The following is a 113,068-nucleotide window of genomic DNA, read 5'->3' as shown; positions in this document are numbered from 1 at the left end:
CCCCGGTCGCCTTGTCTCCCGAGTCGCCGCCGCAGCCGGCGGCGGCCAGTCCGATCGCCAGCGCCGCCGCGGCGGCGAGCGCCATGCGCGTGGACCACATGAGGAACTCCTCTTTAGTTGGGGGTTTTCGCGGAGGTTTCTGTGCTGGGTGCGGCGGCGACCCGGAACTCGTGCGCCGCCCGCCAGCCGACCCGGACGCGGGCGCCGCGGTGGCGGGTCGCCTCGGCTGGGGACGCGGCGAGGTTCTGCCGGAGCGCGACCACCCGGTCCCCCGATTCCAGGTCCACCACGTACCTCGTGACGGCGCCCGCGTAGACGACCTCGGCGACGGTGCCCTCGGCGTGCCGGTCCCCCGCCGGCCCGCCCGCCTCGCCGCCCGCCTCGCCGTCCAACGCCGTGCCGTCCTCGCCGAGGATCCGCACGTGCAGCTTCTCCGGCCGCACGCAGACGTCCCCGATCCGGTTGGTCGTCCCGACGAAACCGGCCACGAACTCGGTCGCCGGATGCTCGTACACCTCGGCGGGCGTGCCGACCTGCTGGACGCGGCCGCCGTCCAGGACCGCGATCCGGTCGCTGAGGGTCAGCGCCTCCTCCTGGTCGTGCGTGACGAACACGAACGTGATCCCGGCGCGCCGCTGGATCGCCTTCAGCTCGACCTGCATCTCCTCGCGCAGCTTCAGGTCCAGGGCGCCGAGCGGCTCGTCCAGCAGCAGCACCTTCGGCTCGTTGACCAGCGCGCGCGCCAGCGCGACCCGCTGCCGCTGCCCGCCCGACAGCTCACTCGGGCGGCGCGCCCCGAACCCGTCGAGCCGGACGCTGCGCAGCGCCTCCAGCGCCCGCTCGCGGCGCTTCGCCTTCGGCACCCGCCGCACCTTCAGCCCGTACTCGACGTTGCGCAGCACGTCCAGGTGCGGGAACAGCGCGTAGTCCTGGAACACGGTGTTGACATCGCGGTCGAACGGTGCGAGGCCCGTCACGTCGCGGCCGGCCAGCTCGACCGTCCCGGACGTGGGCCGCTCGAAGCCCGCGATGAGCCGCAGCACCGTCGTCTTGCCGGATCCGGACGGGCCGAGCATCGAGAAGAACTCGCCGTCCCCGATGTCGAGGTCGACGCCCGCCACCGCCTCGACGGCGCCGAAGCTCTTGCGCAGATCGCGGATCCTCACCGCTGAAGCCGGCATGACCGAAAACATATGGAGTCATAGGTTTCAGTTCAAGTGACGATCCGGTATCACTGAGTCAGCGCGGGGAGAGGGGGCCCATGGACGGTGCGGACGGCGCGCGCCTCGTCGTGTTCGCCCCGGTCGACAACACCGCGCGGGTCGCCGCCGTCGTGCGGCGGATCGGCGACGCCATCGCGCTCGGCCTCCTCGACGACGGGGAGCAGCTGCCCAGCGAGACCGAACTCGCCGGACATCTCGGGATATCGACCGTCACTCTACGCGAAGCACTCATGGCCTTGCGTCAGCAGGGCCTCATCGAGACCCGGCGCGGCCGCGGCGGCGGCAGCTTCGTCCGCGCCCCCGCCCGCCCCTTCGACCTCGACGAGCGGCTCCGTCCGCTGTCCGCCGAGGAGCTGCGCGACCTCGGCGACCACTACGCCGCCATCGCCGGCGCCGCCGCCCGGCTCGCCGCCCGCCGCTCGCTGCCCGGCGACGTCGACCGGCTCCGCCGCTCCCTCGCCGAGATGGCCCGCCCGGACGCCGCGGACCGGAGGTGCCGGCTCGACGGCCGGCTGCACCTGGAGATCGCCGCCGCGTCCCAGTCCGTCCGGCTCACCCGCGAGGAGATCCGGCTGCAGGCCGACATCGGGCCGCTCATCTGGGCCGTGCACGACCGGCCGGACGCCCGCCGGGCCGTGCACGCCCAGCACGCCCGGATCGTCGACGCCGTCGAGCAGGGCGATGAGGACCGGGCCCGGGATGTCGCTGAAAGTCACGTCGCGAATGCGGTAGAACGTCTGCTTGACCGACGGCTCGCCCTCTGACCCGAGGTGGACCCCCATGCTCCCCGAGCCACCGTCCGCCGGTGCGGCGGCGGACCGCGTGCACGCGACGCTCGACGCCGTCTTCGGCACGGTCGCCGAGGTCCGCGACGCCTCGGCGCGGCTGCTGCGGGACGTGCGCGACGCCGGCCGCGCCCCGGCCAGCGCCGACCTCGCCGCCCTGCGCCCGGTGCTGCTCCCCCGGCTCGGCCCGCTGGTGTGCGGCCTGGGCTTCATCGCCGCGCCCCGCCTGCTCGCCGACGCCGCCTGGTACCTGGAGTGGTGGCAGACCGGCCCGGCCGGCCCGTCCCGGCTGCTGCGCGACCTGAACCCCGAGAGCAGCGCCCTCTACGACTACACGGCCTGGGACTGGTTCACCGGCCCGGAGGGCGGCGCCGAGAAGACCGTCTGCGGCCCCTACGTCGACTACCTGTGCAGCGACGAGTACGTGCTCACGCTGTCGGCCCCGGTCCGCGTCGGCGGGGAGTTCGCCGGCGTCGCCGCCGCGGACGTGTTCGCCCGCACCTTCGAGCACGAGATCGTCCCGGTGCTGCGCGAGATCCCCGCGCCCGCGTTCGTGGTGAACGCCCCGGGCCGCGTCATGGCGTCCAACACCGCCACGTGGCCGCCGGGCGCCGTCTACCGGGGCCGCCCCGGCCACACCGCCCACCCCTGCGGCGACCTCTCCCTGACCCTGATCACCGCGGCGTAGTCTCTAGTCCGCGTCGGGGAGGCCGAGGGCGAAGGCGGCGTCGAGGTCGTGCTTGGAGTAGGTGCGGAACGCGATGTGGGTCTCGGTGCCGAGCACGCCGGGGACCTTGTTGACCCGGCCGGGGATCACGTCGTTGAGCTCGTCGTGGCGGCGGACGCGGACCATCGCCATCAGGTCGTGCTCGCCGGTGACCGAGTAGACCTCGCTGACCCCGTCCAGCGCGGCGATCGTCTCGGCCACCTCGTGGATGCGCGCGACGTCGGCCTTGACGAACACGATCGCTGTGACCACTGGGCTCCTCCCCTGGGTTCGGACGCCCCCGACTTTACTCAGGTCCGGCTGAGGGCCGCGATGCGGCGGGTGCGGCCCGCACGGCGGGCCAGCAGCGCGAACAGCACGCCGGCGGAGAAACCGTAGATGTGCGCGGTGTAGGCGACGCTGCTCTCCTCGTCGCCGAGCGACAGCCACTGCAGGATGAACCAGTAGCCGAGCACCACCCAGACGGGCAGCCGCAGGACGATGATCGGCGGGACGTAACTGACCACCCGGCCGCGCGGGTTGAGGATCACGTAGGCGCCCATCACCCCGGCGATCGCGCCGGACGCGCCGATGAGCGGGACCGTCGCGTCGGGCGAGGTCCAGGCGAAGCCGTAGACGGCGATGAGCCCGAACGCGAGGTAGCTGAGCAGGAAGCGCCATCGTCCGAGGCGGTCCTCGACGCCCATCCCGACGACGAACAGGAAGACCAGGTTGCCGAGCAGGTGCATCGCGCCCGAGTGCAGGAACATCGAGGTGAACGCCGACGTCCAGGGAGCCTTGTGGAACTCGGCCGGGCCGCACTCTCCGGTGATGTCGGTCGGGAGCGGCTGCTGGTCACCGGTGGTGAGCTCCTTGGGGACGGCGCCGTACTCGTAGGTGAACTCGGCGACCCTGCACTCGCGGACGGAGCCCTTGCCGTACCAGGTGGCGAAGTTGGACATCGGCGTCATCAGGAACACCACGACGTTCACCGCGATCAGCAGGTACGTCATCCAGGGGACGCGCCGCGCGGGCTGGCTGTCGTAGAGAGGCAGGGCCATGCGGGGTCGTCGTCCTCTCCGGGCGCGGGTGTCCATCGTCACCTTAGTGGGCGGCCCGCCCGCTCAGCGCCTGCCCTGGCGGGCTTCGGGGTCGGGGCTCACGTAGGCGTTGTCGATCCACCGTCGCAGGCCCTCGGCGCCGTGCGCGGGGCACGTCCAGGCGCCGTCGAGCTCGACGAGCCGGACGCCCGGCAGGTCGAGCCAGCGCAGCACGCACTCCATCTCCTCGGCGGTGGCGCCGGACGACGGCGGCGCGCCGAGCGCGACGCCGCCGGGCGCGCCGCCCGACGGCGGGAAGACGGTCTCGGCGGTGGCGATGAGCGCGTCGACGTAGGGGCGGGGGTGGGCGCGCGGCGGGACCGTTCCCGCCGCGGCGAGCCGGCCGTACCGGACGACGGACAGCTCCCAGCCGCCGTCGAAGCCGGGCCGCGCGGCGACGAGTTCGGGCAGCCGGGCGAGCGCGGCGAGGCGCTGGCCGCGGGCGGCGGCGCGGACGAACGCGGCGAGCCGGTCGCGCTGCGCGGCGGCCTCCTCGTAGCGCAGCTCGGACGCGAGCCGGTCGATGCGGACCTGCGCGGCGGCCACGACGGGCCGCACGTCCCCTTCCATGATCGCGCGGGCGGTCTCGGCGTGCACGGCGTAGGCGCCCTGCGACTCGCGGCCGTCGCAGGGCGCGCCGCAGCGGCCGAGGTCGGCGAGCGCGCAGCTGCGGGCGCGGCCGCGTTCGACGAGCCGGACGGTGAGCCGCTGGGTGCACTGGCGCAGCGGGACGGCCTCGTGCAGCGCGGCGCGGGCCTCCTCGGCCTGCCGCCGGGAGGAGATGGGGCCGAGGTAGCGGGCGCCGTCGGCGCGGCATTCCCGGACGATCGACAGCCGGGGGAACGGCTCGGCGGTCAGCTTCAGCCAGATGGCGCGCTCGGGGAACTTGGAGCGGCGGTTGTAGCGGGGCTTGTGCTCGGCGATGAGCCGCAGCTCGCGGACCTCGGCCTCCAGGCCGGTGGCGCAGACGATGGTGCGGACGCGTTCGGCGAGGCCGACCATCTCGCGGACGCGCCGGCGGGTCTCCGAGCCGGTGAAGTAGCTGCGCACGCGGGAGCGCAGGTCGCCGCTCTTGCCGACGTAGAGGATCTCGCCGCCGGCGTCCTCGAACAGGTAGACGCCCGGGGCGCTCGGCACGCCGTCGGCGAGGTGGCGCTTGCGGCGCTGCTCGGGGGTGGGCGCCTTGGCGAAGCCGCGCAGCTCCTCCAGGGAGGTGACGCCGAACGAGCCGAGCCGCTCGATGAGGCCGTGCAGGACCTCGACGGTGGCGCGGGCGTCGGCGAGCGCGCGGTGCGTCGGCTCGGTGCGGGTGCGGAAGAACCGGGCGAGGGTGCCGAGCTTGCAGTTGGGGACCTCGTCCTTGCCGAGGACGCGGCGGGCGAGGTCGACGGTGTCGACGACGGGGAACGCGGGCCAGGCGTACCCCTGCGCGGCGCAGGCGGCCTTGAGGAAGCCGATGTCGAACGGGGCGTTGTGGGCGACGAGCACGCAGCCGCGGGCGAACTCCAGGAACGCGGGGAGCACCGCGTCCATCCGGGGGGCGGCGGTGACCATCGCGGTGGTGATGCCGGTCAGCGCGGTGATGAACGGGGGGACGGGGCCGCCGGGGTCGACCAGGGTGCCGAGCTCGCCGAGCTCCACCCCGCCGCGCACCTTGACCGCGCCGATCTCGGTGATGGCCGAGTCGGCCGCGGATCCGCCCGTGGTCTCCAGGTCGACCACCACGAAGGTGACCTCCGCCAGGGGGGTGCCGAGGTCGTCCAGAGTGCCCTGAACTGCCCGGTTCCGCCCCTGGACCTCGTGCGCAGCCGTCATGCCGGCGACCGTAGAGGACGCCACCGACAGAAGTCCGTGCCGCTAGGGTTGGGGGCGCGCCGGCACGTCCCGCCGGGCGGGGGCCGCGGGGGACGGTTCGGGGGAGCATGCGCTCCCGCGGGCAGGGCGCGTTCCGTCCGATCCCACGTTCGCGCTGATTAGGGTGCGTGGTGCTCGGGAAGAGACAGCGCACCGGCGGCGCGGCCCGGAAGGAGCGGGATCATCGACAGCGGCCCCGAAGCGAGCCCCGGCGGCCCGGAGCCCGTACGGCGACTGGCAGGGCCGCTGCCGGAGGCCGTCCGGTCGGGCGTGGTGGAGGCCGCCGCCGAGCTGATCGGCGTGCTGCCGCCGGACGAGGTGCCGGTGCCGCTGCGCCGGTTCGCGCGGTTCGAGCGGCGCAAGCGGGCGAAGCTGGCCGGGCAGCACATCGCGGCGGTGCTGGAGAAGGACGCTGAGTTCCGGGGCCGGGTGGCCGAGCCGCTGCGGGAGGCGCAGCCGGACCTGGTCGAGGCGGTCGAGGGCGGGAACGTGCCGCCGGCGGCGGACCCGGTGCGGGTGGCGGTGGTGGCCTACCTGCTGCGTCCGGACGGCTGGACGGAGCTGGTCGAGGCGGCGCGGGCGGAGCTGGAGCGCTCGGCGACGGCGTCGGAGGAGGAGGCCGCCGAGCGGCGCGTCGCGGCGCTGAAGGAGGAGCTGGCGGCGGCGCGGGCGGCGCGGGCGGCGGAGGTCGACAAGCTGCGCGCGGAGCTGCGCGACACCAAGGCGGAGGTCGCCGAGCTGCGCCGCAAGCTGCACGACGCGCGGACGCGGTACCGGGCGGCGCAGGAGCGCGCGGAGACGCTGGCGGCGGAGACGGACCGGGAGCTGGCGGCGGCGCGGGAGTCGTCGGCGGCGGCCGACAAGGAGCTGCGCAGGCTGCGGTCGCGGGCGGCGCAGGCGGAGGCGGCGGCAGAGACGGCCAAGCGGGCGGCGCGGGAGGGCCGCAACGTCGACGACATGCGGCTGCGGCTGCTGCTGGACGCGCTGGTGGACGCGGCGCAGGGGGTGCGGCGGGAGCTGGCGCTGCCGTCGACGATCGCGCGTCCCGCGGACGCGGTGGGCGCGCTGGAGCCGGACCGGCTGGCGCACCGGGCGCTGCCGGGGCGGGCGCTGTCGGACAGCGACCCGCAGTTGCTGGACCGGCTGCTGACGCTGCCGCAGGTGCACCTGCTGGTGGACGGCTACAACGTGACGAAGACGGGCTACGGGGAGCTGCCGCTGTCGGACCAGCGGACGCGGCTGCTGTCGGGGCTCGGCGGGCTCGCGGCGCAGACGCGCGCCGAGGTGACGTGCGTGTTCGACGGCGCGGAGCTGGACGCGCCGGTCGCGATCTCGGCGCCGCGCGGGGTGCGGGTGCTGTTCAGCCGGCCGGGGCAGACGGCGGACGAGCTGATCGGCGAGCTGGTGCGGGCGGAGCCGGACGGCAGGGCGGTGGTGGTGGTGTCGTCCGACCGGGAGGTGGCGGACGCGGCGCGGCGCGCGAACGCGCGGCCCTGCCCGTCCACGCTGCTGCTGCGGAGGCTGGGCCGGTCATGACCCGCCACAAGACTCCGACATTTCGTGAGATTCTCCGTATTCCATGGCCTTGATCATGCACTGCGTGATCTTGCCATCACGGAATGTGGGCAAATTAGGCCGAAGTCAATCAGATAGTGACGAATTAGTTGTGACGGTTGTGGCCCATCGCTAATGTCGTCCGCTGACGTAGTGGACGAGAGGGGCGAATCGGACCGTGACCAACGATCTCATCGGGGAACCAGCGCGCTCGCGCGACCGGAGAGCCGGCTCGACGGGGATAGGGGTCACCCGCCGCCTGGCGGTCGCCGCATGCTTGGCGGCGTCCGCCACCTTCGCGTTCCCGCCCGTGGTGGCGCACGCCAAGCCGAAGCCCACGCACGCGCAGGCGCAGAAGAAGCTCGACCAGCTCAACGAGCTGATGGACAAGAAGGTCGAGGAGTACAACCAGAACACCGAGAAGCTGAAGGTCGCCCAGAAGAAGCTGGCCGCCGCCAAGAAGGCGTCGACGGAGGAGCAGGCCTCCTTCGACAAGCAGCGCTCGGCCATCGCCCAGATGGCCGCGGACGCCTACAAGAACGGCGACTCCACGGACGTCACCGGGTTCGTCGGCAGCGGCGACCCGCAGGCCGTCCTGGACCAGGCCGCGGTCTTCACCCAGCTCTCCGAGCAGCGCAGCTCCCAGCTCACCCAGTTCCTGGCGACGGCGCAGCGGCTGCGCCGCGAGCAGGCGCAGGCGCAGAGCGCCTACAACGACGTCAAGACCAAGCACGACGAGCTCGCCAAGGCCAAGAAGGACCTCGACAAGAAGGTCAAGGAGCAGAAGAAGCTGGTCCAGCAGACCGGCGGCGCCTCCAGCGGCGGTTCGGGCGGGACGGGCGGCACCTACAACGGCCCGGCCAGCGGCTCGGCCCGGACGGCGCTCAACTTCGCCTACGCCCAGCTGAGGGAGCCCTACCACTACGGGGCGACCGGTCCGGACTCCTGGGACTGCTCCGGGCTCACCATGAAGTCGTGGGCCGCGGCTGGCGTCAACATCACCCGCACCACGACCTCGCAGTGGGCGGCGGTCAAGCACGTGTCGCTCAGCAACATCCAGCCCGGCGATTTGGTGTTCTTCAGCGGCCTTTCGCACGTCGGCATGTACGTCGGCAACAACCAGTTCATTCACGCGCCGCACACCGGGACGGTCGTCCAGATCGCCTCCTTGTCGGGCTACTACAGGTCCAACCTGTACGGCGTGGGACGCCCCTGACGATCATGTGAACGGGCCCGCCGTGCGGGCCCGTTCGCACCTTCCAGCGACAACGGACCAGGGCTGACCTGGTCCGTTGTTGATTTTGGGGGGGTTTGCCTTCTGATGGGGCTTTGGTACCTTGTCACCACCCAGGCGCCCTCCAGGCGCACTGGTCACGCGGCGCCCTCCAGACGCCGCGGCCCCCCGCGGCGCGCATCGGCGGCCGCGGACCGGGCGGCGCGCCCCACGTGTCGTCCCCCAGGGCGGCACGATCCACGCGTCGCCCCGCGGCACCGGGAGAGCGTGCCGCACCGGTCTCCTCGAGACCCGGCCGGCCCGGCCCACCGTGCGCACGCCGACAGCGTGCATGGCGCTGAGAGCGCGCCACGCTGGACCACGCAGGGCTCCGGCCCGGGCGGTCCCCCGGACAAGGGACCGCCGCCATCACAACATCAGCGCCGCTCTTTCGCACGCGGGACACAGGGTCCCGCGCACGGGCCCCATGAAGCCCTCAGGATCGCAGCGGCAGCGCCGAATCCGCGCCGCCCGGCGCGGAACCGGGGACCCACCTTCACCGGAGTCCGGAGTAGTTCCGGACGGACATTCCGGTACCGGGGTGAATCGGCTCGCTCTTCCGGCACGACCAGTGAGAGCCGCCGTAGGGCCACTTCCACGCCCGAACCCGACAGCTAACCCGGTAGGCGTCTGGAAGAAGGAGTGAACACTGTCCACCTACCCTCAGCAGAACGCCCCGCCGCGGCCGGATGACGGGCCCGTACGGGCCTCCTAGCCGAACGGCATCAATCTCTCCGGGCGCGGTCGTCCGCCGAGCGCACGGCCGCGCCCGCCCCTTTCTTCACCTCTCCGCGGGCGCCGCAGCGGCGCCCCTTCCCGAGAGGACCCCCGACCGAACCGGCGCGCCCGCCCCCGGGCGCGCCACCGCCGAGTCCGCCGCCGTGCCCGCGAGGCCGGTGGCGGAGCCGGGGACCCACGCATGTCCCCCTGGGGTGAATCGGCCTGCCCGCAGGCCGTAGGGCGGCTTCCACGCCCGAACCCGTCAGCTAACCCGGTAGGCGGCATGGAAGCCAAGGAGATCCCCCCGTGGCAGGCAAGCATCGCAAGGCAAGCCCCACCAGCAGCACGACTCCCGTCACCCCCATCCGCCGGGCCTCCGCTCCCGAGGCGCCTCCCGCGCCGAGGACCGTCCCCGCCACCAAGGTGATCGCCGCCCAGGTCGTCACCGGCGCCCCCGGCGCGAAGGCGGCACCGGCCGCCGCCGGGGCCCCTTCGGGAGGCCGGCACCGCAAGCACGGCCGCGCCGCCGCCTGGCGCACCACCGGCGGCGTGCTCGTCGGCGCCGCCGTCCTCGGCACCGCCGTGGCGACCGCGCAGGCGTCGGTCCTGCCGTTCGGCGGCCCCGGGCCCGCCGAGCCCGCCGCCTCGGCCGGCCAGGCCGTCGCCCGCGCACCGCAGGAGCGGGCCGCCCGGGACCATGCGCCGGAAAAGAGCGCCCCCCGCCGGGCCGCGAAGAGCGCGCCGAAGGCCGCCGCCCCGAAGGAACGTTCCAAGAAGTCCCGTCCCACCGCCGAGGCGGCCATCGAGCTCGCCCGCTCCCAGGTCGGCGCGACCCCCGACGGCAACGGCGACACCAAGTTCGGCGACTGGTACGAGGGCACCGAGCGCGCCAAGGAGACCGTCGCCCGCGACGGCGGGTCCGTCCAGGAGTACAGCGACGCCGAATGGTGCGACATGTTCATCTCCTGGGTCGGCGACAAGCTCGGCTTCACCGATCAGATCGGCAGCGACGCCTGGACCGTCGCGCACGCCCAGTGGTTCCAGGACAACGGACGCTGGGGCGACACGCCGAAGCCCGGCGCGATCGTCTTCTTCTCCTGGAGCGGCGGCAAGTCCGACGACGACATCCAGCACGTCGGGATGGTCATCAAGGACAACGGCGACGGCACCATCCAGACCGTCGAGGGCAACACCGGGAACTCCGTCCAGGTCAGGGAGCGTTCGACCGACAGCGTGGTCGGCTACGGCTACCCCGACTACGCCTCGTGACGCAGGACGGCGACACGGCGCCGATGGCACGGCTTCCACGGAAGGCTCAATAGGATCTCGCGCATGGAGGACGGCCCGCAGGACGGCCCCGCCGAGGACGAGGGACAAGACGTCCCTGACGCTCGGCGGGGCGGTCCCGTCCCCCCGGACGGCCCGCTGGCGCGGCCCGCCGCCGTGACGCGGCGCAGGGCGCTCGCCCTCGGCGCGGGCGGCGCCGCGCTGCTGGCCGCCGGCGGCGCCGGAATCCTCGGCGCCCGGTCCGGCGGCTCCCGGGCCGCGGCCCGCACCGCCCGCCCCTCCGCGCCGTTCGATCCGGACACCGCGCGCACCGTCCTCGCGAACCGGTCCCGCGCCGTCGCCGCCGGCGACCGGACCGCGTTCCTCGCCACGGTCTCCTCGGCGCCCGCCGCGTTCCAGGACGCGCAGGCCCGCCTCTACGACAACCTCCGCAGGCTGCCCCTGGACGGCTGGACGGAGCGCTTCGCGGGCACCGAGTCGGCGAACGCGGAGGGCGGCGCCGCCGTCGTCCGCGTGGAGACCCGGTACCGGCTGCGCGGCTTCGACCGCGGCGACGTCGCCCGCGCCCGCCACCTCACCTTCGCGCCCCGCTCCGGCGCCTGGACCGTCGTCGGCGACGGCTCCGCCCTCGGCTACCGCGACGACGCCGAGATCTGGGACGCCGGGCCGCTGAGCGTCGTCCGGGGCCGCTCCAGCCTCGTCATCGGCGACGGCGGCGGGCTGGACGGCATCGCGAAACGCCTCGACGCCGCGGTCCCGGTCGTCACCGGGGTCGTCGGGAAGGGCTGGGCGCAGCGGGTCGTCGCGCTGGTCCCCGCCGACGAGCGGCTCGCCGCCTCCCTCGCCGGGCCGGACGAGAGCCTCGGCCAGATCGCCGCGCTCGCCACCGTCGCGCCGTCCGCCGGCGGCGGCCGCGGCGAGGACCGCGTCATCGTCTCCCCCGGCACCTTCGGCCGGCTCAACGAGCTCGGCCGCACGGTCGTGCTCACCCACGAGCTGACCCACGTCGCCACCGGCGGCGCCACCGACCGCACCACTCCCCTGTGGCTCATCGAGGGCTTCGCGGACTACGTCGGCTACAAGCACGCGAAGGTGAGCGTCCGGTCGGCCGCCAGCGAGCTGCGCCGCGAGCTGCGCTCGGGCCCGGCGCCGTCCGCGCCGCCGTCCGCCGCCGACTTCGCCGGCTCCTCCGACCACCTCTCCCAGGCCTACCAGGAGGCCTGGCTCGCCTGCCGGATGGTCGCCGGCCGGTACGGTGAGGCGACGCTCGTCCGGCTGTACCGGGCCGCCGGGCGGACCTCCGAGACCGCCGCGCTGCGCTCCGTGCTCGGCCTCAGCCGCGACCGCTTCGTCGCGCAGTGGCGCGACTACCTGAAGAAGGAGCTCACATGAGCGAGGGAGACGGCGGCGAGCCGTCGGTCGCCGAACCCCCCGGCCGCCAGGACGGCCCGGCCCCCGGCCCGGACGGCCCCGCGGCCGCCGGCCGGATGCGGGGACCGCGCCGCGCCGCCGCCGTAACGGCCGCCGTGCTGTTCGCCGGCGTCGCCGCCGTCCTCGCCCTCACCACCCCGTGGAACCCGCTGCCCGGCCGCGTCCCCGGCGGGCACGTGCACGCCGACCCGTCCCTCGACTTCACCCCGCGCGAGATCGCCCGCGCCAAGGCGTTCGACGGCGCGATCAACCCGCCCGCCTACTGCGGGCTCGCCGTCGGCCTCGCCGTGATCCTGGTCCTCGGCTTCACCCCGCTCGGCGCCCGCCTCATCGGCTGGACGACCGCGCGCGTCCGCCGCCGCCCCCTGCGCGTCATCGCCGCCGCCGTCGCGCTCACCACGCTGCTGCGCGTCATCGGCCTCCCGTTCGACATCTGGAGCGAGTCGGTCCTGCGCCGCTACGGGCTGTCCACCCAGAGCTGGCCCGCATGGGCCGTCGACCAGCTCAAGTCCCTCGGCGTCACCTGGGTCATCTACACGATCGCGCTGCTCCTGCTGTACGCGGTCGTCCGCCGCTTCCCGCGCCACTGGTGGACGGGCGCCGCCGCGGGCGGCTTCGTGCTCGTCGTCGCCGTGTCGTTCATCTACCCCGTCGTGGTCGAGCCGGTCTTCAACAAGTTCCACTCGCTGCCCGCCGGGCCGCTGCGCACCGACCTGCTCGCCATGGCGAAACGCGACGGCGTGCCCGTCAAGGACGTCCTCGTCGCCGACGCGTCCCGCCGGACGACCTCGCTGAACGCCTACGTGTCCGGGTTCGGCTCGACGCGCCGCATCGTCCTGTACGACACGCTGCTGAAGTCGCCGCGCCCGCAGATCGAGTCGATCGTCGGGCACGAGCTCGGCCACGCCAAGCGCGACGACGTGCTATGGGGCACCCTCGTCGGCGCGCTCGGCGTGGCCGGCGGCCTGTGCCTGCTCTACCTGCTGACGACCTCGCCGCGGCTGCTGCGCCGCGCCGGCGTCGACCCGGACGTCCCCGCCGCCCGCACCGCGCGGAGCACCGGCCCCGCCGACCCCCGCACCATCGCGCTCGTCCTCGCGCTGGTCGCCGCCGGGACGCAGCTCGCCGCCCCCGTGCAGAACCTCGTCAGCCGCCGCATCGAGGCCCGCGCCGACGCGCACGCCCTGGACCTCACCCGCGACCCGTCCACGTTCGTGGCGATGCAGCACGAGCTGTCCGTCCGCAACATCGACGACCCGAGCCCGAACCCGGCCGAGTACCTGCTGTGGATGACCCACCCGTCCGGCCCCGACCGCATAGCCATGGCCCGCAACTGGTCCAAGATGCACGACGTCCAGCCCCCACCCCCACTGCACTAGTTATGGCTGGCGCGGGGTTGTTGGGCCTCGTTGGCGGATTGGGCGGAGAGGGTCGCGGCGTCCATGTGCGGGGCCGTCGACACCGAGCGCTTCAGCGCGCTGCCCTTCACCCAGTTGCTCCAGCCCATCTGCCAGAAGCCCCAGCCGTTGTCCGGAGCCAGCTCCCGGCTGGTGCCGGTCACGGTGACGACGTCGCCGCGCTGCGCCAGCTTGTAGAACCACGCGGCGTTGGACGGGCTGACGTTGATGCAGCCGTGGCTGACGTTGTCGCTGCCCTGGGATCCCACCGACCACGGCGCGCTGTGCACGTACTCGCCGCTGTCGGAGATCTTCACCGCCTTGTCCACGGTGAGGCTGTAGTAGCCGGCGCAGCCGGGGCCGCAGCCCTCCCACTCGGAGGTCATGGTGACCGGGTCGTCCTTCTGCATGGCGAGGTGGACGCCGTTGGTCGTGGTGTACTTCTCCTGGCCGCCGCGGCCCATGCTGGTCGGGATCGTCCGGACCTTCCGCCCGTTGATCTTCACGACCATCTTGTGGGTGTCCTCGCCGGCCGTCGAGACGTGCGAGTCGCCGACGGTGAAGTTCACGGCGTAGTCCTTGCCGCCGTACATGCCCTTGCCGTTGTTCACGCCGCTGAGGTGGGCGACGAGCGAGGCCTTGGTGTGCGCCGGCCAGAACTCCTTGGGCCGGAACACGACCTCCTGGTCGTTGAACCAGTGCCAGGCGCCCTCGACGGGCTTGTCGGAGCGCACCTCCAGCGCCCGCTCGACCGCCGCGCGGTCCTTCACCGCCTGGTCGAACCGCATGACGATCGGGATGCCGACGCCGACGGTCTCCTTGTCGAAGGGCGCGTCGACGGTGACGCCGAACCTCTTGCGCACGGTCGCGACGGTGAAGCCGCTGCGGACGGTGCGCGTCTTGCCGTCCTCGCCGATGGCCGTCGCGTCGACCGTGTAGGCCTGGCCCGGCGCGAGCGACCAGCGCGACCGCCACTGCGTCCGATCGGCGTTCAGATCGCCTTCGACGGGTGCGCCCTTCGCCGTCGTCACCGTGACGTTCGCGATCCTGCCGGTCTTCGCCCGCACGTCGATCGGGCTGTCGGGCGGCAGTGCCGCGCCGCCCCCGCCCGGCGACACCGCGAGCGAGACCGCGTCCCGCCCGGTCACCGCCTGCTGTCCGGAGCACCCCGCGACGCCCGCCACCATGCCCGCGCCCGCGAGCACGGCGGCGGCCCGCCTTCCCCGGTTCTTCGGTCCTGAGTCACCCACCCGCACGTGGACCCCCCGGTCGTTTCCCACCTGGACGAGTGATTCGCCTGGCCAGCCCTATTTGCTGGGACGACGTCCAGTATGTGAAAGGGGCGGTACCCGCGAATTTGCGGATACCGCCCCCCTTGGGGTTCTTTTACTGATCAGTGGGCGAAATGACCCCGGTAGTACTCGAACACCAGCCCGATCGAGGTCAGGATCGCGGCGCACGCGCCGAGGATCACCAGCCACCAGCCGAACACGACGCCGAGGGCGACGGCCGCGGCCGACAGGCCGAGGAACAGCGGCCACCAGCTGTGCGGGCTGAAGAAGCCCAGCTCGCCGGCCGCGTCGGCGATGTCGCCCTGCGGGTCGTCCTCGTACAGCGGGCCCGCGTTGGCCCGCTCGAGACGCCGGACGGTGAAGTGGATGTAGAACCCGATCAGCCCGGCGAGGCCGACCGCGAGCGCGAGGGCCGTCGTGCCGGTCCAGTCGTTCGACCAGAGCCAGTACACGGTGTCGGTGGCGAGGAAGAAGACCGCGCAACCGTAGAACATGAACGCCTGGACGCGCATCGGCTACTCCTTCGCCCCGGCGAGCTCGCCCTGCGCGCCCACGTGCGGGTGGTGCAGGTCGAACGCCGGCCGCTCGGAACGGATCTTCGGGATCGAGTTGAAGTTGTGCCGCGGCGGCGGGCACGAGGTGGCCCACTCCAGCGACGAGCCGTAGCCCCACGGGTCGTCGACCTCGACGCGCTTGCCCTTCTTCCATGTGATGTACACGTTGTAGAAGAACGGCAGCATCGACGCGGCCAGGATGAAGGCGAAGATCGACGACACCTGGTTCAGGCCCTCGAACTCCTTGGCGTAGTCGGCGTACCGGCGCGGCATGCCCTCGGCGCCCAGCCAGTGCTGGATGAGGAAGGTGCCGTGGAAGCCGATGAACAGCAGCCAGAAGTGCAGCTTGCCGAGCCGGTCGTTCAGCATCTTGCCGGTCCACTTCGGCCACCAGAAGTAGAAGCCCGCGAACATCGCGAACACCACGGTGCCGAACACGACGTAGTGGAAGTGGGCCACGACGAAGTAGGAGTCCGACAGCTGGAAGTCCATCGGCGGGGAGGCCAGGATGACGCCGGTCAGGCCGCCGAACAGGAACGTCACCAGGAAGCCCAGCGACCACAGCATCGGCGACTCGAACGTCAGCTGTCCTCGCCAGATCGTCCCGACCCAGTTGAAGAACTTCACCCCCGTGGGCACGGCGATGAGGAACGTCATGAAGGAGAAGAACGGCAGCAGCACCTGGCCGGTGACGAACATGTGGTGCGCCCACACGGTGATCGACAGGCCCGCGATGGAGATGGTCGCGAAGACCAGGCCGATGTAGCCGAAGACGGGCTTGCGGGCGAACACCGGCAGGATCTCCGTCACGATGCCGAAGAAGGGCAACGCGATGATGTAGACCTCCGGATGCCCGAAGAACCAGAACAGGTGCTGCCAGAGCAGCGCGCCGCCATGCGAGGCGTCGAAGATGTGCGCGCCGAGCTTGCGGTCGGCCTCCAGGGCCAGCAGCGCGGCGGCGAGGACCGGGAACGCCAGCAGGACCAGGATGGAGGTCAGCAGGACGTTCCACGTGAAGATCGGCATCCGGAACATCGTCATGCCCGGCGCGCGCATGCACAGGATCGTGGTGATGAAGTTGACCGCGCCCATGATGGTGCCGAAGCCCGACATGGCGAGGCCCATCACCCACATGTCACCGCCGACGCCCGGCGAGCGGACCGCGTCCGACAGCGGGGCGTAGGCGAACCAGCCGAAGCTGGCCGCGCCGCCCGGGGTCAGGAAGCCCGCGATGACGATCAGGCTGCCGAACAGGAACAGCCAGTACGCCAGCATGTTCAGCCGGGGGAACGCGACGTCCGGCGCGCCGATCTGAAGCGGCATGATCACGTTGGTGAAGCCCGCGAAGAGCGGCGTCGCGAACATCAGCAGCATGATCGTGCCGTGCATCGTGAACATCTGGTTGTACTGCTCGTTGCTCACGATCTGCAGGCCCGGCTTGAACAGCTCCGCGCGGATGACCAGCGCGAGGATGCCGCCGAACAGGAACATCACGAACGAGGTGATCAGGTAGAGGTAGCCGATCACCTTGTGGTCGGTGGACGACAGCCAGTTGGCGACGATGCGCCCCTTGCTCGTCCGGACCGTGGTGACCGGCGCGCTCGGTGCGTGACTGATCGTGGTCACTGGGCACCCCCCGTGGCCAGGGCGGCCTTCGAATCGGCGATGAACTTCTGGTACTGGGCCGGCGTGACGACCTTCAGCTGGAACAGCATCCGGCTGTGGTCGACGCCGCAGAGCTCGGCGCAGCGGCCCTCGTAGGTTCCCAGCTTGGTCGCCTTGAACTCGAACTCGTTGTCGTAGCCCGGCATGACGTCCTTCTTGTAGAGGAGCGCCGGGACCCAGAACGAGTGGATGACGTCGTTGGAGTGCAGCCGCACCCGCACCTGCTCACCGGCCGGGATCGTCATCACGGGCTTGGCGCCGGAGGAGGAGTTCGGGTTCACCGGCTGGCCGACGACCGACGCGACGGTCCGCTCCTTGCCGGCGGCGTCCTTCTCCTTGTAGTCGAACTGCCAGCTCCACTGGAACGCGGTGACGTCGACGACCACCGGCGGGTTCTTGGTGGTCTTCTCGACGTAGTTCTCGTCGCGCGCCGTGAAGTAGAACAGGACCGCGATGACGACGAACGGGACCGCCGTGTAGAGGATCTCGATCGGCATGTTGTAGCGGACCTGCGGCGGCAGGTCGTCGGAGCGCTTGCGGTGGAACAGCACCGCCCAGATGATCAGGCCCCAGACGACGGCCCCGACGGCGAACGCCGCGATCCAGGAACCCTGCCAGAGCTTCAGCATGCGCTCGGCCTGCGGGCCGATCGGCTCGGGCATGCCCAGGCGGGATGCCTCACCGCTGCACGCGGTTGCGGACAGCGCCAGCAGCCCTAGCGCGCCGGCGCTTTTGATTGCGCGGCGACTGCGCACAGGCGTACGCCGCTCCCCAGAGCGGGTCGGACTCACGGAATGCCTTCCCCACGGATGAAAGCCCGGTCGACCCGGGCGGTGAGATCAGTTGTTACACGTGTGGTGGACACCCTAGCGCTAGGGGCGCGCGAACCCCCGATCGGGTGCCCGGTTAGTGTGCTGGCGTGGCCGACTCCAGTGCGCCGGACGGGTACTTCGACGCCGCCTCCACCGAGCCGCCGCATCCCGCGGCACGGGCGGCGCTCCTGGAGGCGCTGGACGCGGGCTGGGCCGACCCCGCCAGGCTGTACGGGCGGGCGAGGAGCACCCGCATGCTGCTGGACCGGGCCCGCGCGCGCGTCGCGGGCGTCCTGGGCGCCCGCCCGGACGAGGTGTCGTTCACGTCGTCGGGCACCCAGGCGGTGCACCTGGCGGTCCTCGGGGGGCTCCAGGCGCGCCGGCGGGCCGGGCGCCACCTGGTGGTGAGCGCGGTCGAGCACTCCAGCGTGCTGCACGCCGCCGAGCTGCACGAGGCGGACGGCGGCGAGGTCACGGTCGTCGAGGTCGACCGGGCCGGGCGCGCCGACCCGGCCGCGTTCGCCGCGGCGCTGCGTCCGGATACCGCGCTGGCGTGCCTGCAGTCGGCGAACCACGAGGTGGGGACGGTGCAGCCGGTCACGGAGGTCGCCGAGGCGTGCCGCGCGGCGGGCGTGCCGCTGTTCGTCGACGCCGCGCAGTCGCTCGGCCGCGCGGACGTGCCGGGCGGCTGGTCGCTGCTCGCCGGCAGCGCGCACAAGTGGGGCGGGCCCGCGGGCGTCGGGGTCCTCGCGGTCCGCAAGGGCACCCGGTGGCGCTCCCCGCTGCCGGCCGACGAGCGCGAGGCGCGCCGCGTGCCCGGGTTCGAGAACGTCCCGGCGGTCGTGGCGGCCGCCGCCGCGCTGGAGGCGTTCCGCGCGGACATGCGGGACGAGGGGCCGCGGCTGGCGGGGCTCGTCGACCGGATCCGCGAGCGGGTGCCCGCGGCCGTGCCGGACGTCGAGGTCGTCGGCGACCCGGCCCGCCGGCTCCCGCACATCGTGACGTTCTCCTGCCTGTACGTGGAGGGCGAGGCGCTGCTGACCGAACTCGACCGCGCGGGTTTCGCCGTTTCGTCCGGCAGCTCGTGCACGGCCGATACGCTGCGTCCGAGTCATGTGCTCGAGGCGATGGGAGTGATTACCCATGGGAACGTGCGGGTATCGCTGCCGCGTGGCGTCGCGTCCGCCGATGTCGACCGGTTCCTCACCGTCCTCCCCGGCACCGTGGCCCGGCTGCGCCGGACGGCGCTGAACGCGCTGGACCCATGACCGGCACCCGCGGCAGAACACCACACCGAGTCCGTACCGGCGAAAGAGGGAGGCGGTCGCGCCCATGAGGTTCCGAGGCCGCGCGAGGAGCGGAGTCTCCAACGCGCCGGCGGCCCCGCCCCCCGCCGAGCCCGTCGGCCCTCCCCCGGCGCTGGTCATCGACGCGCTCGGCCGCAAGTGCCCGATTCCGATCATCATGCTGGCGGAGCGGATCCGCGAGATCCCGGTCGGCGAGGTCATCGCGGTCCTCGCCGACGACGCCGCCGCGCGCACCGACGTGCCCGCCTGGTGCCGGATGAAGTCGCAGGACTTCGTCCGCGAGGAGACGCTCCCGCAGGGCGGCTGGGGCTTCCACATCCGCCGGACGTACTGACGGCCGCCTCGCCGCGGGGGCCCGCGCCGGCCCCCGCGGCGCGCCGGTCACGGGTTGGGGCAGGCGAGGTGCGGCTCGACGTCGGCGGCCGCGGCGGCGCCGTAGGCGGAGGCGAGCCGGTCGAGGAACGCCCGCCGCGAGAGGGTGTACTCCTGCGGGCCGGCGGCCTCCAGCGCGTGCGCGGCGACGGTGCTGCCGACCTGCGCGGCGCGCTCCAGCGGCAGGCCCCACGCCGTCGCCGACAGGAACCCGGAGCGGAACGCGTCGCCGACGCCGGTCGGGTCCACGACCTTCTCCACCGGGACGCAGGGCACGTGCAGGCCCTCCTCCCCCTGCCGGTCGATGACGACGCCCTTGGCGCCGAGGGTGGTGACGCGGATGCCGACCCGCGACAGCACCTCCTCGCCGGACCAGCCGGTCTTCTCCTCGAACAGCGCCTTCTCGTACTCGTTGCTGAACAGGTACGCGGCCCCGTCGAGGAGGCGGCGCACGTCCGCGCCGTCCATCCGGGCGAGCTGCTGGGACGGGTCGGCGGCGAACGCGATGCCGCGCGAGCGGCACTCGTCGGTGTGCCGGAGCATCGCCTCGGGGTCGTTCGCGCTGATCAGCACGAGGTCGAGGCCGCCGACGCGCTCGGCGACCGGGCCGAGCTCGATGGAGCGGGCCTCGCTCATCGCGCCGGTGTAGAAGGACGCGATCTGGTTCTGGTCCTGGTCGGTGGTGCACAGGAACCGGGCGGTGTGGTGCAGCTCGGACACGTGCACGGAGGCGGTGTCGACGCCGTGCCGGTCCAGCCAGGAGCGGTAGTCGGCGAAGTCGTCGCCGACGGACCCGACGAGGATCGACTCCTTGCCGAGGCTGCCCATCCCGAAGCAGATGTTCGCGGCGACGCCGCCGCGGCGGATCTCCAGCTCGTCCACCAGGAAGGACAGCGAGACCCTGTCGAGCTGGTCGGGCAGGAGCTGGTCGGAGAACCTTCCGGGGAAGGTCATCAGATGGTCGGTCGCAATGGATCCGGTCACGGCGATGCGCACGCGTCGCTCTCCTCGTCGCGGTCGTCCGGCTTGTCACCGGCTGTGTGAACCCGGAAAGACTACTTCCCATCGGACCACATGACGCGGCGGGTGCGCACCCCGGCGGGGCAGTGCGGGCATGCGAAAGGGGCGGCCCGGACGTGTCGCCCGGCCGCCCCTCCGCCGGCCCGCGGGCCGGCGGTGCTCCGTCAGTTGAAGGAGTCGCCGCAGGCGCAGGAGCCCGACGCGTTCGGGTTGTCGATCGTGAAGCCCTGCTTCTCGATCGTGTCGACGAAGTCGATGGTGGCGCCGGTGAGGTAGGGCGCGCTCATCCGGTCGACGCGCACGTTCAGCCCGCCGAAGTCCTGGACCTGGTCTCCGTCCATCTCCCGCTCGTCGAAGAAGAGCTGGTAGATCAGGCCGGAGCAGCCGCCCGGCTGCACGGCGACACGCAGCGCAAGGTCGTCGCGGCCCTCCTGCTCGAGCAGGCCCCTGGCCTTCTCGGCGGCGGCGTCGGTGAGGATGACGCCCTGCTGCGTGGTCTCCTGCGTGGTCTCGCCTGAAACCGTCATGTGTTCAGCTCCCGGGTCTCGCTGCGCCGCGGCTGCGGCGGACTGTCGCTCGTCCTCGAGGACGACTTACGCCTCTTCCCGTAGGACAACGTACCTCGGCACAGACCCATTCCGCGTATCGCCCATCTTTAACGCCGGGGAGCGGTGCGTCCTACGTCACACCGCCCGCGCGACGATGATGTGCCATCATTAGTCGTCAGAGCGACGATAAGTCCCGTCGCAGGAGGGAGACTCCCGTGTCCACCCCAGTGCGCGACCTTCCGCTGCTGCTCCTCGGCGAGGGCTCCGACCCGGCGAGCGAGCGCGGTGTGGACTGCCCCGGCGAGCTGCCGCCCGCGTCCGACCCCGCGCTGGTCGAGCGGGCCGGCGCCGCCAAGGCCGCCCTCGGCGACCAGGTGTTCGTCCTCGGCCACCACTACCAGCGCGACGAGGTCATCCAGTTCGCCGACGTCACCGGCGACTCGTTCAAGCTCGCGCAGCAGGCCGCCGCCCGGCCCGAGGCGCCCTACATCGTGTTCTGCGGCGTGCACTTCATGGCCGAGTCCGCCGACATCCTCACCGCGCCGCACCAGAAGGTGATCCTGCCCGACCTCGGCGCCGGCTGCTCCATGGCCGACATGGCGACCTTCGACCAGGTCGAGGAGTGCTGGGACGTCCTGGAGGACGCGGGGGTCGCCGACGAGGTCGTCCCGGTCACGTACATGAACTCCTCGGCCGACATCAAGGGCTTCGTCGGCCGGCACGGCGGCGTGGTGTGCACCTCGTCCAACGCCAAGCGCGCCCTGGACTGGGCCTACTCCAAGGGGAAGAAGGTGCTGTTCCTGCCCGACCAGCACCTCGGCCGCAACACCGCCGTCCTGGAGATGGGCTTCTCGCTGGACGACTGCGTCGTCTACAGCCCGCACCGCCGCGAGGGCGGTCTCACCCACCAGCAGCTCCGCGACGCCAGGATGATCCTCTGGCGCGGGCACTGCTCGGTGCACGGCCGGTTCAGCAAGGAGTCGGTGGACGAGGTCCGCGCCCGCGTGCCCGGCGTCAACGTCCTCGTCCACCCCGAATGCCGGCACGAGGTCGTCACCGCCGCCGACCAGATCGGCTCGACCGAGTACATCATCAAGACGATCGAGGCCGCCGAGCCCGGCACGTCGTGGGCCGTCGGCACCGAACTGAACCTCGTCCGGCGCCTCGCGAACGCCCACCCGGACAAGAACGTCATGTTCCTCGACAAGACCGTCTGCTACTGCTCCACGATGAACCGCATCGACCTGCCGCACCTGGTCCTGTCGCTGGAGTCGCTGGTGCGCGGCGAGGCCGAGAACGTGATCACCGTCGACGAGGACACCGCCCGCAACGCCCGCGCCGCCCTCGACCGGATGCTCGCGCTTCCGTAGATCTAGATCGCAGAGTTCTCCACCCAGTGGACGAGCAGGTCGTCGTCACCGGTGAACTCCAGGGCGGGGTCGCCGAGTTTGCGGCGGCCCCACAGGAACAGGAAGACGTCGGAGGCGCTGCCGCGGACCGTCGCGTCGGCGCCGCCGGCGTTCTCGCCGCCGTCGTGGCGGGTCCACTCGAAGCGGTCCGGCAGGAGCCGGAGCAGCCGGCGGGAGCCGAGGTCGGCGGCGTCGAAGGCGAGGACCTCGCCGTCGCCGCGCAGGTTCTCGACCTTGGGCGCGAACGCGGCGGCCCGCTCCAGATTCTCCAGCAGCTCGTCCATCCCGTCGGCGGCCGCCTCGGGCGCGACGGCGGGCACCCGGCCGCACGCGATCTCCAGGTCGGCGCGGTGCACGGCGGTCTCGAACAGCATCCGCCGCGACCAGAACCGGGCGTGCTGGTCGACGCCCCAGGCCCACACGGGCGCGTCCGGGTCGGCGGCCCGCAGGATCTCCAGCAGCCGCCGCGCGCCCTCCTCGTACCAGGGCAGGTGGTCGCCCGGGACCACCGGGAACGAGACGCCCAGCTCGCGCAGGCTCAGCCGGCGCGGGGCGCCCACCCGGACGGTGCCGCCCGCCCACCGGTGTATGGCGCCGAGGTGGCGGACCAGCTCGGCGACCGACCAGCCGGGACAGGACGGCACGTCCTCCTCGAGATCGGCGCCCGCCGCGACCTCGGCGAACGCGGCGGCCTCCGCCTCCAGCGCGTCGCAGTGGCGGGCATGGTCCCAGGGACGTCCGGTCATTACGCCTCCCGCATGAACCGACCGTGGCTTCAGATCACAGACATACCCCGCATCGGAACATGGATCAGGGCGTTTCGGAACGGGTTCCGGGAGGCGTCACAGGCCGGGGGCGCCCCATACCGGGAACCAGCGGCCGAGGTCCTGCTCGAAGGGCAGGTCGGCGCCGACCGCGCCGCGCACCTGGAGCTCCAGCGCGTTGTCGCGCTTGTCTCCGGGCAGCGGCGCGAACGGGTAGAAGGTGCCGCGCTTGTACAGGTAGACGAGCGCGAGCCGCTGCCCGTCCGGGCCGCGGAAGCCGGCCAGCGAGCACAGCAGGTGCGGGCCGAACCCGCCGGACTCCAGCGTGGAGTTCACCGCGTGCAGGTCGGTGACCAGGTCGGGCAGCTCCTCCGGCGGGTGCGTCGCGAGCAGCCACGTGTACCCGTAGGAATCGTTGCTGATCTCGACCTTGGGGCCCTCGTCGGCGTCCAGCAGCTCCTGGACCTCGGCCTGCAGCCGCGCGAACGCGCCGCCCTCGGCCGCCCGGAAGCAGACCGAGCCGAGGCCGGTCGGCGTGAACCCCGTGGCGGCCTCCAGCGTGATCGCGGCCGTGGACAGCCCGAAGAGCCGGTCCAGGTCCGGCTTGACCGGCTTGGACCGGCCGAGCAGCGTGTCCAGGAAACCCACGGATCAGACTCCCCTGCTGAGCTGGTCGGAGATCTTCGACAGCTGCGCGAGCCGCCTGTCCAGCGACGGGTGGGTGGAGAACAGGTGCGAGATGGTGAAGCCCTTGCCGAACGCCGGGGTGAAGAAGAAGGCGTTGAACGCCTGCGCCTGCCGCAGATCGTTGGTCGGAATCCGGGCGATCTCGCCGGACACCTTCGTCAGCGCGCTGGCCAACGCGGACGGGCGGCCGGTCAGCAGCGCGGCGGCCCGGTCGGCCGACAGCTCCCGGTAGCGCGACAGCGCCCGGGTGAGCAGGAAGCTGACCGCGTAGGCGACGGCGCTGACCGCTACCACGGCGAGCAGGATCATCCCGGTGTTCTGGTCGTTGTCGCGGCGGTTGAAGCCGCCCCACAGGCCCCACTCGAGGCCGAACCGGGTGATCAGACCGGCGCAGATGCCGAGGAACGAGGCGATCGTCATGACCGCGACGTCCTTGTGCGCGACGTGCGCCATCTCGTGCGCGAGCACGCCCTCCAGCTCGACCGGGTCGAGCCGGCGCAGCAGCCCGGTGGTCACGCAGACCACGGCCTTCTTCTGGTTGCGGCCGGTCGCGAACGCGTTCGGCACGTCGGTGTCGGCGACGGCGACGCGCGGCTTCGGCGCGTCCGACATGGCGCAGATCCGGTCGATCACGCCGTGCAGCTCGGGCGCCTCCTCCGGCGAGACGGTCCGGCCGTGCATGGCGAACATCGTCAGCTTGTCGGAGAAGAAGTACTGCGCGAACAGGAACGCCAGCGCGATGACGAGGGCGATCGCCCCGAACTGCGGAGAGATCACGAAGAACGCCGTCACGAAGACGACGTAGACCAGCCCCAGCAGGAACATGGTCACGAGCATGCGTGACGTCAGCCCCCGGTCAGAGGCGTAACGCGTCGAGGCCATCCGGCAACCCCCAGTTTTTCTTTCCCCGATTCACTTGTGTGAACGCGCGAGCCCCGGGTTTTGTGCCGGGCACCGCCGGAGTCCCGCGCGCATCGCCCTGGAGGACGACCGGTCCCTGGCCGCCCGGCCTGGCGGCCAGGGAACTAGTCCGGGATCAGCCCCTCGTCGCCGAGCATGGCGCGCACCTCGTCGATCGCCGCGTCCGCCGGCGGCAGGATCAGCTCCGACGGGGCCAGGCTGTCGGCCGGCAGCGGCTTGCCGACCTTGCGCACGCTCTCCAGCAGGGCGTGCAGCGCGGCGCGGAACGCCGTCTCGTCGCCGGTCTCGATGGCCGACTCGAGTTCGCCGTCGAGGGTGTTGAGCGCCGCCAGGTCGCCGTCGGCGACGTCCAGCTGCCCCTCGCCCATGAGGCGGACGATCACTGCGCACCCCCGGGCTGCTGCGGCCACGGGGCCTGCTGCGGGGCGTCCTGCTGGTGCTGCTGCGGCTGGGCGGTGGGCGAGCCCTGGTTCAGCTCCTTGGGCGCCGGGCCCTGGCCGAGTTCGGCCTTCAGCCGCTCCAGCTCGAGGTCGACGCCGGGGCCGGAGCCCATCCGGTCGAGCTCGGCCTGGATGTCGTCGCGGGGGCCGGAGAAGTCCTCGAGCGCCCCGGAGGCGAGCAGCTCGTCGATGGCGCCGGCGCGCGCCTTCATGTTCTCGGTCTTCTCCTCGGCGCGCTGGATCGCCAGGCCGACGTCGCCCATCTCCTCGGAGATGCCGGAGAACGCCTCGTTGATCTTGGTCTGCGCCTCGGCGGCGGTGTACGTCGCCTTGATCGTCTCCTTGCGGGTGCGGAAGGAGTCGACCTTGGCCTGCAGCCGCTGGGAGGCGAGCGTCAGCTTCTCCTCCTCGCCCTGCAGCTGCTGGTACTGCGCGCGCAGGTCGTTGAGCTGGGAGTCCAGCCCGGACCGGCGGGTCAGCGCCTCGCGGGCGAGGTCCTCGCGGCCCACCTGCAGCGCCTTCTTGCCCTGGTCGGTCAGCTTGTTCTGCTGCTGCTCGAGCTGGTTGATCTGCAGCTCGAGACGCTTGCGCGAGGTGGCGACATCGGCGACCCCCCGACGGACCTTCTGCAGCATCTCCAGCTGGCGCTGGTAGGAGTAGTCGAGCGTCTCGCGAGGATCCTCGGCCCGGTCCAGGGCCTTGTTGGCCTTGGCCTTGAAGATCATCGACATTCTTTTCATCACGCTCATCGCGCGGCGCCGGTCCCTTCGTGCTGTGCCTCAGTCGCATACTGGGCTCAATGACCACTGCTGGGGTTCTTATCACCCTACGCGTTAACGCGCGAGGCAGCCACGATGTTCGCAGCCGGTAGGCTGACCCCGTGTTCAAGCGTCGTACCCCGGAAGCCCCGCCGAATCCTCCTCAGGTAGTAACGCCGAAGCCGGGAGGCAAGGGGCGGCCCACGCCGAAGCGCGCCGAGGCCGAGAAGCGCCGCCGCCAGCCGATCACCGCGCCGGCCACCCGCAAGGAGGCCTACAAGAAGGTGCGCGAGCGGCAGGCGGACGAGCGCCAGCGCGCCCGCGCCGGCATGGCCCGGGGGGACGAGAAGTACCTCCTCAAGCGGGACAAGGGCCCGGTCCGGCGCCTCGCCCGCAACTACGTGGACGCGCGCCGCACCGTCGGCTCGTACCTCATGTACGCGATGTTCGCGATCGTGCTGCTGAGCCTGCTGCCGATCCCGGCGGCAAAGCTGCTGGTGCTGTTCGCGCCGCCGCTGCTGCTGGTCGTGGTGTTCGGCGAGGGGCTGCTGCTGAGCCGGGGCGTCAAGAAACTCGCCGCCGAGCGGCACCCGGGCGAGGACACCAAGGGCGTCGGGCTGTACGCGGCGATGCGCGCGATGCAGATCCGCCGGCTGCGGGTGCCCGGGCCGCAGGTGAAGATCGGCGAGAAGGACAAGGTCTGACGGCGCGGCCGTCCCCCGCGGGCCGGGGAGTGTTCCCGCCCCGCCCGGACCGGCGGTGATCTCCGCCGGGCTAGGGTCGTGGGCATGGAGTTCCGATACCTGGGCCGCAGCGGTCTGAAGATCAGCGAAATCGCGTACGGCAACTGGCTCACCCACGGCTCCCAGGTCGAGGAGGACGCGGCGCGCGCGTGCGTGCGCGCGGCCCTCGACGAGGGGATCACCACGTTCGACACCGCGGACGTCTACGCCGGGACGCGCGCCGAGGAGGTCCTCGGCCGCGCCCTGAAGGGGCAGCGCCGCGAGGGTCTGGAGATCTTCACGAAGGTCTACTGGCCCACCGGGCCCGGCGCGAACGACCGGGGGCTGTCCCGCAAGCACATCATGGAGTCGATCAACGGCTCGCTGCGCCGTCTCGGCACCGACTACGTCGACCTTTACCAGGCCCACCGGTTCGACCACGAGACGCCTCTGGAGGAGACCCTCCGCGCGTTCGACGACCTCGTCCGGCAGGGCAAGGTGCTGTACGTCGGCGTGTCGGAGTGGCGCGCGGAGCAGATCGAGCGCGCTTTGAAGATCGCCGATGAGATGGGGTTCGACCGGATCGTCTCGAGCCAGCCGCAGTACTCGATGCTGTGGCGGGTCATCGAGGAGGAGGTCGTGCCGCTGTGCGAGCGCGAGGGGGTCGGCCAGATCGTCTGGTCGCCGATCGCGCAGGGCGTGCTGACCGGCAAGTACAAGCCGGGGCAGCCGGTGCCGGAGGGGTCGCGCGCGACCGACGACAAGGGCGGCGCGGACATGGTGAAGCGCTACCTGAACGACGACCTGCTGACCCGCGTGCAGAACCTGAGGCCGATCGCCGACGACCTCGGGCTGTCGATGGCGCAGCTGGCGATCGCGTGGACGCTGCAGAACCCGAACGTGTCGGCGGCGATCATCGGCGCGTCGCGTCCGGAGCAGGTCGCCGACAACGTCAAGGCGGCCGGGGTGAAGCTGGACGCCGACGTGCTGAAGCGGATCGACGACGTGCTCGGCGACGTCGTGATCCGGGACGCGTCGAAGACCGTCAGCCCGCGCACCCGCCCGTGAGCTGAGGCGCGCCCGCCGGACGGCGAGGGGCCGCGGGACAGGCGTCCCGCGGCCCCTTGCGCTTCTTCCGGCGGCCGTCCGGCGTCACTCCGGGTCTTGCAGGCTCATCCCGTAGACGACGGTCTCGCCGTCCAGCAGCGTCACCTTGTCGACCTCGCCGGCGCGCAGGCCCCGCCAGTTCTCGCCCAGCCAGCTCTCCGCGTCCGACTGGGTGGAGAAGGTCTCCTCGGACGTGCCGACCGCCTGCCCGTCGGTCTTCTCCAAACGCCAGATCCACGCCATCGCGCTCGACCTCCCTCGTCGCGGGTGAGACTAGCCGCTCCGGTCAGGAGGCGGCCTCGATGGCGCGCCGCAGGGCGTCCGGCGACTGGGTGTCGGACGAGTCGAGCAGCCGGCCGTTCACCCGCACCGACGGCGTCCCCTGCACTCCGGTCGAGATGTAGGTCTGGCTGACCCGGCCGACGTCGGAGGCGTAGCGCTGCCCGGTGACGCAGGATCTGAAGTCGTCGCCGGTGAGGCCGAGGGGCGCGGCCCAGTCGAGGAGGTCGGAGGTGGCGTAGCCCTGGGTGCTCTCGGACGGCTGGTGCGCGTAGAGGGCGTCCTGGTAGGACAGCCAGCGGGCGCCTTCGCGGACGCAGCGCAGCGCGGACGCGGCGCGGGTGGAGTTGCCGTGCTGCGGTTCGGTGCCCTCCCCGAAGATGACCATGGGGTGAAAGACGACCTTCGCCTCGCCCGCCACGGCGACCTGCTTGAGCATCGGGTCGTTGGTGCGGTCGAAGTTGCCGCAGGGCGGGCAGGAGAAGTCCTCGTAGATGTCGACGACCGGGGACGTGACGCCGGGCCTGGCCATGGTGAGGCTGCCGTCGGCGTTCGGGATGGCCTCCGCCCCGCCGGCGATCTTGCCGACCTGCAGGCTCGTGCCGTCGGATCCGCCGCCGTCCGCGCGGTCACCGCCGTCCCCGCCGTCATCTCCGGTGAGCACGACGACGGCGACGACCGCAGCGAGCACCAGCACGAGGCCGCCGGCGATCAGCGCGATCAGCAGGCCGGGGCCGCGGCGCGGCGGGGGCGGCGGGCCGGGCTGCCAGGGCTGCCCGCCGGGCGGCGGCACGGTGATCGGCGGCATCGGCACGCCCGGCGGCGGCGCGCCGCCGGGCGGGACGGGCGGCACCGGCCCGGGACCGGGCTGCCCGGGCCCTGGGGCGTTCGGCGGCACGGGAGGCGGGCCGTAGGGCGGCTGCGGCCCCTGGTCCGGCCAGGGCGGGGTCGGGGGGTTGCCCACCGGGGGTCTCCTTCTGCCGGGAGGTCGTGATCCTTCCAGGTGAGCGTATACAGGCGGGCCGTAGAGTTTCGGACCGATATGGACATCGAACTCCGCGGCATCGCCGCGCCGGGCGGCTGGCCCGGGGAAGGCTGCCGGTGCGCGTCCTGCGGGCGGCTCCGCGCCGCCGGGGTGCGGCACGAACCGGCCGACGTGCTCCTCGACGGCGTTCCCCTGGACGACCTCGCCCGGACGGAGGTCCCCGGCGGGCTCGACGTCCGGGCCCCCGGCGGCGGCCGGGTCCTGATGGCGGCCGGGCCGGGCGCCCGGCCGGAACCCGTGAAGGACGTGCGGTACGACGCCGTCCTGCTCGACCTGGCGGGTTCTCCCGAGCACCTCGGCTACCTGCGGCATGTGGGGGCGGTGGCGGCCGGGACGCGCGTCATGGCCGTCCACGTGGACCACCGGATGCCGTCCCCGGCGGAGCTGGAGCGGCGCATGGCGTTCTGGGTGCGGCCGCAGGACGGCCCGTTCCGGACGCTGCTGCTCGGCGGGTCGCGGTCGGGGAAGTCGGCGGAGGCGGAGCTGCGGCTGGCGGGCCGCCCCGACGTGCTCTACGTGGCGACGGGCCCGGTGCGCGACGACGACGCGGAGTGGAGCGCACGGGTCGAGGCGCACCGGAGCCGCCGTCCCGCCTGGTGGCGGACGGCCGAGACGACCGACCTCGCGGAGGTGCTGGCCTCGGCGTCCGGGGCCGTCCTGGTGGACGGCATCGGGACGTGGCTGGCGGCGGCGATGGACGAGTCGGGCGCGTGGGACGACCCGCAGCGGGTGCTGCCGAGGCTGGACGCGCTGGTCGAGGCGTGGCGCGGCACCGCGGCCCAGGTGGTCGCGGTGTCGGACGAGGTCGGGTTGTCGCTGGTGCCCGCGACACCGTCCGGACGGGCGTTCCGCGACATGCTCGGGCTGGTCAACCAGCGGCTCGCCGCCGAGTCGGAGGAGGCGGCGCTGGTGGTGGCGGGCCGCGTGCTGGAGCTGCCGTGAGAATCGCCGGGGCGGGGCTGCGGCTGGCGGTGACGCTGCTGACGATCGTCCCGCTGCGCGCGCCCGAGGTGGGCCGGGACACGGCCCGGTCGGCGATGCTGGCGGCGCCGCTCGTCGGGCTGATCACCGGAGGGGCGGCGGCGGCCGTCCTGCTGGCGGGCGACGCGCTCGACCTGTCCGGGCTGCTCGCCGCCGCGCTCGCGGTGGGCGCGGCGGCGGTGCTCACCCGGGCGCTGCACCTGGACGGCCTCGCCGACCTCGCGGACGGCCTGGGCAGCGGGCGGCCCGCCGAGGACGCGCTCGCCGTCATGAAGCGGTCGGACATCGGCCCGTTCGGCGTCGTCACGCTGCTGCTCGTCGTGCTGGTCCAGGTCGCGGCGCTGGCATCGGCGCCGCACGCCGCGGTCGCGGCGCTGATCGCCGGGGTGACGGGGCGGCTCGCGCTGCCGTGGGCGTGCCGCGCGGGCGTCCCGGCGGCCCGTACGGGCGGGCTGGGGGCGCTGGTCGCGGGGACCGTCCCGGCGCGCGGCGCGCTCACCGTCACCGGGGCGGTCCTGGTCGCCGCCGGAGCCGCCGGAGCGGCGTCCGGCGGCCTCGGCGGCGCCCTGCACGGGCTCGCGGCGGTCGTGCTCGGCCTGGGCGCCGCGCTGCTGATGCTCCGGCACGCCGTGCGGCGGCTGGGCGGCGTCACCGGCGACGTCCTCGGCGCGCTGGTGGAGATCGCCACGACCGCCGCGCTGCTGGCCCTGGCGGCGCTCCCCTGACGGCTTAGGTCGCGAGGGCGCGGCGGGCGTAGGCGCGCACGTCGGCGTCCGGATCGGACCGGGCGGCGCTCAGCGCCTCGACGGTCTCGGCGGTGCGGGGGTGCGCCGACAGCGCGATCACGGCGGCCTTGCGGACGTCCAGGTGCGGGTCGTCCAGGGCCTTGATCAGCGGGACGGACGCGACGCCCGGATCGGCGCCCGCGAGGCCCCGCGCGGCGCCCGCGCGGACCTGCCAGGCCGGGTCGTGCAGCGCCGCGGCCGCGGCGCCGTCCAGCGGCGGCGGGCATCCGACGCCCGCGAGGGCCTCGAACGCGGCGGCGCGGACGAGGTCGTCGGCGTCCTCGGCGAGCCGCCCGAGGGCGCCCGACGCCGCCGGGTCGCCGATCGTGCCGAGCCCGTGCGCGACGGCGATCCGGACCTCGCGGGACGCGTCGCCGGCCGCCCGCGCGATGGCGTCCGCCGCGTCGTGCGCGACCAGGCCGCGGACGGCCTGCAGCCGGACGCGGTGGTCGGGGTCGCCGAGCGCGCCCGCGAACACGTCCGGGCCGCCGAGGCGCAGCGCGCGCAGGACGTCCAGGACCGCGGCGCGCACCTGCGCGTCCGGGACGCCGAGGGCGCCGCTGAGCGCGTCCCGGACCTCCCCGGTGGCCGGGAGCACCTCGACGAGTTCGCGCAGCGCGGTCGCGGCGGCGTGCCGGACGGAGCCGTGCGCGTCGGCGAGCGCGGTGGCGAGGGCCCCGGCGACGCCGTCCGGCACGACCTCGGTGAGGGTGGCGACGGCGGCGCGCCGCACCTTCGGGTCGGGGTCGGACAGGTAGGCGGCGATCGCGCCGACGTCCGGCTGGGTCTCGGCGAGCCGCTGCAGTTCCAGCAGCCGCGGGGACCGTCCGACCGACGCCGCCGGGCGGGCCTGCGCGGCCGGGCGGGCGGACGCGGCGACCCGCGCGGCGGAGGCGGCGCCGAGCACCTGCGGCTCGGCGTCCTCCGGGACGGTGAACTCCTCGACCGGCACCAGGTACGGGGCGACGGGCCGCTTGACGAACTCCATCGCGCCGTCGGCGCGGCGCCGCAGGTTGAGGTGGTACATCCACGCGGCGTCGTCGCGTTCGGGCAGGTCGGCGCGGTCGTGGTAGAGGCCCCAGCGGCTCTCGGTGCGGGTGAGGGACGACCGGGCGGCCATCTCGGCGCAGTCGCGGATGAAGGTGACCTCGGCGCAGCGCATCAGCTCGTGCGGGGTCCGCGCGCCCATCGCGGCGATCTCGGTCTCCATCCGCGCGAAGGTCTCGACGGCGATGTCGAGCCTGGTCCGCGTCTTCGGCGGCGCGACGTAGTCGTTGACGAACCGGCGCAGCTTGTACTCGACCTGCGGCTGCGGCGGTCCGCCGGGGTTGCGCAGCGGGCGGTAGATCAGCTCGTGCGCGGCGCGGACCTGGTCCTCGGGCAGCGCGGCCGGCCCGCCCCGGCCGGCCGGCAGATGCGCGGACGCGTGCGCGCCCGCGAGGTCGCCGAACACGAACGCGCCGATCATGTAGTTGTGCGGCACGCAGGCCAGGTCGCCCGCCGCGTACAGGCCGGGGACGGTGGTGCGGGCGTTCTCGTCCACCCAGACGCCGGACGCCGAGTGCCCGCCGCACAGCCCGATCTCGGAGATGTGCATCTCCACGTCGTGCGTGCGGTAGTCGTGGCCGCGGCCCGCGTGGAACGTGCCGCGGGTCGGCCGCTCGGTGCTGTGCAGGATGCCCTCCAGCGCGGTCAGCGTCTCGTCGGGCAGGTGCGTGAGCTTGAGGTAGATCGGCCCGCGCGCGGAGTCGATCTCCCGCTTGACCTCGGACATCATCTGCCCGGACCAGTAGTCGCAGTCGACGAACCGGGTGCCCTCGGCGTTCACCTGGTAGCCGCCGAACGGGTTGGCGACGTAGGCGCAGGCGGGCCCGTTGTAGTCCTTGATGAGCGGGTTGATCTGGAAGCACTCGATGCCGCTCAGCTCGGCGCCCGCGTGGTAGGCCATCGCGTAGCCGTCGCCCGCGTTGGTCGGGTTCTCGTACGTCCCGTACAGGTAGCCGGACGCGGGCAGGCCGAGCCGCCCGCACGCGCCCGTCGCCAGGATCACCGCGCCGGCCGACACGGTGACGAACTCGCCGCTGCGGGTATCGAACCCCGCCGCGCCGACGGCCCGCCCTCCGGACGTCAGGACCCGCACCGGCATCACGCGGTTCTCGATCGTCACCTTCTCCCGGATGGACCGCTGCCGCAGCACCCGGTACAGCACCTTCTTGACGTCCTTGCCCTCCGGCATCGGCAGCACGTAGGAGCCGGACCGGTGGACGCGGCGCACCGCGTACTCGCCGTGCTCGTCCTTCTCGAACTTCACGCCGTACTTCTCGAGCCGCTTCACCATCGCGAACCCGCGGGTGGCGGTCTGGTGGACGGTCCGCTGGTTCACGATGCCGTCGTTGGCGCGGGTGATCTCGGCGACGTAGTCCTCCGGCGTCGCCTTGCCGGGGATGACCGCGTTGTTCACGCCGTCCATGCCCATGGCGAGCGCCCCGGAGTGCCGGACGTGCGCCTTCTCCAGCAGCAGCACGGACGCGCCGTGCTCGGCGGCGGTGATCGCGGCCATCGTCCCGGCGGTGCCGCCGCCGATCACCAGCACGTCGGCGCTCAGCTCGCGCCGCTCGGTCGCGGCGGGGATCTCCATCACACGGTCTCCTTCGTGTCGGTGCGCGCCCCGAGCGCCGCCAGGACCTCGTCGCGGGTCGCTGCGGCGGGGAACCGCGCGGTGACGCCGGCAGCGCCGAGGACGGCGATCCGGTGGCCGACCAGCAGCGCCTCGTCCACGTCATGGGTGACGAACACGACGGTCGCGGGCGCGTCGGCGAGGACGTCGAGGAGGAGCCGCTGCATGCTCGCGCGGGTCTGCGCGTCGAGCGCGCCGAACGGCTCGTCCATGAGGATCGCGCGGGGCCCGGCGGCGAGGGTGCGGGCGAGCTGGACGCGCTGGCGCATCCCGCCGGACAGCTCGCGCGGCAGCCGCCCGGCGGCGTCGCCGAGGCCGACCCGGGCCAGCCAGCGGTCCGCCGCCGCGCGCCGCTCCGCCCGCCGGACGCCGCGCAGCGACAGCGCCAGCTCGACGTTGCGGCGCGCGGTCCGCCACGGCAGCAGCGCGTCGTCCTGGAACATCAGCGCCCGGTCGGCGGACGGCCCGGTGACGGGTTCGCCGCCGGCGAGGATCCGCCCGGACGCGGCGGGCAGCAGCCCGGCGAACGCGCGCAGCAGCGTCGACTTCCCGCAGCCGGACGGGCCGAGCACGGCGAGGACCTCGCCGGCCTCGGCGGTCAGGTCGAGCCCGGTGACGACGGCCCGGCCGCCGTAGCCGAGCGTCACGTCCTCGGCCCGCAGTTCGAGTCCGCTCATGACCGGTCCTCCCTCGGCAGCCAGCGGGTCAGCCGGCGGCCGGTCAGCTCCACGGCGGCGGAGGTGAGGTAGCCGAGCAGCCCGATGGTGGCCATCCCGACGAGCACGCCGGGGTAGTCGACGATCGTGTACGCCTGCCAGGTCCGGTAGCCGACGCCGAAGTCGCCGGAGATCATCTCGGCGGAGATCACGCAGATCCACGCGACGCCCATCCCGATGGACAGCCCGCCGAACACGCCGGGCAGGATCCCGGGCAGCACGACCCCGAGCAGCACCCGGATCCGGCCGCCGCCGAGCGTGCGGACGGCGTCCTCCCACACGACCGGCAGGGCCTTCACCGCGTGCCGGGTGCCGACCAGGACGGGGAAGAACGCGGCGGCGAAGGTGATGAACACGATGCCCTGCTCGTTGGCGGGGAACAGCAGGATCGCGACCGACACCAGCGCGATCGCCGGGATCGGCCGGGCGACCTCGAACAGCGGCTGCAGCAGGTCGCCCGCCCACCGCGACCGGGCGGTCGCGACGCCCGCGGCGACGCCGAGGACGGCGGCGAGCGCGAACCCGGTGAGGATGCGGACGAGGCTCTGCGCGACGTCCTGCCAGTACTGGGCGTGCTCGGCCTGCCGGCCGAACTCGTGCAGCACGTCGGCCGGGCCGGGGAACCGGTCGAACCGGACCCACAGCCGGACGTTCGCGGCGGTGAGCAGCTGCCACACCGCGAGCGCGGCCAGGATGGAGGCGGCGCGGACGGGCCAGCGCAGGAGGCGGCTCGCGCGCGGGAGGCGGCTCGCGCGGACGGGGCGGCTCACGCGTTCCTCACCGCCTCGTCGTAGGTGACGACCTTCGCGCCGGAATGCGCGGCGACGTACTTGCGCGCGCCCTCGTCCGTGGCGAACGGCTTGAACCTCTCCCCCGCCTTCGCCGACGGGTCCTCGACCCACACGTCCTTGTCCGCGAACCAGCGGGTGCCGGTGGTGGCGTCGGGGATGTAGACGGCCCTGAGCCGCTTGCCCTGGCTCTTGAGCGCGCGCACGTTCTTCAGCAGGCAGACCGGGTCGGCGACGGGGCGCGTGCTCTCCTCGCCTTGCACCCACACCTCGCCGGCGGTCTTCGGGTCGTCCACCTCGGTCTTGCACACCTCGTCGGTCCCGGTGATGGCGGCGGGGTTGGCGGTGGACGCGGCGTCGTGGTCGTAGGACGCGCCGTACGCCTTCCTGATGTAGCCGTCGTTGATGAAGGGCCCGACGTCCAGCGGCGTCTGGATGACCCCGATCGACTTCAGGAACGGGACGTCGTGCACGAACGCGTCCTTCAGCCCCTGCTTGATGGTGGGGTCGAAGGTGGCGACGCCGCCCGCGCCGTTGTAGAGGTAGACGGTCTCGGCGGGCAGCCCGGTGGTGGACGCGACCGACTCGGCCGCCGCCAGCGGGTGCGCGTGCAGGTAGTTGGTCGCGTCGATCTGCGCGCGCAGGAACGCGTCGAGCACCTTGCCGTTCTTCTCGGCGAACTGGTTGCGCACCACCACGCCATGGAAGGTCGGCACGTCGAGCTGGCCGCCGTCATAGAGCAGGCGGGCCTGGCCCTTGTTCACCAGCAGGCCCGGCCAGGCGACGAACTGCGCGAACGCCGCCGCGCTCCCCGCCTGCAGCGCCGACGCGCCCACCGTGGGCTGCTGGTTCTCGACCTTGACGTCCTTGGCGGGGTCGAGCCCGTACTTGCGGGCCGCCTGGACGAACGTGCCGTGCCCCGCCGAGCCGACGCTGGTGGAGACCGTCTGCCCCTTGAGGTCGCGCAGGGTCTTCGCCTTCGAGTCGGGGGCCACGACGACGCCGTTCAGCGAGCCGCGCATGTTGTAGCCGGTCACCGACACCCACGAGGTCTTCGCGTCGCCGCCCTGCGCCTGCGCCCGGGACCCGTTGATCAGCAGCGGGTAGTCGCCCATCGAGCCGATGTCGATCTTCCCGGCGAGCATCTGCGCGGTGATCGGCGCGCCGGTGTCGTAGTCGCGCCACACCACCGAGTAGCCGGTGCCGTCCTGCTTCCCGAGCGCCTTCAGCCGCTTCTCGAAGTAGCCGAGCGAGCGCAGCAGCGTTCCGGCGGTGACGGTGTTGATGGTCTTGGACTGGTACCCCACGACGATCCGCCCCGCGCCCCCGCCGTCGGCGGCGTTCCCGGCCACCGTGCAGCCCGCCGCGAGCGGGAGGAGGGCGGCCGCCGCGGCCAGCGTCGTCTTCATCGCGTTCATCGGCTTCCTTCAGCGCAGCAGGTAGGGCATGTCGATGGTCACGGCCCCGGTCGGGCAGCGGTCGGCGCACGGCCCGCAGTACCAGCACTCGTCCACGTGCATGTACGCCTTGCCGGTCTCCGGGTGGACGGCGAGGGCGTCCAGCGGGCACACGTCGATGCACAGCGTGCAGCCGTCGATGCAGAGCGCCTCGTCCACCGTCACGGGGACGTCGGCGCGGTTCTCCACGAGGGACATTGGTCCTCCAGGGGTGTGCGGGCGTGCGGGGCTCGCCGCGCGGCGCTGCGCGGCACCGGCCGGGCGGCCGGAGGGGGTCAGGCGCGGCTCATGGAGCCGCTCATCGTGATCCGGTCGCCGCGGAAGCGGATGAACTCCAGGTCCACGGGGCGCCCGTCCGACAGGTGGGTGAGGCGTTCGAGCATCAGCAGCGCGGCGCCGCGCGGGGCGTCCAGCGTCGCGGCGGAGTGCGGGTCGGCGTTGACCGCCTCGAGCATCACCTCGGCGCGGCCGAGGGGCCGCCCCGCGATGCGCTCGAGCAGCACGAAGATGTCGTTGCGGACCAGGTCCTCGGCCAGCAGCGGCTCGCCGAGGTCGCGCGGGATGTAGGTGAGGTCGAGGGAGAGCGGCAGCCCGTTCAGCCGGCGGATCCGCTCGATGTAGACGACCGGCTCGCCGCCGGGCGTGCCGAGCCGGGAGGAGATCTCGCGGGACGGGGTGATCAGCCCGGTCAGCCGCACCTCGTTGGCGACCTCGCCGTGCTCGCGCAGCGTCTCGGCGAGGCCGAGCAGCCGCTCCAGCCCGTGCGGGTACTTCTCGGCGACGGCGTGCGTGCCGACGCCGGGACAGCGCTCGATCAGGCCCTCGGCGCGCAGCAGGGCGAGGGCCTCCCGGACGGTGTTGCGGGACGCGCCGAACTCGCGGACGAGCTCGGCCTCGGCGGGCAGCGCGCCGCTGCGCAGGTCGCCGTAGAGCACCTGGCGGCGCAGGACGTCGGCGACCTGGCGGGCCCGGTCGGCGCGCGGCCGGCGACCGCCCGCGGCCGGCACGGGGGCCGCCGCGGGGGGCGCGCAGGTGTCGTCTCTCCTGGTCACGGCCATAAACCTACTAAATCGATGGGAATAGGTGAATAGAGGGTCCGTTGCGCCACTCCGAAAATCCGCGGCACCGCTGTGACCTGCGCGGACGCGCCGCGCCCGCGGCGTCCCGCCACCGGGCGCGCCGCCTCCGCCGGCCGGGCGCCCCGCCGCACCGCCCCGCCCGCACACCGGATGATCTTCCGGCGGGCGCCCGGCCCCCGTCCCGTCCGGTCCCCCGCCCGCCCGTGCCCGAGGGGCGATCGCGGCAGGCAGCGGCAAGGTTCCGGCCCCGGCAATGCTTGATCCAAAAGGGCGAAACCGGTCACCGGGAGGACTAACATCGGACTACGTGACGAGCATCGGACTTGACAGCGCAGACCTGGCCGGCCTCGACGTCGACGCCATCGTGATCGGAGCCGTCCCGGCGGACGCGGGGGCCGCGCCCGCCGCCGGCGCCGAGGACCTCGACCGCGCCCTGGACGGGAGGCTCGCCGCGGCGCTCGGCGCCCTCGGCGCCACCGGCAAGCCCGGCGAGATCACCAAGCTGCCCACGCTGGGCGCCGCCACCGCACCGGTGATCGTCGCCGCCGGGCTGGGCGAGGCCCCCTCCGCCGAGGACCTGCGCCGCGCCGCCGGCGCCGCCGTCCGCGCGCTGGCCGGCAGCGGGAAGGTAGCGGTCGCGCTGCCCGCCGCGGACGCCGCCGAGGCCGAGGCGGTCGCGCTCGGCGCGCTGCTCGGCGCCTACTCCTTCGACTCCTACCGGACCGGCGACGGGCACAAGAGCCCCGTCGCCGAGATCCGGCTCGCCGCCCCCGCCGCCACCGACGTGGCCGTGGAGCGCGCCCGCGTGCTGGCCGACGCCGTCAACCTGGTCCGCGACCTGGTCAACACCCCGCCGTCCGACCTCACCCCCGAGGACCTCGCCAACGAGGCCGAGCGGGTCGCCCGCGAAAGCGGCCTCGGCATCGAGGTGCTCGACGAGAAGGCGCTGGTCGACGGCGGCTACGGGGGCATCACCGGCGTCGGGCAGGGCTCGGTGAACCCGCCCCGCCTCGTCCGGCTCGCCTACGCCCACCCCGAGGCGTCCAAGACGCTCGCGCTGGTCGGCAAGGGCATCACGTTCGACTCCGGCGGCCTGTCGCTGAAGCCGACCGGCTCCATGGACTGGATGAAGTCCGACATGGGCGGCGCCGGCGCCGTCCTCGGCGCGATGGCCGCCATCGCCGAGCTGGCCCCGAAGGTCAACGTCGTCGGCTACATGGCGATCGCCGAGAACATGCCGAGCGGCAGCGCCCAGCGCCCGTCCGACGTGCTGCGCATCTACGGCGGCAAGACCGTCGAGGTCCTCAACACCGACGCCGAGGGTCGTCTCGTACTCGCCGACGCGCTGGTCCGCGCCGGCGAGGACTCCCCCGACCTCCTCGTCGACGTGGCGACGCTGACCGGCGCGCAGCTGGTCGCGCTCGGCAGCCGGACCACCGGGGTGATGGCCAACGACGACGACGTCCGTGAGAAGGTGGTGGCGGCGGCCGAGCGCGCCGGGGAGGCCTCCTGGGGCATGCCGCTGCCGGCCGAGCTGCGCAAGGGGCTCGACTCGGCGGTGGCCGACCTCGCCAACATCAGCGGCGACCGCTGGGGCGGCATGCTGGTCGCCGGCGTGTTCCTGAAGGAGTTCGTGCCGGACGGCGTGAAGTGGGCGCACCTCGACATCGCCGGCCCCTCGTTCCAGCAGGGCGAGGCCTACGGGTACACCCCGAAGGGCGGCACCGGCGCGGCGACCCGCACGCTGGTGCAGATCGCCGAGGACCTCGCCGCCGGGATCCTGTAGGGCCGCCGGGATCCGGGCCGCCGCGTTTTCGCGGGGGCCGCCCGGCACCGGCCGGGGCGGGACACAATAGATTCTCTCGTGGCGGTGGGGGCCCGTTGCAGGTTCGCCCCGCCCGAGGGCGCCGCGGCCCGCGCGGTGCCGTCTCCGGGAAAGGGAGCGTCCAGTGGCGAATAACGGCCCCTACGACATCGTGGTCCTGGGTGCCGGCAGCGGTGGCTACGCGTGCGCGCTGCGCGCCGCCGAACTCGGCAGGTCGGTCGCGCTCGTCGAGCGGGACGAGTCGCTCGGCGGGACGTGCCTCAACCGGGGCTGCATCCCCACCAAGGCGCTGCTGCACGCGGCCGAGGTGGCGGACCAGACCCGCGAGGCCGCGAAGTTCGGCGTCAGGGCGGTGTTCGAGGGCATCGACGTCGCCGGCGTGAACGCCTACAAGGACAAGGTCGTCTCCACGACCGTCAAGGGCCTCACCGGGCTGATCAAGTCGCGCGGCATCGAGGTCGTGCACGGCGAGGGCCGGCTCGCCGGCCCGACGACCGTCGAGGTCCGCACGCCCGCCGGCGAGACCCGCGCGCTGGAGGCCCAGCACATCGTGCTCGGCACCGGGTCGGCGCCGAAGTCGCTGCCCGGCCTGGAGATCGACGGCGAGCGCGTCATCTCCAGCGACCACGCGCTGCGGCTGGAGCACGTGCCGGGCTCGGTCGTCATCCTCGGCGGCGGCGTCATCGGCGTGGAGTTCGCCAGCGTGTGGCGCTCGTTCGGCGCCGAGGTCACCATCGTCGAGGCCCTCCCGCACCTGCTGCCGCTGGAGGAGGAGTCCAGCTCCAAGCGGCTCGAGCGGGCGTTCCGCAAGCGCGGCATCAAGTTCGAGCTCGGCACCCGGTTCGAGAGCGCCAAGACCACCCAGGGCGGCATCTCCGTCACGCTGGAGGGCGGCAAGGTCGTCGACGCGGAGCTGCTGCTCGTGGCGGTGGGCCGCGGGCCGGTCTCCGACGGCATCGGCCTCGCCGAGGCCGGCGTCGAGCTGGAGCGCGGCTACGTCAAGGTCGACGAGTACTGCCGCACCAGCGTCCCCACCATCTCGGCCGTCGGCGACCTGGTCGCCACGCCGCAGCTGGCCCACGTCGGCTTCGCCGAGGGCATCCTCGTCGCCGAGCGGCTCGGCGGGCTCGCCCCCGCGCCGATCGACTACGACGGCGTGCCGCGCATCACCTACTCCGATCCCGAGGTCGCCTCGGTGGGCATCACCTCCGCGGTGGCCCGCGAGCGCGGGTACGAGATCAACGAGGTCACCTACGACCTGGCCGGCAACCCCAAGAGCAAGATCCTGGGCACGCAGGGCGAGGTCAAGGTGATCGCGGCCGTGGACGGGCCGGTCCTCGGCCTGCACATGGTCGGCGCGCGCGTCGGCGAGCTGATCGCCGAGGGCCAGCTCATCTACAACTGGGAGGCCCTCCCGAGCGAGGTCGCCCAGCTGATCCACCCCCACCCGACCCAGTCCGAGGCGGTCGGCGAGGCGCATCTCGCGCTCGCCGGCAAGCCGTTGCACGTGCACGGCTGAACCACAACCGCGCACAGTATTTCTCTAAGGAGTCGCTGAGAGCCATGCCGGTCTCCGTCACTATGCCCCAGCTCGGCGAGAGCGTCACCGAGGGCACCGTCACCCGCTGGCTGAAGAAGGAGGGTGAGCGCGTCGAGACCGACGAGCCGCTTCTCGAAGTGTCGACCGACAAGGTCGACACCGAGATCCCCTCGCCCGCCTCGGGCATCCTGACCAGCATCACCGTCGCCGAGGACGAGACCGTCGAGGTCGGTGCCGAGCTGGCCGTCATCGGCGACGAGGGCGAGGCCCCGTCCGGCGCCCCGGCGCAGGACCAGGCGCCCGCCGCGCAGGAGGCCCCGGCGCAGGAGCAGGCCCCGGCGCCGCAGCCCGAGCCCGAGCCCGAGCCCCAGCAGCAGGCGCAGGCGCAGCAGGCCCCGCCGCCCGCGGCATGGCCGCCGCCCGCGCAGCAGCAGCCCGCCGCGCCGCCCGCCCCCGCGCCGCAGCAGCCCGCGGCCCCGGCTCCGGCCCCGGCGGCCCAGCAGCCCGCGCCCCCCGCGCAGGAGGCCGCGCCCGCCGGCGAGGGCCCGTACGTGACGCCGCTGGTCCGCAAGCTCGCCGCCGAGCACGACGTGGACCTGTCCACGGTGAAGGGCACCGGCGTCGGCGGCCGGATCCGCAAGCAGGACGTGCTGGAGGCCGCGCGCGCGGCGCAGGCCGCCCGCCAGCAGGCGCAGCAGCAGGCGCCCGCCGCTCCCGCCGCCGCGCCGGCGGCTCCGGCCCGTCCGGCCGGGCGGCACGCGGCCCCGGCGCCCGAGGGCGCCCCGGCCGAGCAGCTCGCGCTGCGCGGCCGCACCGAGAAGATGTCGCGGATCCGGCAGACGATCGCCCGCCGCATGGTGGAGTCGCTGCAGGTGTCGGCGCAGCTGACCACCGTGGTCGAGGTCGACATCACCAAGATCGCGCGGCTGCGCGAGCAGGCCAAGGCCGACTTCCAGTCCCGCGAGGGCGTCAAGCTGTCCTTCCTGCCGTTCTTCGCGCTCGCCACCATCGAGGCGCTGAAGGCGCACCCGAAGGTCAACGCCGTCATCGACAGCGAGACCAACGAGGTCACCTACCACGACGTGGAGAACCTCGGCATCGCCGTCGACGTGCCCGAGCGCGGCCTGATGGTCCCGGTCGTGCACAACGCCGGGCAGCTGAACCTCGGCGGCCTGGCGCAGCGGATCGCCGACCTCGCCGAGCGGACCCGCACCAACAAGGTCAGCCCGGACGAGCTGTCCGGCGGCACGTTCACCCTCACCAACACCGGCAGCCGCGGCGCGCTGTTCGACACCCCGATCCTCAACCAGCCGCAGGTCGGCATGCTCGGCACCGGCGCCGTCGTCAAGCGCCCCGCCGTCATCGACGACCCGGAGCTGGGCGAGGTCATCGCCGTCCGGTCCATGGTCTACCTGGCGCTGACCTACGACCACCGGCTGATCGACGGCGCCGACGCCGCCCGCTTCCTCGGCACCGTCAAGCACCGCCTGGAGGAGGGCAACTTCGAGGCCGACCTCGGCCTCTGACCCCTTCCGCACGTCCGGGACCCCGCCGCCCCACGCGGGCGGCGGGGTCTCGCGCGTTTCCGGGGAACTCCGGGAACGTCCCGGCGGAAACCCGGGACCGCGGTGAGAATCTCAGCATTCGGTGGCGCCGTCACCGTAGGGTGGTGACATGAGGGTGACCGTGACGGGCTCGTCGGGCCTGATCGGATCGGCGCTGGCGCGGGCGCTGCGGGAGGACGGGCACGACGTCGTGCGGCTGGTGCGCCGCGAGCCGTCGGCGCCCGACGAGGCGCGCTGGTCCCCGCCGGACGGCTGCGTGGAGGCGGCGGCGCTGGAGGGCGCCGACGCCGTCGTGCACCTGGCGGGCGCGGGCGTCGGCGACCGGCCGTGGACGAAGGCGTACAAGCGCCGGATCAGGGACAGCCGGCTCAACGGCACCCGGACGCTCGCGGAGGCGATCGCGGCGGCGGACCGCCGCCCGCCGGTGCTGGTGTGCGGCTCCGCGATCGGGTTCTACGGCGACACCGGCGGCCGGGAGGCCGACGAGAAGTCCCCGATGGGCACCGGGTTCCTCGCCGCGCTGGTGCGCGACTGGGAGGCCGCCGCCGCGCCCGCACGGGAGGCGGGGGTCCGGGTCGTCCACCCGCGCACCGGGGTGGTGCTGGCGCGCGGCGGCGGGATCCTCGGCCGGACGCTGCCGCTGTTCCGGCTCGGCGTCGGCGGCCGGCTCGGCGACGGCACGCAGTGGACGAGCTGGATCTCGCTCGCCGACGAGGTCGCGGCGCTGCGCTTCCTGATCGAGCACGAGGTGTCCGGGCCGGTGAACCTGACCGCCCCGGACCCGGTGACCAACGCCGCCTACACCGCGGCGCTCGCGCGGGCACTGCACCGCCCGGCGCGGCTGGCCGTCCCGAAGGCGCTGCTGCGGGCCGCGCTGCGCGACTTCGCCGACGAGGGCCCCCTGATCAGCCAGCGGGTGCTGCCGCGGCGGCTGGAGCAGGCCGGGTTCCGGTTCCGGCACCCGGACGTCGACTCCGCGCTCGCCGCCCTCCTTTGAGGCGCGCGCTCCCGGCGCGCCTCGGGCGCGGGCCCGCGGCGCGCCGAGACCAAGATTGGCTAAAGTCGCGGCCGCTCCCGCCCGGTGGCCATACGGTGACATTGAGAGAGCATGCCGACGTGGAGGGCGAATGAGCACCGACGGACAGCCGCACATCCTCGCCATCGGCGGGGGCACGTTCGTCCCGGACGGCCGGGAGGGCGTCGCGCCGAGCCCGCTGATGCGCTACGCGCTCGACCTGACCGGGCAGGACCGTCCCCGGATGTGCTTCCTGACGACGGCGGTCGGCGACGGCGCCGAGTACGTCGCGCGCTTCTACGCCGGGTTCTCCCAGCTGGACGCCGAGGTCAGCCACCTGTCGCTGTTCCCGATGCCGAGCGTCGCCGACATGCGCGAGCACCTGCTCACCCAGGACCTGATCTACGTGTCCGGCGGCAGCGTCGCGAACCTCCTCGCGCTGTGGCGGCTGCACGGGCTGGACGAGATCATGCGGGAGGCGTGGCAGGAGGGCGTGGTGCTGTCCGGGCAGAGCGCAGGCGCGCTGTGCTGGCACGCCGGCGGCAACACCGACTCCTTCGGCCCGCAGCTGCGGCCGCTCACCGACGGGCTCGGCTTCCTGCCGTACTCGTGCGGGGTGCACTACGACAGCGACCCGCAGCGCCGCCCGCTGCTGCAGCAGCTCGTCGGCGAGGGCACGCTGCCCGGCGGCTACGCGGCGGACGAGTCGGTCGGCCTGCACTACGTCGGCACCGAGTTCGTCCAGGCCGTGTCGTACAAGCAGGACGCGGGCGCCTACCGGGTCGAGCCGGACGGCCCCGGCACCGCGAAGGAGACCCGGCTGGAGCCCCGCCGGCTGGCGGCCCTCTGAGGAAGCGGTCCGCGGGCGGCATAGGCTGGCGTGCGTGAGTGATCTGGACGTGCGGGGGGCCGCACCCGAGACGCCCCCCGGCAAGGCGCCGGCGACCGGCCGGCTGGTGATCGTCCACGCGGGCTTCGGGACCGCGGCCGTCCCCTACCTGGACGGCTGGGACCTGCAGAAGCGCACGCACGCGCTGCGCGCCGACGAGGTGATCCCCGACACCGTGCTACTGATGGAGCACCAGCCGGTGTACACCGCGGGCAAGCGCACCGGGGATCTCGACCGGCCGTTCGGCGACCCCGGCGCCCCGGTCGTGGACGTCGACCGCGGCGGCAAGATCACCTGGCACGGCCCGGGGCAGCTGACCGGCTACCCGATCGTGCGGCTGCCCGACCCGTCGGACGTGGTCTCCTACGTGCGGCTGCTGGAGCGGATGATGATGGCGGTCTGCGCCGAGTTCGGCCTGGAGACCACCACCGTCGAGGGCCGCAGCGGGCTGTGGGTGCCCGGGACGCCCGACCGCAAGATCGGCTCGATCGGGATCCGGGTGGCGCGCGGCGTGGCCATGCACGGGTTCATGCTGAACTGCGACAACGACATGGGCTGGTTCGACAAGATCGTGCCGTGCGGGATCCGGGACGCCGGGTCCACGAACCTCAGCCGCGAGGTCGGCCGGGACGTCCCGGTCGCCGAGGTCACCCCGCTGGTGGAGCGCCAACTCGCCGAGGCGCTCGGCGCGCGGGAGACCCTGCACCGCACGACGGCCCAGCTCGCCGCCCTCGGCGCCTGAGCACCGCCTGCGCGCGGCCCGCGCGGCGGTCAGTGGTCGGGGAACATCACCTTGAAGACGGCGTGGCCCTCGTCCGCCGCGTCCCGGTAGAACGCGACCAGCGCCTCGTAGGCGGGCTTCAGGACGCGGTCGCGGGCCGCGGCGTCCATCCGGCCCGCGTCCTGCACGCCGGCCTGCACCATCACCGCCGGCTCGAAGCGGCCCGCGACGCCGCCGAACGGCGTGGCGGCCAGATGGTCGGCGGCGGGCTTCACCCGGTCCGGCGCCAGGTAGATCACGTCCATGCCGAGCTCGTCGGCGCCGTCCTCGGTGAGCAGCCGGCCGCCGCACACCACGTCGGCCTCCGGCTGGCGCCCCTCCCACGGGTCGCCGGTCACCAGGTAGTGCAGCGCCTGCCACGCCCCGCCGACGTCCAGCGGCGCGACCGGCACGCGGCGCCGCCAGTCCGGCTCGCCGAACACGCGGCGGGCGACCCGGGCGGGATCCGGCTCACCCTCCAGCACCGGCGGCACCCTGAGGTACGACATTGCCAGACCCACTGCGGTCCTCCATGCGAACGCTGTTGCGTGACGACAGGGAGTCACCCTAGAGAGAACCGCCGGCGGCCATGGACCGAAACACGCGAATCGACGGTGTGAGCGGGGTAACGTCACACGTTCGAGATCGGTCCGATACGGGTGCGTTAACCCGGGGGCGGCCAGGCCGCGATGTGCCGGTGCGCAGATCGCGACGTACCCTGAACGGGTGACGACGGTGACACCCGAGGGGCGCAAGCTCCTGCGCATAGAGGCCCGCAACAGCCAGACCCCGATCGAGCGCAAGCCCGAGTGGATCAAGACGCGGCTGAAAATGGGCCCGCAGTACAAGGAGCTCATCGGGCTGGTGAAGTCCGAAGGCCTGCACACGGTGTGCCAGGAGGCGGGCTGCCCCAACATCTTCGAATGCTGGGAGGACCGCGAGGCCACCTTCCTCATCGGCGGCGACCAGTGCACCCGGCGCTGCGACTTCTGCCAGATCGACACCGGCAAGCCCGCCGCGTTCGACCGGGACGAGCCCTGCCGCGTCGCCGAGTCCGTGGCGGCGATGGGCCTGAAGTACGCCACCGTCACCGGCGTCGCCCGCGACGACCTGGCGGACGGCGGCGCCTGGCTGTACGCCGAGACGGTCCGGCGGATCCACGCCGCCGTCCCCGGCTGCGGCGTCGAGCTGCTGATCCCCGACTTCAACGCCGTCCCCGAGCAGCTCGCCGAGGTCTTCTCCGCCCGTCCCGAGGTGCTCGCGCACAACGTCGAGACCGTCCCGCGGATCTTCAAGCGGATCCGGCCCGGGTTCCGCTACGAGCGCTCCCTCGAGGTGATCACCAAGGCCCGGCAGGACGGCCTGGTCACCAAGTCGAACCTGATCCTCGGCATGGGCGAGACCCGCGAGGAGGTCTCCGCGGCACTGCGCGACCTGCACGAGGCGGGCTGCGAGCTGGTCACCATCACCCAGTACCTGCGGCCGAGCCCCCGCCACCACCCGGTGGAGCGGTGGGTGAAGCCCGAGGAGTTCGTCGAGCTGAACGCCGAGGCCGAGGAGATCGGCTTCGCGGGCGTCATGTCGGGTCCGCTCGTCCGCTCCAGCTACCGCGCCGGACGCCTCTACAAGCAGGCCGTCGAGGCCCGCCGGGGCTGATTTCGGCGGTCCCGGCCGTCCTCGCCTGCGTTTCGCTGCGCGAGGACGGTGTCGGGACCGGGGTCCCGGCCGACTATCCTTGGGTTCATGTCGAAAACGCCCGCGGACGGGAGCCAGGAGCGTCCGGGCCGCCTCAAGCAGATCCGCATGGTCGCCCAGGTGCTCCGCCAGGCCGACCCGAAGGCCCTTCCGATCGTCGCCGCGTCGGCGCTCGGCACCCTGATCGTCGTCATCGTGATCGGGCTGGTGATCGGCTGGCTGTGGTTCTTCGTCCCGCTGGGCATCCTGGCCGGCGCGGCCGTCGGCATGATCGTCTTCGGTCAGCTGGCGCAGCGCGCGCAGTACAAGGTGATCGCCGGGCAGCCCGGCGCCGCCGCCGCGGTGCTGAAGAACATGCGCGGCGACTGGACGGTCACCGAGGCGGTCAGCGGCAACCGCAACCTCGACATGGTGCACCGCGTGGTGGGCCGTCCCGGCGTCATCCTCGTCTCCGAGGGCCCGCGCAACCGGGTCGGGCAGCTGCTGGGCGCGGAGAAGAAGCGGATCTCCCGCGCCGCGCAGCAGGTGCCGATCTACGACGTGCAGGTCGGTGACGACGACGAGCAGATCGACGTCGGCAAGCTGCAGCGGCACCTGATGAAGCTGCCCCGCAACCTCACCAAGGCGCAGGTCGCGGAGCTGAACGACCGGCTCCAGGCGCTGCCGCGGTCGATGCAGATGCCGAAGGGCCCGATCCCGAAGGGCGCGAAGATGCCGAAGGGTCCCAAGCCCAAGATGCGGTGACCGTACCGAGATGAAGCGCCCCTTCGGGGGCGCTTTCACATATTCACGACGGCGGTGCCGGACGCGCGGTCGTGCATGCCGCGGTAGTCGCGGTCCCAGATCAGCGCGGGCACGACGAGGACCAGCAGCAGCGACCGCGCGAACCCCATGATGAACCCGACGGGGCGGCCGTCCAGCCGCACGACCCGGATGCCGCACAGCCGCTTGCCGATCGTGGTGCCGATCGTCGCGGTGAGCAGCCACGCCTGCACCCCGAAGATCACCAGCGTCCACAGGCTGCGCTGCGGCGCCGACCAGTCGAGGGCGCTCGCGAGCCCGCTCGCGACCAGCGTCGACAGCGCCCAGTCGATGAACAGCGCGAGCAGCCGGCGGCCGTAGGACGCGACGGCGCCGCTCCCGCTCTCCGGGAGCCCCAGGCGCTCGCCTGGACGGCCGAGGTCGGCACCCGCCGCGCGCGCGCCGCCGAGCCACGTCTGCGTCCAGCGGGGCCGTGCGGCCTGCTGCTCTTTACCACCGCTCATGGCCTCTACGCTATCCGCTCCCCCGGCGGGTTCCGACCCGGCTCCCCCGGGGGAGGAACCACCTCGGAGCAGGACGCCCGGTGACCCGCGTAACACAGCCGAAACATATGGGACACGGCCGGGAAACGGCCCGGCCGTAGCCTGCGAGATGCCCAAGAGCGCACCAAGGAGGCTGGATGTTCAGCAGCGCCGAAGAGGTCCTGAGCTATCTCAGGGACGAAGGTGTTCGGTTCGTCGACTGCCGGTTCGTGGACCTGCCGGGCAAGATGCAGCACTTCACGTTCCCCGTCGAGAACTTCGGCGAGAGCGTCTTCACCGAGGGGCTGATGTTCGACGGCTCGTCGGTGCGCGGGTTCCAGGAGATCCACGAGTCGGACATGCTCCTGCTGCCCGACCCCGCCACCGCCGTGGTGGACCCGTTCCGCCAGCACAAGACCCTCATCCTGAACTTCTTCGTGCACGACCCGCTCACGGGCGAGCCGTACAGCCGCGACCCGCGCAACATCGCCCGGAAGGCCCAGGACTACCTGCGCGGCACGGGCATCGCCGACACGATCTACTGCGGTCCCGAGGCCGAGTTCTACATCTTCGACGACGTCCGCTTCGAGACGAAGCAGAACGCCGGCTACTACTACCTCGACTCGGTCGAGGGCGCCTGGAACACCGGACGCGAGGAGGACGGCGGCAACCTCGGCGCCAAGCCCCCCTACAAGGGCGGCTACTTCCCCGTCCCGCCGATGGACCACTACACCGACCTGCGCTCGGAGATGGTCGCGCAGCTCATCGACTCCGGCATCGCCGTCGAGATGCAGCACCACGAGGTCGGCACCGCCGGCCAGGCGGAGATCGACTTCCGGTTCGACACGCTGCTGAAGACCGCCGACAACCTGCTGCTGTACAAGTACATCGTCAAGAGCGTCGCGCGGAAGGCGGGCAAGACCGTCACGTTCATGCCGAAGCCGATCTTCGGTGACAACGGCTCCGGCATGCACGTCCACCAGTCGCTCTGGAAGGACGGCTCGCCGCTGTTCTACGACGAGGTCGGCTACGCGGGCCTGTCGGACGTCGCCCGGCACTACATCGGCGGCCTGCTCCGGCACGCTCCGTCCCTGCTGGCCTTCACGAACCCGACGGTGAACAGCTACCACCGGCTCGTCCCGGGCTTCGAGGCGCCGGTCAACCTCGTCTACTCGCAGCGCAACCGGTCGGCGTGCATCCGCGTCCCGATCACCGGCTCGAACCCGAAGGCCAAGCGGATCGAGTTCCGCGTGCCGGACCCGTCCTGCAACCCCTACCTCGCCTTCTCGGCGATGCTGATGGCGGGCCTGGACGGCATCAAGAACAAGATCGAGCCGCCGGAGCCGATCGACAAGGACCTCTACGAGCTGCCGCCCGAGGAGGCCCGGGCGATCCCGCAGGTCCCCGGCTCGCTGCCGGCCGTGCTGGAGGCTCTGGAGGCCGACCACGACTACCTGCTGGAGGGCGGTGTCTTCACCCCGGACCTCATCGAGACCTACGTCACGATGAAGCACGAGTTCGAGATCGACCCGATCCGGCTGCGCCCCCACCCCCACGAGTTCGAGATCTACTACGACGTGTGACCGTCGTTCCGGACGGCCCGCGAGGACGCCTCGCGGGCCGTCCGCGTTCGCGGGGTCAGCCGATCCGGCGGGTGTAGACGACGCGGTCGACCAGGCGTTCGCGCTGGCCGGGCGGGGTGAAGTACAGTGGCGGCCCCGGTCAGCCCGAGGATCGCGGCGGCGGCGAGGGGAAGGGCGAGTTTCTTCAGCATGATCGGCTTCCTCGGTGCCAGGCGAAGGACGCGGCGTGCGCGGCGGCCCACTGCTCGAAGGTCCGGGGCGGGCGGCCCGTCACGTCGCGGACGGTGGTGGTGACGACCGATTCGTCCAGCGAACCGGCCACGTAGAAGTCGAAGAACGCGTCGACGTACTTCTCGGGCATGTTCTGGAGCATCTCGGCGCGGGCCTCGTCGTCCGGCTGGGCGTCCAGCCGCAGGTCGCGGCCCAGCACGCCGGCGAGGATGCGCAGCCGGTCGGCGGGCCGCAGCGGCTCCGGGCCGGTGACGCGGAGCACGCGGCCCCGCTGGTCGTCCCGGAGCAGCGCGGCGGCCGCGACGGCGCCGATGTCGGCCGGGTCGATCACCGCGATCGGCACCCCGGCGAACGGCGCGCGGACCGCGTCCCCGGCCTTGAGCTGCGGGTCCACTCGAACGTGTTGGACATGAACCCGCTCGGCCGCACGATCGTCCAGGCGAGTCCCGAGGCGCGGACCGCATCCTCCGACTCGATCATGTAACGGGTGACGGCGTTGGTCATGTCGCCCGACTCGGCCGACGACCCGGACAGCAGCACGACGTGCTCGACCCCGGCGCGTCCCGCCTCGGCGAGCAGCTCGGCCATGCCCTCGTAGCCGGGCAGCAGGAACAGCCCGCGCACGTCCGCCAGGGCCGGCGCGAGCGTCTTTCCGTGGTGTTTTGATTTAATGATTGCGTCATCATATTGTGACGACATGCTGTATCCCACGCCGGCCCTTACCGCAGAGGACCAGCGCGTCCTTGCCGAGATCGAGCGGATGCGCGAGGCCCTGCGACACCAGGTGCGCACCACATCCTCGAAGTGGACGGCGGGTTTGCGGAAGTTCCTCACCGCCGATGCGGTGGCGGCCTCCAACTCCATCGAAGGATTCAAAGTCGCGACGGCTGACGTCGCGGACCTGATGGAAGGCGAGCGCGACGTCGACGTCTCTGACGAGAACCGCGAGGAGACCCTCGCCTACCAGCGGATGATGACCTACATCCAGACGCTCCACGACGTCGAGGACTTCGCCTTCGGCAAGGGCTTCCTCAACGCCCTGCACTGGATGCTCCAGGGGCATCGCCACACTGCGCGCAAGCCGGCCGGCCAATGGCGCCGGGGACCCGTCTACGTGAGGGATGCGCGCGATCCCAGCATCGCCGTCTACACCGCGCCGGACGCCGGCGAAGTCCCGGGGCTCATGGACGAACTGGTCGACTGGCTCAACACCCGGGACGGCACCCACCCGCTGGTCCGGGCAGCCATGGCCCATCTGCATCTCGTGTCCGTGCATCCATGGCCGGACGGCAACGGACGCATGTCCCGCTCACTGCAGACGCTGATGATCGCCCGGGAAGGCGTGCTGGCCCCGGAGTTCTCGTCCATCGAGGCCTGGCTCGGACGCCCGGGCAACACCTGGGAGTACTACCGGGCGCTGGCCCGCCGCGGTGCGCGCTACCTGCCGGCACAGGACGTGTCGGAATGGGTGCGCTTCAACCTCACCGCGTACCACCAGCAGGCGCAGACCGTACAGGGCCGGCTCGACCGGGCCGGACGTGTCTGGAACACGCTGGCCGGGTTCGCGGACCGGGCCGGCCTGGACGAACGGACCGTTTCAGCGCTGCACGACGTGGCCATGGCCGGACGCGTACGCCGCCTCCGCTACGAGCACGCCGAAGGTCTCAGCGTCCAGCAGGCGCAGCGCGACCTGCGCGACCTCGTCACCGCCGAGATCCTGGCACCCGTCGGACGCACCCGCGCCCGCTACTACACGTCCGGCCCCCGCTTCCCCCAGCAGGCACTGGACATCGCGAACACCCCGATGACCTTGACCGAGCCCTACCCGTCCTGATCACCTCGGGTCACGAGGCGAAGGACGCGGCGCGTCCGCGTGACCGCTCAGGCCGTCGCGTCTTCAAGCGCGGGCATCGGGACGGCGTGCTCGGCGGCGCGGCTGGTCTCCTCCCAGGCGGCCCAGGTGTCCATGCGCCTGCGCGAGATGTCGAAGGCCAGGTCGTAGACCATGCTCCCGAGGAGCAGGCGCAGCGGCGGGTCGTCGCTGTCCACCAGCTTGAGCAGCGCTTCCGCGGCCAGCCGGAGCTCGCTGTCCGCCGAGCTCTCGGCGAACATGCGCTCCAGATCGGCGCGCAGCGGCGCGTACGCCTCGATCGGCGTCGTGCTGTGCATGGCGGTGTACAGGTCGGTCCAGTAGCCGCCCGGCTGGAGGATGCTGACCTTGACCCCGAACCCGGCGGCCTCCTGCGCGAGGGCCTCGCTCATGCCCTCGAGCGCGAACTTGCTCGCGGCGTACATGCCCGAGAGCGGGAAGCCCGCCAGCCCGCCGATGCAGGTTGTAGACCTGCGCGAGCAGCGAGAGGGCGCGGCGCCGCTGCGCGCCCTCGTACGCGCGGACGGCGCGCTTGGCGTCCCTGATCAGGTCCGGCAGCAGCGCGCCGAGCACGGTGCGGTGGTCGGGCGCGGCGTGCCGGGCGCGCCACGCCGCGTCCAGCCTGGACTGGAGGTGGGCGAGCGGTGGGGGCGGGTCGGTCAGCGAGACGGCGACGGCGTTGATCGCGTCGCGGACGGCGCCGAGCGCGGGATGCCCGGGGCCCCGGAACATCCTCGTGGGCATCGGGCCGCCGCCTTTCGAGGGGTGTTCCTTCAGGTTAGGCTCCGTGGGCGGGGGCGAGGACGAAGTCCTGGTGGTGGGTGCGGGGAGCTTTCTGGACGGATCGGGCGCTGCGCGGGTGGTGCGGGGGCGCGGCGCTGGCATCATGAGCCGGGAGATCGCGGCGGAGGGAGCGGCGGGCGGATGGCGGGCGAGCCCAAGGAGGTCCTGCGGAACGGTCGCGTTCTGCTGGACGCCGCCCATGCCCTCATCGCTGATCATCGCCGCGCGGTCGCGGACGTGCACGGGGCGCTGGCCCCGCTGCGCGCTGAGGCGGCGCGCGAGCAGTTGGCAGAGATCCCGGTCGCGCGGTTGAAGGACGTCACGGACGGCCGACTGCGCCTGACGCCGCTCGCGCGCACGCCGGACGCGGTGGACGTCTCCGAGCAGGCCCTGGCGCGGCGGATCGTCCAGGAGGAGCAGGAACGGCTCGGCACGGCGCGGCGCGAGGAGGACGCGGCGCCGTGAGAGCGGGAAGAAGCATCGTGTCCGGCGTGTTCGGGCAGGCGGGCCCGGTACGGGCCGCCGAGGATCGGAGGGGATGACATGGCCGAGGTCAGGGTGGAGCGCACCGAGGACGGCTTCCAGGCCGTCAACGGGCGGGGCGCCCGCGTCGCCATCGGGGACGGGGACACCGAGGGCGTGTTCACGCCGGTCGAGCTGCTGGTGGCGGCGCTCGGCGGCTGCGAGCTGGTGACGGTGGAGCCGCTGACGGCGCAGCGCGGGCACCGGATGGCGCGGCTCGCCGCGACCGTCCAGGCCGACAAGGTCGAGACGAGCAAGCTCGGCACGATCACGGTCACCTACGACGTCGAGCTGCCCGAAGGCGACGAGAAGGCCGAGGACGTCCTGAAGGCGGTGGCCAAGCGCGTCCACGAGCGGTACTGCACCGTCGGGAACGCGCTGAAGGAGCCGATGAAGGTCGAGCAGATCGTCTGACGCCGCGCCCGCGGGCGCCGGGTCAGTCGCACGTCGCGCCGTCCGCCGGGAGCAGCCCGTCCAGCAGGTAGGAGTCCACGACGCGGCGGACGCAGGCGTCGCCGGAGTCGTACGCGCCGTGCCCCTCCCCCTTGAGGGTGAGGAGCGCGGCGCGGCCGCCGAGCGACTTCACCAGCGCGGACGCCCACGCGTACGGGGTGGCGGGGTCGCCGGTGTTGCCGACGACCAGGATCGGCGCGGCGGACGGCGCCGACACCTCCCGGGCCGCGTCGTCGCCCTTCACCGGCCAGCCCGTGCACTGCAGCAGCCCCCACGCCATCGACGGACCGAACACCGGCGAGGCCTTGCGGAACTCCGGCATCAGCCGGCGGACGTCCGCGAGGGTGTAGCGGTCGGTGCCGTCCGCGCAGGTGATCGCGGTGTTCGCGGCCGTCAGGTTGGCGTAGGAGCCGTCGCCGCGGCGGCCGTTCTGCAGGTCGGCGAGCATCAGCAGGAGCGTCCCGTCATGGCGCTTGACCGCGTCGACGAGGCCCTGCGCGAGGTAGGGCCAGGCCTGCTTGCTGTAGAGGCCCGCGGCGGCGCCCGTGTCGCCGAGGCTCTGGGTGAGCCTGCGGCCCCCGGACGTCTTGAGCGGCTTGCGGTCGAGGCCGGCGAGGATCTTGCCGGTGGCCGCCGCGACGGACTCGCCGTCGCCGCCGAGCGGGCACGCCTTCGCGCCGAGCCGGGCGCACGCCGCACCGAAGCCGACCAGGGCGCGCTGGAACCCGGCGGCCTGCTGCAGGGCGAGGTCCGCGCTGGTCAGCCGCGTGTCGACGGCCCCGTCCAGCACGGCGCGGCCGACGTTGCCGGGGAACTGGTGGGCGTAGTTGCCGCCGAGCCACGTGCCGTAGGAGACCCCGAAGTAGTTCAGCTTCGGATCGCCGACGGCGGCGCGGATCGCGTCCACGTCGCGGGCGGCGCTGAGCGTCCCGACGTGGGGCAGCAGCCTCCCCGACGCGGCCTGGCACGCCTTCGCGTAGGACGCGCGGCGGGCGAGGTGGGCGGTCTCCTCCGCGGCGGTGTCGGGCGTGTCGTCCTCGGCGGTGATCTGGTCCATGGTCCGGTCGTTCACGCAGGTGACCGGGGAGCTGCGGCCGACGCCGCGCGGGTCGAAGCCGATCAGGTCGTAGCGGGCGTTGAGGGCGGTGTACTCGGCCGCGGCCCGCGCGAGGGTGCCGACGCCGTCGCCGCCGGGCCCGCCGAAGTTGAACAGCAGCGACCCGAGCCGGCGGCCCGGGCCCGTCGCCGGGATCTTCACCAGCGCGATGCCGATCGTCCCCGCGGAGGGGGCGGCGTAGTCCAGCGGAACCGTCAGGGTCGCGCACCGGTAGCGGGACTGCGAGACGCCGGGGTCGGGGGCCGGCAGGCCGGCGCAGCGCTTCCACTGCGGCTTCGAGACGGTGCGGTCCACGGCCGCGGCGGTGCGGACGGCCGCCGCCCGGCCCGCGCGGTCCGCCCACCCGGAGCACGAGATCAGTCCGAATGCGGCCAGCGTGGCGGTGCTTGCGGTCGCGATGCCGGGTATGGACCCGATCAAGGCCATTCGTCCCCCTGCTCGTTCGTGGGGGGCCGAACGTGATCTACCCATGGCCTCCTATGCTGACTCCTGATCAAGTTCACAGGCTCCGAACGGAGGCAGGACCCCGGCGCCCCGGGGCCCCTCCCCCGAAAGTCCGGATGCCGCGTCAGGGTCGTACTACTCAGGTCTGAGACGAAGACCATTCGCGGCGGTGATCTCAAAAGGGGGCCGCGAGGCAAAGATAGGTAACATGGCTCATTCCGCCCCCCAGGCAGCGCACCGAGGCCGGTCCGGTACCGGCCGTGGTGAGCCGCGAAGCAGCGCCGCGACGAAGCGGCCCCGGGTGCTCACGGCGCCTCCGGTGTGGCGCGAGCTGCTCCTGCTCGTGCTCTTCTACACGGGCTATACGCTCACGCGCATCGTCCTGGTTCAGGACGGCACCGGCCCGGCGTTCACGCACGCCCACCAGATCCTGCATGCGGAGAAGCTGCTGGACCTGGACGTGGAACTGGGCCTGAACAAGACGCTGATCAACGCGCCGTGGCTGGCCCGCACCGCCAACATGTTCTACGCCACCATGCACTTCATCCTGACGGCGCTGGTCGTCGTCTGGCTGTACCGGTACCGGCCGCGGGAGTACCGCTGGCTGCGCACCGGGATCATGGCGGCCACCGCGCTCGCGCTGATCGGCTTCTGGCTCTACCCCCTCGCGCCGCCGCGGTTCCTGCACAGCGCCGGGTTCGTCGACCCGGTCACCGCGCTGCACTCCTTCGGGCTGTACTCCAGCGACGCGTCCGGCAGCCTCACCAACCAGTACGCCGCGATGCCGTCGATGCACGCCGGCTGGGCGCTGTGGTGCGGGTTCGTGCTGGTCAAGTTCGTCTCGCAGCGCTGGGCGAAGGTCCTCGGGGTGATCTACCCGGCCACCACCGTGTTCGTGATCCTGTCGACCGCCAACCACTACGTGCTGGACGCCGTGGTCGGGATGGCGCTGATCGGCGGATCACTCGGGGTCGCCTGGCTGCTCTACACCCGCTGCCCGCAGCCCGTCATCGACCTGCGGGACCGGGCCGTCCAGCGGATCCGGCACCCGCACGGCGGCACCGCCCGCCGCGCCGACTCCGCCGCCGGCTCCCGCTGCTGACCCGGCCTCAGTATCTCTGTGGGGGGACGACCCCCCACACCCCCGGCAAAAGCCGACTGACCGTCGACCTCCGCTCCGCTCCAGTCGCCGGTCAGTCCCCCCCGTAGAACACCCGGTCCACCACGGCGCGGGCGCGGCGGGCGTGCCGGCGGTAGTCCTCCAGCAGGTCCCCCGTCCCCGGGTAGCCGAGGACGCGGCTGACGGCGGTGCGCTCCCGGTGGTGGTCGGTCGGCAGCAGGTCCGACGCCCGGCCCCGCACCAGCATGAGCGAGCCGCGGATCCGCGTCGCCAGGCACCACGCGTCCGCCAGCACCACCGCGTCCTCGCGGTCGAGCAGCCCGGCCTCCGCCGCCGCCTCCAGCGCCGCGAGGGTCCGGGTGGTGCGCAGCGCCGGGACGTCGTGCGCGTGCCGCATCTGCAGCAGCTGCGCGACCCACTCCACGTCCGACAGGCCGCCCGGGCCGAGCTTGATGTGCAGCCGGCGGTCCACGCCGCGCGGCAGCCGCTCGGACTCCATCCGCGCCTTCAGCCGCCTGATCTGCCGCAGCGCGTCGTCGCCGACGCCCTCCTCCGGCCAGCGGATCGGGTCGATCAGCGCGCGGAACCGCTCGCACAGCCCCGGGTCGCCGATGACCGGGTCGGCGCGCAGCAGCGCCTGCGCCTCCCACGGCTGCGACCAGCGCCGGTAGTACGCCGCGTACGAGGCGAGCGTGCGGACGAGCGGCCCCTGCCGGCCCTCCGGGCGCAGGTTCGGGTCGATCTCCAGCGGCGGGTCGGGGGCGGGCAGCGCCAGCAGCCGGCGCAGCTCCTCGGCGACGGCGTGCGCGGCGCGGCCCGCGGCCCGCTCGTCCGCGCCGGGACACGGGTCGTGCACGAACATCACGTCGGAGTCGCTGCCGTAGCCGAGCTCGTGGCCGCCGAACCGGCCCATCGCGACCACCGCCACCCGGGTCGGCAGCGGCTCCCGCGCCTCCATCTCGATCTTGTTGACGGCGGCCCGCAGCGCGGCCTCGATCGTGATCGCGGCGATGTCGGTGAGGGCCGCGCCGACCGTCTCCACGTCGGCGAGGCCGAGCAGGTCGGCGACCGACACGCGGAACAGCTCGCGGCGGCGCAGCCCGCGCACGACCGCGACCGCCTCCTCCGCGGGCCCGCCGCCCTCGGCGTGCCGGCGGGCCGCGGCGAGCATCTCGGCCCGCAGCGCCTCGTGCGGGCGCGGCGCCAGCCCGTCGGCGGCGCCGAGCAGCGCCACCGCCTCGGGGGCGCGCAGCAGCAGGTCGGTAGCGTACCGGCTGGACCCGAGCACCCACGCCATCCGCTCGGCGACGCTGACGTCGTCGCGCAGCAGCCGCAGGTACCAGGGGGTGGTGCCGAGCGCGTCGCTGACCTGCCGGAACCCCAGCAGCCCGGCGTCCGGGTCGGGCGCGTCGGCGAACCAGCCGAGCATCACCGGCAGCAGCGTCCGCTGGATCGCGGCGCGCCGCGACACGCCCGAGGTGAGCGCCTCGATGTGCCGCAGGGCGCCCGCCGGGTCGCCGTAGCCGAGCGCCTCCAGCCGGGCGCGGGCGGCCTCCGGGGTGAGCCGGGCCTCCTCCCCGGGGAGCCGCGCGACGGCGCGCAGCAGCGGCCGGTAGAACAGCTTCTCGTGGATGCGGCGGACCTCGCGGGCGTGCCGCCGCCACAGCGCTGTGAACTCGCCGACCGGGTCGGTGCGCAGGCCGAGGGCCCGGCCGAGCCGCCGCAGGTCCGCCTCGTCGTCCGGGACGAGGTGGGTGCGGCGCAGGTGGTGCAGCTGGATCAGGTGCTCGACGCGCCGCAGGAACCGGTACGCCGACGCCAGCGCCGCCGCGTCGTCGCGGCCGACGTAGCCGCCCTGCGACAGCTCGGCGAGGGCGTCCAGGGTGTTCGGGCCGCGCAGCGCGTCGTCGGCGCGGCCGTGCACGAGCTGCAGCAGCTGCACCGCGAACTCGACGTCGCGCAGCCCGCCCGGGCCGAGCTTCAGCTGCCGCTCGGCGTCGCCGGTGCGGCGGTCCAGGTCCTTCTCGACGCGGCGCCGCATGTCCTGGACGTCCTGGACGAAGCTCTCGCCCTCGGCGGCCTTCCAGACGATCGGGGTGATCGCCTCCAGGTAGCGGGCGCCGAGCTCCGCGTCGCCCGCGACGGGGCGGGCCTTCAGCAGCGCCTGGAACTCCCAGGTCTTGGCCCACCGCTCGTAGTAGGCGCGGTGGCTGGCGAGGGTCCGCACGAGCGGGCCCGCCTTGCCCTCGGGACGCAGCGCCGCGTCCACCTCCCAGAGGGCGCCCTCCGCGGTCGAGGCCGAGCAGGCCCGCATCATCGCCGAGGCCAGCCGGGTCGCGGTGCGCAGCGCGGCGTCCTCGTCCGCGCCCTCGCGCGCTTCCGCCACGAAGATCACGTCGACGTCGCTGACGTAGTTGAGCTCCCGGCCGCCGCACTTGCCCATGCCGATCACCGCGAGCCGGCAGGCGGCGTGCCCGCCGACCTGCGCGCGGCCGATCGCGAGGCCCGCCTCCAGCGCGGCGGCGGCGAGGTCGGCCAGCTCGGCGGCGACCTCCGCGACGTCCGCGGCGCCGATCAGGTCGCGGCCCGCGAGCGACAGCAGCCGCGCCCGGTACGCGGCGCGCAGCGCGACGAGCGTCTCCGGGCCCGCGCCGGACGCCACCGGCTCCTCGACGGCCGGGTCGGCGCCCACCGCCTCCAGCAGCGCCGCGCGCAGCGCGCCCGCGGACGGGCGGCCCGGCTCTCGCGGTGCTTCCGGTTCGGCGGGCGCGCCGTCGTCGCGCAGGACCCGCCAGTGCCCGGGATGCCGGACGAGATGGTCGCCGAGGGCGTCGCTGACCCCGAGGACGGCGGCGATCCGCTCCCGCGTGCCCGGTTCGGCGCGCAGCGCGGCACGCAGCTCCGCGCCGCGGCCGCGCTCGTCCGCCGACGCCAGCACCCGCAGCAGCCCGTGCAGCGCGAGGTCGGGGTCGGCGGTGCCGCCGAGGGCGTCGAGGAGGTCGTCACCGATCCAGGCGCCGGCGTCCTGCTCTGCCTCCAGCAGCAGCCGCTCGGCCCGCCCCGCGTCGGTGAAACCGAGCCGCGCCAGCCGGCCGGCGAGGGACGGACGGCGGCCGGCGGAGGTGAAGGGCTCGCTCACGTTCCAACCGTATTCCGGTCAGAGCACCGACAGCAGCCTCTTGCGCTCGAACTCGGTCACCTGCCGCCGGTAGTCCTCCCATTCCTGGCGCTTGTTGCGCAGGAAGAAGTCGAACACGTGCTCGCCGAGGACGTCGGCCATCAGCTCGCTGCGTTCCATCGCGTGCACGGCCTCGTCCAGGTTCTGCGGCAGCGGCTCGATGCCGAGCGCGCGCCGCTCGGCCGGGGTGAGCGCCCACACGTCGTCCTCGGCGCCCTGCGGCAGCTCGTAGCCCTCCTCGATGCCCTTGAGCCCGGCGCCGAGGATCGCCGCGAACGCCAGGTAGGGGTTGGCGGCGGTGTCCAGCGACCGGAACTCGATGCGGGTCGAGTGGCCCTTGTGCGGCTTGTACATCGGCACCCGGACGAGCGCCGACCGGTTGTTGTGGCCCCAGCAGATGTAGGACGGGGCCTCTCCCCCGGCGCCCGCCGCGGACCCGACGTTGCCCCACAGCCGCTTGTAGGAGTTGACCCACTGGTTGCAGACCGCGGTGATCTCGGCGGAGTGCCGCAGCAGGCCCGCGATGAACGCGCGGCCGACCTTGGACAGCTTGAACTCCGCGCCCGGCTCGAAGAACGCGTTGCGGTCGCCCTCGAACAGCGACATGTGGGTGTGCATGCCGGAGCCGGGGTGGTCGGTGAACGGCTTCGGCATGAACGTGGCGTGCACGCCCTGGTCGAGCGCGACCTCCTTCATCACCAGCCGGAACGTCATGATGTTGTCGGCGGTGGTGAGGGCGTCGGCGTACCGCAGGTCGATCTCCTGCTGGCCGGGGGCGCCCTCGTGGTGGCTGAACTCCACCGAGATCCCCATCGCCTCCAGCATCATGATCGCGTTGCGCCGGAAGTCGTGCGCCGCGCTGTGCGGGGTGTGGTCGAAGTAGCCGCCCGAGTCCGCCGGGTCGGGCTCGCGGCCGTCCTCCGGCTTGTCGTTGAGCAGGAAGAACTCGATCTCAGGGTGGGTGTAGAAGGTGAACCCGAGGTCGGCGGCGCGGGCCAGTGCCCGCTTGAGCACGTAGCGCGGGTCGGCGAAGCTCGGCGTGCCGTCCGGCATCAGGATGTCGCAGAACATCCGGCCGACGCCGGGCGACTCCGAGCGCCACGGCAGCACCTGGAACGTGGACGGGTCCGGCTTGGCGATCATGTCGGCCTCGTACACCCGGGCGAAGCCCTCGATCGCCGACCCGTCGAAACCGATGCCCTCGCCGAAGGCGCCCTCCAGCTCGGCGGGCGCCACGGCCACCGACTTCAGGAAACCGAGCACGTCGGTGAACCACAGCCGAATGAAGCGGATGTCGCGCTCCTCCAGCGTGCGGAGCACGAACTCCTGCTGACGGTCCAAAGCCTTCTCCCTCGGTGACGCGGTGCCGGCCGCACTCGTCCGGCCCAGTCTGCAGTATGCCCGGACGCTGTTACCGCGACGTTACGCGTTCGCCCCATCTGAACCGAACTTATCCGACGGACCGGAACCTTCCACCCGGGCGGCCGCCGGATCGAGCACCCGGGACAGGAACCCGCGGGTCCGCTCGTGCTCCGGATCGGCGATCACCCGGGACGGCGGGCCCTCCTCGACGACCACGCCGCCGTCCATGAACACGACCCGGTCGGCGACCTCGCGCGCGAACGACATCTCGTGGGTGACGACGAGCATGGTCATGCCGGTCTCGGCGAGGCCGCGCATGACGCCGAGCACGTCGCCGACCAGCTCGGGGTCCAGCGCGGACGTCGGCTCGTCGAACAGCATCACCTCGGGGCCCATCGCGAGCGCGCGGGCGATCGCCACGCGCTGCTGCTGGCCGCCGGACAGCTGCGCCGGATAGGAGCCGACCTTGTCGGCGAGCCCGACCCGCTCCAGGTTCTCCCGAGCGATCCGCTCGGCCTCCGCCCTGTCGCGCTTCAGCACCTTGCGCTGCGCGATCGTGACGTTGCCGAGCGCGGTCAGGTGCGGGAACAGGTTGAACGACTGGAACACCATGCCGATCCGGCGGCGCACCGCGTCGATGTCGACGTCGGGATCGGTGACCTCCACGCCGCCGACGCGGACCGTCCCCGCGGACGGCTCCTCCAGCAGGTTCACGCAGCGCAGCAGCGTCGACTTGCCCGACCCGGACGGGCCGATGACGCACACCACCTCGCCGCGCTCGACGTGGAAGTCGATGCCGCGCAGCACCTCGTTCGCGCCGAACGACTTGCGCAGCCCGCTGATCTCGACGGCCCGGCCGGTGCCGGCCGTGTCCGGTGCGCTCATCGCCGCTCCCTGCGCTGCCGCGCCTCCAGCCGCCTCGCCAGCAGGCTCAGCGGAATCGTGATGATCAGATAGCAGATGCCCGCCACGATGATCGGCGTGGTGTTGCCCTGCTGGCCGGCGAGGTCCCGGCCGAACTTGGTGAGCTCGCGCTGCTCCAGCGTGATGCCGAGGAACAGCACCAGCGAGGAGTCCTTGCACAGCAGCACCAGCTCGTTGGTGAGCGGCGGGATGATGATCGACCGCATCGCGCGGCCCTGCGACATGCCGAGCGAGCGCGCCGCCTCCAGCTGCCCGCGCGGGACGGCCTCGATGCCGGCCCGGATCGTCTCGGCCATGTACGCGGCGGCGGCCAGCCCGAGCGCGAGGCCCGCCTGCCCGACCGCGCCGCCCGGGATGGTCGTGCCGGGGAACGCCAGCGGCACGCCGACGCCGACGAAGATGAAGATCAGCAGCAGCGGCAGGCCGCGGAACATCTCGATGTAGGCCGTCGCGAACCAGCGGTACGGCAGCACGGGCGACAGCCGCATCAGCGCGATGACCAGGCCCAGCACCAGCCCGATGCCGAACCCGACCGCCGTGTAGAGGGCGGTGTTGCGCAGCCCGACGGTGATGATGTCGGGGAACAGGCCCTTGGCGACCTGCCAGTTGGCGAAGTTCGTGTGCAGCTGCGGCCAGTTCGCGAGGGCCGCGATCAGCACGACGACGACGATGAACAGCCCGTACTGGCCCCCGAGCGACAGCCGCCGGCGGCTCCGGCGGGACAGCCCGCCGGGGCGCGCCGGTGCGGCCGCCTGCTCCGCGGTCACGACGGCTTACCGGCGGCGGCCGGCATTGGACCGATCCACTTCTCGTAGATCCGCTTGTAGGTGCCGTCCTGCTTGGCCTGCTCGATCGCCTGGTTCGTCAGCTCGACCAGTTTCTTGTTGTAGTCCTTGCGGATCCAGAATCCGTACTGCTCGCCGGTGTTGAGGTTCGCGACGATCTCGTACTTGGCGTTCGCCGGGTCCTTCAGCCAGCCCTTCACGACGGGGTCGTCCTGCACGATCACGTCCACCTGGCCGGTGCGCAGGCCGTCCAGCTCGGCGTTGGAGTTGTCGAACGACGACGGGTCGAACCCCTTGCCCTTGACGAAGTCCTCGCCGGTGGTGCCGGCCTGCGAGCCGAGCTTCAGCTTCCGGGCCTTGACGTCGTCCAGGCTCGCGATGCCGCTGCCCTTCTTCGCCATCAGCGACTGCGTGGCGTCGAAGTACGGCTCGCTGACGTCCATGAACTTCACCCGGTCCGGCTTGATCGTCATGCCGCCCATGACGATGTCGCACTTGCCGGCGTTCAGCGCCGCGCCCGTCTTCATCGTCTCGAACGGGGTGTCGACGACCTTCTGCGTCACCCCGAGCTTCTTGGCGACGAGGTCGATCATGTCGACGTCGAAGCCGACCACCTTGCCGCCCTGCTCCACCTGGAACGGCGGGTAGGGCAGGTGGGTGCACGACGTCAGCGCGCCCTTCTTGATCAGCTTGACGCCCTGCACGGTCGCGCCGTCACTGCCGCCGCACGCCGAAGCGGTCAGCGCAAGGGCGGCGACGCCCGCGCTAAGTGCCCAACGCCTGGTCCGTCTGGACACGTTTCCTCCTGAGTCGAGCTCTTCGCGATCACCGAACTATGCCATGCCACCCCGGGCGCGGGGCATACCCCACGCTGACCCTCCCCGCCCGGCGTTTCCCGAGAATTGACGTTGCGATCATGGTCCGGCCGGACGTTGATCATTAGCGTGGGCCGTGTCGTGGACATCTCTCTTCTACTCTCGATGACCGACCGGGCCGCCGCGCTGGCCGCCCCGTCGGCCATGCACCCGGAGTCCTGGCAGCTGGGCGCGCAGGTGGAGGCCTGGGCGCGCGGCCGCGGCCTGGTGCTCGGAGATCCGGACACCTCGCCGCTCGGCCGCGCCCGCTGCGAGCGACTGGCCGCCCGCGTCTTCCCGGACGCGGACCTGGCCGCCGTCGACCTGTTCGCGCGCTGGCTCACCTGGGCGCTCGCGCTGGACGACACCCTCGACCATCCGCCGCTCGCCGACAGCGGCAGCGCCGTGCACGCGCTGTACGACGACCTGCTGCGCGCGATGCGCCGCGGCCACGCCAGGCCCGGCGCCCGCCCGCTGGAGTCCGCGCTGGTCGAGCTCTGGCAGGACACGTCCAAGGGCATGAGCCGCGACTGGCGGCGCCGGTTCATCCTGCAGCTCGAGGCGCACCGCGACGGCTGCGCCGAGGAGGCCGTCAACCGGCGCATCCGGCACGTCCCGACGCCGGCGGAGTACCCGGCGCTGCGCCGCCGGGCCTGCGGGCCGTTCCTGTACGACCTCGTCGAGCCGGTGCTCGGCGTCGAGCTGCCCGCGCGGCTGCTGCGCACGCCCCGCTGGCTGACGGTGGCCGAGAGCGTCGCGGACGTCGTCGCCTGGTCCAACGACCTCGCCTCGCACGAGATGGAGTCCGCCCGGGGCGACGTGCACGGCCTGCCGGCCGTCCTCGCGGCGGCGCACCGGCTGGCCCCGGAGCAGGCATCCGCCCTGGTCGTCGACAAGATCGGGGCGCGGCTGGAGCAGGCGTGGCAGGCGGCCCGCCGGCTGCCGGAGATGCTCGACCGGCTGCAGCTGACGGTCGCGCAGCGCGCCGCCGCCGCGCAGGTCGTCAAGGTCCTGCTGGACGTCCCGCGCGCCCACATGGACTGGCTCGCCGAGTCCGGCCGCTACGAGTCCGCCGCGCCGTCCCAGCTCCGCCTGGACGCCCTCGCCTCACTCCGCTGAGGCGACGAGGGCGTCGCCGGCGGGGGTGCGGGTGTAGAGGACACGGCGGCCCATGCGGTGGCCGGTGACCAGGCCGGTCATGGTGGCCGGGTTCACGCTGGTCGGCGCCGGCTACGGGCTGACCGCCCTGGCGTCCTCGACGGCCGGCTTCACCGCGACCATCCTGGTGTGGACGCTCGGCGAGATCACCGCCGCGTCCGTGCTGCAGGCCGTCGTCGCCGACCTCGCGCCGCCGCACCTGCGCGGCCGCTACAGCGGCCTCAACGGGATGGCGTGGTCCGGCGGGTTCCTGCTCGCGCCGCTCGGCGGCACCCAGCTGCTCGGCGCCGGCGGCCCGGCGCTGCTCTGGCTGAGCTGCGCGGGCCTGGCGCTCGGCGCCGCCGCCGGGCAGCTCGCGCTCGCCCCGGCGATCCGGCGGCGGCGCGCGGCCGTGATCGAGGCCACCTTTTCGTCATAGTGACGAGACTGCGTGCGCCGAACTAGGCTGGGACCGTGGCACAGCTCAGGATCGCGCTCGCGCAGGTGAACCCGACCGTCGGCGACCTCGACGGCAACGCCGACCTGATCGTGGAATGGGCCGCGCGCGCCGCCGGCGCGGGCGCCCACCTGGTCGCGTTCCCCGAGATGATGCTCACCGGCTACCCGGTCGAGGACCTCGCCCTGCGCGCCTCCTTCGTCGAGGCGTCCCGGCGCGCCCTCGAACGCGTCGCCGCCCGGCTCGCCGCCGAAGGCCTCGGCGACCTCCCCGTCGTCACCGGCCACCTCGACCGCCCGCCCGTCGGCCTCGTCCGCGCCGGGCAGCCGTCCGGCCTGCCGCTGAACGCCGCCGCGTGGCTGCACGGCGGCGAGGTGCTCGTCCGCTCCGCCAAGCACCACCTCCCCAACTACGGGGTGTTCGACGAGTACCGCATCTTCGTGCGCGGCGACCGGCTCCCCGTCGTCCGCGTCCACGGCGTCGACGTCGCCACCGCCATCTGCGAGGACCTCTGGCAGGACGGCGGCCCCGTCGGCGTCGCCGGCGCGGCCGGCGCCGGGCTGCTGCTCGTCCTCAACGCCTCCCCCTACGAGCGCAACAAGGACGACGTCCGCCTCGACCTGTGCGCCGTCCGCGCCCGCGAGGCCGGCTGCGCGCTCGCCTACGTCAACATGGTCGGCGGCCAGGACGAGCTCGTCTTCGACGGCGACTCCGTCATCGTCGCCGCGGACGGCTCCCCGCTCGCCCGCGCGCCCCAGTTCGTCGAGCACCTCCTCGTCGCCGACCTCGCGCTGCCCGCCGCCGACCCCGCCGCCGGACCGGGCCGCGCCCCCGCCGACGCCGGCGACGGCACCACCATCACCGTCGACCGGCTCACCCTGACCCCCGACCCGCTGCCCGCCTACCCCGTCGAGCCGCAGACCGTCGCCGACCCCCTCGACGACCTCGCCGAGATCTACGCCGCGCTCGTCCTCGGCACCCGCGACTACGTCCGCAAGAACGGCTTCCGCTCGGTCATCCTCGGCCTGTCCGGCGGCATCGACTCCGCCCTCGTCGCCACCATCGCCTCCGACGCCCTCGGCCCCGAGAACGTGCACGCCGTCCTCCTGCCGAGCCGCTACTCCTCCGAAGGCTCCGTCACCGACGCCGAGGACCTCGTCAAACGCCAGGGGATCAGCTCCCGGATCGTCCCGATCGCCGGGATGGTCGAGGCGTTCGAGGCCGAACTGGACCTGCACGGCCTCGCCGCCGAGAACCTCCAGGCCCGCATCCGCGCGAACGTCTGGATGGGCCTGTCCAACGAGCACGGCCACCTCGTCCTGACCGGCGGCAACAAGAGCGAGCTGGCCACCGGCTACTCCACCCTCTACGGCGACTCCGCCGGCGGCTTCGGCCCCATCAAGGACGTCTTCAAGACCACCGTGTGGGACCTCGCCCGCTGGCGCAACACCCAGGCCGGCGTCGACCTGCCGTTCCTGCACCCGTTCGCGCAGGAACCGATCCCGCAGGCGATCATCGACAAGGAGCCGTCCGCCGAACTGCGTCCCGGCCAGCGCGACAGCGACAGCCTCCCCGACTACGCCGTCCTCGACCCGCTCCTCGCCGACTACGTCGAGCGCGACATGGGCCGCGACGCCCTCGTCGCCGCCGGCCACGACCCCGCCCTCGCCGACCGCGTCATCCGCCTCGTCGACCTCGCCGAGTACAAGCGCCGCCAGTACCCGCCCGGCCCCAAGATCACCCCGAAGAACTTCGGCCGCGACCGCCGCCTCCCCATCACCACCCGCTGGCGCGAGCTGTGTTAGCCCAGGGGGCTGTGTTTTCCCAGGGGGACGACCCCTGGAACCCCCGTCACGGTGTTGCCCCAGGGGGACGACCCCCTGGAACCCCCGTCACGACCGACAGGCTGTTTCCCGCTCCGCTGGCGCTCCGCGGCGAAACAGCCTGTCGGTCGACGGGCGGGCCCGCGCCCCGCGCGGGCCAACCCCCCCCGGGCCCCCCCGGCGGGCGGGTCGACGGGCGGGCCCGCTCCGCTCGCTGCACTCGCTCCGCGTGCCCGCCCGTGACCGGTGGCTGAGGTTCAAGCCCCCCGGGGTCCGGTCAACCCTGCCCGCTGGAACCCTTGTCCTCGCTGCCCGCAGGGTGTGCTCGGCGGAAAGCGTGGATTACTCTCGGTGGTGGCTTTCGCCGGGCCAGCTGGAGTCGAGGTCGACCGGGTCGGGGTCGATGCCGGGGACGATCTGCTCGCACCAGACGACCTTGCCGGCGGCGGTGCGGCGGGTGCCCCAGCGGTGCGCGAGCTGGCTGACGACGAGGAGGCCGCGGCCGTTCTCGTCGTCGTCCTCGGCGCGGCGCAGCCGGGGCAGCGCGGCGGACCGGTCCAGAACCTCGCACACGAGCGTGCGCTCGAAGAGCAGGCGCAGCTCGATCGGGCCGGGGGCGTAGCGCAGCGCGTTGGTGATGAGCTCGGACGCGAGCAGTTCGGTGGTGTAGTCCAGCTCGTCCAGGCCCCATTCCTCCAGCCGGGTGCGGACGAGGCCGCGGGCGCGGCGGACGGCGGCGGGGTCGGCGGGCAGCGTCCAGGAGACGAACCGGTCCTGCGGGATGCGGCGCAGCCGGGCGATGAGGACGGCGATGTCGTCGCGGTGCTGGTCGGCGTAGACGCCGGCGAGGGTGGCCTTGGCGAGGTCCTCCATCGGGCTGTCGGCGGCGCCGGGGCCGAAGATGCCCTTGAGGCGGGCGAGGCCGTCGTCGATGTCGCGGCCGCGGTTCTCGACGAGGCCGTCGGTGTAGATGACGAACAGGCTGCCGTCCTCGACGGTGAACTCGCGGCTCTCGATGGCGGCGCCGCCGGCGACGCCGAGCGGCGGCGCGGGCGGGACGGTGAGGTACTCGGTGTCGCCGGACGGGCTCGCCAGCAGCGGCGGCAGGTGCCCGGCGGAGGCGATCTCGATGGTGCCGGTGGTGGCGTCGTAGACCGCGTACACGCAGGTGGCGAAGTGCGGTTCCTGCTCGCCGAGCTCGATCATCAGCTCGTGCATGACGTGCAGGGCGTCGGCGGGCGGCAGTTCGAGGTTGGCGAGGGTGTGCAGGGCGGTGCGCAGCCGGCCCATGGTGACGGCGGCGCGGACGCCGTGCCCGGCGACGTCGCCGACGATGAGCGCGACGCGGGCGCCGGGCAGCGCGATCGACTCGTACCAGTCGCCGCCGACCTCGACGAGCTTGCTGCCGGGCAGGTAGCGGTGCCGGACCTCGACCGAGGACGGCGCGGACAGCCGCAGCGGCAGCAGGCTGCGCTGCAGGGCGAGCGCGGTGGAGCGCTCGCGGCTGAACTGCCGGGCGTTGTCGATGACGATGGCGGCGCGGGCGGCGAACTCCATGCCGATCTCGACGTCGTAGGCGTCGAACTTGCGGAAGCCGGGGATGCGGGTGCAGGCGATGAAGCCGAGCAGGGTGTCGCGGGCGATCATCGGCAGCAGCACCATGGACACGCCGCTGAGCAGGTCTCCGGCGGGGCGGCGGCGCCACTTGCTGCCGATGGCGCCGGCGGCGGCGGCGTCGATGTGCGGCAGGTGGACCGGCTGGGCGGTCTCCATCACCTGGCGGTAGGGGGTGCCCTCGGGGAAGACGAGGACCTCGCCGACGGGGAACGTGGCGCCCCAGCCGGGGTTGCCGTCGTCGGAGGTGACGGCGATGCGGCGCAGCACGGCGGAGCCGGACTCGCTGTGCACCTCGTCGGCGGCGACGAGGCTCTCCAGCACCAGCACGGACGCGGCGTTGCAGTAGTGCGGGACGACGACGTCGACGAGGCCGCGGGCGGACTGGTCGAGGTCGAGGGACGCGCCGAACCGGGTGAGCTGGTCGTCCATGAGGGCGCGGCGCATGAGCGCCGGGTCCTGGTAGCGCTCGCTGGGCGGCAGCGGCACCCGCACGTACAGCAGGCCGGCGGGCCCGGTGCCGGTCTCGCCGCCGAGCATCGGCTGGGCGGTGACGACGGCGTCGGGCGACGGGCCGCCGTCGCCGCGCGGGACGGCGAGCACGGCGGTGCGCTCCTGCCCGGCGGCCAGGGCCTCCAGCAGCGTCTCCAGCTCGGCCTTGGCCTCGTCGGCGACGAGGTCGGCGGCGGCGCGGCCGATCACCTCCTGCGGAGCGCGGCCGATGACGGCCGCGCTGTTGGGTCCGCACTGGACGATCCGCCGTCCCCCGTCGATGCCCAGGACCAGGGTCCGGGACGCCGAATCGGTGGCGGGCGCATCGCCTCGCGGCGCCATGACGGATCTCACCTGACGCGCTCCAGACAGCCGGTCGTCTTAGCACTACCCAGCGACAGTATGGGGCATGACGCGTGATCGGCGGGAGAAGATCACGGTTACTGCCCCGAAAAGCGTGCGAAATGCGGGTCCGCAGGCGATATCTCCCATGGATACGGGGCTCCGCGGCGCCCGCCGGCCCCGCCGGATCCGGTCAGGACGGGGCGCCGATCCCGGTCATGAGGAGGTCCACGACGGTCTCCGGGTAGCCCTCCGGGAAGCTCTCCTGCGGGTTCTTGGTGGACAGCGACCCGGTCAGCATCGAGATGCCGGCCTCGACGTCGAGGTCGGCGCGCAGCTCCCCGGTCTCGATGCCGCGCCGCAGCACCTCGCGGATGACGGCGCGGCGCGGCTCGATGACGTCCTGCTTGTAGCGGGCGTACAGCTCGGGGTGCTTCTCGGCGCCGCCGACCACGTTCCAGAAGCAGCGCGAGTAGCGCTTCTGGCGTTCGGCGGCGAGGGTCCGCGCGATCTCCAGGAGGTCCTCGCGGGCGGACGCGCCGGACGGCGCGGGCAGCTCGCCCTTCGCCGCGCCGAGCGCGCCCACGATCAGCGCCTCCTTGCTGGGCCAGCGCCGGTAGATCGTCGTCTTGCCGACGCCGGCCCGGGCGGCGACCGCCTCGATGGAGAGGCCGGCGACCCCGGACTCCGCGGCGAGCAGGTCGAGGGTGGCCTCGATGATGGCCTTCTCGGCCCGCTCGCTGCGCGGACGTCCCGGGGCGCGGCTCGTCGTCGTGTCGTTCATGGCATGCTCACGTTCTCACACGCGGGCCTTCTCCGGTTCGGGAGCCGCCTGGTTCTGCGCGGCGGGAGCGGCGGAGCGTCCGGGCATCCACTTCAGCACGACGAGGGCGCCGAGGAAGGACACGACGGCCGCGGCGATCGACGCGGTGTGCATGGCGTGCACGAACGCGGTGTCGGCGGGGCCGACCAGGCCGTGGCCGGCGGCGCCCATCCGGGCGGCGACGGCGTGCGCGCCCTCGATGGACTCGCCGGCGGCCTGCCGGGCGCCGGCGGGCAGCGCGGCGAGCCGGTCGTGCAGGTCGCCGCGGTAGACGGAGGCGACGACGGAGCCGAGGACGGCGACGCCCATCGCGACCGCGACCTGCCGGGCGACGTTGTTGACGGCCGATCCGGCGCCGGCCTTCTCGCGCGGCAGCGCGGACATGACCGACTCGGTGGCGGGCGGCATCACGTTGGCCATGCCGGCGCCCTGCACGAAGAAGATCACGCCGAGGATCCACATCGGGGTGTCCGTGCCGACGAACTGGTAGCTCGCCAGCGCGACGGTGACCGCCAGCAGTCCGGACGTGCACACGGCCTTGGCGCCGAACCGGCGGACCAGCGACGCGCTGCGCGGGGAGAAGATCAGCTGGGCGGTGGCGAAGGGCAGCACCATCGCGCCGGACTCCAGCGCGCTGAGCCCCCGCACGGACTGCATGTAGAAGCTGGTGAAGAAGAACACGCCGGTGGCGGCGAAGAAGCACAGCGCGATGGACGCGACGGCGGCCGACATGCGCGGGTCCTTGAACAGCCGGACGTCGAAGGCGGGCGAGGCGGTGCGGGCCTCGTGCCAGACGAACAGGGCGAGCACGGCGAGGCCGGCGAGGATCGGGCCGACGGTGCCGAGGGTCAGCCATTCGCCCTTGTCACCGCCCTGGATGATGCCGTACGACAGCACGACGAGGCCGACGACCGACAGCAGGACGCCGACCGGGTCGAGGCGTCCGGGGTTGGGGTTGCGCGACTCGGGCACCAGGAAGGCCATCAGCGTGACGCCGGCGGCGATGACCGGCACGTTGATGAGGAAGACCGAGCCCCACCAGAAGTGGGCGAGCAGCAGGCCGCCGGTGAGGGGGCCGATGGCGACGCCGAGGCCGACGGCGCCGGCCCAGATGCCGATGGCGCGGGCGCGCTCGTGCGGCTCGAACACGTTGGAGATGATCGACAGCGTCTGCGGCATGATCGCGGCGCCGCCGAGGCCCATCAGGGCGCGGGCGTAGATGAGCTGGTCGGGCGACTGGGCGTACGCCGACGCCAGCGAGGCGAGGGCGAACACGGCCATGCCGCCCATCAGCACGCGCTTGCGGCCGATGCGGTCGCCGATCACGCCGAAGGTGAACAGCAGCCCGGCGAAGACCAGCGTGTAGGAGTTGATCGACCACTCGAGCTGGCTCTGGGTGGCGCCGAGGCCCTTGACGGGGTCGGCGATGGTCTTGAGCGCGACGTTGAGGATGGTGTTGTCGAGCACCACCACCAGCAGGCTCACGGTCAGCACGCCGAGGATGTACCACCGGCGCCGCTGGACGGTCTGGGAGTCCACAGCGCTCCTTGGATCATGGACGGAGGGAATGCGATACGGGTACGTCTCGTTTCGTAAGGAGCGTACGCCGCGTCGCATCGATACGCAACCGTAGCGTTTCGTAATTTGTTCCGGCCGGGCGCCCGGAAGATCCGGGAATCGCGGGGGCTACCCGAATCGTTTTCGAAGTGGCACCATCGGATCCGTCTGGGTACGCCACCGTGGCGCCTCAAGACCGGAGGTTCTGCATGTCTTCTTCTGTAGCGCCGCCCGCACAGCCGACCGCACTCTACGGCGGTACCGGCGGGCGAAGGGTCACCGTCCGCGACATCGCGGCCGCCAAGGAGCGGCACGAGAAGTGGCCGATGCTCACCGCCTACGACGCCCTCACGGCGCGCATCTTCGACGAGGCCGGCATCCCCGTGCTCCTCGTCGGCGACTCCGCCGCCATGGTCGTCTACGGCTACGACTCGACGATCCCGGTCACCGTCGACGACCTCATCCCGCTCGCCGCCGCCGTCGTCCGCGGCTCCAAGCGCGCGATGGTGGTCGCCGACCTGCCGTTCGGCTCGTACCAGACCGGCGTCCCCGAGGCCCTCGCCGCCGCCACCCGGTTCCTCAAGGAGACCGGCGCGCACGCGGTCAAGGTGGAGGGCGGCCGGCGCATCCTGCCGCAGGTCGAGGCGATGGTCTCCGCCGGCATCCCCGTGATGGGCCACCTCGGCCTCACCCCGCAGTCCGTCAACGTCTTCGGCGGCTACCGGGTGCAGGGCCGCGGCCAGGCCGGCGAGGAGCTGATGGCCGACGCCAAGGCCCTCGAGGCCGCCGGCGCGTTCTCCCTCGTGCTCGAATGCGTCCCCGAGGAGCTCGCCGCCCGCGTCACCTCGTCGCTGTCCATCCCGACCATCGGCATCGGCGGCGGCGGCCGGACCGACGCGCAGGTGCTCGTCTGGCAGGACATGGCCGGCCTCACGCCGCACACCGCGAAGTTCGTCAAGAAGTTCGCCGACATCGGCACCGTCCTCGGCGACGCGGCCCGCAGCTACGCCGAAGAGGTCGTCAGCGGCGTCTACCCGGCGCCCGAGCACTCCTACAAGTGACCGGCCCCGGCGCCGTCATCCGTCCCCGCGGCTGACGGGCGACGGCGCCCGCCCGACCACTCCCGGCCCCGTCACCGGCCCGCCCCGGTGGCGGGGCGCCGCCCGTGCGGCCGCGTCTCGCCCGGCGCGGCCGCACGGGCGTCCCGCGTCACCTGCAGGGTCACCGGTCCGGGTTCGAGCGGGCCATCTCCGCGTGCGGCTCGCCGTCGCCGCCCGCCCGCGCCTGCCCGTCGCGCTGCGCCGGGACGCGCGGCGGCACGTCCGCCATGATCTCGTCCCGCAGCGTGTCGACGGCCGAGCGCAGCACGTCCGGGCCCGCCACGTTCATCAGCAGCAGCCCCAGGTTGAGCGCCATCTGCCCGTCGGTCATCTCGCTGCCGGCGAGCGCGTCCACCGCGGTGCGCAGGTCCGCCTGGTCGTCGGCGGGGACGTTCTGCAGCAGCGCGAGGCAGTAGGCCGGCAGCGCCAGCCGCGACTTGGCGAACGAGACGCCGCGCATGATCTCGCCCGCCTCCTGCGCGCGGGTCTTGGCCTGCATCCGGTCGACGCCCCGGTCCGCGGCGGCCAGCAGCGAGGTCAGCAGCGTGCTCGGCCCGACCGCGACGTCCTCGTCCCCCACCCGGACGGTGAAGACCGCGCTGCGGAACACCATCATCGAGCCGAGGCTCGCGACGAGCACCTGCGTCGCCGAGGCCATGTCCGCCGACGCCACCCCGAACCGCCAGCCGAAGGTGTGCAGGAGCAGCAGCGACCCGGCGCCCGCTCCCCCGTTGATCAGCACGTACGCCCAGGTGCTCGGCACCCGGACCAGCGTGGTGGGACGGTCCCGGTACCGGCTGACCAGCTCGGCGACGCCGACCAGGCAGCTCAGCGAGACCGCGACGAGGTATCCGACCATCCGGTCCCGATCACCGCCCGATCAGCCGGACGACCTCGTCGATCTCCCGCTCGATCGAGACCAGCCCCCGGTCGCGCAGCCGCTCCACCGCGCCCGCCACCTCCAGCAGCCCGAGCCCGGTCGCGTGCCGGATCTCCGCCAGCGACAGCGGCCCGTCCGCGGACCGCAGCTGGTCGAGCACCCGGCCGTAGACGTCGCCGAGGGCTTCGCTCCCCTGGCTCGCCGTGCTCGCCTCGCCCGCGTCGCCGCGCGCGTGCGGCGCCCCCGGGGCGTCCGGCGCGGCCGGCACCCCGGACCCGGCGGCCCGCCCCGGAGGGGCCAGGAACGTGCTCCACGGGTCCGCGGACCGGTTCTGCCTCATCTTCACCTGCCCTGTCGCATGCCGATCATAGGCGGCGCCGGAGCCGGCGCGGCGGGTTCGCCGCCACAAGGCCCACGGTGAGCGCCGCCGCGCGCCGCGCCCGCCCGTCTCGTCCATGCCCCAACGTCAGCACTTGGACGCGCCGCGGTCGGCTACCGCTCCCGCCATTGTCGCCTTCCTGGCCGGAACGCGCCACGCCCCATCCCGTTCAGCCGAGCCGCACCCGCGGGTCGATGACGGCGTAGAGCAGGTCGACGACCAGGTTGAAGAGCACCACCGAGACCGCGGTGAGCAGCGTGACGCCCAGCACCATCGGCAGGTCGCCGCTCTGGATGGAAGTGATCGCGAGCTCGCCCAGGCCGGGAATGCTGAAGGTGTTCTCGGTCAGCACCGCGCCGCCCAGCAGGAGGCCGAGGTCGAGGCCGAACACGGTGACGATCGGCGTCATGCACGCCCGCAGCGCGTGCTTGGTGACGACGACCGCCTCCGGCAGCCCCTTCACGCGGGCGGTGCGGACGAAGTCCTCGTTCATCATCTCGAGCATCCCCGCCCTGGTGAGCCGCGCGTACATGGCCGCGTAGAGGAACGCCAGCGTCACCCAAGGGAGCACCAGCGACCGGAACCACATCCCCGGGTCGTCGGTGAGCGGCCGGTAGCTGCCGCCGCCGGGCAGGACCCGCCAGGTGTAGGAGAACAGGGCGAGCGAGACCAGGCCGGTGAAGTAGATCGGCAGCGACACCCCGCTCAACGCGATGATCATGGTCGCGCGGTCCCACAGCGACCCCTTGCGCAGCGCCGACACCACACCGGTGAGGATGCCGCCGGTGAGCCACAGGAGAGCGGCGCCCGCCGCCAGCGACGCGGTCGCGGGCGCCCGGTCGAGGAGCGTCCCCAGTACCGGCTGGCTGCTGCGGAACGAGTAGCCCAGGCACGGCGCCGGGCAGTGGTCGGTGACCGGGCCCGCGTCGTAGTCCCGGCCGACCGCGATCGCCTTCAGGTAGTGCCAGTACTGGACGAGGACCGGCTGGTCGAGGCCGAGCCGCTGTTTCGTCGCCTCGATCGCCTCGACCGTCGAGGCCCGTCCCGCGTACGACGCGGCGATCTGGTCGGTGGTCTGCCCCGCCAGCTTCGGCAGCCAGAAGAACGTGCCGAACGTCACCAGCGTGACCAGCAGCAGCATGACGGCGGCGCTGAGAAAGCGCCGCGTTATGTAGGCGAGCACAGCCCTTCACCCCGTCCGCCCGCCGAACCTGAACGCGTCCCCCCACCCGCACGCTAACCGCGCGGGCCGCGCGCCGCCTGGTCGGATGTCTCCAAGATTTCGTTCCGTCGTTGGCCGGAAATGTCGAGACGGCAGCTCAACGCGACGGGCTCGCCCCCGTCGGCGGGAACGAGCCCGGGCGAACGGCGCCGGCGGCCGTCACACGTCGGTGATGCGCAGGCCCGCGTGGGCCTTGTAGCGGCGGTTCATCGAGATGAGGTTCGCGGTGAACGCCTCGACCTGCCCCGCGTTGTGCAGCCGTCCGCCGTAGACGCCGCGCATGCCGGGGATGCGCCCGGCGAGCGCCTGCACCAGGTCCGTCGCCTCGCGGTCGTTGCCGAGGACGAGGACGTCCAGCTCCATCTCGTCCACCTCGGGGTCCAGCAGCAGCTTGGCGGACACGTGGTGGAACGCGGCGACGACCCGGCTCTCCGCCAGCACGGACGCGGCCTGCTCGGCGGCGCTGCCCTCCTCGACCGGGAGCGCGAACGCGCCCTTGCCCTTCTCGAAGCCGAGCGGGTTGACGCAGTCCACGACGATCTTGCCGGCGAGCACCTCGCGCAGCGACTCCAGCAGCGCCTTGTGGCCGTCCCACGGCACCGCGACGACCACCACGTCCGCGCCGCTCGCGGCGGCCTCGTTCTCCGCGCCCGACACGGGCAGGTCCGCGCCCAGGTCGTCGGCGGCCTGCTGCGCCCGCTCCGCCTTGCGCGAGCCGATGACCACGCGGTGGCCCGCCAGCGCGAACCGGCGCGCGAGGCCCTTGCCCTGGTCCCCGGTGCCGCCGAGGATGCCGATGGTGAGGCCGCTCACGTCGGGGAGGTCGTAGGGAGTCTTCTGCTGCTGCTCAGTCATGCGGCCGAGTCTGCCAGGCGGCCCTGCGGCCGCTTCGCGGCGCCCTCCCGGCTCGCGCGAAACCGGCGTGCCGCCCGCGCCCCGTGCGGCACCATGGTGCCGTGGACGCCGAGCAGATCGTGATGTTGCGCGAGGTGCTGTCCGCCACCGGCTGGCTGGAGCGCACCCGGGACTTCGGCCGCGCCCTGCGGGTCACCTCCCGCACCCCCGGCGGGCTGCTGCTGGTCGGCACGCCCGGCGGCGACCCGTGGCACCTCGCCGCGCACCTGGACGACGAGTCGCGGCTCGGCGACGCCCCGGGCCTCGCGCCCACGCTGGTGCGCTGGTCGCCGCCGCCGGACGCGCCCCCGCACCTGAGCATCGGGCTGTCCCGGCTGGAGGAGGCGCGCCGCGGCGAGACGCTGTTCGTCGTCGCCGAGGACGAGGCGCCCGTCCCGCTGCTCGAGCGGGTCGACGACGCGCGCCGCGTCGGCGCCACGATCCTCGCCCTGGACGGCGGCGACCGCGAGCTGGAGGGGCTGGCGCACGAGGCGCTGACCGTCCCGGCGGAGGAGGCGCTGCTGTCGTTCGACGGCGCGCAGCACCTGGTGAGCGCCGCGGCGGGCGAGGAGCCCGCGCGCGGCGCCCGCGGCCTGCGATCCCGTCTCGCCCGGCTGCTGGAGGCGGTGACCGGCCCGACGGTGGACTAGCGCCCTACCAATCCACTACTGGTCCTCGCCGTCGTCCTTGCGCCAGGCCTCGTTGCGCTCGCGGGCCAGCGCCAGCGCGCCCGCGGCGGCGCTCTCGGTCGGGTACGGGCCCATCCGGTCCTTGCTGGGGCAGCCGGCCCCGTGCTCGACCTTCATGTGCTTCAGGCAGAACCACCAGTCACCGTCGTCACCGGCCATCGGCGCTCCTTCCGATCCGACGCTCGGCGGGATTCGTTGCCCGGATCCCGCTGACTACACTCCATCACTATGACGACCCAGCTTCTCCGTCCCGGCAACGTCTCCCCCATGCGCAAGGTCCCGGCGCAGATCCCGCGCCCGGAGTACGTCGGGAAGAAGCGGCCGAAGACCGGCGAGCCGGACGTCAAGACACCCGAGATCATCGAGCGGATGCGGGTCGCGGGCAGGATCGCCGCGCAGGCGCTGGAGGAGGTCGGCAAGCACGTCCGGCCCGGCGTCACCACCGACGAGCTGGACCGCATCGGCCACGAGTTCATGCTCGACCACGGCGCCTACCCGTCCACCCTCGGCTACCGCGGCTTCCCGAAGTCGCTGTGCACCTCGATCAACGAGGTCATCTGCCACGGCATCCCCGACGACACCGTGCTGCGCGACGGCGACATCATCAACGTCGACATCACCGCGTACATCGACGGCGTGCACGGCGACACCGACGCGACGTTCCTGTGCGGCGACGTGGACGAGGAGTCGCGGCTGCTGGTGGAGCGCACCCGCGAGGCGACGATGCGGGGCATCAAGGCGGTCAAGCCGGGGCGGGCGCTGAACGTGATCGGGCGGGTCATCGAGTCCTACGCCAAGCGGTTCGGGTACGGCGTCGTCCGCGACTTCACCGGGCACGGCATCGGCACCACGTTCCACTCGGGCCTGGTCGTCCCGCACTACGACGACCCGAACGCCACGACGGTCATCGAGCCGGGCATGACGTTCACCGTCGAGCCGATGCTGACCCTCGGCACCTACGACTACGACATCTGGGACGACGGATGGACCGTGGTCACCAAGGACCGCAGGCGCACCGCGCAGTTCGAGCACACGCTGCTGGTGACCGAGGACGGCCACGAAATCCTCACCCTCCCGTGACCCCTTCGTCGACCTAGCGTCCCGTTCAGCCCGCGACCCGGCCGGGAGAATCCGCCAGATGAACGCTCCAGCGCCGTACGAGCCGAGGGTCCCGTCCGACAGCATGCCTCCCGGGCGGGCCGCGCTGAGCGTGACGTGGGCGGCGCTGCCGTTCCTGACGCTCGGGTACGCGACGCCGTTCACGTTCGCGGCGGCGGCGCTGTGGCGGCGCAGCGCGCACCTGCTGGTGTCGTCGGCGGTCTACATCGGCATCTTCGCGCTGATGCTGTACCTGCTGCCGGACATCGGCAAGCAGGACGGCGCGCAGCAGGCCGTGGGGGTGCTGATGTCCCTGCTCGCGGTGGTGGGCTGCGGGCACGCGTTCCTCATCCGGCGCCGGGTGTTCGACCCGCACGGGCTGGCGGGCATCGACAACGACGCCGTCGTGGAGCGGGTCCGGCGGCAGCGGCTGCTGCGCGAGAAGGCGCGGGAGCTGGCGGCGAGCGACCCGGGCCTCGCCAAGGAGCTCCGGATCGGCCGCCCCGACCTGCCGCGCCAGTACAAGGACGGCGGGCTGATCGACGTCAACCACGCGCCGGCGGAGGCGCTGACGCTGCTGCCCGGCATCACCGCGGAGCTGGCGGCGAGGATCGAGCGGGTGCGGGCGGAGACCGGCGGGTTCGTGTCCGCCGAGGAGATGTCGGCGGTGGCGGCGCTGCCGCCGCAGCTGACCGGCGACCTCGCCGACTATGCCGTCTTCATCCGCTAGCGGGGCCGTCTTCATCCGCTGATCGCGGGTATGTGGCGGGCGTGACGGAGAAGAAGGGCACGAAGGAGCCGCGGAAGGGCGACCGGCTCGCCGAGTACCGCGGCAGGCGCGACCCCCGGAAGACGCCCGAGCCCGTCCCGGCGGACAAGGCGCTCCCGCACGGCGACGACGACACGTTCGTCGTCCAGGAGCACCACGCCTCCAGCCTGCACTGGGATCTGCGGTTCGAGCGGGACGGCGTGCTGGTCTCCTGGGCGGTGCCGAAGGGCCTGCCGTGGAGCCCGGAGACCAATCACCTGGCGGTCCACACCGAGGACCATCCGCTGGAGTACGCGACGTTCGAGGGCGACATCCCGCGGGACGAGTACGGCGGCGGCACGGTGACGGTCTGGGACCGCGGGACGTACGAGACGGAGAAGTGGTCCGAGCACGAGGTGAAGGTCGTCATCCACGGCTCGCGGGTGTCGGGCCGGTACGTGCTGTTCAGGACGGGCGGCAAGAACTGGATGATCCACCGGATGGACCCGCCGGCGGACCCGGAGGCCGAGCCGCTGCCGGAGGCGCTGCGGCCGATGCTGCCGGTGCGCAGGGCCCGGCTGCCGCGCGACCAGGACGCGTGGGGGTTCGAGTTCGCGTGGGGCGGCCGGCGGCTGATGGCGTACGTGGAGGGCGGCCGGACGCGGTTCACCGACGGCCGGGGCCGCCCGGTGGACGGCCCCGCCGGGCTCGGCTCGCGGCTCGGCGGCCGGCTCGGCGCGCGCCCGGCGGTGCTGGACGGCGAGCTGACCGTGCTGGACGGCCGCGAGACCTACATGATCTTCGATGTGCCGCATCTGGACGGCCGGCCGCTGCTGGACGTCCCGTACCGGGAGCGCCGCGCCAGGCTGGACGAGCTGGACCTGTCGGGCCCCGCCTGGCAGACGGCGCCGTGGTACCCGGGCGACGGCGACGCGGTGCGGGAGACGGCGGCCGAACAGGGCCTGCCCGGAGTGCTCGCGAAGCGGCTGGACTCCCCGTACGCGCCGGGCGAGGAGTCCGGCGCCTGGCGCCTGATCGAGGTCTCCGCGCGGAGGCGCTGACCCCTCCCGTTCCGCGCCGGTCCTCAGTACGCGACGGTGATGCGGCGGCGGACCGCCTCGTTCTTCTCCAGTTCGTCGACGAGCGCGACGGCGTAGTCCTCGGCGCTGATGCGGCTGTCGCCGGCGGCGTCGCGGAGCAGCCGGTCGCCGCCGAGGCGGAAGACCCCGGTCCGCTCGCCCGGCCCGATCACCGCCGCGGGTGAGACGTAGGTCCAGTCGAGGTCGGCCGCCTCGGCGCGGACGGCGTCGAGCAGGGCGGCGTGGGCCAGCGCCTCGGGCTTGTACGCCTCGACGAAGCCGGGTTCGTCGACGTGCCGGACGCCCGGCGCGACCTCCAGGCTGCCCGCGCCGCCGACCACCACCAGCCGCCGGACCCCGGCCCGGCGCACCGCGTCCAGCACGGCGCGGCCCGCCTCCAGCACCGGCCCCTCGGGGTCGGACCCGTCGCGGGGCGGCGAGATCGCCACCACCACCGCGTCGTGGCCCCGCGCGAGGTCGGCGACGGCGGCGGCGTCGGCCGCGTCGGCCTTCCGCGTGCCCTCACCGCCGCTGCGGGTCACGCCGGTGACCTCGTGGCCGCGTCCGCGCGCCTCGGCGGCGATCCGCCGCCCGATCATCCCGGTGGCGCCGATCAGCAGGATCTTCATACCGTCCTCACTTCCCGCACTGGGTCGTTCCCGACCGTCCTTTCGGACTCCGTGAAGGTATCCATCGGATACTGGTTACTTCAACGTGCCATTGGTACCCTTTGGAAACCATGAGAGGCGACGCGTTCGATCCGGACTGCCCGACCCGGCTCATCCTCGACCGGATCGGCGACAAGTGGTCGGTGCTGGTCGTGCTGAGCCTCGCCGGCGGGCCGCGCCGCTTCACCGAGCTCCGCCGCCGGATCGGCGGCGTCACCCCGAAGGTCCTCACCCAGACGCTGCGGACGATGGAACGCGACGGCCTGCTCACCCGGCACGTCTTCGCCGAGGTCCCGCCCCGCGTCGAGTACGCGCTGACCCCGCTCGGCCTGTCGCTCGGCAGGCCGATCCAGGCGATCACCGACTGGGCGGAGGAGCACGTCGAGGCGGTCGTCGCCGCCCGCGCCCGCCACGACGGGCTCCCCGGCTGAGCGCGGAACCGGCGCACCGCGTTCCGCATCAAAGGGACGTGGCATCCGCTTCGGCGCGCCGCCGCTGAAAACGATCAGTAGCGGGCTAGAGTCCCGCCCTGAACCGGGCGGCGGACGGTGTGCGGAAAGCGGGGGACTGCCCATGATGGGGAAGACGCACGCGCTCAGCGGCGCGCTGGCATGGCTGGCCGCGGTGCCCGTGCTCGGCCAGGAGAAGCTGCTCGGCGACTTCGCGGTGTCGCTGTCGCCCGAGCAGATCGCGGCGGGCGCGGTGGTGTGCGCCGGCGCGGCGATCCTGCCCGACATCGACCACCACAACGGGCGCATCGCCAACACCTACGGGCCCATCACCCACCACATGTGCAAGTGGATCGGGAAGCTGTCGGGCGGCCACCGGCACGCCACCCACTCGATCCTGTTCGCGGTCCTCATCGGCTGGGCGATGGACACCCTCGCCACCCACTACGTGTACGCGTGGTGGGCCTGCCTGTTCATGATCGTCGGACTGGGGCTGCGCGGCGTCGGCCTCGACTTCGAGGGCCGCGAGCCGCAGTCCGCGCTGGCCGACTGCGCGCTGGCGCTGATCGCCGTCTGGCTGATGCACAAGATCGACATGAGCTTCGTCGGGTTCGCGGTCACCCTCGGCTGCCTCGCGCACGTGGCCGGGGACTGCCTGACGCCGCGCGGCTGCCCGGTGTTCTGGCCGCTGCCCTGGCGGATCGAGATGCCGCTGATCCCCCGCACGAACGGCAAGGTCGAGCACTGGGTCGTCGGGCCGGTGCTGATGCTCGGCATCGCGATCCTGGCGGTCCGGTCGGTGCTCGGCGACGTCGCGACCCGCTGGCTCACGAAGGGCTGACCGGCGACCGGAGCGGAGCGCAGCGGAGCGGAGGTCGACGGTCAGCCGGCTTTTGCCGGGGGTGTGGGGGGTCGTCCCCCCACAGAGAGGGGCCCGGTCAGCGTAGGTCGGCGAAGTCGTCGCAGTTCAACGCGGTCCTGTCGTACCCGGACCGCTTGTCGGGCGCCTCCAGCAGCGCGCTCTTGACCCCGGGGATGGCCTGCGCAGTGCAGGCGACCTGCGCGTGGGTGCGTCTCTACGCGGGCGACCGGCTGCGCACCTACACGTTCATCGGGTTCGACTTCCCGGAGACCTCGTTCCTGACGGGCGACCGCGGCGCGCTGCATCTGACGGCCGCCTCGCTCGCCGCGCTCGGGCTGCTGTGCGGGTTCCTCGTGCTGGGCCGTGTCCCCAGGGCGGGCGCGGCGGTGGCGGCCTGCGGCCTGGCGGCGACGAACCTGGCCGCGCTCGTCTTCCTGTTCGGCGCGCATCCCGGCCGGGTGCGTCCCGCGCCGCCGCTGCCCGGCGCGCCGAGGGGCGGCGTCGTCGCGGACGCGTCGGTGGGCTGGGAGGTGCGGACCATGCTCATCCATCCGGTCTGGTGGACGCGCATCGGCCGCATCGACGTGCGCCGCGAGCGGCCGGCGCCCGGCGTCTGCACCGTCCTGGTGCAGACACCGGCCGGGACGTCCCCGGACGCGTCGTGGCCAGGGCATCCGGCGGGCCGGCTGCCCCACGCGACCACGTCGTCGACGATCCGCTGGGTCGCCTGGCACGACCCGTCCTGCGATCAGTAGCGGGTGACCAGCGCGATGCGCCCGTGGTCGACCAGGAAGCCGTCGGACACGAACGTCACCTCGCCGCCGTACTCCAGGGCGGTCTCGATGACGTCGTCCACGACGTCGTCGACGACGTCCGCGCCCTTGAGGACGCCCGGCATGCCGTCGACGGGGACGAGTTCGCCGTCGGTCCGGACGGCGGGCGCGTAGTAGCCGCGCTCGACGACCAGGTGCTCGCCGCGGCCCTCCTCGACGAGCCGGGCGACCTCGAGGAGGCCGCCGGCGTAGCGCTGGATGCTGCGCGCCGCCTCCAGCTCGGCGAGCACGCCGACCTCGCGGAGGTCCTCGTAGGCGTGCAGGGCGGGACGGGCGGCCTCGATGAGGGCGCTCGGCGCGGCGCCCTCGTAGCTGCCGTCGACGCGCCCGGCGACGCCGATGCGGGAGCCGGCGGCCTCGTCGAAGAAGGCCTGGTGGCGGGTGACGCCGGCGACGATGACGGGTCGCCGGTCGCGGGCGAGGACGTGCTCGAGGGCCGCGGCGACGCCGCGGGCGGCGCGGCGGTGCGGCTCGTCCTCGACGTCGCGGGCGCCGCGCCGCGCCATCCGGCCCGCGCCGATCTCGTCGGCGGGCTCGGGGACGATGGGGAACCCGTCGCGGGTGTGCTCGGCCAGTTCCTCGCCCTGCCCGCTCCACAGCCGGGTGCGCTGGTCCGACAGCGTCAGCAGCCAGTAGCGGGGCGAGCGGGTGTAGGCGGCGACGAGGTCGCGGGTGGCGAACCCGGTGTCGACGACGACGCGCTCGTCCACCGGCTGGGAGATGGCGAACGCGTGGTGCTCGCCGTCCGGTGCCGCGAACAGGACCAGACCGTCGGAGGCGTGCCGCAGGTCGATCTCGGCGGCGGCCCGCTCCAGCGCGTGCACGACGTGGTCGGCGGTGCCGCCGGTGACCCGGACGTCGTCGTGCAGCCGGCGGCGGGCCTCGGCGAGCAGGTTGCGGAGCCGGATCGGGTCCTGCCGGTTGCCGGGCGCGGACCGGTGCGTCGGCATCAGCACCGAGACGGCCGGGTAGCTGCGGGGCTTGCGCAGTTCGGACAGGGTCGAAGCGTCCATGATCCCCCGATCGTCGCCTTCTGTATCTGTCGTCTCTTTTGTAGCTACTCGCAGGTAAATGAGGTGTAAGCGGTGATTGAGAATCGGGCGGGCACTTTTTAGCACGTCCGTGTTATGTTAGTTAGCACGAGCCCGCTACAAAGCGCGCGGACGACCGCGCCGCACCTCCGGAGGCGGCCTTGACCTACTTCCTGCGCCGTTACCCGGCGAGGTCGCTCAACCTCGTCTCGTCCGACCGGCGCGGCGACACGAAGGTGATCCTGGCCGTCTTCGCCATCGAGGCGACGGTGCAGTACCTGGCGATGCATCCGGAGGTGTTCCGCCTCGGCGCCCGGCAGCTGGCGGCCGGGGTGCCGCTCACCTTCGCGCTCTACCTGGCCGGGGCCGTGCTGCCCGCGATGGTGTTCGTGTACTGCGTCCTCGTCCCGCGGTTCGCGCTGCTGACCTCTGATCACGCACGGGCACGCAGCCCGTCCAGCATCACCCGGATGACGGGGTCGCCCGCGCGGACGCCGGGGCGGCACACGGCCAGGCTGACGATCTCGATCACCTCCGCCGGGCCGATGTCGCGCCGGACCGCGCCCTCGGCCTGCGCCTCCGCGGCGAGCTTCGCGAGCAGGGCGTCGACCTCCGCCTGGACCTCCAGCCGCCCGGCCGGCGCGGGCCCGTCCCCCGCGAGGGACTTGATCAGCGCGAACGGCTCGCCGGCGCAGTGCTCGACGGCCAGCGCCAGCGCCTCCCCGGCCGGGACGCCTCCCTCGCGCAGCTCGGCGATCCGGTCGCGGAACCGCAGCAGCGCGGACACGGCGATCTCCTCGACGAGGGCGCGCCGGTCGGGGAAGTGCCGGTACAGCGTGCCCACGCCGAGGCCGGCCTCGCGCGCGATGTCGTCCATGCCGACGGCGCACCCGCGCGCGGCGAACAGCTCCAGCGCGGACGCGACGATGCGCTCGCGGTTGCGGCGGGCGTCGGCTCGCACCGTCTCCTCCTCCGGTCATGCGGAACTGCCGGTTCAGGTTACTCTGTCCCCGTAAGCAGAAGCGGAACATCATGTTCATGTTAGGAGCAGTGCATGCGCGTCGGAATGTTCGCCCTCGCCGCCGGGGCACCGCTGGGCGACGTCGTCGCCCAGGCCCGGCTGGCGCGCGACGCCGGGCTCGACAGCCTCTTCTTCGGCCATGTCCCGTCCTGGGACGCCCTCATGGCCGCCGCGCTCGCCGGCCGGGAGACGCCCGGCCTGGAGGTCGGCACCGCGATCCTGCCCACCTGGCCCCGGCACCCCCTCGCCCTGGCGAGCCAGGCCCTCACCGCCCAGGCGATGGCCGGCGGGCGCTTCACGCTCGGCATCGGGCCGAGCCACCCGCCGGTCATCGAGGACGGGCACGGCATCCCCTACGAGCGGCCCGCGCGGCACGTCCGCGAGTACCTGTCGGCGCTGCGCCCGCTGCTGCGCGGCGAGGACGTCGAGTACCGCGGCGAGACGCTCACCGCGGTCGGGACGGTGGACGCGCCCGGCGCCGTCCCGCCGCCGGTGATCGTCTCCGCGCTCGGCCCGGCGATGCTCCGGATCGCCGGCGAGCTCGCCGACGGGAGCGTGACGACCTGGACCGGCGCCGCCACGATCGCCGACCACATCGTGCCGTCGATCACCCGGGCCGCCGCGGCCGCCGGACGCCCCGCGCCGCGCGTGCTGGCGGGCGTCGTCGTCGCGCTGACCACCGACCCCGACGGCGCCCGCCGGGAGCTGGCCGAGCAGTACTCCGCCGCGTCGGCGTTCCCCGGCTACCGGGCGATCCTCGACCGGCAGGGGCTGTCCGGCGTGCACGAGACGGTCGTCGCGGGCGACGAGGCGGCGGTGGAGCGGGAGCTGCGCCGCTTCGCCGACGCCGGCGCGACCGACCTGCTGGTCAGCCCGCGCGGCGACGCGGCGCGGGTGCTGGAGCTCGCCGCGTCGCTGCGCTGAGCGGCCGTCACAGCGACTCGCGCAGCTCCCGCTTCAGGACCTTGCCGGCGGCCGAGACCGGGATCTCGTCGACGAAGCGGACCTCGCGCAGCTTCTTGTAGTGCACGACGGCGGCGTTGACGTGCGCCAGGAGCTCGTCCCCGGTCACCTCGCCGGAGCGGACGACGAACGCGGTCGGCAGCTCCCCCGCCTTCGGGTCGGGGCGCCCGACCACGGCCGCGCCCGCGACGGCGGGGTGGGCGAGCAGCTTCTCCTCCAGCTCGCGCGGGTACACGTTGTAGCCGTTGTAGAGGAGCATGTCCTTCTTGCGGTCGACGATGGACAGGTAGCCGTCCTCGTCGAGCACGCCGACGTCGCCCGTGCGCAGCCAGCCGTCCGCGCTCAGCACCGCCGCGGTCTCCTCCGGGCGGTTCAGGTAGCCGGCCATGACCTGCGGGCCGTGCACGCACACCTCGCCCTCCGCGCCCGGCGGCAGCGCGGGGGTCGACTCGTCCACCGCGGGGGCGTCCGCCGCGACGATCTTGACCCGGACGTCCGGGACCGGCACCCCGACCGTGCCGGTCCTGCGCACGCCCGACCGGTGCGACGGGTTCGCGGTCGCGCCCATCGTCACCTCGCTGAGCCCGTACGCCTCGACGACCACCGCGTCCGGGAACGCCGCGTGCAGCCGGGCGATCATCTCGTGCGACAGCGGCGCGGCGCCCGACCGGACGCCCCGCACCGACGACAGGTCGCGGCCGGCGAACGACGGGTCGGCCAGCAGCGCGGAGAACATCGCGGGCGCGCCGCCGAGCGCGGTCGCGCGGAACCGCTCCATGTCGGCCAGGAACGCCGGGACGTCCAGGCGCGGGTGGCTGACGATCGTCGTCCCCGTCATGAACTGGGAGTTGAGGTAGCCGACCGTGCCCATCGCGTGGAACCAGGGCGCGACGCTGACGATGACGCCCTCGCCGAGCGGCGTCGGGTACTCCCCCTCCGGGCCGGCCGCGCGGATCGTCAGCCCGCCGTGGCCGTCGAGCTCCGGCACCGAGCCGGTGGCCGAGCAGGCGAACTGCAGCGTATTCACCACGACGTTGCGGTGCGGGAGCATGACGCCCTTCGAGCGGCCGGTCGTCCCGCCGGTGTAGGCGATGTGCGCGAGGTCGCCGCGGACGTCGATCTCGACCTCGGGGAACTCCTCCGGTTGCCCCGCGCCGACCTTCTCGAACGCGACGCCGCAGCCCGCGAACGCGCCGTCGCACAGCCCCGCCACGTCCGCCGGGGCGCCGCCCGAGCCCGCGACGACGACCGTGCGGACCTTCGTGTCGCCGAGGGCCTGCGCGACCGGCCCGGCGAGCAGGTCGAGGGTGACGACGGCGGCCGCGCCGCAGTCGGCGAGCTGGAAGGCCAGCTCGCCGGGCGGCAGCAGCGGGTTGCACGGGGAGAACGTCGCGCCCGCCAGCAGCGTCCCGTAGTAGGCGATCGCGAACTGCGGGACGTTCGGCAGGTGCAGTGCGACGACGTCGCCGCGGCCGATGCCGCGCGCGATGAGGCCGTGCGCGAACCGGGCCGACGCGCGCGCCAGCCCGGTGAAGGACAGGTCGCGTCCGGCGTGGTGCAGGGCCGTCCGGTCGCCCCAGCGCCGCGCGGCGCCCGCGAGGATCGCGCCGACCGGGACGTCCGGGTAGTCGAGCGAGTGCGGCACACCGGCGAACCAGTGCGGGGTGGTCTCGGATGACGTCGCGCCCATCGCCGTCCTTTCCAGAGGCTTGTTCTAGAATCTCGTTCGCACACCCACTCTAGGAGACGTGGCGTTCCACGCGGACCAGCGGACCCGTGCGCCCCGCGCCCACGAGCCTCTTCAGGCCGCGTCCGCGGCGGCCGGTCAGCCCGGGGTGATGAAGCCCGTCTCGTAGGCGAGGATGACGGCCTGCGTCCGGTCCCGCGCCTGGAGCTTGGCGAGGATGTTCCCGACGTGCGTCTTCACCGTCTGCGGGCTCACGAACAGCTCCCCGGCGATCTCCGCGTTGGAGTGCCCCTTCGCCACCAGGCGCAGCACGTCCGCCTCCCGCTCGGTCAGCTCGCCGTGCCAGCGCGCCGCCCGCCCGCCGGCCGGCGCCGGCCCGTGCCGGGCCGCCAGCTCGCGGATCGCGGCCGGGAACAGCAGGGTGTCGCCGTGCGCGACCATCCGGACCGCCTGCAGGATCTCCTCCGGACGCGTCCGCTTCAGCAGGAACCCGTTCGCGCCCGCCTTCAGCGCGTCGTAGACGTACTCGTCGTTCTCGAACGTCGTCACCACGATGATCTTCGGGGGCTCGCGGACGGTGTCCAGGATGTGGCGGGTCGCCTGGATCCCGTCCAGCCGCGGCATCCGCACGTCCATCAGGATCACGTCCGGGCGCAGCCGCGCCACCGCGTCCGGCACCTCCGCGCCGTCGGACGCCTCGCCGACCACGGCCAGGTCCTCCTCGGCGTTGATGATCGCCGCCAGCCCCGCCCGGATCAGCCGCTCGTCGTCGACCAGCAGCACCTTGATCGTCATGTCCCGGACCCTCTCACGAAGCACCGCCCTCTCATGGAACACCCGCGCCCGGTCAGGGGACGCGGCCGAGCGGCAGCGACACGTGCACGCGCCAGCGGTCGCCGTCCGGCCCGGCGGTCATCTCGCCCCGCAGCACGGTGACGCGCTCGCGGATGCCGCCGAGCCCGCGCCCGCCGCCGTGCCCCGACCCGGCGCCGCGCGCCCCCAGCGGGTTGCTCATCTCCATCTCCAGCCGGTCCCCCGCCACGCCGAGGCGCAACCGCACCGGCACCTTCCCCGCGTGCCGCAGCGCGTTCGTCAGCCCCTCCTGGACGATCCGGTACGCCTCCCGGGAGACCGCCGCGGGCACGTGCTCGACCTGCGGGTCCACCTCCGCGTCCAGCCGCACCCCGGCGAGCCTCGTCTGCTCCAGCACGCGGCCGAGGTCCTTCAGCGTGGGCTGCGGCGCCGGCCGCGCCCGGTCCTCGCGCAGCAGCCCGAGCACGTGGTCCAGGTCCTCCAGCGCGGCGCGCGCCGACTCCTCGATCGCGCCGAGCGCCTCCCGCGCGAACTCCGGGTCGGTGTCGAGGACGCGCCCGGCCGCGCCCGCCTGCAGCGTCACCACGCTGAGCGCGTGCCCCACCGAGTCGTGCAGCTCGCGCGCCAGCCGGTTGCGCTCGGCGAGCCGGACGGCCCGCGCCTCCAGGTCCGCGAGCCGCTCCGCGGCGGTCGGGCCGAGGAACCGCGGCGCCAGCCGCGCCAGCAGGACGCCCCCCGCGACGATCAGCACGAGCAGCACCGCGACCCCGGCGATCCCGGCCGGCGGCGCCGCCCACTCCACCCACCTCCCGGACCGGCCCAGCCGGCCGGCGATCCGCTCGTCCCAGTTCACCAGCGGCGCCATGATGAGCACGAAGGCGATCGGCGGCACGGCCAGGCTGAGCCCGCTGACGACCACGCCCGCGAACAGGTGCAGGGCGAACCACGCGCCCGACCGCGTCCGGCTCTCCCAGGTCTCCGCCGGCCCCGGCGTGAGCGCCTCCGCCGGCCCCCGCAGCAGCTCCTTGGCCAGCGAGCTCTCCAGCAGCCGCACCGACGGGACGAGCCCGGTGACGAACGCGGCGGCCGCCGGGAACACCAGCAGCGCGAGCACCCCGACGGCGGGACCGCCGAAGGGCAGCAGCCCGGCCAGGGTCATGCCGAGGAACCAGTACGGCATGAGCAGCGCGCCGCCCACCACCAGATGGGCCCAGCGCCGCCAGGTCGTCCGCTCGATCAGCGGATGCAGAACACCGGACACACGTCGATCCTGGCAGAACGGCCGCGCGGCCCACTCCCCCGCACGACCGGCCCGTCTCCCCCGCGCGGGGGAGACGGGCGCCGCGTCACCGGTTCACCGGGTTCACGACTCCGGCTGCCGGGCGGTCTTGCTCCCCGGCTCGCTCGCCAGCCGGTCGCGCTCGGCGAGCTTGGCCAGGCGCGCGTTGTAGGCGGCGAGCTCGTCCTCCTCGGCGCCCGTCTCGCCGCGCGCGGTGCGCTCGGCGGCGCGGTCGGCCTTGCGGTCCATCCGGCGGGCCTGGCGCTGGTCGTCGGCGTACCACTGGAACGCCATCACCAGCAGGACGACGAACGTCGGCACCTCGCCGAACGCCCACGCGATCGACCCGGCGGTGTGCTGGTCGTGCAGGATCGTGGTGCCCCACGGCGGGTTGACGGCGTTGTACCAGCCGGTCGCGAGCGCCTGGTTCAGGCTCATCAGCGCGATGCCGAAGAACGCGTGGAACGGCATGGTGACGAACAGCAGCAGCAGCCGCATCGGGTGCGGCAGCCGGCGCGGCGCCGGGTCGACGCCGAGCAGCACCCAGAAGAACAGGCAGCCGGACGCCAGGAAGTGCACCATCATCGCGATGTGCCCGAGGTGGTCCCGCATGAGGTCCTCGAACAGCGGCGTGAAGTACAGCGCGAACGTGCTGCCCATGAACAGGATCGTGGCGAACGCCGGATGGGCGACGAACCGGACGAACCGGCTGTGCAGCATCGCGGTGAGCCACTCGCGGGGGCCGCGGTCGCCGCGCACCCGGGCGGGCTTGAGCGCGCGCAGCGCCAGCGTCGTCGGCGCGCCGACGACCAGGAAGATCGGCGTGAGCATGTTCAGCACCATGTGCTGCGCCATGTGCACGCTGAACAGGATCGGCGCGTAGCGGGCGACGCCGGTCTGGGTGACGATGACGATCGTCAGCAGGCCGAAGAACCAGGAGGCGGTGCGTCCGGCCGGCCAGGAGTCGCCGCGCCGCCGCAGCCGCAGGACGCCGGCCAGGTACAGCCCGCCGAGCACGACGACCAGGACGCCGAAGAACAGGTCGAAGTGCCACAGCGTCGCGAGCCGCTCGAGGTTGATGTGCGGCGGCATGTCGAAGCCGAGCTGCGTCTTGATCGCCGACTCGGTGCCGGTCTCCGGCGGCGGCGCGGTGCGGGCGAGCGCGACGGCGAGGCCCATGGTGGCGGCCATGACGGCGGCCTCGACGGCGGCGAGCCGGGCGAACGCGCGGGGCTTGCGGTCGTGCAGCGCCGGGATCGTCCGCTCGCGGTGCCACCAGCCGAACCAGCCGAGCGCCGCGAACGCGATGATCTTGCCGAGGGCGAGCCGCCCGTAGTCGGTGGTCACCAGCTCCGACGGGCTCGGCAGCCGGGAGATCACGTTGACCATCCCGCTGGCGCCGACGGTGACGTAGCACCACAGCGCCATCCGGCTGAACCGCTCGGCCATGATCGGCAGCTTGTCCCGGCCGAGCAGCGCGTGCGCGCCGACGACCGCGAGGCCGCCGACCCACGGCGCGATCGCGGCGACGTGCAGCGCCACGCCGGTCACGGCGACCTCGTGGTTGGCGGCCGACGCGGAGTGCCCGGTGAGCGGCGGCGGCAGCAGCGCGATCCCGGCCATCGCCAGCAGCCCGAACGCGGCGGCGGGGGTGGTCGTGGTGCGCGCGAGCAGCGCCACCACGACGGCCAGCAGCACCACGATCATCAGCGCGGTGCCCTGCTCCAGCGAGCCGACGTAGCTGCTCAGCTCGTTGCCGCCGATGACCTCGGTGACCGGCTGGCCGAGCACGTCGGCGACGGTGAACACCAGCGTGGCCGCCGCGGCGGCGGCCCATCCGGCCGCGAGCCACGACGCCGCGTGCAGGTAGCCGACCGAGTCGCGGGACAGCTTCGGGGTCTCGCGCGCGCCCTCGACGGGCAGCAGCGCGGCACCGGCGAGGAGCGCGCCGACGGTCAGCGCGGACAGCAGGTCCATCGCCGTCCGCGACACCGGCAGCCCCCACCGGGTGGCGGCGCCGGCGTCCCCGATGCCGGGGATGACCTGCTCGGTCACCGCCCCGCCGAGGACGAGGGCCGCCACCAGGGCGGCGGCCGCCGCGACGACCGCCACGGCGGCGGCGCGCACGACCCGCAGGGCGCCCTCATTCACCGCGAACCCCGTTCGCCGGCGGCCTCGTCCACGGCCGACCCCCGATCACCGACATGCCTCACTCACTCGCCGCGACCGCCCCGTGCTTGCGCTTGGCCCGGTAGACGATGGCCACGCCGATGCCGATGCCGACCAGCACGCCAGCGCCGATCAGGCCCCACGTCACCAGCCCGGACCCGGACTCGGAGTCGGACTCGGCGGCCTGCTGCTGGTCGATCTTGAGAGGCTGCTCGTTGCTGGTCGCGGCGGCGCCGGTCTGGTCGACCGCGCCCACGCCGCCCTTGGTCGGCCCGGCCTGCGGCTGCTCCCCGGTGCTCCCGTCGCCGCCGGCGGCGGTCGCGGTGAAGGCGAGGCCGTCGGCCTGGACGGGGTGCCCGTCCGCGCCGACCACCCGGTAGGCGACCGTGTACGACCCGGCGGGCAGCGCGCCGGTCAGCCGCTGCGTGACCGTGGTGCCCGCGTGCTCGGCGGCGCCGGACTGGAAGGCCTTGCCGTGCGCGTCCCTGACGACGACCTTCGCGGTGCTGATCTCGTCGCTGAAGACCAGCTTCACCTCGGTCACGCCGGCGGCGGACTCGCCCTTGCCGGGCGTGCTGCTCACCAGCTGGGTGTGCGCGAGCGCCGGGGTGGCCGTCACCGCGCCGAGCGCGGCGGCGAGGACGGCGACGAGACCGAGGCGGCGCAGGGGCCCGCGGGTCGTGAGGGTTCTCATGGGGCGGCCGGGTTCTCTCTGCGGGAATGAGGGCCCTTCTAGCGTACTGACGCGGCGCCGATGGCACGTCCGGGGTCGGGGAAGGCCCTCAGAGCGTGCCCAAAGCGTGATCGCGGCCGTGCTCGGCGAACTCCGCGCGCAGCTTCGCGGCGTGCTCGGCGGTCAGCGGCTCGTAGGCCAGCGCGCGGCCCGGGCGCACCCACACCGGCTCCCCGCCGGCCGGGTCCCACAGGGCGCGGCGCTCGATGCCCATCATCGCGGACCGCACCGCGATCGCGGCGAGCCGTCCCTGCCCGCAGGCGACCGCCTTCGGCGCGCCGGTCGACCCGGAGGTGAACAGGAGCAGCAGCCGGTCCTCGGGCCGGGCGCCCGGGTCGCCGTGCACATGGCGCCGGTCCGCGCGGGCCTCCGCCTCGCGCAGCGACGCGGTGTACGGGGCGGAGTCGACGACGAGGATCCGGTCCGGCGGGACCGCGTCGCCGAGCGCGTCCAGCAGCGGCAGGTGGGCGGTGTCGGTGACGATCAGGTCGCAGTCGGTGTGCCGGACGTCGGCGGCCAGTTCGGCGCCGCGCCGGGTCGGGTTGATCCCGACGACGGCGGCGCGGCCGAGCGCCGCCGCGAAGATCCAGAAAACGTACTCGGGGACGTTCTCCAGCAGCACCCCGACGTGCCGCGGGCGGCCGGGCGGCTCCGGGGCACGCACGGAGCAGCGCGGCGCGCGTGCGGGCGGCCGCCACGGCCTGCGCCCAGCCGCAGGTCTCGTCCTCGAACCGGAGCCCGGGGTGCCCGTCACCGGCCCGTTCCAGCAGAAGGTCCGCGAAGGTCGGGCTCGCCACGTCCGCGACACTGCCACCCAAGCTTTTGCTTGGTCAAGAGCGGACGATCAATTGCCTCAGCAATCGCAACCACAGCAGTCGCAGTCACAGCAGTCGCAGTCGCAGCAGTCGCCGTCGCACCCGCTGCAGCAGTCGCATCCGTCGCAGCAGTCGTCGCAGTGCCGCGTGCACCAGCAGCGGTCCCCGCAGTCCTTGCCGTGGTGCTCGCTCCAGTCGGGCTGGAATACCCCGCAGGTGAGGCACACCGCCGTCCCGGTGAAGCACGGGATCGGCCACCCCGGCCGCCGGCCCCGCGGCCGGTGCCCGAAGTTCGCGCCGCCTCCTCCCCCGCCGCCGTGCGGCGGGATCCAGCCGCCCCCATCGCCGGAGCCTCCGCCGTGCTGGGGCGGATACCCCTGCCGGGGCGGGACGCCGGGCGGCGGGTAATGGCCGGGCCGGTACGGCGGCGGCTGCTCCGGTCCCGGCGGGTAGGCGGCGAACACCCGGTCGACCGAGCGGCGGACCTCCCGGTCGAGCAGCGCCCGGACGAGCCTCGGCCTGTCCATCTCCAGGTCGGCCAGCGCGAGCCGCAGCCCGTGCAGCGCGTCGTCGGCGTACCGGCGGGCCTGCGCGGGAGTGGTGCCGGTGGCCAGCAGCGGGTTGAACGCGCCGGCGGCGTGGTCGTCCACGACGTCCTCGACGGCGTCGATCAGGTGCGCGAGACGGCCGAAGAAGCGGCCCGCCTCGGCCAGCGCCGCGGCGTTGCCCTCCTTGCCGGCGAGGACCGCGGTGTGCGCGAACACGGCGGCGACGGCGGTCTCGGTGGGCTCGGTGAGGTCGAGCAGCCGCAGGCCCGGCTCGGCCTCCAGGACGGCCTGCCGCGCGACGGCCTCGCGCAGCACCGACGGGTCGAACCCGACGGCGGCGCCCGTCCGCGCGCCCGCCGCGTCCCAGCGGTCGGCGGCCCGGCCCGCCGCGGCGGCGACCAGCCGGCGCGCGTACGCGCCGTCGCCGTCCGCGACGTGGTCGCGGGTCTTGCCGGCGGCCAGCAGCAGCGACGCGGCCGCCGCCAGCCGCGCGCCCTGCGCCTTCGCGGTCACGACCTCGGCGGTCCTCATCCCGCGCAGCGCGCAGGGCCCGGCCTTGCGGCGCGGCGACGGCTCCGGCGCCTGCGCCTCCACCAGCACCGAGACGAGCAGCCCGTCGTAGTTGGTGACGAGCCGCGCCGCCTGGCCGTGCTCGGCCCGCAGCGTCAGGCACAGCCCGCACAGGTGCGCCATCCAGTCCCGGAACAGCGACCCGCACAGCACGTGCTTGCACGGGCGGACCACACCGAACACCGGCATCTCCCCATCTCAGGCGACTCGCAGCATTATTCACGGACGCCGCGGCACCCGGAACGGTTCGCCCGTACGGCCGGCGATCGCCGGGGTCAGACCCCGACGCAGGTCAGCGCGCGGCGGTAGGCGGCCATCCGCGGCTCCCGCGTGCCGGTCTCGGCGAGCACCTCGGCGAGGTCGAACCACGCCTGCGCCGCCTCCCGCGAGGACTCCATGTCCTCCAGGCACGTCGCGGCCCGGGTGAGCACCTCCACCGCGCGGTCGCGGTGGCCGAGCCGCACGCACGCCTCGCCGAGCACGGTCAGCGCCCCCGCGGTGACCCGGCGCGGCGCGTCCCCGAGCAGCTCCAGGGCGTCCTCGGCGAGCCGGACGGCCTCCGCCGGGCGGCCGAGCGCGGTCTCGGCGCGGGCCAGCTCGGTCAGGCACCGGGCGACGTCGATCTCCCCGGCGGAACCGGCGTTGATCTCCTCGCGCACCCGGGTCAGCAGCTCGCGGGCCTGCATCGCCTGGTCGGGCCGGGCGCGCAGCAGCAGCCCCGCGTAGACGACGCGGAGCCGGTCGAGGTCGCGCGGGTCCTCGCCGTCGCCGGCCAGCATCAGCGCGCGCTCGGCGAGGCCGACGCCCTCCTCGTACTCGCCGCGGATCTGCGCGACGTTGGCGGCCTCCCAGTAGGCGACCGTGCGGGCCCGCGCGCTGCCGATCCGCTCGGCGCGCTCGACCAGCTGCTCGGCGAGCTGCCGGGCGCGCACGAGGTCGCCGCGCTCGATGAAGGCGGCCAGCAGCGCCGCGCCGAGGCGCACGGCGGCGTCGGTGGAGTCGGCGCCGGTCGCGATCAGGTGCCGCAGCGCCTCCTCGGCCGCCTGCACGCCCGCGCTGATGTCGCCGCGCTCGCGCAGGCAGCGGCTCAGCGCGACGTGCACCCGGGCCCAGTGGTCGAGGTCGGCCTCGGCGGAGGCCTCCTCGGTGAGCGCGCGCAGCCCGGCGATCGCCTCCTCCAGCTCGCCCGCCGCCTCGAGCGCGAGGGCGTGCCCCCAGCGCGCCTGGTGCAGCATGTCCGGCAGCGCCACGGCGTCGGCGTTGGCCAGCACCTCGGCGAACCGGGCCCGCGCCTCGGCGGCGGCGCCGTTGCGCAGCGCGATCTCGGCGTAGTCCAGGGTGACGCGCAGCTCGTCGACGACGTCCTCGCTGACGCCGCTGACGAGGTAGGTCGCCGAGCAGTTCAGCTTCACCGCGAGCAGGTCGACCACGCTCGGGGCGGGGACCCGCTTGTCGCTCTCGATCAGCGAGATGTAGCTGTCGGACAGCTCGGGGAAGGCCAGCTGCGCCTGGCTCACGCCCTGCCTGATCCGCAGCGCGCGGATGCGCTGTCCCAGTGTCTCCCGGTCCATGTGGGCCCGCTCTTTCTCGTGGTCGCTACAGGGTGCTCGCCGGCCGCGTCGCGCGCAGGGCGAGGAAGAAGTCGACTCGGTCCTCAAGTGTGCCGAGATCCCGGCCGGTGAGGTCCTCGATTCGGCGGATTCGGTACCGAAGCGTGTTCACATGGACGTGCAGCCGGGTCGCGCTCCGGCTCCACGACCCCGAGCAGGACAGGAACACCTCCAGGGTGTGCAGGAGCTCGGCCTGCCTGCTGCTGTCGTACTCCTCGAGCGGGCCGAGCATCCGCTCGCGGAACGACCAGCGCGTCCGCTCCGGGACGGCGGCCAGCAGCAGCGCGTAGGAGTCCGCGTAGGCGTCCCCGTAGGCCTCGGGGGCCGGCGCGTCCGCCGAGTCTCGCATTCGCACCATGGCAGGCTATAGCGGACCGTTCCCGTCACGCAGCGCTGGTCCTGAATCACCTCCCGGCACCGGCGGACGACGGCGCGCCGCCCGGCGGCTAACCTGTGCTCGCACTTTCCGGGAACAACGTTGGTGAAGGCGGAGCACGCGCGAATGTCCAAGATGAACACGGCAGAGGTCGACGATGTGCCGCCGTCCGGCGGGCGCGGGCCGCTGGACCGGCTGTTCGACCTGTCCGCGCGGCGGACCACGGTGGCCCGCGAGCTGCGCGGCGGCGTCACCACGTTCTTCGCGATGGCCTACATCATCCTGCTGAACCCGATCATCCTCGGCGGGGCCAAGGACGTCACCGGCGCGACGCTGTCGATCCCGCAGCTGACCACGATGACCGCGCTGTCCGCCGCGATCACCACGGTGATCATGGGGCTGGTCGGGAACGCGCCGCTGGCCCTCGCCGCCGGCCTCGGCATCAACGCGGTGGTGGCCTTCCAGGCGGCGCCGGTGATGACCTGGCCGCAGGCGATGGGCCTGGTGGTGATCGAAGGCGTGATCATCGTGCTGCTGGCGCTCACCGGCGTCCGCGAGCGGATCATGAACTCGATCCCGCTGGCGCTCAAGCACGCCATCGCGGTCGGCATCGGCGCGTTCATCGCGCTGGTCGGGCTGTACGACTCGGGGTTCGTCACCTCCAGCAAGACCAGCCCGCCGCTGTCGCTCGGCACCGGCGGCCGACTGGAGACCTGGCCGACGCTGGTGTTCGGCCTCACCCTGCTGCTGATGATCGTGCTGTACGTGCGGAAGGTGCCCGGCGCGATCCTGATCAGCATCATCACCGGCACCGTGCTCGCGGTGGTCATCGAGTCGTACGCCTCGGTCCCGGACGGCGGCTGGGGCGTGGTCACCCCCGACCTGCCCGACAAGGTCTTCGCCGCGCCCGACTTCGGGCTGCTCGGGAAGGTGGACCTGTTCGGCGGGTTCGGCCGGGCGGGTGTGATCACGGCGCTGGTGGTGCTGTTCACCCTGGTGCTGTCCGGGTTCTTCGACGCGATGGGCACCATCCTCGGCATCAGCGACGAGGCCGGCCTCACCAACGAGCGGGGCGAGGTGCCGCGGCTCGGCCGGATCCTGTCGGTGGACGGCCTGTCCGCCGCGCTCGGCGGCGTCACCAGCTCGTCCGCCAACACCGTGTTCGTGGAGTCGGCGGCGGGCGTCGGCGAGGGCGCCCGGACCGGCCTGGCCAACATCGCGACCGGCGCCCTGTTCGCGCTCACCCTGTTCCTCACCCCGCTCGCCGCGGTCGTGCCCGCGCAGGCCGCCGCGCCCGCCCTGGTGGTGGTCGGCGCGCTGATGATGACGCAGGTCGCCAAGGTGACCTGGGACGACCTGGAGATCGCGATCCCGGCGTTCCTCACCATCGTGCTGATGCCGTTCACCTACTCGATCACGATCGGCATCGGCGGCGGGACGGTCACCTACGCGATCATCAAGCTGGCCCGCGGCAGGGTCCGCGAGGTGTCGGTGTGGCTGTGGCCCGTGGTGGCGCTGTTCCTGCTGTTCTTCGCGATCCACCCGATCGAGACGTGGCTCGGGGTGAAGTAGGGGTCCCGGCCCGCGAGATTCTCACGGGAATGTCGGCCCATTTGAAAGTCTCGGACGCTCCGGCGGGTGTCAAATAGTGCCGTCATGGCGTAAGCAGAAGGTAGGGCCTTACCCCCCGGCGTGAAAGGCGTGGCTGTGGTGTCCGCGGACCGTCCCCCCGACCCTCCCGCGCACGGCCACGTCCTGCTGGCGCCCGGGCGGTTCCCCGGCGCGCTGACCGCGGCGCAGGTGGCCCGCCACCTCGCCGCCGGGCTGCGCCGCGCGCGGCCCGGCGTCCCGCTGGTCGAGCTGCCGGTCGCCGACGGCGGGGACGGCACCGTCGAGGCGGCGGTCGCGGCGGGCTGGCGCCGGATCGAGGTCGAGGTCTGCGGGCCGACCGGCCGGCCGGTGACCGCGCGGCTCGCGGTCCGCGACCGCACCGCGCTGGTGGAGCTGGCCGAGGCGTCCGGGCTGCGCCGGCTGCCGGGCGGCAAGCCGCGCCCGCTCACCGCGTCCAGCCTCGGCACCGGGCAGCTGGTGGCGCACGCGCTGCGGCTCGGCGCCCGCCGGATCGTGCTCGGGCTCGGCGGCGGCGCCTGCACCGACGGCGGCGCGGGGCTCGTCCAGGGGCTCGGCGGGCGGCTGCTGGACGCGCTCGGCAAGGAGCTGCCGCCGGGCGGGGCGGCGCTGCGCTCGCTGCACGCGCTGGACCTGCGCGCCCTGCCCGACCTGTCGGGCGTCGAGGTGGTCGTCGCCTGCGACTCGGCGGGCCCGCTGCTCGGCCGCGGCGGCGCCGCCGCGGTGGACGGCCCGCCGCGCGGCGCGAGCCGCGACGAGGTCCGGGTGCTGGACGCGGGGCTGCGCCGCTGGGCCGACCTGGCGGAGGCGGCGTCCCGCCGGGCGGCCCGCGACCTGCCGGGCGCGGGCGCGGCGGGCGGCGTCGGGTTCGCCGCGCTGGCCTTCCTCGGCGCGACCATCGAGCCGGGCGCCGCGCTGATGCTGGACCTGCTCGACCTCTCCGGCCGGGCGCGCGGAGCGCACCTGGTCGTGACCGGCGAGGGCACGCTCGACACCCGGTCGCTGCGCGGCACCGCGCCGATCGGCGTCGCGCGCGCCGCCGCCCGCGCCGGAGCCCCGGTGATCGCGGTCGCGGGGCGCCGCGGGCTGACCGGCGAGCGGCTGCGCAAGGCGCGGATCCAGGCGGTGTACGCGCTGGACGACATCGAGCCGGACGCCGAGCGACGCGTCCGCCGGGCGGGCCCGCTGCTGGAGCAGCTGACGGTCGCGATCGCCGACGAGTGGCTGCCCGCGCCGCCGCGCCGCTGACCCGCACGACATTCGACAGTTTCGGGACGGAGGGCTGGACCCACGTCTAAGATCATGGAGGCGGCGGTATCCGGCGAAACTCCACAGCGGCACAAGGCGGGCGCACATGGCGGACGAGCGGCAGTACGACTGGGCATCACTCGGCATCGACGTGACCAAGCCGAGCATCGCGCGCACCTACGACGTCGTCCTGCGCGGCAAGGACAACTTCGAGGTGGACCGCGCGTTCGTGGACGAGATCGCCAAGATCGTCCCCGAGATCTACGACGTGGCCGCCTACAACCGGCAGATCCTCGGCCGCGGCGTGCGGTACCTGGCCGGCGAGGCGGGCCTGCGCCAGTTCCTCGACCTCGGCTCCGGGCTGCCGACCGTGCAGAACACCCACCAGGTCGCCCAGTCCGTCGCGCCGGAGTCCCGCGTCGTGTACGTCGACAACGACCCGATCGTGCTGGCGCACGGGCGGGCGCTGCTCGCCGAGAACGAGCGCACCACCGTGGTGACCGCGGACGTCCGGGAGCCGGAGGCGATCCTCGCGAACGAGGAGGTCCGGCGGCTCATCGACCTCGGCCGGCCGGTCGGCGTGATGCTCGTCGGCATCCTGCACCACCTGCACGACGACGAGAAGCCGCAGCGGGTCGTCGACGTCCTGATGGACGCCGTGCCGTCCGGCAGCCACCTGTTCATCACGAGCTTCTGCGCGTCCAGCCAGGAGGCGATCGACGCCGAGGTGCAGTACCAGGGGCTGCTCGGCACCGGGCGGTTCCGCACGCCGGAGGAGATCGAGCACTGGTTCGCCGGCCTGGAGCTGCTGGAGCCGGGCGTGGTCCCGCTGCCGCTGTGGCGTCCGGACGGGCCCGTCCCGAACGAGCTGACCGTAGGGCACAAGCTCATGTACGGCGGCATCGCCCGCAAGCCCTGATTCAGGAGCCCCGGCGCCGGAGCCCCGAGCGGGGCCCGGCGCCGACCTGCCGCGCTTTACACCTTGTCATCGAAAAGAGCGATGACTTTGCAACCTGCACATGGCAAGGAGGGGTCCGCGCACCGCACGCTGTAGGCATAGGTCCTGGTCAGCGTTGACGGAGGAGCCCCGTGAAGATCGGCGTCCCGCAAGAGATCAAGAACCACGAGTACCGCGTGGCCATCACCCCGGCGGGCGTGCACGAGCTCACCCGGCACGGCCACGAGGTGTTCGTCGAGCGCGGCGCCGGCCTCGGCTCCCACATCCCCGACGACGACTACACCGCCGCGGGCGCCAAGATCCTCGAAGGCCCGGACGAGGTGTGGGCCGAAGGCGACCTGATCCTCAAGGTCAAGGAGCCGATCGCCGCCGAGTACCACCGGATGCGCGCCGGCCAGACCCTCTTCACCTACCTGCATCTCGCCGCGTCCCGCGAGTGCACCGACGCGCTGCTGGCCGCCGGTGTGACCGCGATCGCCTACGAGACCGTCCAGCTGCCGGACCGGTCGCTGCCGCTGCTCGCCCCGATGTCGGAGGTCGCCGGGCGGCTCGCCCCGCAGGTCGGCGCGTACAACCTGATGGCCTCCAACGGCGGCCGGGGCGTGCTGCCGGGCGGCGTGCCCGGCGTCGCCCCCGCGAAGGTCGTGGTGATCGGCGGCGGCGTCTCCGGGCTGAACGCCGCGCAGATCGCGGTCGGGATGGGCGCGGACGTCACCGTCCTGGACCTCGACGTCGACCGGCTCCGCCGCATCGACGCGATCTACCAGGGCCGGATGCGGACGCTGGTGTCCAACGCCTACCTGGTCGAGCAGGAGGCGCGCGCCGCCGACCTGGTGATCGGCGCGGTGCTGATCCCCGGCGCCAAGGCGCCCAAGCTGATCTCCAACGACCTCGTCGCCGCCATGAAGACCGGGTCGGTCCTGGTCGACATCGCCATCGACCAGGGCGGCTGCTTCGAGGACTCCCGCCCCACGACGCACGACGCCCCCACCTACAAGGTGCACGGCTCCACGTTCTACTGCGTCGCCAACATGCCCGGCTCGGTGCCCAACACCTCGACGTACGCGCTGACCGGCGTCACCCTCCCCTACGCCGTGCAGCTCGCCGACAAGGGCTGGCGCCGCGCGCTCCACGAGAACGCCGCCCTCGCCAAGGGTCTCAACACCCACGCGGGCGAACTCGTCTACGACCACGTCGCCGAGGCCCACGACCTCCCCTACACCCCCCTGGCCTCGATCCTCGACTGATCACCCCGCACCGAACTACGCCCCCTGGGTTCCAGGGGGTCCCCCTGGCTTGAACCCCAGCCACCTCACGGGCGGGCACGCGGAGCGAGCCCTGCGAGCGCAGCGGGGGGTTCCAAGGGGGGTCGTCCCCCCTGGGAAATAGGGTGAAGCCCATGGGGGCGCTGATCTTGCTGCGGCATGGGGAGACCGAGTGGAGCCGCGATCGGCGGCACACCGGGCGCACCGACCTGCCGCTGACGGCGCGCGGCGAGGAGCAGGCGCGGGCGCTTCCCCCGCTGCTGGCGCCGCGGCACATCGTCCGGGTGGTGTCCAGCCCGGCGGAGCGGGCCCGGCGCACCGCCGAGCTCGCGGGCCTCGCGGTCGACGAGACGGACCCCGACCTCTGGGAATGGGACTACGGCGGCTATGAGGGCGTCACCACGGCCGGCATCCGCAAGGACCGGCCCGGCTGGTACCTCTGGAACGACGGCGTGGTCCCGGGCGACGCCGAGCATCCCGGCGAGACCGTCGAGCAGGTCGGGAAGCGGACCGACGCGGTGCTCGCGCGGGTGCGGCCGCTGCTGGCGGACGGCGACGTGGCACTCGTGGCGCACGGGCACGTGCTGCGCGTGCTGACCGCCCGCTGGCTCGGGCTGGAACCCGCGCTCGGGCGGGCCTTCGCGCTCGCCACCGGGACGCTGTCGCTGCTCGGCACCGAGCACGGCCACCCGGTGATCGATTCGTGGAACGTCCCGGCCGATCCGACCGCATAAAATACCCCTTGGGGGATCTCCCCCGGCGGGGCGTCCCAGGGACCCGCACGGCCCCGGAGTGATTGCGAGGACGGAGATGGCGACCGGCGAGACCCCCACCCGCGGGTACACCGCCACCAAGGACCAGCTGCAGACCCGGCTCGCCCGGATCGAGGGGCAGGTCCGCGGCATCGACCGCATGGTGGCCGACGACCGCTACTGCATCGACATCCTCACCCAGATCAGCGCCGTCCAGGCGGCCCTGGACAAGGTCGCGCTGGGGCTGCTGGACGGGCACGTCCGGCACTGCGTGGCGGAGGGGACGCACGAGGGCAAAGGCGAGGAGATGTCCACCGAGCTGATGGCGGCGGTCGGGCGGCTCATGCGCCGGGGCTGACCCCGCCGCAGAGCGGGTCGTCCTTCCCGGTCCGCTCCATCATCTCGACCAGGGTCCGCCAGCCGTGCAGGAAGTGCTCGCGCTCGGCGGGGCCGAGCGCCTCCAGCGTCATCCGCAGCGGCCGCAGCCGCCGCCACGCGAACCGCTCGACGAGCGCGCGGCGCTCCTCGGCCAGGCTGACGATCATGCGGCGGCGGTCCCGCTCGTCGGGGCGCCGGTCGACGAAGCCGCCGCGCTGCAGTTCCCCGACGAGCTGGCTGACGGTGGCGGGGCTGAGCGCCATGTGCCGGGCGAGGACGCCGACCGGGACCGGCCCGTTCAGCACCAGGCCGATCAGCACCGGGACGTGGCGGGGGCCGAGCCCGGCCGCCTTGACCAGCTCGATCAGCTCCTCGGCCTCGTCCTGTGCCCTGCGGCCCTTCATGCCGCGGAACATCCGGCCCATGATCTGGACCATCGCCTCCAGATCGGCGTCCACGGCGGTGCCCGTGCGGGCGGACGCGCCGTCCGGCGCGCCACCGGGCGTGACGACCGCGCCTGTTTTTCCGGACATACCTTGAAGTTCAACACATTCCGTGCTGCAGTGTAAACACGTTGAACTTCAAGGCGTTTCACGCATTTCCCACTGGGGACACGGGGCAACCGGAACACACACGAGGGGGCCGACCATGGCCGAGAGCCCGCCCACCGACCTCGCGCCGCCGGGCGCGTCCGCCGCGACCGAGCGCCTGGATCCGCAGGTCATCCTCCTCGGTCTCGTCATCGTCTCCGGGACCGTCATGGCGATCCTGGACACCACCATCGTCAACGTGGCCCTGCAGACGCTGGGCAAGGACTTCGACGCGAGCCTGTCCACCATCCAGTGGACGATCACCGGCTACACGCTCGCGCTCGGCACGGTGATCCCGATCACCGGCTGGGCGGTCGACCGGTTCGGCGGCCGTCGGGTGTGGATGCTGTCGATCGTGCTGTTCGTCGCCGGGTCGGCGCTGTCGGGCGCGTCCTGGAACATCGAGTCGCTCATCGTCTTCCGCGTCCTGCAGGGGCTCGGCGGCGGCATGCTGATGCCGACCGGCATGGCCATCCTCACCGTGGCCGCCGGGCCGCGGCGGGTCGGCCGCATCATGAGCATCGTGGGCGTGCCGATGCTGCTCGGCCCGGTGCTCGGCCCGGTGCTCGGCGGCTGGCTGGTCGAGGACGTCGACTGGCGCTGGATCTTCTTCGTGAACCTCCCGGTCGGCGCGCTCGCCTTCGCCCTCGCCTGGTGGAAGGTGCCGCACGAGCAGGAAGGGCACGGCGGAGGCGGCTCCTCCGCGCTGGACCTGCGCGGGCTGTTCCTGCTGCCGCCCGGGTTCGCGCTGCTGATCTACGGGCTGTCCACCGCCAACAGCAACGGCGGCTTCGGGAACACGTCCACGATCGCGTGGCTGGTCGCCGGCGCCGTCCTGGTGGCGCTGTTCGTGCTGCACAGCCTGCAGCGGCGGGAGCGGTCGCTGATCGACGTGCGGCTGTTCACCGACCGGACGTTCGCGACCGCGTCCGTCGCGGTGTTCCTCGTCGGCATCGCGCTGATGGGCTCGATGCTGCTGATCCCGCTGTACTACCAGACCGCCCGCGGCGAGGGCGCCCTCGCGGCCGGGCTGCTGCTGGCCCCGCAGGGCCTCGGCGCCGCCACCGCGATGCCGCTGTCCGGCATCGTCGTCGACAAGCTCGGCGCCGGCCGGATCGTCCCGGTCGGCATCGTGCTGCTGGTGGTCGGGACCATCCCGTTCGCGCTGGTCGGCGCGGACACCTCCTACTGGTACCTCGGCGCCGCCCTGTACGTGCGGGGCCTCGGCCTCGGCTGCACGATGATGCCGACGATGTCGGCCGCGCTGACGACGCTGGCCCGCTCGGCGGCGTCGCGGGCGAGCAGCACGCTGAACATCCTCGTCCAGCTCGGCGGCTCGGTCGGGGTGGCGCTGCTCGCCGTCATCCTGTCCCGCCAGATCAGCTCGCGGCTGCCGCAGATGGGCGGCGACGGCGGCACCGCCGGGGTGGGGCAGATCCCCGACCGGATCCGCGAGCAGGTCGCGCCGAAGCTCGCGGACGCGTTCGGCACCACGTTCTGGGTCTCGATGATCCTCACCGCGGTGCTGATCGTCCCGGCGCTGCTGCTCCCCAGGCACGGCAAGGACACCGCAGGCGGACCGGACACCGCGCAGGGCGACGCTCCCCCGCCGGTGGCCTGACCGGGCTCCGCTCGCCTCGGGACGGGACGCCGTCTCAGGACGCCATCGACCAGCCGGCCGGGTCCGCCTCGTGCGCGCGCGTGAGGCGCCTGGCCCGCTGGGCGTCCGGCGAGTACCTGAACCGCTCCGGGACGACATGAGTCGTCCGGTACAGGCCCTTGAGCGCCAGCGTCGCGGCCAGGTCGGACGTCGGCAGGCCCGGCAGCCCGTACATCCGGCGGGCCCAGCGCGGCAGCGTCGACACGACCAGCATCGCCACGCCCGGGGCCGCCAGCTTCAGCGGCAGCAGGTGCTGCGGGACGGCCGGGCTGAACATCCGCTTCAGCCCCTCGCGGGCCTCCCGGCACGCGAAGATCCGCCGCCGCATGTCCGTGTAGTAGTCCGCCATCTCGGCGACCGAGCCGGGCACGTCCGCCGGGTCGAGGCCGACGACCGCGGCGGCGCGGCGCTGCTCGTCGACGAACGCGTCGGCGTCGGCGGCGGTCAGCGGGACACCGGCGCGGCGCGCGACGTCGAGGTAGGAGTCGACCTCGCCCATGTGCACCCAGAGCAGGTTCTCGGGGTCGTCCACCGGGAACGTCTCGCCGGTGCGCAGGTCGAGGCCGGTGAGCTTGGAGTGCAGCTTGCGGACGCGGCGGCCCCCCCGCTCGACCTCCTCGTGCGTGCCGTAGGTGCGCACCCGGACGAACTCGACCGTCCGGCCGAGCCGCGCCCACGCGGCGTCGGGGTTCATCAGCTCGGAGTTCTGCGCCGTGCCCCACATCGTCCGGGGGTGCAGGGCCTGCAGCAGCAGCGCCCGGATCCCGCCGACGATCAGCACCGGCTCGCCCATCACCCGCCAGGTCACCGAGCCCGGACCGAACAGGCCGGTGTCCTCGTGCTCCCCGTCCTCGCGGACCTCGAACTGCTCGCGCACGTCGACCGCCTTCCTCTCCGCGGCCGAGGAAACCACGCCCGCCACGGTAAATGAAGACTTACCCGGCTATGGCATGCCTCACACGGGCCCGGCGCGACAGCAGTCCGGCACGGCCGGGCGCCGCTCAGTCCTCCGGCTCGTCCACCGCCTCGTCGCGCTCGCCCGGCTCGGTCTGCTCGGCGACCCAGGCGAGGTAGTCCAGGCTGCCCGCCACCACCGGCGTCGCGATGATCTCCGGGGTGTCGTAGGAGTGCAGGTCGGTGATCAGGGTGGCGAGCTCGTCGAAGCGGTCGGCGGTGGTCTTGAACACCACCATCCACTCCTCGGCGGTCTCGATCTTGCCCTCCCACCAGTAGGTGCTCGCGATCGGGCCGACGAGCTGGGCGCACGCGGCGAGCCGTTCGGCGACCGCCGACCGGGCCAGCCCGGCCGCCTCGGACCGGGCGTCGGTGGTGGTGGTCACCTGCACGTAAGACTGCGCCATGCCACCACTACTTCCCGCTCGCCCGGTCCGCACTCGTCACGGGCCGGCCGGGCGCACGACCAGCGCGCTGCCGCCGCCGCGCCGGACCGGCTCGGCGACCGCCTGGACGAGGCCGGGCCGCAGGAACTCCAGCCCGGTGGCGGCGCCGATCACGCCCGCCGGCGGCCCGGGGAACACCTCCAGCCGGTGCCCGCGCGCCGCGAGCGCCTTGCCGTACTTGTCGATGAACGCCTGCTCGGCGAAGACCTGCGGGGTGTTGCGCTGGGTGGCGCGCGGCGCGGCGAGCGCGGTGGGCAGGTCCATGCCGAGGTCGAGCCGGTTCACCAGGATCTGCAGCACGGTCGTGATGATCGTCGACCCGCCGGGCGTGCCGACCGCCAGCTTCGGCAGCCCGTCCTTGAGCACGATCGTCGGCGCGATGCTGCTGCGCGGCCGCTTGTGCGGGCCGGGCAGGTTCGGGTCGGGCAGGCCGCCGGGCGCGGACGGAGTGAACGAGAAGTCGGTCAGCTCGTTGTTGAGCAGGAACCCGCGGCCGGGGACGGTGAGGGCGCTGCCGCCGAACTGCTCGATCGTGACGGTGTAGGAGGCGACGTTCCCCCACTTGTCCGCGACGACGAGGTGGGTCGTCTGCGGTCCCTCGGCGGCCAGCACCCTCGTCTGGGTGCCGGGCGGGACGCACGGCTGGTACTGGCCGTCCGGGCTGCCGGGCGCGACGGGCGCGGCGGCGGCCTGGTCCGGCTTGATCAGGCAGGCGCGCTCGCGGGCGAACCCCTGGGACAGCAGCTCGTCCAGCGGCACCTTCACCTTCGCGGGGTCGCCGACGTAGGCGCCGCGGTCGGCGTAGGCGAGCTTCGACGCCTCCAGGTAGTAGTGCAGCGCGGTGACGGGGTCGCGCGGGTCGAGGCGGAAGTTGCCGAGGATGTTCAGCGCCTCGCCGACCGTGGAGCCGCCGGACGACGACGGCGGCTCGCCGTACACGTCGTACCCGCGGTAGGAGACGTGCGTCGGCTGCTTGGACAGCGCCTTGTAGGCGGCCAGGTCGCCGGTCTTCAGCACGCCCGGCCGGACCACGCGGTCCGCCTCCGGGTCGACCGGCGGCCTGGTGACGGTCCGGACGATCTCCCTGCCCAGTTCGCCCTTGTAGAGCCAGCCGATGCCGTGCGCGGCGAGCTGCCTGTAGGTGTTCGCGAGGTCGGGGTTCTTGAACACCGACCCGACGGCGGGCGGCTTCCCGCCGGGCAGGAACAGCTTCCGGGTCGGGAAGATGTCGCGGAACCGGGCCTCGTTCGTCGCGGTCTGGTCGTAGAACTCCTGGTCGACCACGAACCCGTGCTCGGCGACCTTGATGGCCGGCTGCAGCAGCGCGCCCAGCTTGCGGGTGCCGAACCGGCGCAGCGCCAGGTCCCACTGGGCGAGGGTGCCGGGCACGCCCACGCTGAGCCCGCTGGTGACGGCGTCGGCGAAGGAGAGCGGCTTGCCGGTCGCCGGGTCGATGAAGTAGTCCGCCTTCATCGCCGCCGGGCCGGTCTCGCGGCCGTCCAGCGCGTACACCTTGCGGGTCCTGGCGTTGTAGTACGTCATGTATCCGCCGCCGCCGATCGCCGACACGTACGGCTCGGTGACGCCGAGGGTCGCGCCCGCGGCGACGGCGGCGTCCATCGCGTTGCCGCCCCGCTTGAGGATCTCCAGCGCGGCGCGGCTCGCGTCCGGGTCGACGGTGGAGACGGCGCCGCCGTAGCCGGTCGCGACGGGCTGCTTGGCCGGCGGATTGTGGCCGGGCGGCGCGGCGGGCGCGGGCGGGGCCGCCGACGCGGCAGCGGGCACGGCGAGCGCGGCGGTGACGGCGAGCGCGGCGGCGGACGCGGTGCGGCGGAGGGCTCTCGAGGGCGAGGGGCGCTGTGCTGGGCGGGACACCGAACCTCCTGTGGGACGCGGCGTCCCTACGGTGTCACCGATCTTCACCGATCGCCACCGTCCGCACCGGCCGACCCCGGCCGCCCGCGGCACCGGCCTGCCCCGGCCGCTCGGCCGCCGTGGCCGCCGGGTTGTGGATTCCTGTCGGCGGCGCGCCGCGGTCGAAAGATTTCCTTCGGAATGGCGGCTTTTGGCGGGAACGGTCCACCAGAAACGGACTCGGCATCCGCCTCTCACCTGCGGCTCCTTCCGCCATACTGGCGGGCGGGGGTTCGGCAGGATCCGACAACAGACGGGCGACAGCAATCCGCCGGAAAACGTTGCGATTATGGTCATACCTGGTGAATTCTTAGGGACTTCGACAACACCGTCTCTCGCGATCAGCGGCGCGGGTTCGGGCCAGGGGGGATACCTATGACCTGGGACGTCCGCATGCGCAACAACATGTTCCGCAGGCTGCCGGTGGAGCAGGCGACCGGCCGGCTGTACGGCGGCCGGCACCGGCTGAGGGTGGTGTACCGGACCCGGGACCTGATCGTCCTCGGGCTCGGCGTGATGATCGGCTCCGGCATTTTCAAGATCTCCGGAGAGCAGGCCGCGACCACCGCCGGCCCGTCGGTGATCATTTCCTTCCTGATCGCCGGCGGCGTCTGCCTGCTCGCCGCGCTGTCCTACGCGGAACTGTCGTCGATCGTCCCGGTGGCGGGCAGCGCCTACTCCTTCAGCTACGTCGCGTTCGGCGAGATCTGGGCGTGGGTGGTCGGCTGGGCGCTGGTGCTGGAGCTGCTGCTCGCCGCGTCGGTCGTCGCGCGCGCCTGGTCGCTGTACGCCACCCAGGCCCTCGCCGACTTCGCCGTGCCCGTCCCGTCCTGGCTCGCCGGCGTCATCGGGCAGGAGAAGGGCTTCGACCTGTTCGCGTTCGGCATCCTGGTGCTGCTGATCACCATGCTCGCCACCGGCAGCCGGCTGAGCCTGCGCAGCCTGTGGTTCATGGTGATGGCCAAGCTGATCGTGATCGGGCTGGTCGTCGCGACCGGGCTGAAGTTCTTCCACGCCGGCAACCTCACCCCCTTCGTGCCGCCCGAGCAGCCCGCGCCGGACGGCGCCACGACCGTGCTGGACGCGCTGCTCGGCGCGGTCACCGGCAGCAAACCGGGCGTGTTCGGCATCTGGGGGATCTTCGCCGCCGCGCCCGCGATCGCGTTCGCCTACATCGGCTTCGACCTGATCGCGACCGCGTCCGAGGAGACCGACGACGCGCCCCGCAAGGTGCCGCGCGGCATGCTGACCAGCCTGGCGATCGCCGTGGTGCTGTACGTCGCGGTCGCCGTCGCGATGGTCGGCATGGTCTCCACCGACCGGCTCGACCCGGCCAAGCCGCTGCTCGCCACCGCGTTCGGGCTGGTCGGCGCCGACTCCATGGGCAAGATCATCGACATCGGCGCGGTGCTGGCGCTGACCACCGTGATCCTGGTGGTGCTGATCAGCCTGACCCGGGTGGTGTTCTCCATGTCCCGGGACGGCCTGCTGCCCCGCCCGATCGCCGTGATGAGCCGGTACCGGGTGCCGTCGCGGGCGACGCTGGTCGCGGGCGGCGCGGCGGTCGTGATGTCGCAGACGATCAACGTGCTCACGCTCGAGCAGATGGTGGTGATCGGGACGCTGTTCGCGTTCCTGTTCGTCTCGGCGGCCGTGCTCGCGCTGCGCCGCGACCGCCCCGACCTGCACCGCCCGTTCCGCGTCCCGGCGGCGCCCGTCACCGCCGCCGCCACGATCCTCGCGACCGGCTGGCTGATGCTGAACCTCAAGGTGCAGACGTGGGGGTACTTCGCCGTCTGGATGGCCGCCGGCATCGTGATCTACCTCGGGTACGGCCGCCGCAAGAGCCAGATGAAGCTGCTGCTGGACGCGCCGCCGCCCGACCGCCCGGTCGCCGCGCCGATGGACGCGCCGCCGCCCGGGGTGGCGCCGTTCGACGGGTCGTTCGCCGGGCCGCCGCAGGGCGGCGGGTTCCCGGCGCCGGCGCCCGGCCAGTACGGGGCCGGGTCTCGGCCGAACGTCCCCGCGCCGGAGAGCCCCTACCCGACCGGGCGGTACTCGGTGGGGCGCAGGCCGAGCGGCCGGGGTCCCGGCGAACCGTACGAGCGCGCCCCCTACCGGCCCGCCGAAGGCTACGAGCGGGAGGCGCGCGCGCAGGGCGGCCCCGGTCGGGGACGGTACGCGCGCGACGACGCGGCGGAGCAGCCGGACGATCCGTACGCGCTCGATCCCGGGGTGCCGGGCCCGTTCGCATCCGGCCCGCATCCGGGCGACCGGTACTCCGCCGGGCAGTTCGGCTCCAACCCGTACGAGGGCGGACGCTACGGCACCGGCCACCACGCCCGGGACCCGTACGACCAGGAGCCCCACGAGGACGGCGAGCACGAGGAGCCGCCGTACCCGGGCGGGCGCCACCGCCGCTGACGCTTGCTCCGCAGAGCGCCGTCTCCCCTGGTGGGAGGCGGCGCTTCGCGCATGTGCGGGAAACCGGCTGGACATACCGACACACTCCGGATTTCGTTCTTCTCATAACGAGATGAACTCAAGCTGAGACTTACTCAGTCCGAGACCATGGAGAGGCGCGGATGTCCCCGGAACCGATGCGCGACGAGAGCGAGTTCCTCGCGAGCTACGACCCGCGCGCCTACGACCCCGTCGCCGTGACCGTGGACGTCGTCGCCCTCACCATCCGGGACGGCGCGCTGCACGTCCTGCTCGTCCGCCGCGGGGGCGCGCCGTACGCGGGCATGTGGGCACTGCCCGGCGGCTTCGTGCACGCGGGCGGCCGGCGCGAGGCCGAGGACCTGCCGGACGCCGCCGTCCGCGAGCTGGCCGAGGAGACCGGCCTCAGCGGGAAGGACGGCGCGCTCGGGCGCGTCCACCTGGAGCAGCTCGGCACCTACGGCGCCCCCGGCCGCGACCCGCGCATGCGCATCATCTCCGTCGCCTACCTGGCGTTCGCGCCCGAGCTGCCCGACCCCGAAGCGGGCGGCGACGCCGCCGACGCGGCATGGGTCGCGGTGGACGCGCTCGGCCTGACCGAGTCGGGCGACCAGCGGCCCGGCACCACCCGGCGGCTCGCGTTCGACCACGCGCGGATCCTCACCGACGGCCTGGAGCGCGCCCGCGACAAGCTCGAGTACACCCCGCTCGCCACGGCGTTCTGCGGCGCCGAGTTCACCATCCCCGAGCTGCGCGCCGTCTACGAGGCGGTCTGGGGCGAGGAGCTGCACGCCGGCAACTTCCACCGCAAGGTCCTGTCGGTCCCCGGCTTCGTGGAGAGCACCGGCGCCACGTCCGACAAGGGCGGCCGGCGCGGCGGCCCCCGGCCCCGCCTCTACCGCGCGGGCGACGCCCGCCTCCTGCACCCCGCACTGCTGCGCCCCAGCCGCGAGGAAGAGATCAGGTGATGCACGTGAACACCCGCGACCTCGACGACGCGCTCGCCCGCCTCGACCGCGCGCGCGTCCCCGCCGACCTGTTCGGCGACGACGCCGCCGAGGCGGCGCGGCGCTACCGGCGGCTCGTCCGGCTCGTCCACCCGGACGCGACCGGCGGCCGCACCCGCGACGCGTTCGTCCGGCTGAACACGCTGTGGCGGACCTACAACCGGTCCGACCCGGCCGTGCTCACGACCCGCCGGCACTCCTACCGCATCGCGGGCGACCCGGTCTCCGGCGACCTCGCCCAGCTCTACCGGGCCGGGACGGACACCCGGCCGGGCGGGGTGCTGCTGAAGATGCCGCGCGACCCCCGCGACGGCGACCTGCTCGAACGCGAAGCCGTCGCGCTGCGGCAGCTCCCCAAGGACGGCGACGGCCGGTTCCTGCCGTACGTGCCTTACCTCGTCGAGTCGTTCCGCCACAAGGACCCCGTGACCGGGACGCAGCGGCAGGCGAACGCGGTCGCCGCGCTCGCCGGGTTCCGCACGCTGGCCGAGGTCAAGGCGGCCTACCCCGGCGGCGTCGACCCGCGCGACGCCGCGTGGATGTGGCGGCGGCTGCTCGTCGGGCTCGGGTTCGCGCACCGCGCGGGCGTCCTGCACGGCGCGGTGCTGCCCGACCACGTCATGATCCATCCCGACGAGCACGGGCTGGTCCTGGTCGACTGGTGCTACTCCGTCCCCGGCTGCTACTCCTACGCCGACGCGACCGGGCGCGTCCCAGCGCTGGTCGAGCGGTACCGCGACTGGTACCCGCCGGAGGTGCCGGCGCAGCGTCCCGCGAGCCAGGCCACTGACATCTACATGGCCACCCGGTGCATGACCGACCTGATGGGCGACCAGGCGCCCAAGGCGATGCGTTCGTTCGCGCGCGGCTGCCTGCTGACCGCGCAGAACCGCCGCCCACACGACGCCTGGCGGCTGCTGGGCGAGCTGGACGAGCTGCTCGAACGGCTCTACGGCCCGCGGCGCTTCCGCCCCTTCCACCTGCCCGCCGTCACCCACTGAAGGAGAACGTCCATGGGAAGCGGAAACTGGTCCACCGACGTCTACGCCGCGCGCGCGAGCTACCGCGCGTCCACCGGCGCCAGCGCGTTCGCCTACAGCGACGGCGGCGCCACCACCGTCCACCCCGACCTCGACCCCAAGGGCGTGAAGGTCCGCGAGAGCCGCGATTCCGACGACCACCCCGAGTCGCTGGCGATCGGCGTGCTGTTCGACGTCACCGGCTCGATGGGCGGCGTGCCGCGCACCCTGCAGACCAAGCTGCCCGACCTGCTCGGCCTGCTGCTGCGCAAGGGCTACGCCGCCGACCCGCACATCCTGTTCGGCGCGGTCGGCGACGCGACCTGCGACCGGGCGCCGCTGCAGATCGGCCAGTTCGAGGCCGACAACCGGATGGACGACGACCTCGGCAGGATCCTGCTCGAGGGCGGAGGCGGCGGCCAGATGCGCGAGTCCTACGAGCTGGCCATGTACTTCATGGCGCGGCACACCTCGATCGACTGCTTCGAGAAGCGCGGCAAGCGCGGCTACCTGTTCATGATCGGCGACGAGCTGGCCTACCCGAAGATCAAGCGGCGCGAGGTCGCCAAGGTCATCGGCGACGACCTGGAGCGCGACCTGCCGATCGAGGACGTGCTGCGCGAGCTGCAGCGGACGTACGAGGTGTACTTCATCATCCCCGAGGGCACCTACCACTCCGGCAGCCGCGAGCTGAAGGAGTTCTGGCAGGGGCTGCTCGGCCAGCACGTCCTC

General features: G+C 73.3%; 109 protein-coding genes, 1 pseudogene and 2 riboswitches (2 of these 112 running past the window's edge). Of the genes and pseudogenes, 50 read left to right on the top strand and 60 right to left on the bottom strand.

What is annotated here, in order from left to right; translation table 11 throughout:
* Together F8568_RS12620 and F8568_RS12615 are read right to left on the bottom strand one after the other, a co-directional pair.
* On the bottom strand, positions 1–100 hold the 5' end (the start) of the coding sequence (locus F8568_RS12620; protein ID WP_202124845.1) for an ABC transporter substrate-binding protein. Its footprint begins 1,109 nt before the window's first position; the window shows 100 of its 1,209 coding nt (coding positions 1–100); its start codon is at positions 98–100; its stop codon lies off the left edge, out of view.
* Positions 101–113: 13 nt separating this feature from the next.
* On the bottom strand, positions 114–1,181 hold the full coding sequence (locus F8568_RS12615) for an ABC transporter ATP-binding protein (protein ID WP_151593715.1): 1,068 nt from the start codon (positions 1,179–1,181) through the stop codon (positions 114–116).
* Between the two features lie 80 nt (positions 1,182–1,261).
* Here F8568_RS12615 and F8568_RS12610 point away from each other — a divergent pair, with 80 nt between their 5' ends.
* Both F8568_RS12610 and F8568_RS12605 read left to right on the top strand, forming a co-directional pair.
* Complete coding sequence (locus F8568_RS12610) at positions 1,262–1,987, top strand: FadR/GntR family transcriptional regulator (protein WP_151593714.1); 726 nt, start codon at positions 1,262–1,264, stop codon at positions 1,985–1,987.
* Between the two features lie 16 nt (positions 1,988–2,003).
* Positions 2,004–2,696: a cache domain-containing protein gene (locus tag F8568_RS12605; RefSeq protein WP_151593713.1), complete on the top strand. Its 693-nt coding sequence runs from the start codon at positions 2,004–2,006 to the stop codon at positions 2,694–2,696.
* Positions 2,697–2,699: 3 nt separating this feature from the next.
* Here F8568_RS12605 and F8568_RS12600 read toward each other — a convergent pair whose 3' ends face one another.
* From F8568_RS12600 to F8568_RS12590, 3 genes are all read right to left on the bottom strand, one after another.
* Positions 2,700–2,987 (bottom strand): Lrp/AsnC family transcriptional regulator, encoded by a 288-nt coding sequence (locus tag F8568_RS12600; RefSeq protein ID WP_151593712.1) that lies wholly within the window; start codon positions 2,985–2,987, stop codon positions 2,700–2,702.
* 38 nt (positions 2,988–3,025) lie between these two features.
* Positions 3,026–3,775 carry a rhomboid family intramembrane serine protease gene (locus F8568_RS12595; protein WP_151593711.1) on the bottom strand — a complete coding sequence of 250 codons (750 nt, stop codon included), beginning with the start codon at positions 3,773–3,775 and terminating at the stop codon, positions 3,026–3,028.
* A gap of 63 nt (positions 3,776–3,838) precedes the next feature.
* Positions 3,839–5,629, bottom strand: coding sequence for a DEDD exonuclease domain-containing protein (locus tag F8568_RS12590; protein WP_151593710.1), 1,791 nt, complete (start codon positions 5,627–5,629; stop codon positions 3,839–3,841).
* Between the two features lie 312 nt (positions 5,630–5,941).
* Between F8568_RS12590 and F8568_RS12585 the strand changes: the two genes are divergently transcribed.
* The 5 genes from F8568_RS12585 (at position 5,942) to F8568_RS12565 (ending at position 13,312) form a co-directional block, all read left to right on the top strand.
* Positions 5,942–7,204 carry an NYN domain-containing protein gene (locus F8568_RS12585; protein ID WP_328600844.1) on the top strand — a complete coding sequence of 421 codons (1,263 nt, stop codon included), beginning with the start codon at positions 5,942–5,944 and terminating at the stop codon, positions 7,202–7,204.
* Positions 7,205–7,400: 196 nt separating this feature from the next.
* On the top strand, positions 7,401–8,438 hold the full coding sequence (locus F8568_RS12580; RefSeq protein ID WP_328600843.1) for a C40 family peptidase: 1,038 nt from the start codon (positions 7,401–7,403) through the stop codon (positions 8,436–8,438).
* Between the two features lie 501 nt (positions 8,439–8,939).
* A riboswitch (cyclic di-AMP (ydaO/yuaA leader) is annotated at positions 8,940–9,139 on the top strand.
* A gap of 244 nt (positions 9,140–9,383) precedes the next feature.
* Positions 9,384–9,493, top strand: a riboswitch (cyclic di-AMP (ydaO/yuaA leader).
* A 28-nt stretch (positions 9,494–9,521) separates the two neighbouring features.
* Positions 9,522–10,484: a CHAP domain-containing protein gene (locus tag F8568_RS49520; protein ID WP_328600842.1), complete on the top strand. Its 963-nt coding sequence runs from the start codon at positions 9,522–9,524 to the stop codon at positions 10,482–10,484.
* Between the two features lie 63 nt (positions 10,485–10,547).
* Positions 10,548–11,894 carry a basic secretory family protein gene (locus F8568_RS12570; RefSeq protein ID WP_236008684.1) on the top strand — a complete coding sequence of 449 codons (1,347 nt, stop codon included), beginning with the start codon at positions 10,548–10,550 and terminating at the stop codon, positions 11,892–11,894.
* Complete coding sequence (locus F8568_RS12565; RefSeq protein WP_236008683.1) at positions 11,891–13,312, top strand: M48 family metallopeptidase; 1,422 nt, start codon at positions 11,891–11,893, stop codon at positions 13,310–13,312. Before F8568_RS12570 ends, F8568_RS12565 begins: the two co-directional genes overlap by 4 nt.
* On the opposite strand, the gene F8568_RS12560 is transcribed toward F8568_RS12565, so the two are convergent.
* The 4 genes from F8568_RS12560 to ctaC all read right to left on the bottom strand — a co-directional run bounded on the left by F8568_RS12560 (position 13,309) and on the right by ctaC (position 17,596).
* Complete coding sequence (locus F8568_RS12560; protein WP_328600841.1) at positions 13,309–14,580, bottom strand: L,D-transpeptidase; 1,272 nt, start codon at positions 14,578–14,580, stop codon at positions 13,309–13,311. The two genes, F8568_RS12565 and F8568_RS12560, sit on opposite strands and share 4 nt — an antisense overlap.
* Before the next feature lie 143 nt (positions 14,581–14,723).
* The gene (locus tag F8568_RS12555; RefSeq protein ID WP_151593708.1) at positions 14,724–15,134 is read right to left on the bottom strand and encodes a cytochrome c oxidase subunit 4; all 411 of its coding nucleotides are present in this window, start codon (positions 15,132–15,134) and stop codon (positions 14,724–14,726) included.
* Between the two features lie 3 nt (positions 15,135–15,137).
* Positions 15,138–16,802, bottom strand: coding sequence for an aa3-type cytochrome oxidase subunit I (gene ctaD, locus F8568_RS12550; RefSeq protein WP_151593707.1), 1,665 nt, complete (start codon positions 16,800–16,802; stop codon positions 15,138–15,140).
* The gene (gene ctaC / locus F8568_RS12545; protein WP_151593706.1) at positions 16,799–17,596 is read right to left on the bottom strand and encodes an aa3-type cytochrome oxidase subunit II; all 798 of its coding nucleotides are present in this window, start codon (positions 17,594–17,596) and stop codon (positions 16,799–16,801) included. The genes ctaD and ctaC overlap by 4 nt, the downstream gene beginning before the upstream one ends.
* Before the next feature lie 164 nt (positions 17,597–17,760).
* Between ctaC and F8568_RS12540 the strand changes: the two genes are divergently transcribed.
* Both F8568_RS12540 and F8568_RS12535 read left to right on the top strand, forming a co-directional pair.
* Entirely contained in the window at positions 17,761–18,921 is a 1,161-nt protein-coding gene (locus F8568_RS12540; protein ID WP_151593705.1) for a cysteine desulfurase family protein, read from the top strand.
* Between the two features lie 64 nt (positions 18,922–18,985).
* Positions 18,986–19,294 carry a sulfurtransferase TusA family protein gene (locus F8568_RS12535; protein ID WP_151593704.1) on the top strand — a complete coding sequence of 103 codons (309 nt, stop codon included), beginning with the start codon at positions 18,986–18,988 and terminating at the stop codon, positions 19,292–19,294.
* A gap of 47 nt (positions 19,295–19,341) precedes the next feature.
* Here the strand turns inward: F8568_RS12535 and F8568_RS12530 are convergent, their stop codons facing one another.
* On the bottom strand, positions 19,342–20,328 hold the full coding sequence (locus F8568_RS12530) for a carbohydrate kinase family protein (RefSeq protein ID WP_151593703.1): 987 nt from the start codon (positions 20,326–20,328) through the stop codon (positions 19,342–19,344).
* 188 nt (positions 20,329–20,516) lie between these two features.
* Positions 20,517–20,879 carry a HesB/IscA family protein gene (locus tag F8568_RS12525; protein ID WP_151545200.1) on the bottom strand — a complete coding sequence of 121 codons (363 nt, stop codon included), beginning with the start codon at positions 20,877–20,879 and terminating at the stop codon, positions 20,517–20,519.
* Positions 20,880–21,115: 236 nt separating this feature from the next.
* Here F8568_RS12525 and nadA point away from each other — a divergent pair, with 236 nt between their 5' ends.
* Positions 21,116–22,270, top strand: a complete 1,155-nt coding sequence (gene nadA, locus F8568_RS12520; protein WP_151593702.1) for a quinolinate synthase NadA — start codon at positions 21,116–21,118, stop codon at positions 22,268–22,270.
* Between the two features lie 2 nt (positions 22,271–22,272).
* Here the strand turns inward: nadA and F8568_RS12515 are convergent, their stop codons facing one another.
* The 5 genes from F8568_RS12515 to F8568_RS12495 form a co-directional block, all read right to left on the bottom strand.
* Positions 22,273–23,055, bottom strand: coding sequence for a maleylpyruvate isomerase family mycothiol-dependent enzyme (locus F8568_RS12515; protein ID WP_151593701.1), 783 nt, complete (start codon positions 23,053–23,055; stop codon positions 22,273–22,275).
* A 96-nt stretch (positions 23,056–23,151) separates the two neighbouring features.
* Entirely contained in the window at positions 23,152–23,721 is a 570-nt protein-coding gene (gene pspAB, locus F8568_RS12510) for a PspA-associated protein PspAB (protein WP_151593700.1), read from the bottom strand.
* Between the two features lie 3 nt (positions 23,722–23,724).
* Positions 23,725–24,642 carry a zinc metalloprotease HtpX gene (gene htpX, locus F8568_RS12505; protein ID WP_151593699.1) on the bottom strand — a complete coding sequence of 306 codons (918 nt, stop codon included), beginning with the start codon at positions 24,640–24,642 and terminating at the stop codon, positions 23,725–23,727.
* A gap of 143 nt (positions 24,643–24,785) precedes the next feature.
* Entirely contained in the window at positions 24,786–25,064 is a 279-nt protein-coding gene (gene pspAA / locus F8568_RS12500; RefSeq protein WP_151593698.1) for a PspA-associated protein PspAA, read from the bottom strand.
* Positions 25,061–25,870 (bottom strand): PspA/IM30 family protein, encoded by an 810-nt coding sequence (locus tag F8568_RS12495; RefSeq protein ID WP_202124842.1) that lies wholly within the window; start codon positions 25,868–25,870, stop codon positions 25,061–25,063. Before F8568_RS12495 ends, pspAA begins: the two co-directional genes overlap by 4 nt.
* Before the next feature lie 131 nt (positions 25,871–26,001).
* Between F8568_RS12495 and F8568_RS12490 the strand changes: the two genes are divergently transcribed.
* Both F8568_RS12490 and F8568_RS12485 read left to right on the top strand, forming a co-directional pair.
* The gene (locus F8568_RS12490; RefSeq protein ID WP_151593696.1) at positions 26,002–26,583 is read left to right on the top strand and encodes a DUF3043 domain-containing protein; all 582 of its coding nucleotides are present in this window, start codon (positions 26,002–26,004) and stop codon (positions 26,581–26,583) included.
* 84 nt (positions 26,584–26,667) lie between these two features.
* Complete coding sequence (locus F8568_RS12485; RefSeq protein ID WP_151593695.1) at positions 26,668–27,669, top strand: aldo/keto reductase family protein; 1,002 nt, start codon at positions 26,668–26,670, stop codon at positions 27,667–27,669.
* Between the two features lie 84 nt (positions 27,670–27,753).
* On the opposite strand, the gene F8568_RS12480 is transcribed toward F8568_RS12485, so the two are convergent.
* Positions 27,754–27,951, bottom strand: coding sequence for a hypothetical protein (locus F8568_RS12480; protein ID WP_151593694.1), 198 nt, complete (start codon positions 27,949–27,951; stop codon positions 27,754–27,756).
* Between the two features lie 43 nt (positions 27,952–27,994).
* Positions 27,995–28,951 (bottom strand): DsbA family protein, encoded by a 957-nt coding sequence (locus tag F8568_RS50315; RefSeq protein WP_160573600.1) that lies wholly within the window; start codon positions 28,949–28,951, stop codon positions 27,995–27,997.
* 78 nt (positions 28,952–29,029) lie between these two features.
* Between F8568_RS50315 and F8568_RS12470 the strand changes: the two genes are divergently transcribed.
* Complete coding sequence (locus F8568_RS12470; RefSeq protein ID WP_151593693.1) at positions 29,030–29,974, top strand: bifunctional adenosylcobinamide kinase/adenosylcobinamide-phosphate guanylyltransferase; 945 nt, start codon at positions 29,030–29,032, stop codon at positions 29,972–29,974.
* On the top strand, positions 29,971–30,738 hold the full coding sequence (locus tag F8568_RS12465) for an adenosylcobinamide-GDP ribazoletransferase (protein WP_328600840.1): 768 nt from the start codon (positions 29,971–29,973) through the stop codon (positions 30,736–30,738). Before F8568_RS12470 ends, F8568_RS12465 begins: the two co-directional genes overlap by 4 nt.
* 4 nt (positions 30,739–30,742) lie before the next feature.
* Here the strand turns inward: F8568_RS12465 and F8568_RS12460 are convergent, their stop codons facing one another.
* The 6 genes from F8568_RS12460 to F8568_RS12435 form a co-directional block, all read right to left on the bottom strand.
* Positions 30,743–33,436 carry a fumarate reductase/succinate dehydrogenase flavoprotein subunit gene (locus F8568_RS12460; RefSeq protein ID WP_151593692.1) on the bottom strand — a complete coding sequence of 898 codons (2,694 nt, stop codon included), beginning with the start codon at positions 33,434–33,436 and terminating at the stop codon, positions 30,743–30,745.
* Positions 33,436–34,152: an ABC transporter ATP-binding protein gene (locus tag F8568_RS12455; RefSeq protein WP_151593691.1), complete on the bottom strand. Its 717-nt coding sequence runs from the start codon at positions 34,150–34,152 to the stop codon at positions 33,436–33,438. The genes F8568_RS12460 and F8568_RS12455 overlap by 1 nt, the downstream gene beginning before the upstream one ends.
* A complete protein-coding gene (locus tag F8568_RS12450; RefSeq protein WP_151593690.1) occupies positions 34,149–34,961 on the bottom strand; it encodes an ABC transporter permease in 813 nt (270 codons plus the stop codon). Before F8568_RS12450 ends, F8568_RS12455 begins: the two co-directional genes overlap by 4 nt.
* Positions 34,958–36,397, bottom strand: a complete 1,440-nt coding sequence (locus F8568_RS12445; protein ID WP_202124841.1) for an ABC transporter substrate-binding protein — start codon at positions 36,395–36,397, stop codon at positions 34,958–34,960. The genes F8568_RS12450 and F8568_RS12445 overlap by 4 nt, the downstream gene beginning before the upstream one ends.
* 9 nt (positions 36,398–36,406) lie before the next feature.
* Positions 36,407–36,634, bottom strand: coding sequence for a 4Fe-4S dicluster domain-containing protein (locus F8568_RS12440; protein WP_151593689.1), 228 nt, complete (start codon positions 36,632–36,634; stop codon positions 36,407–36,409).
* A gap of 77 nt (positions 36,635–36,711) precedes the next feature.
* Positions 36,712–37,488 carry a GntR family transcriptional regulator gene (locus tag F8568_RS12435; protein ID WP_328600839.1) on the bottom strand — a complete coding sequence of 259 codons (777 nt, stop codon included), beginning with the start codon at positions 37,486–37,488 and terminating at the stop codon, positions 36,712–36,714.
* 280 nt (positions 37,489–37,768) lie between these two features.
* On the opposite strand from F8568_RS12435, the gene F8568_RS12430 reads away from it, so the two are divergent.
* The 6 genes from F8568_RS12430 (at position 37,769) to lipB (ending at position 45,091) form a co-directional block, all read left to right on the top strand.
* On the top strand, positions 37,769–39,301 hold the full coding sequence (locus tag F8568_RS12430; protein ID WP_151593687.1) for a leucyl aminopeptidase: 1,533 nt from the start codon (positions 37,769–37,771) through the stop codon (positions 39,299–39,301).
* Positions 39,302–39,464: 163 nt separating this feature from the next.
* A complete protein-coding gene (lpdA, locus tag F8568_RS12425; protein ID WP_151593686.1) occupies positions 39,465–40,859 on the top strand; it encodes a dihydrolipoyl dehydrogenase in 1,395 nt (464 codons plus the stop codon).
* 44 nt (positions 40,860–40,903) lie between these two features.
* On the top strand, positions 40,904–42,406 hold the full coding sequence (sucB, locus tag F8568_RS12420) for a 2-oxoglutarate dehydrogenase, E2 component, dihydrolipoamide succinyltransferase (protein WP_151593685.1): 1,503 nt from the start codon (positions 40,904–40,906) through the stop codon (positions 42,404–42,406).
* A gap of 148 nt (positions 42,407–42,554) precedes the next feature.
* On the top strand, positions 42,555–43,442 hold the full coding sequence (locus F8568_RS12415) for a TIGR01777 family oxidoreductase (protein WP_151593684.1): 888 nt from the start codon (positions 42,555–42,557) through the stop codon (positions 43,440–43,442).
* A gap of 130 nt (positions 43,443–43,572) precedes the next feature.
* Entirely contained in the window at positions 43,573–44,310 is a 738-nt protein-coding gene (locus F8568_RS12410; protein ID WP_151593683.1) for a Type 1 glutamine amidotransferase-like domain-containing protein, read from the top strand.
* Positions 44,311–44,359: 49 nt separating this feature from the next.
* The gene (gene lipB, locus F8568_RS12405) at positions 44,360–45,091 is read left to right on the top strand and encodes a lipoyl(octanoyl) transferase LipB (protein ID WP_407924468.1); all 732 of its coding nucleotides are present in this window, start codon (positions 44,360–44,362) and stop codon (positions 45,089–45,091) included.
* 29 nt (positions 45,092–45,120) lie between these two features.
* Here the strand turns inward: lipB and F8568_RS12400 are convergent, their stop codons facing one another.
* On the bottom strand, positions 45,121–45,630 hold the full coding sequence (locus F8568_RS12400) for a YfbM family protein (RefSeq protein ID WP_151593682.1): 510 nt from the start codon (positions 45,628–45,630) through the stop codon (positions 45,121–45,123).
* Between the two features lie 205 nt (positions 45,631–45,835).
* On the opposite strand from F8568_RS12400, the gene lipA reads away from it, so the two are divergent.
* Positions 45,836–46,765, top strand: a complete 930-nt coding sequence (gene lipA, locus F8568_RS12395) for a lipoyl synthase (protein ID WP_151593681.1) — start codon at positions 45,836–45,838, stop codon at positions 46,763–46,765.
* A gap of 87 nt (positions 46,766–46,852) precedes the next feature.
* Positions 46,853–47,548 carry a DUF4191 domain-containing protein gene (locus F8568_RS12390; RefSeq protein ID WP_151593680.1) on the top strand — a complete coding sequence of 232 codons (696 nt, stop codon included), beginning with the start codon at positions 46,853–46,855 and terminating at the stop codon, positions 47,546–47,548.
* Positions 47,549–47,583: 35 nt separating this feature from the next.
* Here the strand turns inward: F8568_RS12390 and F8568_RS12385 are convergent, their stop codons facing one another.
* Positions 47,584–48,069 carry an RDD family protein gene (locus tag F8568_RS12385; RefSeq protein ID WP_151593679.1) on the bottom strand — a complete coding sequence of 162 codons (486 nt, stop codon included), beginning with the start codon at positions 48,067–48,069 and terminating at the stop codon, positions 47,584–47,586.
* A gap of 176 nt (positions 48,070–48,245) precedes the next feature.
* Between F8568_RS12385 and glnA the strand changes: the two genes are divergently transcribed.
* Positions 48,246–49,670 carry a type I glutamate--ammonia ligase gene (glnA, locus tag F8568_RS12380; RefSeq protein WP_151593678.1) on the top strand — a complete coding sequence of 475 codons (1,425 nt, stop codon included), beginning with the start codon at positions 48,246–48,248 and terminating at the stop codon, positions 49,668–49,670.
* 184 nt (positions 49,671–49,854) lie between these two features.
* On the opposite strand, the gene F8568_RS12375 is transcribed toward glnA, so the two are convergent.
* Both F8568_RS12375 and F8568_RS12370 read right to left on the bottom strand, forming a co-directional pair.
* Positions 49,855–50,295 carry a Rossmann-fold NAD(P)-binding domain-containing protein gene (locus F8568_RS12375; RefSeq protein WP_151593677.1) on the bottom strand — a complete coding sequence of 147 codons (441 nt, stop codon included), beginning with the start codon at positions 50,293–50,295 and terminating at the stop codon, positions 49,855–49,857.
* Positions 50,229–50,600, bottom strand: a complete 372-nt coding sequence (locus F8568_RS12370) for an SDR family oxidoreductase (protein ID WP_151593676.1) — start codon at positions 50,598–50,600, stop codon at positions 50,229–50,231. The genes F8568_RS12375 and F8568_RS12370 overlap by 67 nt, the downstream gene beginning before the upstream one ends.
* Between F8568_RS12370 and F8568_RS12365 the strand changes: the two genes are divergently transcribed.
* Complete coding sequence (locus F8568_RS12365; RefSeq protein ID WP_151593675.1) at positions 50,599–51,735, top strand: Fic family protein; 1,137 nt, start codon at positions 50,599–50,601, stop codon at positions 51,733–51,735. The two genes, F8568_RS12370 and F8568_RS12365, sit on opposite strands and share 2 nt — an antisense overlap.
* A gap of 47 nt (positions 51,736–51,782) precedes the next feature.
* Here F8568_RS12365 and F8568_RS12360 read toward each other — a convergent pair whose 3' ends face one another.
* Positions 51,783–52,196 carry an SDR family NAD(P)-dependent oxidoreductase gene (locus tag F8568_RS12360; RefSeq protein WP_236008681.1) on the bottom strand — a complete coding sequence of 138 codons (414 nt, stop codon included), beginning with the start codon at positions 52,194–52,196 and terminating at the stop codon, positions 51,783–51,785.
* Between the two features lie 499 nt (positions 52,197–52,695).
* On the opposite strand from F8568_RS12360, the gene F8568_RS12355 reads away from it, so the two are divergent.
* Positions 52,696–53,019, top strand: a complete 324-nt coding sequence (locus F8568_RS12355; protein WP_160573599.1) for a hypothetical protein — start codon at positions 52,696–52,698, stop codon at positions 53,017–53,019.
* Between the two features lie 78 nt (positions 53,020–53,097).
* Positions 53,098–53,490: an OsmC family protein gene (locus F8568_RS12350; RefSeq protein ID WP_151593673.1), complete on the top strand. Its 393-nt coding sequence runs from the start codon at positions 53,098–53,100 to the stop codon at positions 53,488–53,490.
* 22 nt (positions 53,491–53,512) lie between these two features.
* On the opposite strand, the gene F8568_RS12345 is transcribed toward F8568_RS12350, so the two are convergent.
* Positions 53,513–55,072 (bottom strand): alpha/beta hydrolase, encoded by a 1,560-nt coding sequence (locus F8568_RS12345; RefSeq protein ID WP_160573598.1) that lies wholly within the window; start codon positions 55,070–55,072, stop codon positions 53,513–53,515.
* A 319-nt stretch (positions 55,073–55,391) separates the two neighbouring features.
* Between F8568_RS12345 and F8568_RS12340 the strand changes: the two genes are divergently transcribed.
* Positions 55,392–56,192, top strand: a complete 801-nt coding sequence (locus tag F8568_RS12340) for a phosphatase PAP2 family protein (RefSeq protein WP_328600837.1) — start codon at positions 55,392–55,394, stop codon at positions 56,190–56,192.
* Positions 56,193–56,283: 91 nt separating this feature from the next.
* Here F8568_RS12340 and F8568_RS12335 read toward each other — a convergent pair whose 3' ends face one another.
* The 5 genes from F8568_RS12335 to F8568_RS12315 form a co-directional block, all read right to left on the bottom strand.
* Entirely contained in the window at positions 56,284–59,349 is a 3,066-nt protein-coding gene (locus F8568_RS12335) for a bifunctional [glutamine synthetase] adenylyltransferase/[glutamine synthetase]-adenylyl-L-tyrosine phosphorylase (RefSeq protein ID WP_151593671.1), read from the bottom strand.
* Positions 59,350–59,367: 18 nt separating this feature from the next.
* Positions 59,368–60,729 carry a glutamine synthetase family protein gene (locus F8568_RS12330; RefSeq protein ID WP_151593670.1) on the bottom strand — a complete coding sequence of 454 codons (1,362 nt, stop codon included), beginning with the start codon at positions 60,727–60,729 and terminating at the stop codon, positions 59,368–59,370.
* 81 nt (positions 60,730–60,810) lie between these two features.
* Positions 60,811–61,635, bottom strand: coding sequence for an amino acid ABC transporter ATP-binding protein (locus tag F8568_RS12325; protein ID WP_151593669.1), 825 nt, complete (start codon positions 61,633–61,635; stop codon positions 60,811–60,813).
* Complete coding sequence (locus F8568_RS12320; RefSeq protein WP_151593668.1) at positions 61,632–62,441, bottom strand: amino acid ABC transporter permease; 810 nt, start codon at positions 62,439–62,441, stop codon at positions 61,632–61,634. Before F8568_RS12320 ends, F8568_RS12325 begins: the two co-directional genes overlap by 4 nt.
* On the bottom strand, positions 62,438–63,256 hold the full coding sequence (locus F8568_RS12315; protein ID WP_151593667.1) for a transporter substrate-binding domain-containing protein: 819 nt from the start codon (positions 63,254–63,256) through the stop codon (positions 62,438–62,440). The genes F8568_RS12320 and F8568_RS12315 overlap by 4 nt, the downstream gene beginning before the upstream one ends.
* A 183-nt stretch (positions 63,257–63,439) precedes the next feature.
* Between F8568_RS12315 and F8568_RS12310 the strand changes: the two genes are divergently transcribed.
* From F8568_RS12310 to F8568_RS12300, 3 genes are all read left to right on the top strand, one after another.
* Positions 63,440–64,432 carry a terpene synthase family protein gene (locus F8568_RS12310; protein WP_202124839.1) on the top strand — a complete coding sequence of 331 codons (993 nt, stop codon included), beginning with the start codon at positions 63,440–63,442 and terminating at the stop codon, positions 64,430–64,432.
* Between the two features lie 79 nt (positions 64,433–64,511).
* Positions 64,512–64,889, top strand: coding sequence for an MFS transporter (locus F8568_RS12305; protein WP_160573597.1), 378 nt, complete (start codon positions 64,512–64,514; stop codon positions 64,887–64,889).
* 35 nt (positions 64,890–64,924) lie between these two features.
* Positions 64,925–66,712, top strand: coding sequence for an NAD+ synthase (locus F8568_RS12300; protein ID WP_151593664.1), 1,788 nt, complete (start codon positions 64,925–64,927; stop codon positions 66,710–66,712).
* A gap of 360 nt (positions 66,713–67,072) precedes the next feature.
* On the opposite strand, the gene F8568_RS12295 is transcribed toward F8568_RS12300, so the two are convergent.
* From F8568_RS12295 to F8568_RS12285, 3 genes are all read right to left on the bottom strand, one after another.
* Positions 67,073–69,178, bottom strand: coding sequence for a SpoIIE family protein phosphatase (locus tag F8568_RS12295; protein WP_151593663.1), 2,106 nt, complete (start codon positions 69,176–69,178; stop codon positions 67,073–67,075).
* A gap of 193 nt (positions 69,179–69,371) precedes the next feature.
* Complete coding sequence (locus F8568_RS12290) at positions 69,372–69,962, bottom strand: TetR/AcrR family transcriptional regulator (protein ID WP_151593662.1); 591 nt, start codon at positions 69,960–69,962, stop codon at positions 69,372–69,374.
* A gap of 15 nt (positions 69,963–69,977) precedes the next feature.
* Positions 69,978–71,540, bottom strand: a complete 1,563-nt coding sequence (locus F8568_RS12285) for an MFS transporter (RefSeq protein WP_328600836.1) — start codon at positions 71,538–71,540, stop codon at positions 69,978–69,980.
* A 227-nt stretch (positions 71,541–71,767) separates the two neighbouring features.
* Between F8568_RS12285 and panB the strand changes: the two genes are divergently transcribed.
* On the top strand, positions 71,768–72,619 hold the full coding sequence (panB, locus tag F8568_RS12280) for a 3-methyl-2-oxobutanoate hydroxymethyltransferase (RefSeq protein ID WP_151593660.1): 852 nt from the start codon (positions 71,768–71,770) through the stop codon (positions 72,617–72,619).
* A 160-nt stretch (positions 72,620–72,779) separates the two neighbouring features.
* On the opposite strand, the gene F8568_RS12275 is transcribed toward panB, so the two are convergent.
* The 4 genes from F8568_RS12275 to npdG form a co-directional block, all read right to left on the bottom strand.
* Positions 72,780–73,517 (bottom strand): hypothetical protein, encoded by a 738-nt coding sequence (locus F8568_RS12275; RefSeq protein ID WP_236008680.1) that lies wholly within the window; start codon positions 73,515–73,517, stop codon positions 72,780–72,782.
* A 10-nt stretch (positions 73,518–73,527) separates the two neighbouring features.
* The gene (locus F8568_RS12270; RefSeq protein ID WP_151593659.1) at positions 73,528–73,878 is read right to left on the bottom strand and encodes a phenylalanine--tRNA ligase subunit alpha; all 351 of its coding nucleotides are present in this window, start codon (positions 73,876–73,878) and stop codon (positions 73,528–73,530) included.
* A 208-nt stretch (positions 73,879–74,086) separates the two neighbouring features.
* Positions 74,087–75,100, bottom strand: coding sequence for an ABC transporter permease (locus F8568_RS12265; protein ID WP_151593658.1), 1,014 nt, complete (start codon positions 75,098–75,100; stop codon positions 74,087–74,089).
* A 198-nt stretch (positions 75,101–75,298) separates the two neighbouring features.
* Complete coding sequence (npdG, locus tag F8568_RS12260; protein ID WP_151593657.1) at positions 75,299–75,994, bottom strand: NADPH-dependent F420 reductase; 696 nt, start codon at positions 75,992–75,994, stop codon at positions 75,299–75,301.
* Positions 75,995–76,116: 122 nt separating this feature from the next.
* Between npdG and F8568_RS12255 the strand changes: the two genes are divergently transcribed.
* Positions 76,117–76,683 carry a hypothetical protein gene (locus F8568_RS12255; protein WP_151593803.1) on the top strand — a complete coding sequence of 189 codons (567 nt, stop codon included), beginning with the start codon at positions 76,117–76,119 and terminating at the stop codon, positions 76,681–76,683.
* A gap of 15 nt (positions 76,684–76,698) precedes the next feature.
* Here the strand turns inward: F8568_RS12255 and F8568_RS12250 are convergent, their stop codons facing one another.
* Entirely contained in the window at positions 76,699–76,881 is a 183-nt protein-coding gene (locus F8568_RS12250) for a hypothetical protein (protein ID WP_151593656.1), read from the bottom strand.
* A 69-nt stretch (positions 76,882–76,950) separates the two neighbouring features.
* Between F8568_RS12250 and map the strand changes: the two genes are divergently transcribed.
* Genes map through F8568_RS12235 form a run of 3 tightly spaced genes read left to right on the top strand, consistent with a single transcriptional unit; the run spans position 76,951 to position 79,629 of the window.
* A complete protein-coding gene (gene map / locus F8568_RS12245; protein ID WP_151593655.1) occupies positions 76,951–77,802 on the top strand; it encodes a type I methionyl aminopeptidase in 852 nt (283 codons plus the stop codon).
* A 58-nt stretch (positions 77,803–77,860) separates the two neighbouring features.
* Entirely contained in the window at positions 77,861–78,550 is a 690-nt protein-coding gene (locus tag F8568_RS12240; RefSeq protein ID WP_151593654.1) for a ComEA family DNA-binding protein, read from the top strand.
* 41 nt (positions 78,551–78,591) lie between these two features.
* Positions 78,592–79,629, top strand: coding sequence for a DNA polymerase ligase N-terminal domain-containing protein (locus F8568_RS12235; RefSeq protein ID WP_151593653.1), 1,038 nt, complete (start codon positions 78,592–78,594; stop codon positions 79,627–79,629).
* A 23-nt stretch (positions 79,630–79,652) separates the two neighbouring features.
* On the opposite strand, the gene F8568_RS12230 is transcribed toward F8568_RS12235, so the two are convergent.
* Entirely contained in the window at positions 79,653–80,276 is a 624-nt protein-coding gene (locus F8568_RS12230) for an NAD(P)-dependent oxidoreductase (RefSeq protein ID WP_151593652.1), read from the bottom strand.
* Positions 80,277–80,386: 110 nt separating this feature from the next.
* Between F8568_RS12230 and F8568_RS12225 the strand changes: the two genes are divergently transcribed.
* The 3 genes from F8568_RS12225 to F8568_RS12215 all read left to right on the top strand — a co-directional run bounded on the left by F8568_RS12225 (position 80,387) and on the right by F8568_RS12215 (position 82,381).
* Positions 80,387–80,746, top strand: coding sequence for a winged helix-turn-helix transcriptional regulator (locus tag F8568_RS12225; protein ID WP_151593651.1), 360 nt, complete (start codon positions 80,387–80,389; stop codon positions 80,744–80,746).
* 142 nt (positions 80,747–80,888) lie between these two features.
* Positions 80,889–81,605: a metal-dependent hydrolase gene (locus tag F8568_RS12220; protein WP_202124838.1), complete on the top strand. Its 717-nt coding sequence runs from the start codon at positions 80,889–80,891 to the stop codon at positions 81,603–81,605.
* A gap of 227 nt (positions 81,606–81,832) precedes the next feature.
* On the top strand, positions 81,833–82,381 hold the full coding sequence (locus tag F8568_RS12215) for a hypothetical protein (RefSeq protein ID WP_160573596.1): 549 nt from the start codon (positions 81,833–81,835) through the stop codon (positions 82,379–82,381).
* Here the strand turns inward: F8568_RS12215 and F8568_RS12210 are convergent.
* The 3 genes from F8568_RS12210 to F8568_RS12200 form a co-directional block, all read right to left on the bottom strand.
* Complete coding sequence (locus F8568_RS12210; RefSeq protein WP_151593649.1) at positions 82,375–83,472, bottom strand: baeRF3 domain-containing protein; 1,098 nt, start codon at positions 83,470–83,472, stop codon at positions 82,375–82,377. The genes F8568_RS12215 and F8568_RS12210 overlap by 7 nt on opposite strands.
* A 199-nt stretch (positions 83,473–83,671) precedes the next feature.
* Positions 83,672–83,833 (bottom strand): hypothetical protein, encoded by a 162-nt coding sequence (locus F8568_RS12205; protein WP_160573595.1) that lies wholly within the window; start codon positions 83,831–83,833, stop codon positions 83,672–83,674.
* 90 nt (positions 83,834–83,923) lie between these two features.
* Positions 83,924–84,451 carry a TetR/AcrR family transcriptional regulator gene (locus F8568_RS12200; protein ID WP_151593648.1) on the bottom strand — a complete coding sequence of 176 codons (528 nt, stop codon included), beginning with the start codon at positions 84,449–84,451 and terminating at the stop codon, positions 83,924–83,926.
* A gap of 93 nt (positions 84,452–84,544) precedes the next feature.
* On the opposite strand from F8568_RS12200, the gene F8568_RS12195 reads away from it, so the two are divergent.
* Complete coding sequence (locus F8568_RS12195; protein ID WP_151593647.1) at positions 84,545–85,435, top strand: TIGR03564 family F420-dependent LLM class oxidoreductase; 891 nt, start codon at positions 84,545–84,547, stop codon at positions 85,433–85,435.
* A 7-nt stretch (positions 85,436–85,442) separates the two neighbouring features.
* On the opposite strand, the gene F8568_RS12190 is transcribed toward F8568_RS12195, so the two are convergent.
* The 9 genes and pseudogenes from F8568_RS12190 to F8568_RS12150 form a co-directional block, all read right to left on the bottom strand.
* The gene (locus F8568_RS12190) at positions 85,443–87,164 is read right to left on the bottom strand and encodes a class I adenylate-forming enzyme family protein (RefSeq protein ID WP_151593646.1); all 1,722 of its coding nucleotides are present in this window, start codon (positions 87,162–87,164) and stop codon (positions 85,443–85,445) included.
* A 135-nt stretch (positions 87,165–87,299) separates the two neighbouring features.
* A complete protein-coding gene (locus tag F8568_RS12185; RefSeq protein ID WP_151593645.1) occupies positions 87,300–87,956 on the bottom strand; it encodes a response regulator in 657 nt (218 codons plus the stop codon).
* Positions 87,957–88,008: 52 nt separating this feature from the next.
* On the bottom strand, positions 88,009–89,235 hold the full coding sequence (locus F8568_RS12180; RefSeq protein ID WP_328600834.1) for a sensor histidine kinase: 1,227 nt from the start codon (positions 89,233–89,235) through the stop codon (positions 88,009–88,011).
* A gap of 102 nt (positions 89,236–89,337) precedes the next feature.
* Positions 89,338–91,404: a cytochrome c oxidase assembly protein gene (locus F8568_RS12175; protein WP_151593644.1), complete on the bottom strand. Its 2,067-nt coding sequence runs from the start codon at positions 91,402–91,404 to the stop codon at positions 89,338–89,340.
* Positions 91,405–91,462: 58 nt separating this feature from the next.
* Positions 91,463–92,116, bottom strand: coding sequence for a copper resistance CopC family protein (locus F8568_RS12170; protein WP_151593643.1), 654 nt, complete (start codon positions 92,114–92,116; stop codon positions 91,463–91,465).
* An 88-nt stretch (positions 92,117–92,204) separates the two neighbouring features.
* Entirely contained in the window at positions 92,205–92,819 is a 615-nt protein-coding gene (locus tag F8568_RS12165) for an AMP-binding protein (protein ID WP_202124837.1), read from the bottom strand.
* Between the two features lie 189 nt (positions 92,820–93,008).
* The gene (locus tag F8568_RS12160) at positions 93,009–94,271 is read right to left on the bottom strand and encodes a DUF5685 family protein (protein ID WP_151593641.1); all 1,263 of its coding nucleotides are present in this window, start codon (positions 94,269–94,271) and stop codon (positions 93,009–93,011) included.
* A 92-nt stretch (positions 94,272–94,363) separates the two neighbouring features.
* Positions 94,364–95,659: a helix-turn-helix domain-containing protein gene (locus F8568_RS12155; protein ID WP_151593640.1), complete on the bottom strand. Its 1,296-nt coding sequence runs from the start codon at positions 95,657–95,659 to the stop codon at positions 94,364–94,366.
* 25 nt (positions 95,660–95,684) lie between these two features.
* Positions 95,685–96,002: pseudogene (locus tag F8568_RS12150) on the bottom strand (PucR family transcriptional regulator); the annotation flags it as partial.
* Positions 96,003–96,200: 198 nt separating this feature from the next.
* Between F8568_RS12150 and F8568_RS12145 the strand changes: the two are divergent.
* From F8568_RS12145 to F8568_RS12120, 6 genes are all read left to right on the top strand, one after another.
* Entirely contained in the window at positions 96,201–97,646 is a 1,446-nt protein-coding gene (locus F8568_RS12145) for an NCS2 family permease (RefSeq protein ID WP_151593638.1), read from the top strand.
* A gap of 135 nt (positions 97,647–97,781) precedes the next feature.
* Entirely contained in the window at positions 97,782–98,951 is a 1,170-nt protein-coding gene (locus F8568_RS12140; RefSeq protein WP_151593637.1) for a glycerate kinase, read from the top strand.
* A 106-nt stretch (positions 98,952–99,057) separates the two neighbouring features.
* Positions 99,058–99,870, top strand: coding sequence for an SAM-dependent methyltransferase (locus F8568_RS12135; protein WP_151593636.1), 813 nt, complete (start codon positions 99,058–99,060; stop codon positions 99,868–99,870).
* A gap of 170 nt (positions 99,871–100,040) precedes the next feature.
* Positions 100,041–101,156, top strand: coding sequence for an alanine dehydrogenase (gene ald / locus F8568_RS12130; RefSeq protein ID WP_151593635.1), 1,116 nt, complete (start codon positions 100,041–100,043; stop codon positions 101,154–101,156).
* A gap of 152 nt (positions 101,157–101,308) precedes the next feature.
* Positions 101,309–101,908 carry a histidine phosphatase family protein gene (locus F8568_RS12125; RefSeq protein ID WP_151593634.1) on the top strand — a complete coding sequence of 200 codons (600 nt, stop codon included), beginning with the start codon at positions 101,309–101,311 and terminating at the stop codon, positions 101,906–101,908.
* Between the two features lie 76 nt (positions 101,909–101,984).
* On the top strand, positions 101,985–102,284 hold the full coding sequence (locus tag F8568_RS12120; RefSeq protein ID WP_151593633.1) for a metal-sensitive transcriptional regulator: 300 nt from the start codon (positions 101,985–101,987) through the stop codon (positions 102,282–102,284).
* Here the strand turns inward: F8568_RS12120 and F8568_RS12115 are convergent.
* Positions 102,268–102,837, bottom strand: coding sequence for a MarR family winged helix-turn-helix transcriptional regulator (locus F8568_RS12115; RefSeq protein WP_236008678.1), 570 nt, complete (start codon positions 102,835–102,837; stop codon positions 102,268–102,270). The two genes, F8568_RS12120 and F8568_RS12115, sit on opposite strands and share 17 nt — an antisense overlap.
* 115 nt (positions 102,838–102,952) lie before the next feature.
* Between F8568_RS12115 and F8568_RS12110 the strand changes: the two genes are divergently transcribed.
* A complete protein-coding gene (locus tag F8568_RS12110) occupies positions 102,953–104,515 on the top strand; it encodes a DHA2 family efflux MFS transporter permease subunit (protein WP_151593632.1) in 1,563 nt (520 codons plus the stop codon).
* Positions 104,516–104,549: 34 nt separating this feature from the next.
* On the opposite strand, the gene F8568_RS12105 is transcribed toward F8568_RS12110, so the two are convergent.
* The 3 genes from F8568_RS12105 to ggt form a co-directional block, all read right to left on the bottom strand.
* Positions 104,550–105,467, bottom strand: a complete 918-nt coding sequence (locus F8568_RS12105) for an oxygenase MpaB family protein (RefSeq protein ID WP_328600832.1) — start codon at positions 105,465–105,467, stop codon at positions 104,550–104,552.
* An 88-nt stretch (positions 105,468–105,555) separates the two neighbouring features.
* Complete coding sequence (gene cutA, locus F8568_RS12100) at positions 105,556–105,915, bottom strand: divalent-cation tolerance protein CutA (protein WP_151593631.1); 360 nt, start codon at positions 105,913–105,915, stop codon at positions 105,556–105,558.
* 36 nt (positions 105,916–105,951) lie between these two features.
* Positions 105,952–107,829 carry a gamma-glutamyltransferase gene (gene ggt, locus F8568_RS12095; protein WP_328600831.1) on the bottom strand — a complete coding sequence of 626 codons (1,878 nt, stop codon included), beginning with the start codon at positions 107,827–107,829 and terminating at the stop codon, positions 105,952–105,954.
* A 414-nt stretch (positions 107,830–108,243) separates the two neighbouring features.
* Between ggt and F8568_RS12090 the strand changes: the two genes are divergently transcribed.
* The 4 genes from F8568_RS12090 to F8568_RS12075 all read left to right on the top strand — a co-directional run.
* Positions 108,244–110,292, top strand: coding sequence for an amino acid permease (locus tag F8568_RS12090; protein WP_236008677.1), 2,049 nt, complete (start codon positions 108,244–108,246; stop codon positions 110,290–110,292).
* Between the two features lie 161 nt (positions 110,293–110,453).
* Entirely contained in the window at positions 110,454–111,278 is an 825-nt protein-coding gene (locus F8568_RS12085) for an NUDIX hydrolase (protein ID WP_202124835.1), read from the top strand.
* Entirely contained in the window at positions 111,278–112,318 is a 1,041-nt protein-coding gene (locus F8568_RS12080) for a molecular chaperone DnaJ (RefSeq protein ID WP_151593797.1), read from the top strand. Before F8568_RS12085 ends, F8568_RS12080 begins: the two co-directional genes overlap by 1 nt.
* A gap of 12 nt (positions 112,319–112,330) precedes the next feature.
* Positions 112,331–113,068, top strand: the 5' portion of a protein-coding gene (locus F8568_RS12075) for a hypothetical protein (RefSeq protein ID WP_151593629.1). 237 nt of this gene lie beyond the right edge of the window; 738 of the gene's 975 nt are visible here — the first part of the coding sequence; it begins with the start codon at positions 112,331–112,333; its stop codon lies off the right edge, out of view.

The organism is Actinomadura physcomitrii, from assembly GCF_008923205.2.
Lineage (GTDB): Bacteria > Actinomycetota > Actinomycetes > Streptosporangiales > Streptosporangiaceae > Spirillospora > Spirillospora physcomitrii.
The sequence above is the reverse complement of the archived record's forward strand: the minus strand, read 5'-3'. Positions and strand labels throughout refer to the sequence as shown.

Bases quoted from the DNA above. Each gene is read 5' to 3' on its own strand.
- htpX (WP_151593699.1), bottom strand. From the start codon at position 24,642: ATGGCCTCGACGCGTTACGCCTCTGACCGGGGGCTGACGTCACGCATG.
- F8568_RS12615 (WP_151593715.1), bottom strand. From the start codon at position 1,181: ATGCCGGCTTCAGCGGTGAGGATCCGCGATCTGCGCAAGAGCTTCGGC.
- map (WP_151593655.1), top strand. From the start codon at position 76,951: ATGACGACCCAGCTTCTCCGTCCCGGCAACGTCTCCCCCATGCGCAAG.
- F8568_RS12610 (WP_151593714.1), top strand. From the start codon at position 1,262: ATGGACGGTGCGGACGGCGCGCGCCTCGTCGTGTTCGCCCCGGTCGAC.
- F8568_RS12595 (WP_151593711.1), bottom strand. From the start codon at position 3,775: ATGGCCCTGCCTCTCTACGACAGCCAGCCCGCGCGGCGCGTCCCCTGG.
- F8568_RS12115 (WP_236008678.1), bottom strand. From the start codon at position 102,837: ATGTCCGGAAAAACAGGCGCGGTCGTCACGCCCGGTGGCGCGCCGGAC.
- F8568_RS12480 (WP_151593694.1), bottom strand. From the start codon at position 27,951: ATGGCGTGGATCTGGCGTTTGGAGAAGACCGACGGGCAGGCGGTCGGC.
- F8568_RS12390 (WP_151593680.1), top strand. From the start codon at position 46,853: ATGTCGAAAACGCCCGCGGACGGGAGCCAGGAGCGTCCGGGCCGCCTC.
- F8568_RS12460 (WP_151593692.1), bottom strand. From the start codon at position 33,436: ATGGAGATCCCCGCCGCGACCGAGCGGCGCGAGCTGAGCGCCGACGTG.
- F8568_RS12440 (WP_151593689.1), bottom strand. From the start codon at position 36,634: ATGTCCCTCGTGGAGAACCGCGCCGACGTCCCCGTGACGGTGGACGAG.
- F8568_RS12415 (WP_151593684.1), top strand. From the start codon at position 42,555: ATGAGGGTGACCGTGACGGGCTCGTCGGGCCTGATCGGATCGGCGCTG.
- F8568_RS12135 (WP_151593636.1), top strand. From the start codon at position 99,058: ATGGCGGACGAGCGGCAGTACGACTGGGCATCACTCGGCATCGACGTG.
- F8568_RS12290 (WP_151593662.1), bottom strand. From the start codon at position 69,962: ATGAACGACACGACGACGAGCCGCGCCCCGGGACGTCCGCGCAGCGAG.
- F8568_RS12185 (WP_151593645.1), bottom strand. From the start codon at position 87,956: ATGACGATCAAGGTGCTGCTGGTCGACGACGAGCGGCTGATCCGGGCG.
- F8568_RS12230 (WP_151593652.1), bottom strand. From the start codon at position 80,276: ATGAAGATCCTGCTGATCGGCGCCACCGGGATGATCGGGCGGCGGATC.
- cutA (WP_151593631.1), bottom strand. From the start codon at position 105,915: ATGGCGCAGTCTTACGTGCAGGTGACCACCACCACCGACGCCCGGTCC.
- F8568_RS12495 (WP_202124842.1), bottom strand. From the start codon at position 25,870: ATGAGCGTGATGAAAAGAATGTCGATGATCTTCAAGGCCAAGGCCAAC.
- F8568_RS12525 (WP_151545200.1), bottom strand. From the start codon at position 20,879: ATGACGGTTTCAGGCGAGACCACGCAGGAGACCACGCAGCAGGGCGTC.
- F8568_RS12190 (WP_151593646.1), bottom strand. From the start codon at position 87,164: ATGGGCGCGACGTCATCCGAGACCACCCCGCACTGGTTCGCCGGTGTG.
- F8568_RS12295 (WP_151593663.1), bottom strand. From the start codon at position 69,178: ATGGCGCCGCGAGGCGATGCGCCCGCCACCGATTCGGCGTCCCGGACC.
- glnA (WP_151593678.1), top strand. From the start codon at position 48,246: ATGTTCAGCAGCGCCGAAGAGGTCCTGAGCTATCTCAGGGACGAAGGT.
- panB (WP_151593660.1), top strand. From the start codon at position 71,768: ATGTCTTCTTCTGTAGCGCCGCCCGCACAGCCGACCGCACTCTACGGC.
- F8568_RS12220 (WP_202124838.1), top strand. From the start codon at position 80,889: ATGATGGGGAAGACGCACGCGCTCAGCGGCGCGCTGGCATGGCTGGCC.
- F8568_RS12195 (WP_151593647.1), top strand. From the start codon at position 84,545: ATGCGCGTCGGAATGTTCGCCCTCGCCGCCGGGGCACCGCTGGGCGAC.
- F8568_RS12360 (WP_236008681.1), bottom strand. From the start codon at position 52,196: ATGTACGCCGCGAGCAAGTTCGCGCTCGAGGGCATGAGCGAGGCCCTC.
- F8568_RS12270 (WP_151593659.1), bottom strand. From the start codon at position 73,878: ATGAGGCAGAACCGGTCCGCGGACCCGTGGAGCACGTTCCTGGCCCCT.
- F8568_RS12240 (WP_151593654.1), top strand. From the start codon at position 77,861: ATGAACGCTCCAGCGCCGTACGAGCCGAGGGTCCCGTCCGACAGCATG.
- F8568_RS12145 (WP_151593638.1), top strand. From the start codon at position 96,201: ATGTCCAAGATGAACACGGCAGAGGTCGACGATGTGCCGCCGTCCGGC.
- F8568_RS12080 (WP_151593797.1), top strand. From the start codon at position 111,278: ATGCACGTGAACACCCGCGACCTCGACGACGCGCTCGCCCGCCTCGAC.
- F8568_RS12155 (WP_151593640.1), bottom strand. From the start codon at position 95,659: ATGGACCGGGAGACACTGGGACAGCGCATCCGCGCGCTGCGGATCAGG.
- F8568_RS12485 (WP_151593695.1), top strand. From the start codon at position 26,668: ATGGAGTTCCGATACCTGGGCCGCAGCGGTCTGAAGATCAGCGAAATC.
- F8568_RS12555 (WP_151593708.1), bottom strand. From the start codon at position 15,134: ATGCGCGTCCAGGCGTTCATGTTCTACGGTTGCGCGGTCTTCTTCCTC.
- F8568_RS12355 (WP_160573599.1), top strand. From the start codon at position 52,696: ATGGCGGGCGAGCCCAAGGAGGTCCTGCGGAACGGTCGCGTTCTGCTG.
- F8568_RS12085 (WP_202124835.1), top strand. From the start codon at position 110,454: ATGTCCCCGGAACCGATGCGCGACGAGAGCGAGTTCCTCGCGAGCTAC.
- F8568_RS12570 (WP_236008684.1), top strand. From the start codon at position 10,548: ATGGAGGACGGCCCGCAGGACGGCCCCGCCGAGGACGAGGGACAAGAC.
- F8568_RS12125 (WP_151593634.1), top strand. From the start codon at position 101,309: ATGGGGGCGCTGATCTTGCTGCGGCATGGGGAGACCGAGTGGAGCCGC.
- F8568_RS12250 (WP_151593656.1), bottom strand. From the start codon at position 76,881: ATGGCCGGTGACGACGGTGACTGGTGGTTCTGCCTGAAGCACATGAAG.
- F8568_RS12365 (WP_151593675.1), top strand. From the start codon at position 50,599: ATGCTGTATCCCACGCCGGCCCTTACCGCAGAGGACCAGCGCGTCCTT.
- F8568_RS12385 (WP_151593679.1), bottom strand. From the start codon at position 48,069: ATGAGCGGTGGTAAAGAGCAGCAGGCCGCACGGCCCCGCTGGACGCAG.
- npdG (WP_151593657.1), bottom strand. From the start codon at position 75,994: ATGACTGAGCAGCAGCAGAAGACTCCCTACGACCTCCCCGACGTGAGC.
- F8568_RS12470 (WP_151593693.1), top strand. From the start codon at position 29,030: ATGGACATCGAACTCCGCGGCATCGCCGCGCCGGGCGGCTGGCCCGGG.
- F8568_RS12325 (WP_151593669.1), bottom strand. From the start codon at position 61,635: ATGAGCGCACCGGACACGGCCGGCACCGGCCGGGCCGTCGAGATCAGC.
- F8568_RS12445 (WP_202124841.1), bottom strand. From the start codon at position 36,397: ATGAACGCGATGAAGACGACGCTGGCCGCGGCGGCCGCCCTCCTCCCG.
- F8568_RS12455 (WP_151593691.1), bottom strand. From the start codon at position 34,152: ATGAGCGGACTCGAACTGCGGGCCGAGGACGTGACGCTCGGCTACGGC.
- F8568_RS12565 (WP_236008683.1), top strand. From the start codon at position 11,891: ATGAGCGAGGGAGACGGCGGCGAGCCGTCGGTCGCCGAACCCCCCGGC.
- F8568_RS12370 (WP_151593676.1), bottom strand. From the start codon at position 50,600: ATGTCGTCACAATATGATGACGCAATCATTAAATCAAAACACCACGGA.
- F8568_RS12255 (WP_151593803.1), top strand. From the start codon at position 76,117: ATGTTGCGCGAGGTGCTGTCCGCCACCGGCTGGCTGGAGCGCACCCGG.
- F8568_RS12345 (WP_160573598.1), bottom strand. From the start codon at position 55,072: ATGGCCTTGATCGGGTCCATACCCGGCATCGCGACCGCAAGCACCGCC.
- F8568_RS12350 (WP_151593673.1), top strand. From the start codon at position 53,098: ATGGCCGAGGTCAGGGTGGAGCGCACCGAGGACGGCTTCCAGGCCGTC.
- F8568_RS12410 (WP_151593683.1), top strand. From the start codon at position 43,573: ATGAGCACCGACGGACAGCCGCACATCCTCGCCATCGGCGGGGGCACG.
- F8568_RS12170 (WP_151593643.1), bottom strand. From the start codon at position 92,116: ATGAGAACCCTCACGACCCGCGGGCCCCTGCGCCGCCTCGGTCTCGTC.
- F8568_RS12590 (WP_151593710.1), bottom strand. From the start codon at position 5,629: ATGACGGCTGCGCACGAGGTCCAGGGGCGGAACCGGGCAGTTCAGGGC.
- F8568_RS12535 (WP_151593704.1), top strand. From the start codon at position 18,986: ATGAGGTTCCGAGGCCGCGCGAGGAGCGGAGTCTCCAACGCGCCGGCG.
- F8568_RS12515 (WP_151593701.1), bottom strand. From the start codon at position 23,055: ATGACCGGACGTCCCTGGGACCATGCCCGCCACTGCGACGCGCTGGAG.
- F8568_RS12110 (WP_151593632.1), top strand. From the start codon at position 102,953: ATGGCCGAGAGCCCGCCCACCGACCTCGCGCCGCCGGGCGCGTCCGCC.
- F8568_RS12225 (WP_151593651.1), top strand. From the start codon at position 80,387: ATGAGAGGCGACGCGTTCGATCCGGACTGCCCGACCCGGCTCATCCTC.
- sucB (WP_151593685.1), top strand. From the start codon at position 40,904: ATGCCGGTCTCCGTCACTATGCCCCAGCTCGGCGAGAGCGTCACCGAG.
- F8568_RS12275 (WP_236008680.1), bottom strand. From the start codon at position 73,517: ATGGTCGGATACCTCGTCGCGGTCTCGCTGAGCTGCCTGGTCGGCGTC.
- F8568_RS12210 (WP_151593649.1), bottom strand. From the start codon at position 83,472: ATGGACGCTTCGACCCTGTCCGAACTGCGCAAGCCCCGCAGCTACCCG.
- F8568_RS12305 (WP_160573597.1), top strand. From the start codon at position 64,512: ATGGTGGCCGGGTTCACGCTGGTCGGCGCCGGCTACGGGCTGACCGCC.
- F8568_RS12605 (WP_151593713.1), top strand. From the start codon at position 2,004: ATGCTCCCCGAGCCACCGTCCGCCGGTGCGGCGGCGGACCGCGTGCAC.
- F8568_RS12120 (WP_151593633.1), top strand. From the start codon at position 101,985: ATGGCGACCGGCGAGACCCCCACCCGCGGGTACACCGCCACCAAGGAC.
- F8568_RS12090 (WP_236008677.1), top strand. From the start codon at position 108,244: ATGACCTGGGACGTCCGCATGCGCAACAACATGTTCCGCAGGCTGCCG.
- F8568_RS12310 (WP_202124839.1), top strand. From the start codon at position 63,440: ATGACCGACCGGGCCGCCGCGCTGGCCGCCCCGTCGGCCATGCACCCG.
- F8568_RS12430 (WP_151593687.1), top strand. From the start codon at position 37,769: ATGCTTGATCCAAAAGGGCGAAACCGGTCACCGGGAGGACTAACATCG.